Raw genomic sequence first — 115,343 nt, forward strand, 5'->3', positions numbered from 1 at the left:
TCGGTCAAAGGATAATTCCACGATCTCCACTGCTGGACGATCACCCTACAGAAATAAAGTACAAAAATCGGGATGCGCTATGTCCTTAAATAAATGAGGGATTATCATTGAACGAAAAACAATACGATGTTGTCTCTATCGGTGATGCTAATATCGATCTGATCGTCGCAGGAAGTGATCAGCTACCTCTTCCAGGGCAAGAAGTGTTTGTAAAAAATATGCTTATTCATATTGGTGGAGGTGCTGCTCTATTCTCGATGGCACTTGCCAAAATGGGGCTTAAAGTTGCTTTTAACGGGGTTCTGGGCAGTGATTACTACGGTCGTTTTATTTTGGATGAATTCAGTGAATTGAATATTGATACTTCTTATATTCGTCAGAGTGAAGAAAATAATACAGGCATTTCGATTGCGATCAATCCTGAACATGATCGTTCATTTATCACTTATATGGGCTCTAATTCTGAAGTGCGTATGGAAGACTTGAACGAAAACAGTATGCGATACGGTCGCCATGTTCATTTAACTGGCTATCAAGGTAGTCGTAATCATGATGCTTATCTACAAATGATCAAAAAAATCAAATCGTTTGGTGCTACGATTTCATTCGATGTCGGTTGGGATGATAGTGGTGAATGGTATAGCGGTATTTTTGAAATTATGAAAGAAGTCGATATTTTCTTTCTTAATGAACTTGAAGCATTACATTACACAGGCTGTACCGAGATTCGTGAATCGATTAACAAAATGTCGCAACATGCGAAACATTTAGTTGTTAAAATGGGCTCACGCGGAGCAGTTTCTGTTCAGCAGCATCATATGGTCTACCGCTCTGCATATACGATTACAGCCGTAGATACGACAGGTGCTGGCGATAGTTTTAATGCAGGGTATATGTATGGCGTATTGACAGGGCATGATAGAGGAGAATGTCTACAATATGGCAACGCTTGTGGAGCACTTTCTGTATCGGCTTATGGTGGCAATACCGGTATACCTGATCAAGCAGGCGTAGAAGATTTTATCGCCAGACAAGCTGGACATATTGCAGACGATTGGGAAGTTATTGTCTGATCAAGGGAGGCACACTATGTTTTTCACAGAAGATAAATTAAAAAAACGTCTACAGCAACTAGAACCACTTCGTTATCGGGATGCTTTTGAAGTGCCCGAGTATATCGCCATCGAAGATATTATAGGTGAAAATGGTATGCGTCCTCCAACAGCAACGTTAAACCATCAAAATACAAGCATAAGAACAGGTGATTTTTGGAAAGGCAGAGACCGTTATCTATGGCTCTCTGCCTCTGTTAACGTTCCTGTAGAATGGTGTCATCGAACAGTGGTCGGATTATTTGACTTCGGTATTACAGAAGGCGGTAACAATGGTGGATTTGAATCGTTAGCCTATTGGAATCATCAACCTTATCAAGGTGTAGATAGCAATCATATCGAGATGATTTTACCGGTAGGTTACTCTGGTGAAGCACGACTGGATTTTCGTTTATGGTCAGGGCTTGAAGGTGGTGGCCCTCCGCGCGAAATGAATCATCAGATAAAGCAATCACAGATCGCATGGTTAGATCGCCAAGTCGATACCTTTTTTTATACAGCCAAAGCGATATTACAGACGATTACGATCTTATCAGCCACAGTATATGAGCGTTCCGCATTGATTCAATGTCTGGATAAAGCTTTTCACCATATCAACTGGTCGAAGCCCGGCTCAGATTCTTTCTATGAATCGGTTTATATCGCTGCCGATCAATTAGATCAACAATTGACCACGATGAAGCAGAATCATCCGGTGACTGTTACAGCTCTTGGGCATACCCATATTGATGTAGCATGGTTATGGCGCTTAAAGCATACCCGCGAAAAAGCGGCTCGTTCCTTTTCGACCGTACTTCGTTTAATGGAACATGATCCTGATTATATTTTTCTTCAGACTCAACCGCAACTGTATGAGTATATCAAGCAAGATTATCCAGATATTTATGAGAAGATCAAAGAAAGAATTAGTGAAGGTCGCTGGGAAGCTGGCGGTGGGATGTGGGTAGAAGCGGATTGTAATCTAACCTCTGGCGAATCGCTAGTACGGCAATTTTTATTCGGGACTCGCTTTTTTGAACAAGAATTTGGCGTATCCAGCAGTTATCTATGGTTACCCGATGTATTTGGTTATAGCTGGGTGTTACCGCAGATTTTGAAAAAATCAGGTTTTGATACATTTATGACAACCAAAATCAGTTGGAATCAAGTCAATCGGATGCCTCATGATACTTTTCAATGGCGTGGGATTGATGGATCAGAAGTGTTAACTCACTTTATAACCACACCGGATGATTGGGAAGATGGCAATTCTTTCTTTTACACTTATAACGGATTGATCGAAGCTCAGACTGTTCAAGGCATCTGGAATAGTTATCAGGATAAAGAAGTGAATCAGAACCTTCTATTATCGTATGGCTATGGTGATGGCGGCGGTGGGGTTACACGTGAAATGTTAGAACTTCGTCGTCAGTTGGATCGTATACCGGGTGTACCTCAAGTCACTACCGGGCGTGCTGATGATTATTTTGAACAGTTAAATACAACATTTGATCATACCGATCGTTATGTGCATACATGGGATGGTGAGCTGTATCTTGAATATCACCGGGGAACCTATACCAGTCAAGCCTATAACAAAAAAATGAATCGTAAATTAGAGTTATTATATCGGGAAACAGAATGGCTACAAACGTTCAGTAGTGTACTTGCTACAGACTGGTCGATGTACGCTCAACAGTCAATCAATGAAGGTTGGAAAATTATTTTACGCAATCAATTCCATGATATTATTCCTGGATCTTCAATTGCAGAAGTGTATGAAGATAGTACCAAAGAATATGCCGAAGCGTTACAGATCGGTCAACAAGCTTGGTCAGCTGCTTCCACCACATTAACAACAACCGACGATCATAGTATCACTGTATTTAACAGTTCTTCTTGGGCAGTCTCCCCTGCTGTTCATATTCCATTTGCTTTATGTGGAACAGAAGATTATATCTGGACAGACGATCAACAACATCTACTACAAGCACAACGTACCGATGATCACTGGATTGTACAGACATCGACTATTCCTGCACTCGGTGTAAGTACAATTCATTACAAGACTATAGCTACTTCCGACGATAACGGTATGGTAGATTCTATTCCTTTCTTATATGAAGAAGGTACATTGGTCACTCCTTATTATGAATTAAAATGGAATGAACAAGGACAACTGATAAGTATTATGGACTTGGAAAATGTACGTCAGGTGCTTGCTCCTGATGCTCGTGGTAATGTATTTCAATTATTTGAAGATAAGCCTATGAACTTTGACTCCTGGGATATCGATATCTTTTATCAAGAAAAAATGGAAGAAATCAATCATCTCATCTCGGTACGTCTGTTAAGCACAGGTCTATTACAGACCACTGTTGAATTTGTCTGGCAGTATGATGAGACAGTGATTACGCAACAATTAACCGTATATGCTCGCAGTCGCCGGATCGATTTCCAGACACATGTCGATTGGAAAGAACGTCAAAAATTACTCAAAGTTGCATTTCCTGTACAAATTCGATCTACAGAAGCAACTTATGATATCCAATTCGGTAATGTAAAACGTCCGACACACTGGAATACCAGTTGGGATTGGGCACGATTCGAAAGTGTAGGTCATCAATGGGTAGACTTATCAGAGCGCAATTATGGAGTGAGTCTGCTGAATGATTGTAAGTATGGCTATGATATTAAAGACAATGTGATGCGTCTATCATTACTAAAATCAGCCATCTATCCTGATCCTCATGCAGATTATGGACAACATGAATTTACGTATTCACTGTATCCTCATGCTGGAGATTGGTTAACCGGTCATACTGTTCAAGAAGCTTGGGCGTTAAATCAACCTTGCCAGATCGCTTTAGGCAAAGCTCAAGTATTCAATACAGATCGTTCATCGTTCTCGATGTTCACTTTATCCGCTTCCCACGTTATGGTGGATGCAGTCAAAAAAGCAGAAGATCACAATCTAATTGTGCTTCGTATTCATGAATACGGTGGTATTCGTTCCCCTCTTCATATTACGAGTGATCTTCTTATCGATAGCTGGCAAGAATGTAATCTGATGGAACAACCGATTGGAGAAATTCATCATACTCCATTATCGCTAGAAATCTCACCTTATGAGATTCGTACTTTTCTTATATCACTTCAAGGGGGATAACCTATGAATACTCAGCCCCCTTTGCCACTGACAACAGCAATGAATACGTATATTCAGCACATTGAACAACAATTGGAACATCTGCCTGTATTACAGGGGATGTTCCATCAGTGTTATGCCAATACGTATGAGACGACCTTACAACGATTAGCCGATGGCAGTACATTTGTGATTACAGGCGATATTCCAGCGATGTGGTTACGAGATTCCACAGCTCAAGTACGGCATTATTTGCCTGTCGCTGTGCATGATACTGAAGTGGCTGATATGATCGCAGGTGTAATTCGTCGCCAGATCTTTTATATCGGGATTGATCCTTATGGAAATGCTTTTAATATCGAAGATAATGATCATCGGTATGATATCGATCTGACAGAACTAAATGGCTGGGTATGGGAACGTAAATATGAGATTGATTCCCTTTGTTACCCGATTCAACTTAGCTATTTATTCTGGAAAGCTACAGGACGTACAGATCTATTTGATGAATCTTTTCGCACCGTGCTCCACCGGATTATCGATCTCTGGCGTTGTGAACAACATCATGATGATCATTCTCCTTATGTATTTATGCGTGAAGATTGCCCTCCTTCAGATACACTTCGTAATCAAGGTAAAGGTATGCCTACTTCATATACAGGTATGACGTGGTCAGGATTTCGCCCTAGTGATGATGCCTGTACATTTGGATATCTGATTCCATCTAATATGTTCGCCTCGGTTGTGCTTGGTTATATGGCAGAAATTGCAATCGACATGTATCATGATGAGCGTCTGGCAACCAAAGCTTTGCGTTTACAAGAAGAAATCGATTTTGGAATCGAAAATTACGGTACTGTAATTCATCCGCAATATGGCAAAATCTATGCCTATGAAACAGATGGACAAGGCAATCATAATCTAATGGATGATGCCAATGTCCCTAGCTTATTATCTATTCCTTATTTGGGTTATCGTGCTGTCGAGGATAAGGTATATCAGAACACACGTGCATTTGTATTGAGTGAGCACAACCCGTATTATTTTACAGGTATAGCCGCAAGTGGAATTGGTAGCCCGCATACACCGACTGATTATATCTGGCATATTGCGTTGTCGATGCAAGGACTCACTTCGACCGATCCGTTAGAAATAAAATCAATTCTTGATACTCTGGCTAGCACTCATGCCGATACAGGCTTTATGCATGAAGGATTCCACAAAGACGATCCTACAAAGTTTACCCGCCCGTGGTTTGCATGGGCAAATAGTTTATTTGCTGAATTCGTTAGCCAGTACGCACTTCAATCCAGTAAGGAGCCATCTTCCCTATGAATACGACCATTCCTAGCTATTGGAAAGACCTGAATGTATTGCAAGTGAATCGTGAACCTGCCCGATCTTATTATATTCCGTATGCTGATATACCAAGCGCACATACTCGTCAACGCGGAAAATCTCCTTTTTACCAGTCTCTAAATGGAGGTTGGCAATTCCGTTATTATGATACAGTGCGAGATGTAGAACCTGCTTTTTTTATGCCAGAATATGATGTACACGCATGGGATTCTTTGCTTGTTCCTTCTTGCTGGCAGACCAATGGATATGATCAACAACATTATACGAATCTTAGTTATCCGTTTCCTTGTGATCCTCCTTTTATCCCAGATCAGAATCCAGCCGGTGCTTATGTAAAAGAAATCCGCTTGCAACAAGGCTGGCAAGAACGAGAATCGTATATTGTATTTGAAGGTGTTCAATCGTGTATGTACTTGTGGATCAATGGACAGTTTGTCGGATACAGTCAGGGTAGCCGTATGCCTGCTGAATTTCGTGTTACTCCTTATTTACAAGAAGGGGTGAACCGTATCGCTGTACTGGTACTAAAATGGTGTGATGGTTCTTATCTGGAAGATCAAGATATGTGGCGTTATAACGGGATTTTTCGCGATGTTTATCTGCTGACACGTGACTCTCAACATATACGTGATGTGTTTGTACAGCAGTCGTTGGATTATGACTATGATCATTACCATCAAGCCCGACTCGATATCCAATTGGAATGTTCTACACTGGTAACAGCGAACGAACATCTGGAAGTGCAAGCGATTCTGCTGGCACCGGACGGCTCCGAATTGTTAACGACAACTGCTTTAGTAGATCAGGCTGCAACGGTCACTATGGAGATCACTCATCCCATTCTTTGGAATGCAGAATCTCCCGCACTGTATACTTTGTATATCAAATCCGGTCAAGAAGTTCTGCGATTTGCAGTAGGTTTACGTCAGATTGAGATTACAGAAGATGGCGTATTTCAGATAAATAAACAACCCCTTAAATTAAAAGGGGTAAATCGTCATGATTCTCACCCTGAGCTTGGACAGACGATTCCTCTTCAACATATGCTGACTGACCTACAGTTAATGAAACAACATAATATTAATACGATTCGAACTTCTCATTACCCTAATGATCCTAAATTTATGGAGTATTGTGATGAATATGGCTTCTATGTTATCGATGAAGTCGATCTAGAATGTCATGGTATCGGTATTCCTGAAGATTTTGCTGATGGGGCTTTTCATCAATTATCGGTCAATCCTGACTGGAAAGAATCCTTTGTTGAACGTGCAGTACGCTTAATCGAACGCGATAAAAATTTCTCTTCTGTAATCATGTGGTCAATGGGCAATGAGTCAGGTTACGATATCAATCATATTGCGATGGCTCGATGGACACGCGAACGCGATCCTTCTCGTCCAGTCCATTATGAAGGTGCGGCTCCTATATACAAAGGGCATGAAGATGTAAGCGTTCTGGATGTAGAGAGTCGTATGTATACTTCGCCTGCTGATATTATTGCGTATGCTAGTGATAACAACAATACCAAGCCTTTATTTCTTTGTGAATACAGTCATGCTATGGGAAATGGACCCGGTGATCTCAAGCAATACTGGGATGCTATTTATGCTTATCCCAAATTGATGGGTGGCTGTGTCTGGGAATGGGTCGATCATGGTATTGCTCAAGTGAGTGCAAACGGACAATCGTATTATGCGTACGGAGGAGATTTTGGAGATAAGCCTAACGATGGTCATTTCTGTATCGATGGTCTGGTGTCGCCTGATCGTAAGCCACATGCAGGATTATTAGAACTCAAACAAATCATGGCTCCTGTGCGTATTGAATCGTTAATTACAGTAGAAGGAAATACACGCTCTGCTATCGGAAATCAATTTAGCATTACCAATCTATACGATTTCACCGATGTATCTCACTTGGTAATACACTGGAAAATCGAAGATGAAGGTCTGCTTATCGAGCAAGGAACTATACGTATGCCTGCTATCGCTCCACAGCATTCGGCTACGATCACTGTTCCTACTTCTGCTCTGCAATACAATACTCATCCTCTGCGCTATCTTACATTCTCTGTGCTGACAAATACAGAACAGGTATGGGCGCCGATCGGTTATGAGATTGCATTTGCTCAATTCTATATTCCTATTGATCCTGTAGCGATAACAGAGTTTTCTACCAAGAACGATTCTGAATATCATCTATTGGTAGATCATCCGTTACAGACTAACGAATCTTATGGACACTTAGTTATTGAAGGTATAGATTTCCGTTACGTCTATGATCTGGAACGTGGACAATTTACAGAATGGAGCAAATCAGGAGTTCCATTACTGCAACAGCCGACAGCATTTACTATCTGGAGAGCACCGATTGATAACGATATGCATATCAAAGAAAAATGGTTAGATAACGGGTACGATCATCTTGCAACCAAAGTGTATAATAGCCATTGGTCATGTGTAGCAGAGCAATCAGTGATCATTACTACTTCTTTTTCACTGTCTTCTTATAGTCAATATCCTGTGTTGCGTGGTGAAGCCTGGTGGACGATTCAAAGTGATGGCAGACTAGAGTTCAAAGTCAAAGTCAGTGTACTGGATACCGCTCCATTTCTACCCCGGTTTGGCTTATTGCTTGCTATGCCCGCAGGAACGGAATATATAGATTATTTTGGACGTGGCCCGCATGAAAGTTATATAGATAAGCATCACAGTACACGTTTTGACAAATATAAGAAAACGGTCGATGATCTCTTTTACCATTATATTATGCCTCAGGAAAATGGATCACGCTTTGAAACGCAATGGATGAGTGCTACGCAAGCGATGGGTGCCGGGCTTTATTTTACAGGTTCTCAACCTTTTTCTTTCAATGCTTCTCATTACACGACAACAGACATCATGCAAGCAAAACATACTTATGAACTGATTCGCCGACCAGAAACGTTTATCCATCTGGATTATAAAATGAGTGGCGTTGGCTCAAATTCTTGTGGACCTCAACTGGCTGAAAAGTATCAATTACAGGAAAAAGAGTTTGTTTTTGATATGCAGATTATGCCTTTTTTTAAAGAAGTATAGTGAAAAGGATTAAATCTTAATCCTCTGTGTAGTCTTAGCAGAGAAATAGATTTAATCCTTTTTGTATAGATACTATTATTTGAAAGACTTTAATTTCTATATCTGAGCTGATGTTATGGGGTGAGATAAGGCTTCAGGTGTACGCAGTTTACCGTCCCCTTTTTCCCATAACCAGAGGATCGAAGTCACTCCGCGTGGATAATATTTGCTACCGCTAATAATGCCGGATATAATCTGGTCACTCCAACACCAGTAAGAATACTCTGGATGAGTCAGCCATTCCACATGAGCAGCATCTGCTGTAAGTCCCTGTTCATCCCATGTTAACCCCATAATCTCACGTGCTATAAATTGTGACAGATAGATTTTACTAAGCCATGAATTGTTACTTGTCGATGATAATTTCCAAGCGCCATTATCAAACAAACATGTTCCTTTGACCAGTACAGTATTCAAATGAGTATGCAGTGCTTGAAGATAATCTGCAAATCGTCCATCACGTTCAAGCGCTTTGGCACAGCCTGTGAAATAAGGAAATACCAATCCTTCGATCGCTGGAATAATCTGCGAATCATTGCCTTCGCCTATAACTGCTGGAATATACCCTTGCTCATTCAAATGAGCCGTTACTGTTGCGGCGCAGCGATCTGCTTGTGCTCCTGCTTGCTCTGCATATTCCGTCTGACCTTCCTCAACAAATAATTTTTCTAATGCCAAGTAGACTGCCCAGCATTTACCTGCCAGATAAATATTGTTACGAGATTGACCGAGCGATACATCTAGACTGTCATACGTTGTAATCTCAGCTCCGCCTTGTGTACGATCGCTATCTAATCCCATCAGACCGTTACGTTGTTCTGGATCTGGATGATCCCGATTAAGCATACTTTGCAATCCATCTTGCAGTATATTCATATATTTTTGCTTAAAATCATGGTCTTTGGTCTGCTCGATATATGTTAATGCACAGCAGAGCCAGTTGATCAATTCTTCATGACTCATATAAGAGAAACAATCATCAATCCCTGCTAATTCATAAGCTGAATACTGTGGACGAGAAAAATGATTGGCTATACCAACATCATGTGTAAAGGATAACCCCCCCGGATAGGCTGTCCGATCTTGTGGAAAGCACACTTGATCATAATAGCTATATCGCTCCACAAAAAGTTCTAATTCATTACGTACAGTCCATGGATTCATAATCAGTTCGTAATACAATTGATCAGCAGTAAGATCGAGTGTATTCATCATCCGGTATTCACCTTCATTGACGATCCAGAGCGGTTGGTGATCGACTGTCTGTAACAATTGAGTACTGCCATAATAACTATGAATCGATTGTGCCACCATAAAATGCTGATCTGGATTAAGCTTATTACTTTCACCAATCCACTTATTCGCTTGTTCACAAGCATCAATCAACGATTCCCAGTTGTGTAGCGCATATGTACCTACTTCTTCTATACGCTTAAAATAACGGGTGTAATAATAAGAAGTGTCTATTCCTGTAGTCACTATTCCATCTCTATAAAAGCAGATCGCTAACCGGAAAGTACGCTTTTGCCCTGCGGGTACATCCATCAGGAGCGCGCCTACAATCCCTAGACCAAAATATAAATTATTAGCAAATGTTTCTTGCAATACTTTTTCAATACCAAATCCAAGTGCTGGTGTTACCTCTGAATCATCGCATAGAATGGCTGTCTGTCTTCCTTGTCCTACTCCTACATAGGAGTCATTTGCTTGATCATCTGCTCCGCTAATGACACGCATTGAGCGATAAGGATCACTTCCTTCATATCCAAAAAAAGATCGTCTGCTTGTTTTACCTTCTGTATTATCAATCGTCATTTCGGCAAATACAGCAGGCACGATAGCTGATTGGAGTTCTTCGTCACTTGCATGTGCAGGATCAGGAACAGGACGCACAGAAGAATAAATTTTAAAAGTAAGATCGCCAGCTGTCCATGTATCTGTAGCTATATCTAAGGTACGCTCGATTTGTTCGTCTTGATACTGAACTAACGATATTGCTGACGAATCATTTGTCTGTTTCTCCTTTTCTACATCATAACGAGAACTTTCATCTTCCACTTGAGTAAAAAAAGGTAGTGCTTCATACGTAGATCCATCTCTTGATTGTAATCCGATATAGATATTCTCATCCGCTGGTTTGCCAAGTTCTAGACCCAGTCCTCCTTTGGCTCCTTTGAATCCTAATGTAAAGCTAGCAAATGCACCGATTGGAGAATGTTGTACATTATAAAATGAATTTTTTATCATTTCATGTAACCCCTTTCATTTTGATAAGTATCCGTGTATGCTATCAGTAATTACCTTAATAGTTCAGATTTATCCTAACAAACTACATTCTGTAATACCATTTCCAAATCGCTCCACTATTTACCCAAATCAAGCATTATAGTGAGATTGGAGGTTGTCCATGTCTACTTCCTTTATTCCACCCGAATGGGGACAAAGTCTAGCTGAGACCATTTTTCCCGATGTGCAGACAACAATGAATTTGTTCGGTATTCACTTGCGTACTGTCAGTACAGATTGGCAATATCCTATTCACGATCATCCACAATATGAGATTAATTATGTGTTAGAAGGTCAACAATTAATGACTGTTGGCTCTCAAAGCTATGTTCAGCAAAAGGGCGATCTGATGATTCTTCCACCCGGTACTTCTCATTCCAGTCGCACGATCGAAGGACAGTCTTTTACGTATTTTTGTATTCATTTCGATATTGATGATCGTTTATTTCTATCTTTGTTAGAGCGATTGAATCAAGTCATGTTCAAACAATCCAGTGCAGTAGCTCAAGCGATGCAACCATACTTACTCAAAATTGCCAATCCTATCGAACATACAGATGAACATATCATTACGCGTCGAATGCATCTGCAAGCTGCGGTATTTGAATTGTTTGGTGTCCTCTGGGAAGCGATATCTAATGAAGCGGCTGGTCTTGCTCCTGCTAGTTATGCTCATGTCGAGATGGCACATCAGATTGCTGCTCGATTGCAAGGGATAGCTAATCGAAATATTGCTCAACTGGAAGCGACTTCTGATTCTCATTATGGGATTGATGATATTGCAGCAGAACTAGGTATCAGCCCTTCTCATTGCAATCGAATTTTTCATCAGGTATTTGCGATTTCTCCACGTAGCTACTTATCTAATCTTGTGCTTCACAAATCCAAATTATTATTGTCCGATCAACGAATGTCGATACAAGATATCGCTTCGATTTTGGGGTATCGTGATATTGCTCATTTCAGCAGGCAATTCAAGCGCTGGTCGGGTATATCGCCCAGTCATTATCGCAAAAATCAAATGATGATGCCTTCCGAATGGAAAGCCTAACTATGAACTTGCTCTCCTACTGGCGGGCAAGTTCGTTGTTGTGTAATGAATATTCTTACTTTATTGTTATAGTTATACTTATTTTATACAATTCAGGATATGCACTATAAACGTTGGAGGTGTTATCGTAATGAAAATGGTATTCAGATGGTTCGGCGAGCATAACGATACCGTCACATTAGATCAGATTCGGCAGATTCCCGGAGTCGAAGGCATTGTCTGGGCACTGCATGATGTGCCTGTTGGTGAAGTATGGCCGCAAGAACGGATTCATGAGATTCAGGCGACTGCCAATCGTTATGGTCTACATACGCATGTTGTTGAGAGCGTTAACATTCATGAAGATATCAAGCTTGGATTGCCTTCACGCGATCAGTATATTGCCAATTACAAACAAACCATTATCCATTTGGCTGAAATTGGGGTACAGGTCATTTGTTATAATTTTATGCCTATTTTCGATTGGTTACGTACCGATCTACATCGTCCTGCGGCAGATGGGTCTACTTCTCTTTTTTATGAGAAAAGTAAAATCGAAAATATCGATCCACTGGAATTAGTAGCCCAGATCAATGCCAATTCTGCGTTAACGATGCCCGGCTGGGAACCTGAACGGTTAACCCATTTAACCGAATTGTTCAAAGCTTATGAAGGATTTACCGAAGAGGATTTGTGGAATAATTTACAGTACTTTTTGGATGAGATTATTCCTGTCGCTGAAGCAAATGGTATCCAAATGGCTATTCATCCTGATGATCCACCGTGGTCAATTTTTGGTCTGCCTCGTATTATTCGCAGTCAGGATAATATTCGGCGCTTTTTGCAAATGTATAATAGTCCGTCACATGGCATCACATTATGCAGTGGTTCACTTGGAGCTAACCCAGAAAATGATATTGTATCGATGGTACATGAATTTGCAGATCGAATTCCATTTACCCATTTGCGTAATGTCAAAGTGGAAGAGAACGGCGATTTTGCAGAAACGTCTCATCGTACACAAGATGGCACAGTGAATCTAACAGGGATTGTACAGGCATATCAAGAAGAAGGATTTACAGGATATTGCCGACCGGATCATGGCAGACATATCTGGAATGAAGAATGTCGACCGGGTTACGGGTTGTATGACCGCGCTTTGGGTATTATGTATCTATGGGGATTGTGGGATTCATTTCAATATAAGCATTCTTGAACGTTGTAACACCCAAAGAAGCACTATGTGAAAGGAAGGGATACCTTTGAGCCAATCTTTTACAGGAAAAGACGATCATCATAAACCTACTTCAGATGTAGAAACAGATACATTATTCGCTGCCGATGTCCCTCCAACCGTGCCTACCAAGCCTTCAACAGGGAATGCGCTTGTAGACAAAACGTTACGTGAAGTGATTCGTTCTGCTGAAAAAACAGCCGGCGAACCACCTACCGAGACAGAAGCCAGTGAACTTCCACTACACTCTCATCTTAAAGGCAAAGTGGTCGTAATTACAGGCGGAGCAGGTGTATTATGTCGCACCATGGCTTACGAATTGGGACGACAAGGATGCAAAATTGCTATCTTAAATCGTACATTAGCCAAAGGTGAAATGGTAGCAGCTGAGATTCGGGATGCTGGCGGAGAAGCGATAGCAGTAGCCTGTGATGTAACCAAAGAGGACAATGTGATTCTAGCAGAAGCTACAGTGATGGCTGAATTTGGAGCTTGCGATATTCTTATCAATGGTGCAGGTGGGAATCATCCTGATGCAAATACGACAGAGGAATCTTTTCGAGAAGAGCATCTGAATGATGTCTCCAAACAGACTTTTTACGATATTGGACTCAATGGATTCCGCGATGTACTTGATCTGAATATGATCGGCACATTGATTCCTACCCAGATTTTCTCACGTAATATGATCCACCGCGAAGGGGCAACAGTGATCAATATTTCGTCCATGAGTGCATATTCGCCAATGACCAAAGTACCGGCGTATAGTGCTGCCAAAGCCGCAATTAATAACTTTACCCAGTGGTTAGCTGTACATTTTGCCGATGCAGGGATTCGGGTAAATGCGATTGCCCCTGGATTTTTCTTAACCGATCAAAATGCGAAAATGCTTAAACACGAAGACGGTTCTTATACTGAACGTGCTGATAAAATTATTACTCATACCCCGATGCGTAGATTCGGTGAACCGTCTGATCTACTGGGTACATTACTCTGGCTTGCCGATTCGCAGGCGTCTGGTTTTGTAACTGGTATTACCGTTCCTGTCGATGGTGGATTTATGGCGTACTCAGGCGTATAACGTTGTAACGATTCTTATAAAGACTTGAATAAATTTTATTCATTTCATCACTATACAAAAAAGCCTGTTCATTATTCCCACACGATGCGGAGTAAGAACAGGCTTTTACTTTGTTTGCTAGAGATCATGGTCAATAAACCTTGATAATAGATTATTAGCTTTTCGAACAAAATTAGATCGTTACGATGATGCTACAAATCAATCAATATTTTGAAGTCGCCAACTTTTTATCCTGTAGATAACCTTCATAATCTTCGCGGAAAATAGCACGGCTGACAAAGCCCATAATAATAGCGGCGAGTGTTAAAAGACCTGCGAGTAAATACATATTGCTCATACCGAATGTATCGGCAAACCAGCTTAACAATAACATCGCTATCGCAAATGTAAGATTACTCAGTACACTCCAAGCGGACATCACATTAGGCGTTTCAGCAGGTGTTAAATTTTGCTGAATCAATGTCCGACGAATCACTCCTGCGATCTGTACCGGTAAGCCTGACAAGCCGATCAATATCAATGCAATCAATGGTACCGTATTATAAGCAAAGAAAATCGTAATAATCACATAAGCCAGTAGGCTGATTAACATCACTGGAAACGCATTTTTTTGTAGCTTTTTCACTCTGGCTACAACAAATATTCCTCCTGCGATCGATCCTACAAAAAAGGAAGCATTCATAAATCCCCACCAGCGTGCATCTTGATGTAACACTTGTACTACAAAAGCAAGTACAAATGCACCAATCCATGCCGCTCCACCAAGTGTATCAATATTATCGATAATCGCTAACATTCGAACACGACGATTGCGCCCTAGCACTCTCCATCCTTCCGATAATTGCACCCAACGGGAAGTGGTATTTGCTGGTGATTCAGAGATTACTTCTGTTGCTAGAGTATCTTCGGCTGTAACAGCAATCACTGAAGGCTCTGTACGCGGAGAAGCATAAGGATCGCGGATAAATGCGGTAAACACCATCGCTAACAAATAACAAATTGCTGCTATCCACATCGTTGGAATTGCGCCAATAATCGCTACAATCAGACCACTCAATGCCCAACCAGCACATTTGATAATCTGATCACTAATCGACATAAATCCATTTGCTCTCATAAGTCCTTCATCATACGCTAACCGCGGAATCAAAGCATTGCGCGCTGGGTCTGTCCATCCATCTAGAAAAGACATCCCGAATACGATCAAAAAGATAATCAAATACGCAGGTGTCGTTGTACTATTTAAATAAAAGATCAAACCTGAAAATAATACAAATTGCCCGAATTGCGATACCATTAATATAGAAGTCAGACGGTATTTGGCTAATACCAATGGAGCAATTAATCCGCTCACAATCTTAGATAACATTCGAAATAATGGAATAAGAATCGTGGTCACAAGCGAACCGGTGGCTGTAAATACGAGCGTAATCAGACTCAGTAAATATACAATATCGGCAATATTCGAAACTGTCTGTGTCCCCCACAACATATAAAATGATTTTCGAATCAATAGCTTCGCTTCCTTTCTTATAATGGAATAATCAATGACAGGCACTTCAACATCATATACAGGTATAGTGTATGTATATTCATTTTTCAGGATAAATTATGTATAAAATAAGTTTTAATTTTTGTGAAAATGCCCATTATTTAGTATATGATTTTCTTTTTCGATTTGTCAATTTTAAGTATCATAATCATATGTTATATTATGCTACATTCATGAATGAGTTACAAGAACATATTAGACTATTTTGCACTTATTTTCTATATAAAAATAACGTAATTAAGTAATTAAAAATCAATAAAAAAGACTTTTACTGCTGTGATGGCAGTAAAAGTCTCTTAGGAAAGTGCAGCTATATTCTAAATACGATATTAATCTTTATACGGATCAAATTCATTTGCGCCTGCCATACATACACCGATTGGTCGAAGTACATGCAGAATATCTAATGTTTCTTGATGAGCATCCAGTACAGTCTGTAGCTTACGATATGCAAATGGACTTTCATCGGTATCGGCTCCACGTAATTCTACGCCAAAATCAGCGACTGCTGCTTGCATCTGTTCCGGACTAATCTGTCCACCGGAACGAGTGCGTGTTTTCCAATTCATTTTCCCTGCCGCCTGCGTACGACTCATTACTCGTCCTGCACCATGAACCGTACTATAGAAGGAATCTTTATTTTCAAGACTGTCTTTACCGCGTACAATTACCGAGATATCTGCCATACTTCCACCGATAAATCCTAACTGACCGGGTGCAGAAGGCGTAGCGCCTTTACGAATAACGATCGTTTCTTGATCATTATGCATTTCTTTCCATGCAAAATTATGATGGTTATGCACTTCAAAATCCGCTTCTGCTCCTAACACTTTCAGCACTTCTTGAATGACATAATCACGACCTGCATAAGCATAACGTCCAGCAAGCTTCATCGCGCGGTAATACATATCTCCTAATTCATCATTCATATTTAGCAGTACAGGCGGTTGATCCATATGTTCACCGGGTGCTTTGGCAAGAAATTCTCGTCCTGCGGCTAAATTAAGAAATCCACTGGCTGTTTTGTGTCCGAATCCACGACTTCCAAAGTGATTCCCGATCCACAGCTTACCACTAACAGGCTCGACAAATAAATCGACATAGTGATTACCACTACCTACTGTTCCTAATTGATTATGAGCTAATTCTTTTAACAGATTATGCGTTTTGAGATCACCTGCTGTTTTGTATATATCCCAATCAGGATCATCGAACAATTCATGATCGACTTTATGTTTGTTATTACGCCCTACTCCAAATGAAATCGTATTTGCAATCCCATCCATAATTTTGCTGATATTCGGCAATACATCTGCCGCCATCAGATTGGTGCGCACAGCTTTATTTCCGCAAGCAATATCATAACCTACACCTGACGGAGAGATTTGCCCATCATAAGCTACCACTCCACCGATCGGTTGACTATATCCTTTATGATGATCTGCCATTAATAAAGCTTGGACGACATTGCCGGTTTGCGCGCAAGTTACCGCTTGACTTAGTGCGCCTGCATCTGGTTCACCCCAGACACGTACACCATCTATGACTTGAAAAGCCACTGTATTCACACTCCTTCAGTGATTTTGAGATTATTTTAATCGTTAATTTAGTTCTACAAATGCAATCTATAATCGTGGATCAACAGCATCTGATTCTAACGATAATGCCGCTAATACACATTCATGAATCTGTTCCAGACGATCACGTCTGACAAATCGTTCTACCGATTCTACACTTAATGCAAATTCCATTAGCGCATGGCGTTCTTTTTTACGCGTTTTACGTTGTTTGAGACGACTCAAATTATTCGGATGCAAATAATCGATACCATAGATCATATGCAGATATTTGCGTCCTCGCACTTTGATCGCAGGTTGTATCAACTGTTCACGATGATGCATAATCATCTGCTCGGGCTTAATGACTATACCTTCATGTCCATCTTCTGTTAACTGTTGCCACCATGCTATCACTTCTTGTTCACTAGCAGTATCTGTGATCACTTTATACTCTGTCGCCATAAACCAATCACTGTATTGTGCTAATTCTTCTGCATGCTCCATATGCCACTGATGAGTCTGATCCATATGAGATCTCGTACTATGTGCCAAAATATGAAAAGGAGCAATTCGAATCCCATCCATACCATCAGTATCCCAACAATATTGCTGGAACGTTTCGCGGAAAATGGCTGCATTTTGCTGTTTGATTGTCCATTCCTGAATCCATTCATTTACGTCTATACCCGCGCCTTGAGCTTTGCGCAATTGATTTACAATATAATTTCGATCCATCGTAGCCGCTTCAGAGACATGCCCGTATTGAGAAGCGATCAGTTCACGTGCTTTAAGATTCCACGGTACAATTTCAGCATCCATCAATACAAATTCAGTCTCATACTTTGCAAAATAACCGGCTTCTTCTAATTGTTGTTGTAAAGTAATCAAGACTTCACGCTCTAACTCGGTCTGGAAAAAAGCTCTACCTGTACGTGTATAAATTGTTCCATGAAGCGGCCTACCGATATAAGGTATAGCTGCTTGTTCATTACGGAATAATAACAAAATAGCACGACTACCCATATGTTTTTTCTCGGCAATCATCGTATCTACTTCATGGGTACGATAATAGTGTATAGCTTCTGCTGGATGTTCTAGATAGTTCTCAGCAACTGCCGCTTGTGGCGGTGGTGTCATCGTTGGTGGAATATAGATCAATTCTTCTAAAGGAATCGTATAATGTGAAGTTGTATCTAATGCTGTTTTGACAAACTCGCTTCGTACTTTCACTTCTCCATAGACTTTTGTCTGCACCGTATACCCATCAATCAAGCGTGATAAAGAAGGCGGAGCGAATCGTCCTTCTTCCCAGCGAACAAGTGGGCTATTGGGATCTTGTGCATAATCGGCATACGCTTTGACACTGATAAATGTCTGTTCTGGATAACGATAAGCGGTTAACATCCCACCGAATACAGCACCTTGATCGATATTAATCGTCTGATGGACTGTCGTAGGTTGTGGACGAGGATCATGTCCCCATATAATCCATTCCCCTGAAGTATGATCTACAAACCAGTCTTTACGAATCGGCTTGCCTGCTTCATCGATTCCTTCAATATCTCCATAACGGCAATAATCATCAATTCGTTTGGAGTTTTTACCGATAAAATCATCTCGAATCCCGGCATGAGTTACAACGACTCGCTGAACACCTTGCTGGGTAAATACAAGATGCGAAGGTGTAGATAACAACATCTGTTTTAGCTTTTCTTTTAACCATAACGCCGCTTCTTCTCCATGATCCGCTTCGTATTGCTGGAACGCTTCAATAATCTGTTCATCGCCATGATTCATTGTGACCTGTCTGCCTTCTAAATAACGAGCGATCTTCCAGCCATGATTACTATCGACCATCCATGCCAGATCTGCATCTAAATGCTTTTGCCAGAAAATCATCGTTTCAAGTGATTTTGGTCCACGGCTCATAATATCGCCAACGGATACTAATTTGCGTCCTTCAGCATGACGATATAATCCTTCTTTATCAACTGTATAACCCAGACGCTGAATCAATTCGATCATCTCATCATAACAACCATGAATATCACCAATAACATCAATACCTGTCATAAGTTCGATCAACATCGGATTGGTAGATCGTTGCCACTGTATATCAGCATATTTGTGTTCTTTGATCACATACACTGCGCCAAATCCTTCGCTTCGCAACCCTTTTATTGTTCTTTTAAATTGATGTGCTTGTTGCTTCACACGTTGTCGCCCTCGTGGATGTTCACGATTACGATCACGTTCTATTAAAGTCTGATCGGATATATCAAGTGCAATTAATATTACAGGTACATGATATCGCTTCCCCAATGTGATATAGAGAGCTCGATCTTCCGGTTGTAAATGAGTTGCATCCACCACTGTTAATTTATTTAAGCGACAGCGTGCGATCAATACATCTTGCATCACTTTGAATGCCTGATCCGAAATACGTTTGTACTGTTGATACATTACTTCGCCTTCTTCACGAGACGGTCGTCGCCAATCAATATAATCGATATCGCCAACTATTTTCCTAAATTGATCAGAGGACAGACTTTCATGTTCTGCAATCACTTGTTGTTGTTTGAGTTGCTCGATCAACGTACTTTTTCCACTGTTGGAAGCCCCCATTAACAGGACGATGCCTGCATAAGGAATGTGTATAGGAGAAGTAGCTGAATCATTGCGTTGCTCTGTTATTTGCCCGGTCATATCTGCTGTCCTCCTGCTCTGTGAAATACAACCATCTGTGTTGGTTGTCCATACTGTTCATGCTTTTCACCGATCCCTGAGATCGTAAAAGTGTACGGTCTATTTTGTATCCACTGTGTACAATATTGTTCAAATTCTGCACGCGTCCACTCAAAACGGTGATCAGCATGACGAATCTCTTCTATATCCATATCATAGACTTCGTTATATTCTCGATTCGGTGTTGTAATAATTAAAGTCTGTGGACGGTAATCTGTGAATAATGTGTGGATGACTTGTGGCAATCGCACTTCGTTAATATGCTCGATCACTTCGCACAAAATAATGACGTCTTGATCGATCCAGCGTTCATCTCGATAAAATAATGAACCGGTAGTAATCACAGGAATCACATCATCGGTGCGTCCTTCTAACTTGGCAAAGCGATCAATCGCTCGTAATTGAGATTGCATCGAAGGTTCAACCGCCCAGACCTGTTCGACTCCTTCAATCTGCCCAAGACGAACAGATAACTTACCTTCTCCTGCTCCAAAATCTATCACTTGCTTACGCTGTGGCAATAGACTAACTTGTTCGACGATCGCACGATAACGCAATTCGTTCAATCGCACTACAGGTGGTTCAGTGGCAGTCTCTAGAACATCAATCAATTCGAGAGGTTCGGCAGATTCTGCTTGTACTGTGACATCTTCTACTGAATGTGTTGATATCTCTGTTAATAAAGTGTCCATAGATGCATCATTGGCTACTTGTTGTTCATATTCTTTAATTAACGGTGCAAATCGTAGACTGCGCTTAATCATCAAATCATGCTGTGGATGTGTGGATAACCACCCTTCTCCATAACGTCGTAAGCGCTCAATCTCATCTTCATTGATATAATAATGTTTATAATTATCCAGAACTGGTATCAAAATATATACTTGCCGTAGCATCTGTTGCAGTGTTTGTTGCCCGCTAATCTGAATATGCCGGACTGTACTGCGATTTTTGAGATCAAATGAATAATCAATCTCCCCGCGCTCCATCTGCACTTCATAACCAAGCGGTTGGAACAACGATTCTACAACATGATCTGGCAAATCAGAAGCCACCGGCCCAAATGTCATTTGTAAATCAAATTGATAATCTACCCAATTCATATAATCTGCTTTGGGCTTGCCATTGAGTGCTGTTCCTAATGCCGGACGAATATAACTGCAAAATAAGCTACTAACAGCTAATTCACGATCGTTGATATATTGTGTAATATCATAATGATCTGGAGTGCCTTTGACCAACTCAATAGGATCAGGGGTGACAAATAATATAGCTTCTGTATCGTGTGGCTCAAAAGATATATACACCAATCTCACTCTAGCGCCTTTTTCGGTACGGTCGTAAAGGTTATGTGGATTTTTAGCTAATAAATGCGAGATCATATTCGCATGTTCTCCGGTTGCTTTGATTGTTAAATACATTCGTATTCCCTCCTTCAAATTCAGCATGATCTGTTTATATCTGCCATTTGTACATAAAAAAAGACCACAGACTTAATCGTCTGCGGTCTCTACAGTGTCATATACACTGGAATCATTATACGGTAAGACACAACTGTATTATTCTACGTTCCTAACATAGAAGATAAGCGGTAATCTATAAGCATATGTATTCTGCAAGCATAAAATCTTGCGAGGTCCGATCAGAATGATAAGTCGTTATAATACGTATCGAATTGCGCTGATGATAATAAGATTGTTCATCTTTCTTTAGATCAAATAGTTGCAAATCGGGATTATAACTCATCTTCTCGTAACCTCCTTTTTTTAGTATATGTGTATTTCTAATGGGTTGATGTATCTAATCATGTTAACTGTCTTGCCTGAATTGTGATCATCATATAACGTTTTTCCAGACACTGTCAACACTATCTTGAATACGTCATCCTATAGCATAAACAACAAAAACCACAATATAAATTACAACCGCTACTCCAAAACTTCGAATCGCCCACTGTATTCTTTTCTTTTTGCGTGCCATATAAGCTTCAATTTCAGCGTCATCATTGCGCCTTCTAACACCGATTTCTCCAAATCCACGACTGCTCAAAATAACTGCTAATACCATAAACAATGTTCCAATCCATGCCAGTGTGTTAATCAACAAAATATCTCGTCCTTTACGCAATTACGCTTTATTTTTAGATACATCAATCTACTTCTTTTTATATTACGTATACAGTATTCATTTGGTAGCTATTTCTTTTGTACCTTGTGAACGAATAGCACGTTGTGCTAGTTGAGTAATCGTGACATCATCCATCGGTGGGTTGTGCAGACCAAAGCGTACATCTCGATAGAGTCGTTGTAATGGATGGCTCATTGCCAGACTATGAGCGCCAACGATACGCATCGCTTGATCGGTCACCGATATTGCCGCTTGAATAGCTACAGTTTTGACAGCTGCGATATCAGGACTATTCCAGTTCTGGTAATCGGAAGATGATCCTTTTCCAGCAGACAATCTATTCTGTTGCTCCATATCCCAACGGTTCGCTACTGCATACATAAAATGACGTGCTGTGGTCAGTTCTAGCTCCAGTTGCCCTAATTTCTGCTGAATATGAGGCAAATGAATAATCGGTTCATTCACACTATTCGGTTGGTAGGTTGATGCAAAATCAATCGCATGTTGTCTGGCGGCTATCGCTATTCCCAAATAACTAGCAGGAATATTCATCATATATGCACTTAATTCCCATTTACGCGGTTGATCTGGATTAACATTTGGACGTATACCGACACAAGCTTTTGATGGTAAAGTTACATTTTCCAAGACTAGATTATGACTGGCGGTTCCGCGCATCCCTACCATATCCCATACAGGATCAATCGACACCCCTTCTACGTTACGTGGAATTAAGAAATCAGCCACTTTGTTATCCGGCTCGATTGTTGCAGAGATCAGAAAATAATCTAACATCGGTGACATCGTTGTAAATGATTTTCTACCGTTCAGTACATATTGATCTCCTGATAATGTCACTTTGGTCTGTGGTCTACCTCCACGTGAAGGACTGCCTGTTGACGCTTCAGAATCCGCACGATTGATCAGTGCTCCATGTTCAACCACATCACGACAAAGATCAGCAAAAACATCTTCATCCCAGGCACGACTTTGCGCTAGATTAAACATCGAAATATGATGCCAGCCTATCGCTATCGCTGTCGGTGCATCGACTTGAGCTATCCGTTCCTGACAAAGTAGAAAGTCGGTTAGCGAGATACCTTTCCCGCCATATTCTTGAGGAACTGAAAAGGTATGATACTCAGCGTCTTTAAGCGCTTGAATAAGTTCTGCATTTAAATGATTCTGTTCATCTGCTTCTACTGCTCCATCTGCATAATGATCTGCTATCTCTCCGATCCATTGCACCAATTCCTGTTGCTCCATAGTCACTGCAAAATAATTCTGTATATTCATCGATAAGCACCTCATTTCTTAGATTAAAATAACGATTTTACTTTGATAGCTTGTCTGTGCTTTGTAGATTGTATTTGTTAAACTATATCTATTACTCATTTACATAAATTATAGTTTGAGGTGTTCACATGTTAGTAGAAAATAGTACAGGTAAAATGATCCCCATGTGTATAACTCCAGTCAAATTAATAGATATTCAACACTTACAATCAGACTGGACACTTACATTTGATTGGACAATATATTTCAAGTACGAGAACGTTGAAGTTTATATATTAACTACTGCACATTCTACTTATGTTGAAGGTGCTATTGCTTTAGAAAACAGAGGAGATCATGTATGGATACATTTAATTGAAAAAGCTCCCCGTAATCGTGGTTCACAAGAAAAATACAAATATATAGCCCATCATTTATTTGCATTTGCTACAAAAAGACATTTAGATCAAGGTGGAGACGGCTTTATTGCTTTCGATTCCAAAACAGGATTGATTACACATTATATAAAAGAATATGGCGCAGAACGTATAGGTTCAACTCGAATGATGATACCTTGTCTTGCTGGACAACATTTAATTGATGTATACTTAAACAAAGGTGGTGGATGAAATGAAAAAGCAAACTACCCAAACCAACTTACCTAAAGAGAATATTTCCTCTATTACATCATTACAAAAAAATCAGTTCTCTAATTATGAAGTTTCCCCAACAATTCCTGAATCAAATGATCAATTGAGAGATAAAGAAGTAAGTGATGCTATTGCTAATTGGAAAAAATTAAATCAATCATCTATCAAAGTTCGCCCATAAGGTGAACTTTTTTTATATTATTCCACATTTGCAAATGATGCCCGTATTTCAGTAGGCGAACCGTCACGGTATTTTTTGAATGTTCGACTGAAGTACGAAATATCGTTATATCCTGAAGCCATCGCAATCTCGGCTACGGTCATACTGCTATTCAGCAATAAATATTCGGCTCGATTGATACGCACACGATTGATATATTCGGTCACTGTGCGATTGGTCAATTCGTGAAAAAGACGACTAAAATGAAAACGGCTTAATCCTGCCATTCGAGCAAGCGTTTCTACAGGAATCTCATCCCCATAATGCTGTTCGATATATTGCAAAATAGGAGTAAATCGTTCCAAATTTTTGATTCGACTGTGATGATTTTGCCAGTTGGAATCATCAATTACATAATGACGTACAAGCATAGTAAGCAAGCGATACATATTGGATTTGATCGATAATTCATACCCCAAATGACGTGTTTTGAATTCATGTACAATATCGTTCATACAGCGTTCAAGCGCATCATCTGCTGTAATATAACTTTGAAAAAGCAGCCGATTCTGTGTCATCGGCGTAATAAATTTGGTCTCTACCGCATCTTGAGAAAGACTTTGCAATGAAGAAAGATCAGCAATAAGCGCATAATAGACCAGATGATTACATAGACTGATACCATGATGAAGATCATTACTATTTAACACAATAATATCTCCTGCACGTACATGAATCGGTACTGAATTGCATTCTATAATTGCTTCGCCTTCTTCAAAATACAAAAATTCCATATGAGGATGCCAGTGGTGTGGGAACAAAATCTGTCCATACTCTGAAGAATGGCAAAAATTCATTTTGATAGGAAAATAAGGATCAGGCATATTCATCGGTTCTTGCAAATCTACAGGCCAGTTCATAGAGAGACTCCTTTGCCAGCAAAATGCACTTTTTTATTCTATTTCTTTCTCTATTGTATCATTTCAAATCGCACAATAGTACAAACAAACCGCACACCGCTTCATGACCGTTCTAGCGATACATTATATAATTTCAACAGAACGATATCTTTCCCAAAGAAATACATATAGGTATATGATTGTATTCCCATTGTTTACCCCAATTCATGTGTACTTTACTTGAAGTAAAGACGCTAAAGGAGACTACGTATGACAGCCAAAATTGGTATAGGTGTGATCGGTGTCGGCAGTATTTCAGAATTTCATTTAAAACCTTATAACAATCATCCAGATGTACAGATTATCGGTGTCTGTGATCTTAATGCAGAACGTGCACAGACAGTAGCCAAGCAATATGAAGCCGCAATTCCTTATACAGATTATCAAGAACTTCTGAACAATCCAGATATTGATGCTGTCAGTATCTGTACATGGAATAACAGTCATGCTGAGATTAGTATTGCGGCGCTTCAAGCAGGCAAACACGTACTGGTAGAGAAGCCTCTTTGCCGTACAGTAGAAGAAGCACAACAAGTACAAGCTGCTGTACAATCTACAGGCAAATTATTGCAAGTCGGGTTTGTACGTCGCTATGATTCCAATGCCCAGATGCTTCACCAATTTAGTGAACAAGGCGATTTTGGTAATATCTATTATGCCAAAGCTTCGTATATTCGTCGTCTCGGCAATCCGGGCGGTTGGTTTAGCGATAGCAATCGTTCTGGCGGTGGGCCATTGATTGATATTGGTGTTCATGCTATCGATCTCTGCTGGTATCTGATGGGCAGACCTGAACCGTTATCGGTTAGTGGTAATACGTATTATGAGTTAGGCAATCGAGCCAATGTCGAACATTTATCACGTTATCAAGCCGCTGATTATGATGCCACTCAAAATGATGTAGAAGATATGGCAAATGCTATGATCCGTTTCAAAAATGGAGCTTCCCTGATCGTAGACGTCAGCTTTAGTCTGCATGCCAAACAAAATGAAGGCATGATCAAATTGTATGGAACAAAAGGTGGATTTGAAGTGGATCCAGCTGTTCATATCACTACCGAAAAGTACAATACTGTACTGAATATCGAACCTCAAACCGATCATAAAGATTTTCAATTTGAGCAAGCATTTGATAATGAAATTAAACACTTTATCGATTGTATTCAGACAGGCAAACAACCACTAAGTCCGGTGGAAGATGGCGTGCAGATGATGCGTATGCTCACAGCTATCTACGAATCCGCTAAGCTTGGCAAGGAGGTACTATTATGAAGCTCGGACTGAGTACGTATAGTCTACATGGACAATTGAGTTCTGGTGCTATGAGTGTACCGGATGTGATCGACTTTGCAGCAGATCATGGAGCTGTTCATGTAGAGATCGTTCCTCTTAGTTATAATTTGACAGAACAGCCTGAATTGATCGAACAGATTGTTACCCGCGCTCGTGAACGTGGGATTGAACTTTCTAACTATGCGATTGGTGCTAATTTTTTGACCGACAGTGATGAAGAATACGAGCGAGAAATTCAGCGTGTGATGGACGAAGTCAATATTGCTCAGCAATTAGGGGTTACATTAATGCGTCATGATGTCGCTTCTTCACCAGATGTATCGATTCAACATTTTCATCAACAATTAAATCGTCTCGCTTCAGCTTGTCGTCGTATCGCTGATCATGCACAATCATATGGAATAACGACCAGTGTCGAAAATCATGGTTTTTTTATTCAACAGGCAGATCGTGTACAGACACTTATCCAGACTGTAGATCGTCCGAATTACAAAACAACACTCGATATCGGTAACTTTCTATGTGCTGATGAAAATCCGGTAGCTGCTGTTGCTCAGAACTTGCCTTATGCCTCAATGGTACATGTCAAAGACTTTTATATTCGCCCTGGTTATCGTCCTCCTGGTGAAGGATGGTTTACCAGTACAGCAGGACAATATCTACGTGGAGCGATTATCGGTCAAGGCGATATTGATATGTGGGAAGTACTGCGTATAGTGAAGCATTCTGGATATGATGGATATATTTCTGTCGAATTTGAAGGTATGGAAAATGACTTGCTTGGTGCACGGATTGGACTTGCGAATGTACAAAGAATATGGGACGAGGTGTAATCACATGGTCACAACATTAGGCAAAATCGGTGTTATTTCAGATAGCTTCGGTCTGGGTGTGAGAGCAGACTTGCAAAAAGCAAAAGAAGTTGGTGCAGACGGTGTACAGATTTGGGCAACACAAGGCGAAATGGAACCCGATCAACTCGATGCTAAAGCACGCGCTGAACTCAAACAATATCTAGCTGAACTTGGACTGGAAGTATCTGCTCTCTGTGCAGATTATGGTGGAGAAGGATTCCGCAATGAAGCAGATAATGTCTGGAAAATCGAAAAGTCCAAAAAAGTGATGACATTAGCGCTTGAATTAGGCAGTCCGATTGTAACGACTCATATCGGTATTGTGCCTGAAGACGAGAGCGATCCGATCTATAAAGTGATGCAATCTGCTTGTAATGAACTAGCTGCTTTCGCTTCTTCACTTGGAGGATACTTTGCGATAGAGACCGGTCCTGAACCGGCATTACGCCTCAAATCTTTTCTAGATTCATTAGAAAGTAAAGGCGTTGCTGTCAATTACGATCCTGCTAATATGGTGATGGTTACAGGCGACGATCCTGTACAAGGTGTCTATACGTTACGTGATTACATCGTGCATACTCATGTCAAAGACGGTATTCGTACGCGTGAAGTGAATCCCCATGATGTATATGGTGATCTAAGCCACGAACAGATTGCGGCGATGAATGATGGAAGTATAGGATTTAGCGAAGTACCACTTGGTGAAGGAACCGTTGATTTTCCAGCTTATTTTGCCGCTCTTCAAGATATTGGATATACCGGTTATCTAACGATCGAACGTGAAGTGGGCGACCAACCAGAGCAAGATATTCGCCAAGCTGTTTCGTTTATTAAGCAATATAAATCTACTCTTTAATCATGCTTGATTAGGGTAAATAATAAGCCTTTAAATGATCAATTTCATCTTCATATATAGACGAATATACGATGTCTATATAGAGTGGGAATGATCTTTTGAAGGCTTTTTTCACCTTATTTGGCTTTTGTTGTACGTCTACTCACTCTTCTAACCTGAGATTAGATACTATACTAGATCGACTGTTGTACATTCAGACTGACTTCCACTACTTTATGTTGTGGTTCGTAATTTCCTTTGATCTGCGCATGTACTAGTTCTACTGCTAACCTCGCAATCGTGCGTTCATCTTGCTTCAAGTAACCAACTCCCGGCAATTCAGGATCATCAAAAGAAATCAATTCTACCGTCTCCGTCTTTTTCAACTCTACTAATGACGCATAGGTCAATTTCGCTGCTTCGGCGCTCAATGCTAGCACTGCGGTCACTTGCGGATGATGAGTGATGAAATGGGCAATATATTCTTTCCCCTGCTGATTACGCAAAATATCAAGCGGAATATGACACCACAAATTTTTATCAATCGAGATATGATGATCGATATACGCTTTTTCAAACCCAACAGTACGATCTTCAATAACAGTATTCGTACGATCCGGTGAAATTAAAGCAATATGACGATGCTGTTTACTTAACAAATACTCAATCGCTTCATAAGCCGCACTCAAATTATTCGAAGTAATCCGAAACGTCTCGATATTGCGTAGATACCGATCCATAAATACAAAAGGAAATTTATCCAGTGATAACCGCAATAACGACTCATTATACTTTTCATCTTCTGTTGGAAATACGATCATTCCTTGCGCCCCAATCGACAACAATCGATCAATCGCTTCACTTTCATTGCTAGAAGATTCACGCGTAATATGAAGAATCAATTGATAACCCAATTGACCTGCATAATACTCACTATAATCAATCATTTTCTGGATAACATTAGTTTTCATCGTAGGAATAATAAGCCCGATCAGTGGTAGATTAGCAAGAGGAGTATTTGATAATACACGTGGTTGAGTACCGTATATCGAGTCAGATTGACTTTGCTTACTACACTCTTGCTCTTTCCAGCATACAAATGTACCTTTCCCCTGAACACGTATCACTAATCCTTCTTCAGCAAGCCCTATCAACGCATTTTTTACTGTAATCTTACTCACTTGATACTCATCCATCATTTCTTGCTCTGAGGGTACACGATCTTTGTAGCGCAATTCCCCTGAAATAATTTTCTCTTTAATCTGCTGTTTGATTTGCTTATATAGCGGTATTTTTTTCATTTTCAGCATTCACCTCCTGCATGATTTTTTACCATTTTTTATAGCATAACACTTTTAATGTAAACGTATACATTTTGTTTGGAGCAGATTATAGCATACAAATTATATTTTTATATAAAATATATTTTTACTAAATTTATAACCAATTGAGTATATAAATCCTAAATCAGCAAACGTATACTACAGAAATGAAGCGTTTACATTTTGAATTTGGAGGTCATTTATGAAAAAGTCAGGCTTATTGCTTTCTTCTTTGCTACTGGTGACGACCCTTCTATCTGCTTGTGGTAACTCTACTGATTCTTCTTCTGCCTCTGGTGGAAGTGGAGCGAATGACAAAGTGACATTGACCGTAACTCACTATATGGTCGAAAAACCAAAAGTCGATACATTCAAAAAATTAACCGATCGTTTTACAGAATTGAATCCTAATATTACATTCGATGTGCAAGTCATGCCTGTGGACAAATACAACGACAATATCAAAATGAAAGTAGCCGCAAGCGATGTACCGGATATTATTTTCGGTCGTCCACAAGGTATGGTTGATATTACCAAAGCAGGTGCTTTTCTAGACCTTACCAACGAACCTTTTATTCAAAAAGTGAACAAAGACTATCTGCCTAACGTGTCTTACGACGGTAAAGTATACGGATTGCCTACCGATCTTATGACCAATGCAGTGATCTACAACAAAGATTTATTCAAAAAAGCAGGTGTTGAAGTTCCCAAAACATACTCTGAACTTGTAAAAGTAGCACAAACATTACAATCCAAAAATATCACTCCATTTGCGGCTTCGTGGAAAGATGGGGCTTCGTATATGAGCTTTATGTGGCCAGATATGTGGGGAACTTTGCTCAAAGACAATCCTGATTATGCTGGTAAAGTGATGGCAGGCGAGACTACGTTTGCAGCGATTCCCGGATATAAAGATTTCTTAGGACGTGTGAATACATTAAGCTCTTTTGCCAATAAAGATGCCGCTGATATTGATTATGATCGTTCACTTCAATACTTTGCGCAAGGTAAAGCAGCTATGGATATTATGGGTAGCTTTGCTATTGGAACAATCCGTAATTATAGCCCTGATGGTAATTTCGGTGTATTTATGTATCCGGCAACAGATAATCCTGAGAATAATGTAATGACCTATTCAACAGATGATACATGGATGATCGGTGCTCAATCCAAAAATCTAGATGCCGCGAAAAAATTCTTAGAATTTATGGCTTCGGAGGAAGGATCTCAAATCTGGGCAGATGGCGTACAGACATTAAGCGCTATTTCAGCAGATATCAAACCAGCCAAACAAGATCCGATCGCTGAAGAATTTCAAACGATTTTCAAAACAGGCAAAGTGGTCAACAATCAGGTCAAACCACTCTGGTACGGTCAATATGATGATACTTGGCAAAAAGATTTAACCTTCTTCCTTGTCTCTGATCCTGCGACACGTAGTGTCGATGAATTGCTACAAAAATTAGATGCCGACTTCGCTCGTATTAATAAAATGAATTAATCATATGTACCCTATTCTAACTAATGTGGTGGTGATCTCGTGACCCGTAAGTACAAAGACGAACTGCTCAAGTTCAGCTTTATCGTTCCTGCATTACTATTCTTTTGCCTTGTCGTTGTATTTCCGTTTTTTCGCGGAGTCAATATCGCTTTCACCAACTGGAACGGTATCGATATGTCTTACGATTATGTTGGTTTGCACAATCTTAAATTATTATTTACCGATACAGAGCTACTAAATCCGATCAAAAACACATTGTTTTTTGCTATCTTTACGACTGTCTTTATTAACGTTATCGGCTTGGGACTTGCTGTTGCGCTGAATACCAAGTTCCCGGGTGTTAATTTGCTCAAAAGTTTTATCTTTATGCCGATGGTGATCAGTCTGGTACTGGCTGCAATTATCTGGCGTTATATTTACAGCGATATTTTCCCAACGATTTTCCATACCGATGGAGGATTATTGGGAAATCCGACTACAGTTATGTTAGGTATCTCAATTATTAGCGTCTGGAAAGAAGTTGGACTCGCGATGGTTATCTACTATGCCGGTCTACAGACGATTCCCAAAGATATGTACGAATCTGCGCATATCGATGGAGCCGGTAGCTGGACTCAATTTTCCAAAATCACTGTTCCTTTATTAATGCCTGCATTTACGTATTGTATTCCGCTCTGGATCGGGACTGGATTACGACAATTTGATTACCCGATGGTCGCTACAAAAGGTGGCCCGGGTACATCATCCGAGACACTAGCGATGTATGTGTACAATTACGAATTCCCTTATTTCAAAGCAGGTTACGGACAGATGGCGGCATTGATGTTATTTTTCTTCATCTTAATCGTCACAGTGTTCGTCACTAACTATTTCCGCAGAAGAGAGGTGGAATATTGAATACTTCGGTTCCGATCGTACAAATCAAAGAAGCGCCCAATCGTCGTTTTCTCAAATTATTACGAATCATTATGCTTTATATCATCGCTATTTTGTTTTTATTTCCGTTTTATATTGCTATCGTGTATTCGATCAAGACACCTGTAGAAACAGCTCAAAGTCCGCTCGCTTTTCCAACACATATTGCATGGTCCAACTATAGTGATGCGATAGCTGCTTCTAACTTTTTTTTGGCTTTGCGTAATAGTGTGTTAACGACGATCGGGACTGTACTCTTAACGATTACTGTCTGTTCTATGGCGGCTTATATGATCGCTCGTAACAACAATCGGTTTTACAACTTTTTCTACTATCTATTTATGTCTAGCATTATGTTGCCTTTCCAAGTACTGATGTTTCCACTTTACAAAACGTGGACAGAGCTGCATTTATTAAATACGATTCCCGGTTTGATTATTGCTTTGACCGGTGTACAGATTGGGTATTTTGCTTTTCTCTATGTAGGCTTTATCAAGACAGTGCCGCGAGAATTAGAAGAATCGGCAACACTTGATGGCGCATCCAGATATCGGACATTTTTCAGTATTATTTTTCCGTTACTCAAGCCAATCAATTCAACGATTCTCGTATTAAGTGCACTTGGAGCATGGAATGACTTTGTGGTATCGATGATTATCGTTCAGAAAAAAGAAGCTTCTACATTACCGCTTGTTCAATTTCAATTTTTCGGAGAATATACATCAGAGATTAATATGGCATTTGCAGCGATTATTTTATCAATGATCCCGATTATGGTGTTCTATCTATTTGCGCAAAAGTATATTATCGGCGGTGTAACGGCTGGAGCTGTTAAAGGCTAATACGTAATCATATCGCTATACTACATGACAGATTATACAAAGGAGTTTTGAGATGGATACTCAATCTTCACCTTCTTCTGCTACGAATACTTATCGCAATCCGATTATTGAACAACGTGCTGATCCCTGGGTGTATCGACATACTGATCAACAATATTATTTTACCGGCTCTGTTCCTTCGTTTGATTATATCGAACTTCGGCGTGCAGCTACGATTCAAAGTCTAGCTGATGCAGAGCCTGTAATCGTATGGCGTAAGCCAGATAGCGGGCCGATGAGTCATTTAATCTGGGCTCCTGAGCTTCATTATATTCATCAGAAATGGTATATCTATTTTGCTGCCGCAGCTACAGACGAGATTGTCGATGGGCTTTTCCAGCATCGTATGTTTGTACTGGAAAATGATCACCCTGATCCACTACAAGGTTCATGGATCGAAAAAGGACAAATCGTTACCCCATGGGATACGTTTGCTCTGGATGCGACAACATTTATACATCAAGATCAACAATATCTGTTATGGGCGCAAAAAGAACCTGAAGTCGATGGAAATTCCAATTTATACTTATCTCTTATGGCAAATCCCTGGACATTAAAAGGGACTCCTACTCGATTAAGTATTCCTGAATTATCATGGGAATGTATCGGATTCAAGGTCAACGAAGGCCCTGCTTTTTTACGTAAACAAGATCAATTATTTATCAGCTATTCTGCCAGTGCTACCGATCATCATTACTGTCTGGGACTACTTACAGCCGATATCCATAGCGATATTCTAAATGCTGGATCATGGCGCAAAAGTGATCAGCCTGTTTTTGGCACAGCAGAAGCCCATTCTCAATATGGCCCCGGGCATAATTGCTTTACAATCTCAGAAGATGGGCAACATGATATAATAATCTATCATGCTCGTAATTACAAAGAAATTTCAGGCAATCCATTATATGATCCTAATCGTCATATGCGCGCTCAAGTGATCCAATGGAAGTCTGATGGTACACCTGACTTTGGTCGTCCTGTTGCCGATACTGTCTAGATTGATTGCACTCTATCTGTACAGTACCTATCAAAAAATACCACTTTCTCTAAATATCTTATCAAATAAAATAAGCAAAAAAACCTCTGTATTACTGAGATATTTCAGCGATATAGAGGTTTTTGTTGTGCTTTAGCATAGTATATGTAACATTTGTTCTGACTACAATCTTCATTAATCTTCATTTTATATAGCTTCATACAGATAACGATATAAAAGAAATAGCGCAATCCCCCAGATCATCAATGCTGAACATTTGTTCAATACATTTAACCATCTGCCGGAAGAATCAAAACGACCTACCCAATGTCCACTTACTGCCAAGCAGACAAACCATACCCATGAGACAATAATACATGTGAGAGTAAAAATAAATTTATCAATACCTTCGTACGGTAATGAACTAATTCCAATCACACCGATCGTATCTAACAACGCATGTGGATTGAGCAAGGATACAGATAAAGCAAACACAATCTGCTTGCGTATCGACAATGGTTGTATACTCCCTTGCTCAGAACGAATACTACTTTTCCATGTGATATACCCCATATATAGAAGAAACACGATTCCACCGATCATTAGAACATGCTTAATCCAGGGTAATCCAAGCACTACTAATGACACTCCACCTACAGCCAGACTAATAAGTAAAGTATCGCAAATACCTGCTGTTATCACTACAGGCAGAGCACGCCAGAGTGGTCGCTGCACAATCCCTTGTTGAAAAATAAAAATATTTTGCACCCCTAACGGTAAAATAAGCCCTAATGCTAATAAAAAAGCATGCATCACAATACCAACCATATCTGTTCTCCTTTCACTTGCATATCTAAGTCTATCTTGAATAGGCTAGTAAAGGTACAGCCAAATGTGTAGTATATAACCCAACCAAATCTATAGGATTCAATCTATTGTACAAAGGAGTACACTCAATGAATTATTGGAAACCTGATCGACAATCCACTCTACCTTTACATAGACAAATCGAGCAACATATTCGTTATAAAATAGTCAGTGGTGAATGGCCAATCGGGACTCGCTTGCCTTCACAACGCCAACTAGCTACTGTATTTGAAGTAAATCGTAGTACAATTACGATCGCATTAGATGAATTAAAATCATGGGGCATTATAGAGGGGAATAAAGGTGGAGGCACAACTGTAATCAACAACACATGGAACCTGATAGCTGCTGCTTCTCAGCAAACGATAGATTGGCAAGCTTATGTAAATGCAGGCACACATCAACCCAATCTAAAAACGATTCAAAAAATTAATCATGCTGAATTTGCTCAAGGAATGATTCGTACAGGCACAGGTGAATTAGGCAAAGAGTTAATGCCTCATCGCCAAATATCTTCTATTTTACAACAAGCACCGTCTGAACTGTTTTTAGGATATGAAGAACCAAAAGGCAATTTTGAATTAAGACAGCAGATTGCTCATTATGTAAAGCAATGGGGAATACATTGTAGCACTGATTCTATTTTGATCGTATCTGGATCTATTCAAGCTCTACAATTAATAGCTGTAGGACTTCTCGCTCGCCCTTCTAGTATTGTAGCTGAATCTCCATCTTATATTCGTTCTATTCAAGTCTTTCAATCAGCAGGTATACCTATTCATTCTGTTTCTCTGGATAAAGAAGGGATTGATCTGAAGGTTTTACATGCCACAGTCGCTCAATATCAATCAGGATTACTATATACGATTCCTACTTTTCATAATCCAACAGGTATATTGATGTCTAAGCAACGCCGTAATGATCTTATTGAACACTGTAAAGAATTGAGATTACCTATTATTGAAGATGATGTATATCGTGAATTATGGTTAGATGATCTTCCCCCTTCTCCGCTCAAATCACAAGATTCTAATGGCAATATCGTTTATTTAGGAAGTATGTCCAAAATGATGAGTCCGGGGCTTCGAGTAGGTTGGGTTATCGCACCTGAACCAGTTATCGAACGATTAGCCGATATCAAAATGCAGACCGATTACGGTTCTAGCAGTCTTTCTCAATATGTTGCTACCCAATGGTTCGCTCAAGGTTATCACGAACCACATATACAATGGGTACGCGGGCAATTGCGTACGCGTCGTGATCAGATGCTTGAACTATTACAGCAACATTTTAGCGATATAGCCGATTGGCAAATACCGACAGGTGGCTTTTATATTTGGGTAAAGTTAACTGTTACAGTACCTATGCAATTATTGTTTGAGCGCGCTATTCAGGCAAATATTTTAATTAATCCGGGTTATTTATATGAAGACGAAGCCACATCACATATAAGATTATCATATGCGTATACCTCACCAGAGCATCTACACACTAGCATTATCCAACTCAAAAAATGTATTATTTCGTTATGTCGTTAGTTTGAACAATCATTTATTATTTTTTAAGACATTTTGCTGTTTTATTGGTGTTATTATCTCACTTACTTATTTACTGTGCATACTATCAATGATACTATTAGCTGTAGCTTTAACAGACAATTTCATGTATGGAGAAAAGCAAACTATTCGAAAGAATAGGACGCAAAGTGTGGAGTCTAACAAGTATAGATCGAATATACTTTATTGATTGTCCTACCGCCCCGAACAATGATCGGGGTTTTTCTGTTTTTTTTATCGTATACAACAAGAGATACGGAGTGATAACTATGAAAAAGTGGTCTTATTTATTTATTCTGTTAGGCATTATGATTCTAGCTTATCCGCAAGTCAGTGAATGGTATGCCGATTGGCAACAAGATCGCTTATTAAATGAAGCTGAAAGTGAAGCAATCGCACCGTCTACTGCTCAACCTGCGAATTTAAAAAGTGGATATGCCAAAGTAAATCATCTTTTAAATGAAGAAAGTGAACAGTCTACTTCTGCTCCAGCACCAGTACAAGGTGATATTTTAGGGATTATTACTATTGATAAGATTGATGTCAAATTACCGATTGTCGAAGGAGCAACACGCGATAATATGCGTAGTGCAGCTGTACACATTTCTGAAACAGATCAATTAGGTCAAGCAGGCAACTTCGCAATTGCTGCGCATCGAGCTCACAAATATGGACGATTATTTAATCGATTAAATGAGGTCAAAATTGGCGATATTGTGAAAATTGAGTCTAGGGGTAAAGTTTTCGAATATAAAGCCGATAATATAAGTATAGTGGAACCTACTGACGTATCAGTATTAGAAAGTCACCCTAATCGTGAAGAAATCACGTTAGTGACTTGCGATCCTCTAGTTAATCCGACTCATAGACTTATTATCCATGCTGAACGAATATCGACAAATATTTCTAGTTGATTTTTCTCAATTTAATGATATTATAGTAAATATGAACAACCAGTAACTTTTAAGGTTTAGGAATTTAGACACTTAACCATAAAAGCTTCTGCACGATAATGGCAAACCTTTCGAAAGAATGGGACGCAAAGCTAAAGGGCCTTACCTCTTATGGGGTTGGCAGCCAGCCACCGAATGAAGAAGCTTTTTTCTATACACTAAATATCCTTTTTATGTCATATATGCAAATTTAAACTAAAATTCAAACGATAACGGCAAACCTGTCGAAAGACTGGGACGCAAAGCTAAAGGGCCTTGACCACATGGCAGCCAGCTACCGAAAGGAATACTAATCATGAAAAAACTTTTGCTAACTTGCTTGACAGCATTCACTCTTATCTCTTTCGCTCCGACGCATACTTATGCAGCTACACCTCCTGCTACTGACTCTTGGTTAGACACTTCAACTGTAAGTGAAGGCTTTATCGCCGTTCATTATAATGCACCAAGTCACACTCGTACTAAATTGATGATTAGCAAAAACGATGTGAACTACACTTACGATCTTAACTCAACTCAAACTGATTCTTCTTTCCCTTTACAATTAGGTAACGGAACATATAATGTAACTATTCTTGAGAACACATCAGGTAACAGCTACAAAAAAGTCCAAGGTGATTCTCTTGAAATGAACCTTAACAACGAAAATGCTGTCTATCTTGCTTCCACTCAAAATGTAGATTGGAAAAATGCTACTGCTCTTATCAGCAAAGCACAACAATTGACTAAAAATGCGACAACAGATACAGAAAAAGCACAAGCTATCTACGATTATATTACTACTAATGTAAAATACGATTATAAATTTGCTAGTGCATTGCCTGCTGTATATGTACCAGATGCTGCAACTACATTAGTATCTAACAAAGGCATTTGCTACGATTACGCTTCTCTAAATGCAGCAATGCTTCGTAGCGTAGGTGTTCCTACAAAATTGGTAATGGGTACTTCTACAAATGTTAAAGAATACCATGCTTGGAACGAAGTTTTATTGAATGGCCAATGGGTAACAGTAGATACTACAGTTGATGCTACTTTAAAACAAAGCGGTAAAACAACAACATTAGCTAAAGATGCTGCTGAATACAAAGCTGTTAAAACTTACTAATCTCACATTTCAAATATTCATTACATTTGCATATTCATACACAACTCAAAAAGCGAGAAAGATCATTTATATGATCTTTCTCGCTTTTTTGATTGGATTTATTATTTGTATTTACAGCTATTCTATGACTACCATACACTGTATTTTAATCATTGTGAGCTTTGAGGAGGTTCTTTTTTGCTCAATTCCCCGCCCATTGCTTTGAGAAACTGTAATCCTACCGATAGTGAAGATCTAACATCAGGATCGCGCATCATTCCGAGCAATCCAATCATACCTGGCGGATGATCATCAGCATGACTATTCTTTTTCCCGACTTTGGAAGGCTTATCATTCTCATACAATTTCTGTGAAGAATCAGAATATAGGTCTCCTAGATGATCTAATCCTGCTCCTAAAGCTTTGATTAGCTTTTCTAGTTCTTTTGGATCAAGCTTACCTAATACTTGAATAAGCGTAAACGCATTTTTGATCAATGGGGGCAAATTCATCCCTTCAATCATATCAATGCCTATCGCACTGATTGGAATTCTATTTTTGAGCGCAGCATCTGCAATATCCAGTACGCCTGCTCGATCCAGTTCTTTAACAATCTCTAGCATTTTCAAGATCGATTCTGTATTGTCTGTTAATGCTTTAATTAATAGACCTAGTGATTGAGCTTGAAGCTCCGCTTCTGTCGGAATATGACGTTCTATCTGCTTAATAGGTCTCGCCATGAGACTCACGCTCCTTCTGGATCGTTGTAGCAATCGGTTCATAGTCTGATCGATTCCACTTATCTTCGACTCGTACACTGATCTGAGGACGGCGTGTAGCGAAGCGTGGGTTGACCTGAGGCAAAGGCGACACCTGATGCTCTACTTCATCTACCAACACTTCCATCATCACATTGATTTCTTTGTAACTTGGCGTATGGGTAACTTTATCGGTATAACTACTGGTTAAGCGGTTGATGGCTTCATGTTCATTGGATGTATTCATCGGCAAATACAATTCTTTGCCTTTCACCCGATCCGTTACCAGTACCGACAATTTTACTTTACCAAAAGGAGAAATCAATCGAACTTTGCTACCGTCTTGTACTCCTCGCTCTGCTGCCAGTTCTGGTGAGACTTCTAGCCATGTGCCAGGTACTTTATGGCGAATCCCTTCAGCTTTGTACGTCATATTGCCTTCATGGAAATGTTCTAATAAGCGTCCGTTATTTAAATGCAGATCATACATCGCTTCTGGCTCATACGGTTGTGTCCATTCTACCGGATATAATTTTGCTTTTCCGTTAGGGAAATGGAACTCTTCTTCATACAACAAATGTGTACTGGTTCCGTTTGGATGCACAGGCCACAATTGACTATTCCAACCTTCTAACAGATCATAATGAACACCTGCAAACAAAGGGGCTAGACTCGCTGCTTCTGCCATAATTTCGCTCGGATGAGTATAATTCCACTGCGCTCCCAAAGCATTAGCAACATCTTGAATAATGCGCCAGTCTGGCTTGGAATCACCTAGAGGGGCAAGCACTTCATGGAACCGCTGAATACGGCGCTCGGTATTGGTAAATGTACCATCTTTTTCAAGACTTGGAGAAGCTGGCAAAATCACATCAGCGTATTGAGCTGTATTGGAGAAGAAAATATCCTGTACAACGAAAAAGTCCAGCTTGCCTAACATCTCTGCAACAAAGTTAGAATTAGAATCGACCAACGCCATATCTTCACCAAATAGATACATGGCTTTTAGCTTACCTTCTTCGATCGCATCAACCATCTGATGATTATCATATCCAGGTTCTGCAGGAAGCTGAACGCCCCATGCTTGCTCATAACGATGACGTACATCATCATCTGATACTTTTTCATACCCGGGGAAGAAATTCGGCATCGTTCCAAAATCACAAGCGCCTTGTACATTGTTGTGACCACGTAAAGGATAAGCTCCTGTGCCCGGACGACCGAAATTACCTGTAGTTAGCAACAGATTACATAGCGCTGTAGATGTATCTGTTCCACCGCGATGTTGAGTTACACCCATTGCCCACAACACACATACTGATTTTGCTTGATGAATCATTTCAGCGGTAGCAATTAATTCTGCTTGTGAGATACCGGATACTTGCTCTGCATATTCTAATGTGTACTGATCGAGTGATTGACGGAACTCTTCATATCCATCGACACGAGCTGTTAAAAATCCGTTATCTTCCCAGCCTTGATCAATAATATATTTGGTAACCGCAGATACCCAGACCAGATCAGAACCCGGACTTGGATGTAAATGAATATCTGCACGTTCTGCCATTTCATTTTTGCGTAGATCGGATACGATCAATTTTTGACCATGCAGTTTATGTGCTCTTTTCACTCTTGTAGCTAGTACCGGATGGGATTCAGCAGGGTTCGCTCCTACAATCATAACTAGATCTGCTTGCTGAATATCTTCGATCGTACCACTATCTCCACCCATACCTACGGTACGCATCAATCCCGATGTAGCTGGAGACTGACAATAACGAGAACAGTTATCTACATTGTTCGTGCCCATAATAGAGCGTACAAATTTTTGGAAAATATAATTTTCTTCATTAGAACATTTCGATGAAGCGATATAACCAATCGAATCCGCTCCATACTCATCACGAATACTGCCTAATTTGCCAGCGATCAGATTAAGCGCTTCTTCCCAGCTTGATTCGACAAATCGATCACCTTTACGGATCAAAGGTTTGGTCAGGCGTTCTTCACTATTTACAAAATCCCAGCCCCATTTGCCTTTAATACACGTCGAAATTCCATTCACCGGCGCGTCGATTGAAGGTTCGATTTTGAGAATATCGCGCCCTTTGGTCCATACTTCAAAGCTACAGCCAACTCCACAATATGTGCAGACGGTTTTGGTACGTTTGATCCGCGAACTACGCATAGAAGCTTCGATCTCTGATACTTTAAATATTTCTCGGTATCCCGGTTCGATTTCTTTGGTCAGTTCAATCATCGGTTCCATCACTTGATTATCAATACCTGTTAGGAATCCAGCTTCACCGACCATCGTAGTCTCCATCAACGCATTACACGGGCATACCGTAACACAATGTCCGCATGATACACAGGAAGATTGATCAACAGGCACATCATCATCCCAGATGACACGCGGCTGATCACGACTCCAATCGATCGTTAATGTCTCATTGACTTGAAGATCCTGACAAGCTTCTACACAGCGTCCACATAAAATACATTGATCTGGATCATATCTATAAAAAGGATTGGTATTATCAATTTGATAAGGTTTGGGTTGAAAAGGATAAGTCTGATGTTCGATCCCTAATTTTTCTGTTGTGTTATGAACGACACAATTTCCATTATTGTTATCGCAGACCGTACAATACAGTTCATGATTTTTGAGAATACGTGACATCGATTCTTGCTGTGCTGCTTTGACCAGTGAAGATTCTGTAGAGATTTGCATGCCTGGACTAACTACCGTGCTACATCCGCGAACCAATTCTCCGTTCACTTCTACCATACATGTATCACATGTCTCGATTGCTCCTAGTTGCTCGTTATAACAAATTTGCGGAATATAAAATTCGTCTTGTCCTTTGGCTGCTTGCACGATAGTTATACCTGGTTCTGTAACGACCGATTGTCCGTTTACTTCAATCACGATCTGTTCTGTATGGCCTGTCTTCATCATCCTGTTCACCTCTACCTTAAAATTAGTCCTAAATAGTCTAGTTGTATGATGCAATAAGCTACTTCTGAATTGATCCTGCCATGATGTCTTGCAACGACTTATCACAAAATAATGTATTATAAAATTGAATGAATCATATTTACCCAATCCCTTTTTAAAGTAAGCATCTTTTCCCTTTTATGTGATGATCTATTATTTCTATTCGTACATAATTTATATTAATTTAATTACATATTATATTTATAGTTTATTTGCAGCTAAATAATGTGTGATCCTATTAGCGCTAGAGTGATACTATTTTGGCGTTTGAATGATTCTTTTGCTTCTTATTTCTGGTGATTGATAATGAAGTTATCCTTTAGAGCTGACTTTACTTTATAGCTTAATGAGAGTAACGTTAGAAAGTAGCTTGTAATGAAATGCTTGTAAACCATAAGGAGATACAATCTATGAATACTTCGATTCATTCTCATTCGTCCTCTAAACGAATATTGATTATGACAGCTGTTGAAGCGGAGCGTGAAGCTGTTCTGCAAGGATTGTCTGCACGGGGTGAAGACCGCTTTAGTGTGCAATTAGCTGGTGTAGGCCCTGCTTCAGCAGCAGCGCGAACAACTTCGATTCTTGCTAAAGAATCTTTTGATATGGTGATTAGTGCAGGTATTGGTGGTGGATTCAGTGGCTATGCAGAGATCGGTTCGATTGTACTTGCAAGTCAGATGATTGCAGCAGACCTCGGTTCAGAGACACCGGATCATGGATTTCTTTCGGTAGATGAATTGGGATTCGGCTCTTCTGTTATTCAGGCGGATACTGTCTATAATGGAAGTCTTGCTTCGGCGATTCAATTAAAAGGTCTTGCTGTGCATATTGGCCCGGTATTAACTGTATCTACCACTACCGGTTCGGCTGAATCAACAGCCAGGTTAGCTGAGCATATTCCAGGTGCTTCGGCTGAAGGAATGGAAGGTTATGGTGTAGCGCTGGCTGCTCATTATTTTCATCTGCCAGTCCTAGAAATTCGTGCAATCTCTAATCGAGTCGGTCCGCGTGATCGAAGCAGTTGGCGTATTCCTGATGCGTTGCAAGCTTTAACTAAAGCAAGCTCCATATTACCGGAGGTGCTATAATATGAAAATCGCTTTTTCTCCATGTCCTAATGATACATTTGTTTTTCATGCGTGGGTGCACGGTCTTATTCCGAATGCTCCCGAGCTTGATGTAACTTATGCTGATATTGATATTACGAATAACTGGGCAGCTACAGGTGAAGGCCCTGAAGTACTGAAAGTGTCTTATGCAGCATTGCCGTGGTTATTAGAAGATTATGCCCTAATTCCTTGTGGTGGTGCTCTTGGCCGAGGCTGTGGTCCATTGGTATTAACAGCCAATCCTAACGAAACGAACCCTGCCAGTCTATCCGGTAAAAGAGTCGCTGTACCTAGTGAACGTTCTACCGCTTATATGTTATTCCGTCTATGGGCAGCACAAAATGTTCCCGGTGGTGTTGGGGAGATCGTTGTTATGCCATTTGATGAGATTATGCCTGCGGTTCGAGATGGTCAGATTGATGCAGGTCTGGTTATTCATGAAGCACGATTTACGTATCCTAATTATGGTCTAACACTAATGGAAGATATGGGTAGCTGGTGGGAAGAAGATACTGGATTACCGATTCCATTGGGAGCTATTATTGCTAAACGTTCATTAGATGCGAATCAGATTGCTGATTGGGTACGTTCTTCTGTGGAATATGCTTGGGAACATCCTGAAGCTTCACGTCAATATGTACTGGATTATGCACAAGAAATGGATCCTACAGTAGCAGATTCTCATATTAATCTGTATGTTAATGAATTTACACGTAATCTAGGGGAAGATGGTTATGGAGCGATCGAAGCGTTGTTAGGACGTGCTGCTAATGAAGGTCTTGTTCCTTCATTCGATCTTTCATTGTTACGTAAATAATGGTCATAGTTGGTTTTTATCATAAAGCATCATAACGACTCATCAAAAAGCCCCAATTCACAATCAATCTACAGTGAATTGGGGCTTTTTTTTGTCTAAATAACATTTTTTTAAATTTTTTTGCGGATTTTTTATATATTTGTAAGCAAAAAGTTTGCCAATTGAATTGATTATCTGGTACACTGGCATTAACGCTACAATATTTGTAGCGAGAAATACAAATAGCCCCTTTTCACAGAAGGAGCTGCTTATTTCTAATTCCTATCATTCTATTATGGGAGGTGAATTACTATGGTACAAAACGTACTTTGTGAAGTGAACTCTTGCACACATTGGGCTGAAGAAAATAAATGTACTGCTGAATCTATTTTCATCATCAACCATGCTCACAAAAAAGCAACTGAGTCTGAAGAAACAGATTGCCAAACTTTTGATAAAAAAGAAGCAATCAACTAATTGAAAATGTTTTACAACTGAGAAGGGACTTTGCCGAGTTCCTTCTTTCTTTTTATATTCTACCAACAATGATTATTATTATCAAGTAGATTTAAAAAAAAATTATAGATTATCTCACTTTGTCTGTGTTTTACCTGTAAACATACTGATTGCATTTCTCATTCTCAATACAATCAGTAATTTACAAGTCTTATTCCTTATCACTAGCCGTATTAGATTTTAAATTTAGAAACAGATGCTAATAGTTCATCTATGCCTTGCTTGGACATACTCATACTTTCGATCACTTCGTTTGTTTGCTCTACAATCGTCTCGGTTTTACCTGCAATAGTAGACGTCCCCGCTGCACTTTCATTAGAAGCCAGCGCAATCTCATGAATCGACTTCACTTGATTTTCTATAGAGGATAATAGCTGTTTGGATGTTGAACTTAGATCTGTCGCAATATCATCTATTCCTTTGGCACTTTCTGCATATTGATCTGTTGAAGTTAGCATCATATGATAGTCCTGTTTGATCTCATTGCCAAATAGTTGAAGCAAATCATTCGAGTTGGATGAAAGATTGCTAACCGATGTGATTACATTGCGAGTAATCTGATCAATCTGATCAGCCGCTTGCTTGGAATTGGCTGCTAATTTACTAATCTCACTTGCTACTACTGCAAATCCTTTACCGGCTTCGCCTGCTCTTGCCGCTTCGATACTTGCATTTAGTGATAACAAATTCGTCTGTGCTGCAATCGTAATAATCGTTGATACCAGTCCATTGATTTTGGATACCGATTGCGATTCTAGCAGTGCTTGTTCCAGACGTTCTTTTACACCGGTATAGATGCCTAAGCTTTTATTATAAGAAGTGCGGAAATCTTGACTAAGCCCTTGAGCACGACGGGTCAATTCATCAGCAGACTTGGCGCTTTCTTGTGCTTGAACAGCTACAGAATGAACAGCATGTTCCAGATCACGAGCTGTCATATTCATTTCTTCTGTCGATGAAGCTGTCTCTTCTGTGCTTGCCGATAACTGCTCGGTTGTAGCAGAAATATCCTGTACGCTGTCTTCCAAATGAGACATGTTATGATTCACCGTTTGAATATGATTCTGTAAATTAGAGCTCTGTGTAATCACCTGCTCAAATACTTCTCTAAATTGCTTACGTGCTCCACCCATTGCTGCAATAATAAGAGCAAACTCATCTTTTTCTTCTAAATATTTTTCATAGCCTTTGCTATATTTCAGATCAAGTGCTGCTGTTTTGTTGATAATTTCTAATGTGACTTTGGTACGACGGTTCACATTACGAGCGAAGATTATACATACAATTAAAGAAATCAGCAATACAACAATTGCTGCGATAATTAATGTTTTTGCCAGTTGATTCTGTAGTGTTTGGCTTTCTAGTAAAATCGCTTGATTATAATTGTCCAAAATCTCTTCTGCCTGATTGATATCTTCACGTGCCGCATCAAAGCGTGCAGTGCTTTCAGTTAGATTTGCTACAGTATTGGTATTGATATCAAATTCTTTTTGCCATGCTGCAAAATTAGTATCAAAATCTGCAATCAATTCAAATACGTTCTTGTTAGAATCAGCATGTTGATATTGATTGAATTCTGCTTGATGAGCTTTAAAAATAGCTTCTGCTTTGTGAACACGTTCATACGTTTGTTGTGCATTTTCAGTGTAATCTGCTTTGGCTGCTTCCAAAATGGCAGGGTCTGTCGAACTGGTTAATGTCATTTGCGCTACTAACGATTGATAATAATCACGATCTGCATTCAATAACCAGTAATTTGTCATATACGATTGATCATAAAGTTTGGTAGTTAACGTATGGGCGATCGATTTGGTATGACTTAGTGCAAACACCGTAATTCCGATCAAAGCAATCATAACAATTGCCATCGGTACAAACATTTTCAGCCGTAAATTCCAATTGTTAATATTAAATAGTGTTCTCATAACATGATCTCCCTGCTACACTGTATTGTTCGAATAAATGGCATATTACATTGTTACGATTACCTATTATTTACATAATATTTATATCGGATTTGAGTACACTTTGTAATAGCACAAATATTCACTTTATGATTACTGGTGTGATCGCTTGTTAACAACAAAAAGACTACTGACGTATTAACGTCAATAGCCTTTTGTATTTGTTTTATTTAATTGTTTGATATGAGGATATATTCACGTTAGAGCATGAGGTGTATTTTATTTATTGTACATAATAAATATCAGGTGCTTGAGGTTGCTTCATCCCTACTCCTATATGAAAACCTGGATGTGGTGGTTGATTGTATCCTGCATTTTGCCATGCGACAGACAAACGATACACCGGATCATGCATTAAGGTACGCAACCGATAATCGGTTATATCTGTCGTCGTATAGATACGTAATTCACTATTATCATTGGAACGCAAAACCACTTCTTCACGCCAGTCTCCATACAGATCTGCTTGTAGCGCTGGTGTCGCTTTGGTTCCGTTGTTAGAACTACTGCCTGTTGCTATAAATAGATTGGTCGTCGTGCTGTTAGTATAATCCCATTTATCGATCCGATTATCATCTAACAATTCTCGTAATAGATCGCCATCCCACCAGATACCAAAATTGGTCGATGAAGGAATAGTTTTGCTAATTAATTCACCTGTAATACTGTACAATCCGGTGATTGGAACATGTTGGGCATTAGTAATGGTAGCTGCCCACACTTCTTCTCCGGGAAAACGAGGATCGATATCTGCTGACATACCACGTCCTGTATCAATCCCTGTTTTGACTCCCCATAGAATTTGTCCGGTATTTGCATCATGAACTTCCATACCGTATGGAGAATCTTTATGCTCATGCACTCCGAATACTTCAAGCCCTGCTCGATTCGGATTCAGATCACCTAAGTGCTGAGCGTCACCATGTCCAAGCCCTGTAGTATAACGTGGGGTTCCATTATCATCGATCGAAATAGAACCAAAATTAATCTCGTCTTTGCCATCTCCATCGACATCTGCTACATTCAGCGCATGATTACCTTGAGCTGTATACGTAGTCTGATTGCCTACATTGGTATCGTATGTCCAGCGCTTGACGATTTTGCCTTCTCGAAAATCATAAGCTACCAGAACAGTACGTGTGTAATATCCTCGGGTCATTACAAAGCTTGGATGTTGCCCGTCCAAATAAGCAACTCCTGCTAGAAACCGATCGACCCGATTGCCATAATTATCTCCCCATGAAGCTACTGTTCCACGAGGCGGGTCATAATTAACGGTGTCTAGTGCCGCTCCTGTGGCTCCTTGAAATACCGTCAAAAACTCGGGACCTGTGAGTACATATCCAGCACTATTGCGATAGTCTGCTTTGATATCGCCAATAACTTTGCCTTGTCCATCAATCGTGCCGTCTGCTGTGCGCAAAGCCACTTCAGACTTTCCATCCCCATCCAGATCATAGACTACAAATGGAGAATAATGAGCACCTGCACGAATATTAGGCCCCATATTGATCCGCCATAAACGAGTACCATTTAACTTATATGCATCCAGATATACAATGCCTGTATATCCAGATTGTGAATTATCTTTGGCATTAGAAGGTGACCACAACAGTACAATTTCGTACTCTCCATCTCCATCCAGATCGCCTACACTAGCATCATTTGCACTATACGTATACGATACTCCGTCTTTGGTGACACCGTCAGCAGGCTTTTGCAAAGGAACTGATTTGTATTGCTGTTGCCATACAGATACAGGAGTAGCTACTGATGTTTCTTTACCATTTTGCACTGTAAATAATGTATAGACTGATTTGTCTGTTCCTTGAGAATCCAGCAGATTGGTAGCGCCTGTAATCGGTTGACTATTTACCAGCACACCGTCACGGTATACATTAAATGCGATCCCGTCTGGATCAAGCCCTAACATTCTCCAACCTACATAGATCCCATTTTTGCTTTTCACAGCAACCAGTCCACGATTCAACTTTTCCATAGCACGTTGACCGGAAGCAACAGTAGCATCTTCAGTCATCGTTAGATTCTGTACATGTTGTGCTAAAGGAAGATTCAGATCAGCGATTCCTTCTGCTACCAGTCTTGCGATCTGAATAGCTCCGTATTCTTGAAAATGAGTGTTATCTACCACTCCATCTGGAAAATTAGGATACACACCTGAAGGGACATGTAAAAAGACTTTTTTGGATGCTTCAGCACCGATCGAATTATAATAAGCAACACTGCGAGCGCTAAGATCGATTAAAGGTGTATGGGTCTGAGTAGCGACTTCTTTCATCGCTGTTACATAATTGGGGAAACTGATATTGAATTGCCCTGTTGTCGTATTAAAATCTCTGCGACCTACAGGAGTAACAAGAATCGGAGTGGCTCCATGAGCAAGAGCACCATCAATATACTGCTTGAGGTATACTTTGTAATCAGGTACAGGTGTGTAGCGCTCTGGCTTCGTATCGGCATCATTGTGACCGAACTGGATCATCAGATAATCGCCAGGTTGAATCTGGTTCAAGATCGTATCTAATCTACCTTGTTCGATAAAAGAACGGGAACTACGTCCACCTATCGCTTGATTGCTAATCTTCACTTTGTCGTCCAAATAACGGTCTATCATTTGCCCCCATCCTGCTTGCGGTTGTTTGGATGTTGCATAAGTCTGTACAGTAGAATCTCCTGCCAGATATACAGTTGGATTCGAGACTATAACAGGCTCATTGCCATACGTATTATTGATTACAGTAGGTGTCTGTTCTTCTTGTTCGATTGTTCCTAGATAAGAAGGATTAGTCGGTTGTTCTTGATCTTCAGCTGCGATAGAGCGGTTCAAAGGCAATCCAGCAAATAACATAACCATTATAAGCACAAGCGATATCCATGGACGATACGAAAATGATCGATTCAAATATACCCCTTCTTCCTCATTTTTAATAGTGAAGCGCTTACATTAGCATCATACATGGAATGATCATCAGTGGATATTCAATATACAGTGGTGTTTGTGCAATAATCAGACCTGCTGTTGACGTGAGTTCGATATGTTTATGTCAAATAACAAAAAAAGGATAGAGTCATAAGACTTTATCCTTTTTACACTTATATTTCATTGGTGACATATAATATGCGGTTTAGACTCGTCGGCGACGGAACCATAGTACAATGCCTATCGCTAACACCAGAATGCCTATACTTATTGCTGTATATTTCGCCTGTGCGGCTGTATCAATAGTAGGTGTTATCGGTTCTCCAAATCCTCCACCCGGGCCTCCGCCCATTCCACCACCGACACCATCAGGTGGAGCCATCATTCCGCCATTTCTATCATTATCACCGCCTGTTGGAGCTCCTTCAGGTCGTTGACCACGTTGTCCGCCACCCATTCCCATTCCACCGCCCATACCGCCATTTCCAGAACCATCACCTGATGAAGCAATCGTCCCATCTAGTTGTCCTTGTATATTTGCGATATTGGTCTGATTCCAAGCGATTAATGATTTCACACCTGCTTGATATTCTTCATACGTATAGAAAGAAGTAGGATCGCTTTTCACATCGGCTGCGATCATATCATTTAATGCATTCACTTTTGCTGTAAAAATATCATTTGCTAAAAAATGAGTGAGTACATTCTGGATCATCGTATGATATTTTTGTTTGTATTCATCGACTGCTAATAATTTGGCAACCAATGGACGCTCTGCTAAAGCTCCTGATGTAGGCTCATCAATCATCAAAGATGTAGAACTTGCTTTATTTGCTGTATTCGCATTTCCAGTTGTATCAGTCGTTTGGGCAGTAGGCTTGGTATCTGTTGCGTTAGTATTGGCTGTATTGGATTGAGGCTGGTTGGTTGTTGGCTCTGTTGTTGCTTTTGTCGTGTTGGTATCTGAATTAGTATTAGCATTTTCACCACCACGACCGCCGAAGCCACCGCCGCCCATGCCTCCTCCCATACCACCCATTCCGCCGAATGCCATGTTATAATCCCATGGAATCATAGAAAATACGCCACCATGTTCGTACAGATAATAGTTCTGCTTATTGCCACCAATGTAACTATCTGTATTGTTGGTCACCACATTTAACGTCAGATATTCAAGGATACTATCTACATCAAGATAATCCGTATATGGCGTTTTACTATCATGATTCAGCTTATCCAGCATATTAATTAACGCGTCTTTGTCCTGACTTTCTGACTTCACATCAAGACCTGTATACGAATCTGCATCATCATCAATCCACTGTAGATCACTACCGCTACCTGTCATCAGACCTTTGTATAATGTGCCTGTTGTATCTTCATAATGAGTCTCTATAAATTGGTCGTCTACTTGCTCTACAGCCAGATATAATCCTTTATATGTACCATTAACATAGATACGCACAAAGGAGTGCTTAGGTGTAGGGAGCCCTAACATTTCAGACATTTCATACGCTAAAAATTCACGCATATAAGAAGCATCACTATAGTTGTTGTTCAGATTAATTTTGTCTAAGCCGTATAGATTTTGTCCGGAAATGTATTCATCAAAACTCAGCTTAAAGCTATACCGATCCGAATCATCCATCTGTACAACACTGCGTAAGGAAAGATTACCTTTTGTACGGATACCTACATTTGTGATTGTTTTGCCGTTATAATCCACTGTTGCCGAGTGGTATTCTTCATCAGACGCTTGATCTAACATATCTTGAAAATCCGAATCAGGAAGCGTTATTTTGACATCGACCACTTTATCTTCTACAAATACATTCGTATCTTGTGCACTTTGTTCTGTCACTGTGCCTGCATGAGCTTCTTGCGTTGATGCCCACGGTATAATAGCCACAAGACATAGTGTACCTGCCAGAACCACTTTTAATATCCACTTCACTTTATCACCACCAATTTTAAAATAAAAAACCTTTGCATAAATCGGTATATTGACTTGTGCAAAGGATTTCTATGAGCTTTCATTTCGATCAATTTCAGCCATGTCTATTCGCTTCTATTATGAAACGTAATCACCGTTGTAGCTAATCAACACAGCATTTTTTACACCTGCAATATTAGAAATTTCATTTACAAATGTAGGCTCATTGTTTTTGATACGTACTTCTAGCGTCAATTCAATATTGTCTGCTGTAATTGTTTTTTGTCTAACTGTGTGGCGTTTTACCAGTGAGTTCAGCTTGCTGTTTACTTGTTTCTCTGCATCGTCTCCTTGAGCGTTTACGACCAATAGATACGGCGTTTCGAAAGAAGATCCTTTGATGAATAAGAACATCACCAACCCTACAATCACAGAACCGATAATCGCCAAACTATAAAAACCTGCTCCGGTAACAATCCCTGCCGCTGCTGCCCAGAATAAGAAAATCAAATCGGTTGGGTCTTTAATCGGTGTTCTAAAACGAACAATACTAAGTGCACCAACCATACCTAGAGACAGAATCAAGTTGGAGTTAATCGCAATAATCACCATAGAAGTCACTAGCGTCATGCCGATCAGTGAGATATTGAAGCTTTTGGAATACAGCACTCCGCTAAATACACGTTTGTACAGGAAGTAGATAAATAGCCCCACCAAAAAAGCGATCCCCATCGTGAGCAAAATATGAGTGATACTGATATCAGAAGTGAAGCTTTCCAGTACAGAATTTTTGACGATATCTGAAAAATTGGTTGTTGCGTCAGTTGTTGTTGCATTTGCCGCGGCTGCGACTGGTGTCGTTGTTGCCATATGTTATTGATCCTCCCAGGAATTTTCTTTACCGAGTTTACGGCAGATAACGTATTTGGAATTGGATTGACGAACTAATCCTTCGAGTTGTAATGCTGTTTTGATATAATCCGGCAAATATTCATCAAATTTCACTTCAAGCACAAAAAATTTATGATCAATCGCATCGACCATTGCTAAATTCGGATCAAATATATCGTGATTGTTCAGACCTGTTTTCATATATTTATCAAACGTAATACGGACATTGCCTAGCTTAGAGGTATAAGCTTCCCGTACATAATCTACAATCACTTGTGGACGCAATAAAACATTGTTAGCCGCATGATAAATCTCATACAGTAAAGGTTTGTGAGGTAAGTTGAGCACTTCATAATTGCCTTTTAGAATCTCATCGTACATGTCACGGGTAATCGATTCTTTGACTTTGGCAATATAATCGTTCATTTTAATTTTCTTTTCAAAATGAATAATCTTATCTTCGCCATTGTAAATACGAATCCGGTACTTCACACGATCTCGCACACCGCCTAATTTCTCATGCAATGCCGTATTATTGATATCATCAAAATACAGACTTCGAATCAGATATTCTCCAGCTTCATTGGAATTCGCATCTTGTGTCATCAGCGGACGTAGCCGTTGTCGAATCGTAAAATACTGATGGTAATTCACGTAATGCTTGAGTTCATGCCGATATTTCAAATCCAAATTTGGATAATACATTTATTCATCCCCTTTCTTCTTGATCTGCTATCCATGAGATCCATGTTTTACATTCCGTTAACATCACGTTTACATTGTTGATTATATCGAGGGATTTTGAACTTTATATGAACAGATGTTTAAAAAGAGGTAAATTGATTAGTACGACAAGTAAAAAATAATAATTGAATAATTGTGTCCTAATACTTTGATAATAAAAAAGCATCGACATAATCGGAAACAACATTTCTGTTGAATCTGATTATATCGATGCTTTAGATAAATAAATTATTCAGGTAATACTTTACTTAGTTCAGATGTGACTTGTGATTGAACTAGATGACGATAAGTTATCGTACCATCTTTAAATTTTAGTTTTAAATAGTAAGAAGCATTATTATAGTCAAAAATATTTTCACTAGCATCAAGTAATATTCCCATCATTTTTTTATCTTTTGCAACAAATTCTTTATCTGTCTTATACGAGTCTGTAAATAAACTCTGCTCACTTGTTGTATCTTTCTCAGTTTTTGTCCGATGATCTCTAACAACAATTATAGCATTCAAGTCTTCTGGTTTCGTAATAATCTGATCCCAGTATCCTTTCTTTTTAAGCCAAATTGCTAAAGGTTTGTAAGAAGCATTCCAATCATAGTATTGAGAAATTTTATAACTGATTAGATCAGATTCAATAGAAAAATAAAGACTACTATAAGGTAAACTTGCATCTGGATTATCAATTGCTAATTTTTCTTTTTTTATTAATTGAATTAATTCTTTAATATCTTTTTTATTTGAAACTTGAATTTTATGCTCTTCTCGATCTCGGTTTACAATTTCAATCGGTTTACTTACATGATCTAAAGATGGAAGATTGTAAACTGCAATCTTATATGATGGTGATTGTTGTATTTTTGCTAGATAATATTGATATTCAGGAGCATTAGAAGGTACTTGGTAAGAGCGTACGATTAAGCTTCCATCTTTTAGCTTATATCCAATATCTACTGACTTATAATCTGATGTAAATTGTTGCAGTTTATCAACTTTAGGACGTATTTGTTCAATTTGCATATGGAGATTACGAACAAGCTGAATATAATTAGGATCTGAAGAAAGGACTCCTGGACGTATGACTCTTGGAAACGTTACATATCCTTCATTTTCAAACAAATAATAAGAAAGATTACCACCTTCATAGACTCCAGCAATCTCTTCTGCACTTGGTATCTCAGCTTCATAATGTACATAATTCGAAACTGGAATATACAAAAGCAAAGCGACCACAACACCATGACCTAACATTCCTTTAACAAATCCCATATGGTATATATTCCAGCTTTTACGTATGATCATTTCTGCTATAGTGTAAGCTACAATAGCTCCTACAATATAAGCAATAGGTGTCCAATCATTCAGAAACGATACAGATAAAGCACCTGCAAATAAGGCACCACAAAACATAACTCCCACTCTAAATAAAGGATTAAAATATGTGAATGTGACAGCATGAGTTGTCTTTTCAGTAGCACGTATTTTATAAAACAGATAACTTAATACGATTAATATAATAGCTATCAAAAGATATAAACATGTTTCTAATGTTGTAATTATTTTGGCAGATGCATTCATAATATTGAAAAGTGGAGACCAATCTTCATTCAAGTTCTGTTGATTCCGAGACGAATATCCAAATAAATAAATATCTAAATGTTTATTCCACACTTTAGGAATAGCTACAGTAAGTGTTAATAAAATAGCAACAACTATACCCTGTAATATCGTTTGTCCGATACAAATGCCTACAAATACAGTAAGGCTAAATAACAAAAGGCTAAGCACATTTGTAGCTATCGTCCATTCTAAAACTTGCATGGCTGTAAAATCAACATACTCAAACTGTCTGCTTAATATTGCTGCTATTATAGCTATGATCCATAGTGGAATCGTTAATGCTATAACTCCTACTGCAAAATGAGTTGTTAATAAATGAACTCTCTTTAAAGGAAGGCTATGAAAAAAATCAACTGAAGCTTTATTTTGCATATATCTTGTTAGCAATAGACCCATAAGGATGGATATAATAAGCATTGCCATATTGGGCCAACCAGCGCCTACTTCAGCAAAGTAACTAACAACAAAATGAAAACGTTGATTCTTATACGAATCATTCAGCATATTTAAAGAGATGAGTATAGATAACAAAAGAACTAACAAATACAATATTCCAAGCCAAGCACTTTGCTTTAAGGTATGATTCCATAACCCTCGATTAAAGAAGAATCGGTTGAACATCATAACCGGCGTCCCCCATTTCGTAAATAAAGATTTCTTCTAGTGTCATCGGCAAAATATCAAATACGTATGGCGTATAGACGTTGAATACTTCTTTGATACGCTCGATCTCGCCTTTGATGATATAAATACCTACGCTACCTCGTTCTTCCTTATACACCACATCCAGTAGACTGGAGATGGCATGTTCATGACGCTCATCCCGGAAAGCGACTTGTATTTTGTGCGTATCGGCTTTGAGATCGTCCAGTTCTTTTTCCACTAACAATTTGCCTTTGTGCATAATGCCTACATGATCACACAGGTCTTCGATTTCACGCAGATTATGCGACGAAATAATGACGGTCATTTCGCGTTCAGCACTTTCTTGAAACAGCAAATTTTTGACTTGTCGTCTCATTACAGGATCTAGTCCATCTATCGGTTCATCCAAGATCAATACATCCGGTCTACAACTCAAAGCTAACCACATAGAGGCTTGGCGCTGCATTCCTTTAGATAAACGGTGTAATTTACGCTTCATATCAATACTTGCGAATGCTGGAGCTAACTGTTGAAAACGTTCTTGACTCCACTGAGGATAGACAGACCGATAAAAAGAAGCCATTTGCTTAATAGAGGTTTGCGGGAAAAAGTAAGGCTGATCGGCTAAAAAAATCATTCGATTTTTGATCTGTGGTTGCTCATATACAGCTTGTCCTTCTAAAGTAATCTGTCCTTGATCTGCACGGTAAATGCCTGCGATCGTTTTGAGCAATGTCGTTTTACCTGCTCCATTGGAACCGAGTAAGCCAAAAATCGAACCTTTATGTACGTGTAACGACAAATCATCTACTGCTTTTTCACCATCAAAGTATTTGGTGAGTCCTTTAACTTCAATCATGATGATGCCCCCTTTCATGTTCTTGCATCGCTTGTTTATACAATTTGATTAAGTCTTCTCTGGTAAATCCGAGATAGATTGCTTCTGCAAACAATTTTAATAATCGCTCGCGCATATCTTCTTGCTGTTCTTGGGTCGGTTGTTGTTGCTGTGGTGAAACAAAGCTTCCTTTACCTGGCTGAGAATAAATATAGCCTTCTCGCTCCAACTCTCGATACGCTTTCTGAATCGTATTTGGATTAACCGTTAATTGAGTGGAAAGTGAACGCACTGAAGGTAATTGTTCTTCAGGCTTCAATATGCCATACATAATCATCTCTTTGATTTTATCCATCAACTGCTCATAGATTGGCTTCCGACTACGTACATCCAATTCGAACATAAAGAGCCTCCTCTCTGTATTAACTGTACTACTATTATTAGTACAGTTAATACAGATTGTCAATTATTTTTTAGAGCTGCTACTGCCTAAATAAAAAAGAAGTCACTGCTCCTTCGGTTAATCAAAGGAATCGTGACTTCTTTTGGATTGCGATACATTGTATATCTAACGGTATCACAAGCGATAAGCGTCTAACCACTGTAGAATATTTTTCTTATGATACATCTATATTCTGAGCCTGATCGGGTAAACGAATTTCAAAACAGGTGCGAATAAGATCGCTTTGAACGGTAATGGTTCCTTTATGATGCTCTACAATATTTTTGGCAATAAACAAACCGATACCCGAACCTCCATCTTTCTGAGTTCGTGCTTTGTCTCCGGTATATAACATTTCAAAAATATGAGGCAATTCTTCTGGCAAAATACGACTGCCGTAATTGATAATCTGAATGACGATCTCTTCTGCTTCTAGATAACTATTCACATCTATATAATGTCCATCTTCCCCATAACGAATAGCATTGGTGAGCAAATTTTCAATAGCACGAGCCAGTTGTTCTCCATCTGCATAAATGGTCATTGATGGTGTAGTGGTGATACGGCTAATTAAATGCTTTTTCTCCAATACAGGGTACAATTCCTCGGTCAATTGATGGAGAAGTTCATTTACATCTAACCATGACTTTTTAAGAGAAACTGTACCATAATTCATACGAGCAATATCAAATAATTCTTCGATCAATTTTTCCAACCGCTGAGATTTATTATAAGCAACACCAGCATAATGTATCATTTGTTCTTCAGTCAGTTCGTCTTTTCCTTTTAAAATAAAATCCAAATAACCAAGTACCGACGTAAGCGGTGTACGCAGATCATGTGCTAGATTAAGCACTAATTGTTCTTTGGAATTTTCAGCAAAATCGCCCCGAATCATCGCTTGCTGTAATTTGTGGCTGGCTAGATTAATATCACGAGCAATCTCTTCAAATTCGTCTTTAGACTGTATCTGGAGATCAATATCGAAATCAGCATTCGCCAGTTGGTGGATTCCGCTTGTAATCTCTTTAAAATACAACGCATATCTTTTGGTTAGCAAAAAGAAAAAGAAAAAGGACAGTGGAATAAAAAAGATTAAAAAGAAATTTAGATCTCCAATCTCGCGAATAAAATAACGATATTTCGTCCATACATCTTCAAATTTAGTCGTAGAATAAAACCATTGCAATAAACGATATAAAATATAAGTGACTATGCCTGACAACAACATACTAAGTCCAAACAACATCATCATATTAAAACGAAAGCTTCGAACCTGCTTAGCCATTATACGTATACCCCACGCCCCAGACAGTTTTAATCAATTTGGTTTTGAGCTTGTCTTCTTCCAGTTTTTTTCGCAATGTACGGATATGTACCATCACTGTATTACTTCCTTCGTAATAACTTTCTTTCCAAACAGACTCAAAAATATGTTCTGAACTGAATACTTTTTTGGGATGACTCACAAGTAAATACAAAATATCAAATTCTTTAGGTGTTAATTCTACAGGCTGATCATAGACAGATACAGTTCGTTGTTCTGGATTAATGACCAATACCCCTGTATTCAAAATAGACGTATTATGTGCTCCCCCGGCAGTATTAAATTGATTGGCACGTCGCAATTGTGCGTTAACCCGCGCTACTAATTCCATCGGATTAAATGGTTTGGTCACATAATCATCAGCACCAGTCACTAGACCTGTAATCTTATCAAGATCAGAAGATTTAGCACTTAAAAAGATAATCGGAATATGATGGGTTTCTCTAATCGTTCGTGCTGCTTCATAACCATCCATACGGGGCATCATAATATCGAGAATAGCCAGATCAATCGAACGGGTTAAAATGACTCGTACCGCTTCTGCACCATCGGTTACTTTGATACATTGATATCCTTCTTTTTGTAAATGCAATTCCAATAAATCGGCAATGGCTTCTTCATCATCTGCGATTAGTATCGTTGTCATAGTGATTGTACATCTCCCGAACAAATATAATAGGTTACCACAATTTGATTATACTAGATTAGAATCGTTAACCCAGTACTACATATACATCATGGTTCATGTAAGCATAGCACGCACAATCTGGTCATTATCGATGCCTTTCGGTAACAATCACTCCATCTACATTGTTACCTGAGATTGTATAGTCACCATCGGCAGGAACAGCGATTTTTTTATCATTGAGCATAGGATGATACCGAACATTATAATGCTGACCTTCTATCGTTATAGACAACGGTTCATCTCTTAACGCTTCAAAATACTCTTCTAATACCATATCATGTTCTTCCATAATAGCACTATGAGGTAATCCAATATAGCGGAAATGCCAGGGTTCGTATTTGATACTTGTAATCTTTTCTTTGTTTTTCGGATAACGGAGAATGAATCCATACTTCCACGCATTGTCGCGCAGCCAGACGCCTTCCTCTGATTTCTCAATACCACTTTGTGTAGAACCAACATCCAGAGCAAGTCCCAAATTATGTTCGCTATATCCGGCTGGCATAGCGTATTCTGATCCTTTCTCATCATACAAATTATCTTGTTCTTGATTCGTTCGATATCCACTACTTGCCATAAAATGACTGACTCCTTCTAAGTTAGCTTCTTGCACCATTGTTAGAAATCGCTCTGCTACATCTTGAGACAATGACAAAGATCGATCCAATAAAACAATCTGGCTTGCAAAAGTAGAATAATCAACAAGCTTAACAATATCCTGCGCTTCATTCCCATCCACTAATGGATAATCTTTATTAATTAATAGTAGATCCCCTTGATAAATCTGACTTTTGCTCACATCGACTAATATTTCATTTTTACCTGCCACCTCGTCTTTATCATCAATGACCCGGTCATGTGCAAATCCTCGACCTATTTTGTAATCGAAAGAATCCGGCAAATAGCGAGTGACTAACAGTACAATACCTAACAAAACGACAAGTAAAACCATCCATTTTTTCATTATCATATCCTCCTTGATCTTGATCTGTGATCTCAAAATCATAAAGAAGATTGTTAAAAATAAAAGTAGGCTAAATATAAAGTTTTCCTTAAATATGTAGATTCTATACAACTAAAAATAAACCTACCCGACTAGCGATAGGTTTATTGGATTATTAGACATTTGTTATTACATAATCATAAATACCAAACCACTTTGATTGGCAAATGCTTTTTCAAAAAGTTCAAATACCGATTCCAGATGAGGAAGCAAGTAACCATCTACTAATTCTTCATAAGTCTCATCACTTTGCATCGGAAAAGCTAACATAATCATTGCCCGTTCATCCAACTGCTCTATGTCCATCTCGGGAATGTTTTTCCACTTTTCAAAATCAATCCGTTTGGTTAGATTCTCAGGTTGTTTCAATTCAGGAATTTGCGCTGCAATTTCAGCTACCTTGTCCGCAGGTAAATAAAAAGAACCATATTCAGTCGCCTGACTGTCAACTTTATATTGCTCCCCTACCGGAACCAAAGGAATATCCGGGAACATATCTACAATCAGACTCCATGTTTTATCAATATCCAGCGTGGGTGGTTGTACATTTCCCTCCAAAATATCTTCTAAATTTTTATGTTCCTCATAATAAACGCCTGTAATACCCATATCTAACATCTCCTTTAACAAGCATTACCCGATTATAGGATTTACGATTGCATAAATTCATGATACCGATTGATCTGGTTCGCCAATTCTTCAAATACAATAAAGCGAGCCGCCCGATATACCTCTTTGCCTTCCATCAGTAACAACAATACCGGTGAAGTAAAAATCATATACTCTCCTGCCAATTCAGGCACATCCTCCATATACACAAACCCACCCACAATATGCTCATACCCTTCTAACAAACGTTCCGCCTGCGGTTGAACTGCTTCACAAACGCTGCAATTCTGCGTTTTGAGCATAAGCAATGTCAACGAATGCTGACGAATAAAATCATCTACCTGCTTTTTAGAAAAAAGCTGTTCCATCCCTTTTTCCTCTTTTCTAATATCTATTCTCTATATATTTTTCCACACTTCTATTCTACTCTCTTATACATCCTTATTCTCTTACCCACATCATCCCAACACATAATATCCCAATAATCAAACAAACAGATCAAAATATCAACAGCCAAACCATACCATAAAACAATTAAAACCGAAAAAAGGCTGCCTTTCTGCTTAACACACAGAAAAACACCCTTTACTTCACCCTTTTGAACTCATATATAATCTATATTTATCTCTCTATTATCCCTATCTATAGATCAGGTATCTCCCAAACCATCCCAACCTGCTACCACACCAAATCTAATCTAATCTTTTAAAATCATTGCTTTCCCAACTCCCCCGCCTGAGCGAAGGGAAAGAAATCAATTCGAAAGGAGCGAAGCGTTCGCCTTGTAAGAATCGGATTTTGACTGCAACGCAGTCGTTTAAAAAAATCCGATCTTACTCAGCGACCGACCGAATGATTTCTTTCCCATAGCGGTTTCTCAAGAAAGCTATTTTAAAAATCAAATTTAAAATCATCATCAGTCAAACGCTCAACGTTCATCGCACGCACATATCCATTTCCTTTTTTCGAGAAAAAGTCATGTTGTTTCGTATGTGTGCTGATCCCGTTGAATACAATCGGATTTACTTCTTCTTCAGCAAATACAGGATCAAAGCCCAAATTCATAAACGCTTTGTTTGCATTATAACGAAGGAAGACTTTTACATCTTCAGTTAGACCGATTGGATCATAAATCTCTTCTGTATACTTCTCTTCATTCGCATGAAGATATGTCAGTAGACCTTCTAAGATTTCGTAAACGTCTTTTTGCTCGTCTTCTTCAAGATCATTGTAGATTTCTTGTGCAAGTACCCCTACATACACACCGTGAATACTTTCATCACGTAAAATCAAATCAATAATCTCACCGCTACACGTCATTTTACCTTGTCCAGCTAGATAAAGCGGATAGAAAAATCCACTGTAGAACAAATAGCTTTCAAGTAATACAGAAGCCGCCATAGCTAAAAATAGTTCTTTTGGCGAATTAATATTCAAATAGTACTGACGGATCGTTTCTGCTTTGGTCTGTAGACGTGGATTGTCTTCCACCCATTGGAAAATCTTATCGATCTCTTCTGTAGAAGACAATGTTGTGAAGATACTGCTGTATGATTTCGCATGAATCTGCTCCATCATCGCCATAAAGCCTAATACTGCTTTACGTTGCATCCCTTCGACGTGTTCCAATACTTTCGGCATACCTACGCCACCTTGAATCGTATCAAGTAGAGTAAGTCCTCCAAGCACTTTCATATACGTATCACGTTCGATGTCACTCAATTGAATCCATGACATTTTATCATCAGACAATGGAATTTCATCATCCGTCCAAAATTGCATAATATTTTGATTCCAGAACATCATTGTGAAATCATCATCAGGACGGTTCCAGTTCACAGCTTTGATAGGTCCAGTCATAAGTTAAAATTCCTCCTTTTAAACATTGGATACTACTTATTGCACTTTGGTAAAAGAACACAAGTATGTACTCAAACGGTACAGCCTACATATCGCCAAGCGCTTGCTGAAAGATATGATACCGGGCAAAAATCATGGTTCATTTGAATCCGATCGTGCTAATATTGCCAAGCACGTAAAGCATACAAAAAAGCCTAAAAAGGCTTTCTTGTATACTGCATAACTATAGATATTATTTTATAATCAACTACCGAAAAAGATTATACCGAGCAAGTAATACACTCTTCTACGCTAAGCAATTTGGTACGTGTATAGTAAAGTGATTTTAGACCTTTGTGTGCTGCATACAGGTAATAACGAGCCAATTGACGAGTCGTTACATCGCTACCTACATGAAGTACTGTTGAAATTCCTTGATCGACATGATTTTGGATTTCAGCAATCAGATCCAATACTTTAAATTGATTCATTTGGTAAGCAGATTTGTAGTAGAAATAGTTATCCTGTTGCATATATGGCATTGGATAGTAAGTCGTTGAGTTCGCATACGTACGAGTCTCAATTTGTTCTACAATCGGCATTACGCTAGATGTTGCATTTTGGATATATGAAATACTTGCTGTTGGCGCAATTGCCAAACGGTAAGCATGATATAGACCATGTTTCATTACATCAGCTTTCAGGTTTTGCCAGTCTGCTGGTGTTGGGATATACATATCGCCGAACAAATCGCTTGCACGTGTTGTTGCTGGACGATAATCAATTTCTAAATAACGATCAAAGTACGTTCCTTTTGCATATTCTGATTTTTCAAAATCAGCAAAAGTCGTTTGACGATCACGAGCAATTTCCATACTTTTCTCTAATGAGTAGAAATTCATCATCATAAAGAAAGTACGAACAAAGTCTCTTGCTTCGTCACTTTCATACGCAATTTTGTTTTTAGCAAGGTAACCATGCAAGTTCATAACACCAAGACCCACAGAGTGCATTTCACGGTTTGCTTTGGCTACACCCGGTGCATTAGCGATATCTGTCATATCACTAACCGATGTTAGACCCATAATTCCTTCATGAACGGATTCACGAATTTTGCCAAGTTCCATGACGTTTACCATATTAAGTGAACCCAAGTTACAGCTAATATCGCGACGAATAACATCATCTTGACCATAATCAGTAATCTCAGATGTTTCTTGTAATTGGAAAATTTCTGTACACAAGTTAGACATACGAATCGATCCGATATCTTTTAGTGCATGACCGTTATTCGCATTACTTTTGTTCATAATATACGGATAACCGGATTCTAATTGTACACTTGCGATTTTGGTTAGCATATCACGAGCACTCATGATTGCTTTCTTTTTGACACGATCATCAGCAAGCAATGTATCGTACATTTCATCGATATCTAGATCATCCAGATATTTACCATACGCTTTGTATACACTGTAAGGTGCGAATACATGCAATAGTTCATTATCTGCTGCTAATTCGTAAAAGCGATTCGGTACAACAAGACCGATTGACAATGTTTTGAGGCGTGTACGCTCATCTGCATTGATTTTTTTGCTATCCAAGAACTCCATAACGTCCCAGCCGAAAATGTTGTAATACGCTGCCCCAGAACCTTTACGTTGACCCATTTGATCTGCATAGGAGAAAGCATCTTCCATCAGTTTCAATACAGGCATAATTCCTTTTGCTGCACCTTCAACACCTTTGATCGGCTCACCGCGTCCACGAAGTTTGGACAAGTTAACCGCTACACCGCCACCAATTTTCGATAATTGCATACAAGTGTTTAGTACATGGTTAATCGAGTTCAAAGAGTCATCCATTTCTAACAAGAAACAAGAGACCATTTCACCACGACGACTTTTACCTGCATTCAAAAATGTTGGTGTTGCTGGTTGTAGACGTTGTTCCATCATGGATTTGGCAAGAGTTTTGGCATTATCCGCATCCCCGCGTCCCAAGTGAAGCGCCACGACTGCGACACGATCCGCATAATGTTCCAAGTATTGACTACGGTCATTCGTTTTCACTGCATAATCTGTGTAGAACTTGGAAGCCGCCATATAAGATGGAAATTGGAAATCATAACTGTGTGTAATCGCATATACTTCTTCTACATCTTGAGAAGTATAGTTTTTGTACATATCTTCATAATAATCGTTATCGATCATATAACGTACTTTGGTTTTGGTGTCCGGGAAGTTGATACTTTTACGAGCTACCTCTTCCATATATTCTACAACTGCTTCTTTATCTTTATCCAAACGGAAAAATCCACTCTCGTCCCGTTGCATCAGTAAGTTGTTCAATTCAATATGCCGCAATTTTATCTACCTCCTGTTGAAATCGTTGTGCGTCTCCTGTTGTACCTGCTAATTCGAACTTGTACACAACCGGTACATTATAACGTTCTGAGATTAGATCAGCACTCCGAGCGAATTTGTCTCCCCAATTACGATTGCCACTTGCTGCAACTCCGATCAGGCGATTGTGATTTCTCTCCAAAAAATGAACTACCTTATCAGGAATCTGACCAAATCCAGTTGTGTACGTTACCAGTACAAAAGGTTCATCCAACGTCAGCGCCTCATCAATCTGTACAGCTTGTACAGCAGGTAATTTTAATTTGTTGATAAATCGTTTTACATTGCCTGTTTTGGAATCATAAGCAATTAGCATGGTTGTGACATCTCCTTCTCGGTTCAATATGTAGTACTGTTCATCCGTTCAATCACTATATAAATACAGATAACAATGATCTAATATCATATAAGTGTTATCTACTCTAGCACGTATAATTAGCTATAACCTATATATTACCTGCTCAAACATCATAACCGCAATATATAGAAGGCTTTATCAAAGATATACGCTATATATAGTGTTGTCAATAGGAACTGAAGGTCTACATCTCGGCCCAAACATGCCTTAAAAACGGTCTATTTTTTCAAAATATCAAGTAAAACGGGCACTTCTTTGAACACGTATTTTACATACATCGCGATAATCATTTATAAAAAAATAATTTTCTTGACATACTAGATATAGTACATATCGTTTAACTTTTGCCGAACATTTCCAGATTATGCAGTGAACATAAATTCACTCTAAAATGAACATAAATTCCGGTCTATTTAGACGCTCAAGTATAAAACTTTAGCTGTTATTGAACAAAAAAGCAAATAAAAATTTCTTTAATTTAAGAAATCTTAGCATAGAAATACACAGGAGAATTACACATGCTTTTTGTATTGTATTTATTACCATATATTGAAATAATTAAAAGCGAACGTGGAATCGCATACAATTTGAATAGGAGGATATGTGTATGAAGAAAATGGGTTACTTCTTGCTTTTATCTATGCTTGTTCTTGTCAGCAGTCTTTTTCCACCAGCATCATCTTCGGTATCGGCAGCAGATTATACTCAAGGGGTTACTACATCCGGGACAACAGCCACTATCTGGTTCTCTTCCAACGTAAATACTTCCTGGGTCGATGTGCACTACTCGGTGAACTCGGGTAATCTGCAAAATCTACGAATGACCTATGACAGTGGATCTAAACGTTATGTACAAAATGTCGCCAGTGTATCATCCGGTCAGGTGATTCAATATTCATTTACGTACAATAATGGAACAGCCGCTTATGACACATCGAAATTTAGCTATACAGTCACAACAGGCTCAACCCCACCTCCCAATCCTGGAACAGGTGACAATTCGATCTACAGTATCCCAGCGTCATCTATACCAAACGCTACAGGGAGTGGAGCATTATCTTTCAAATTATTAAATGGTACCAAAGGTGCTTATGCTGATAATCAGATCTATTGGGGGATTCTAGGAATTAATCCTGCCACCAAACAATGGAGTTATCTTGATAACAACGGTCAATTGAAACCGATCTCGACGGCTCTCAATAATGCGACAGGGCATTTAACCAAGAACGGAGTGAATTACGCTAACATTTATAGCACGATCAGTCAGATCAACTGGGTGAGTATGCCCAAAATTGATTCTGGGCGGATGTTTATCTGCGTAGGCTCTCCATGTTATATCAAAACATATGATGATGGATTCGCAGGGCCTGATATTAATAATACAGCTGATCCGAACCGTAATATCTATTTTGACTTTGTTGAATTTACTGTAGACGGTACAGGATATCATGGAAATACTACTCGTGTAGATGGTTTTGGATTTCCTTTACAACACCGCCTTGTCAATCGTGCAGGTAATTATGATCAAACAGTAGGTGAATTGGAATCCGAGACACGTGCAGGTCTATTTAGTAAGTATCGGAGTGAAGTTCCGGCTGCCTTCCAATCTCTTGCCGATGTACAAGCTCCGTATCGTATCGTAGCACCGATTCATGGCGCATTCGGGGTAAATGGTACGCAAGCTAATTATTTTGCTGGATACAGCAATTACAGCACGCAGGAGATCCTACTATGTAATGGTCGACTGGCAGAGGATTCAGGTACATGTTCAGCGATCAATCGACATGTGTATGACAACCAAGCCAATTGGAATAATCCTGCTCAATATTACAAAGCTGCACCTGCTAATTACTACGCGAAGTTCTGGCATGATCACAGTATCAACCGCTTAGCATATGGATTTGCTTATGATGATTACAATCAACAAGCTTCCTATCTTGAAGTGGGTGATCCAAAAGGATTGATTATCCGCGTCGGCTGGTAAACGTATCTATAATTGCGTGATATAAAAAGCCTGCTTCTACGGTCAATGTTAATTTGACGGTGTAGAAGCAGGCTTTTTTTCAGTGATTGGTTTGTAAAATATCAGGTAGATGATTCTAAAATAGATGTTACAAAAATGTATTCTTTAATTGAGGTGGTTGTTCAAGCAGATGGATCCATGTTGACGTACATTGATGATATACGTAGAGGTGCCTAACGTTTTTTCGATCAATGCTGTATATTCACTAACTAATGTTTTTGGCAAAATAGTCAAAATGACACCTGCAAATCCGCCACCATGTACACGACAAGCGCCTGCTTGCTTTTGCTTCAAGAAAATCTCAGTGATTGCCAAAGCGATCGAAATACTTTGCTCACGGGTATGAGAATCTTGATATACGTTTTGAAGCCATTTCCATGATGAATTACCAGAGCCGGTGATCAACTCTAAGAAATGATCCCATTCGTTCGATTGTAGTGCTTTCACTTGCTCATCCACACGATCATTTTCTTCTAAGAAATGCAGTGCACGCAATATAGCACGATCGCCTGTTTGTTCACGAAGGCTTGCTAGATTGCTGTATACTTCTTCCAGCGTAATCTGACGACACACTTCATGACCCAGCGCTTCCGCAACCGCCTTCATTTCTTCCGGTACCGCAGCATAGTCAGCAGTCAGATCGGCATGGTTGCCTCCTGTGTTCACAATGACCATTTCATACCCTTGTGCATTGAAATCATACGGTACATGTTGAATCGCAGGTTCTTTTGGATTGATAAAATCGATTGCGATTAATCCGCCATGCGCACAAGCCATTTGATCTAATAATCCAGATGGTTTGTTCCAGAATTTATTTTCAGCATATTGTCCAATTCGAGCCATATTTACGATATCAACTTGACTGTTATTGTAGAACGTATTTAGGATGCTAGTGATTAACATTTCAAAAGAAGCTGAAGAACTAAGCCCGGAAGCTGCTAATACATTGGTAGATACATAAGCATTGAATCCGCCTACACGTAATCCCCATTGAACAAAGCCAGCAACGATTCCGCGAATAAGCGCTAATGTACCGCCTTCGCCTTCTACAGGCTCTAATTCAGAAGTATGGATTTTGTATACATCTTTATAGCCTTCAGACACAATCGTAATATAAGGTTCATCTACAGGTACAGCGGCACTGATCGTATCTAGATTGATACTTGTTGCCAATACTTTACCGTAGTTATGGTCTGTATGATTACCACCAATTTCACTTCTACCTGGAGAACTGAATAATTGAATATTGCCATCTCCAAATTGTTGATGATAGTTGTTCATAAGTTGTTGATAGCGCTCCAACTGATACTGTACTTGTTCTTGTCCATACATTTCCACAAGTAGTTGGTTCATCTTCTCCGTATTGTATTGTTCCAAGTTCTCTGTAACCGTTCTCAATTGCATCCTAAATATCCCCTTTAATATTAAAAATAGTTGTTCCTATGCTATTGATATTTGTGCCTATATTGATTGTACTGAAATTTTGCGAAATTGTCAGGGGTATTGTTGCAATCATTCTGCACTTTTGGGAATAGTATTGTAGACAGCCATCATTGTAGACAGTGTTATACAGTCTATTCATCTATAATCATGGCTGTAAAATAATCTATTTCTTAACCTATTAACTTACTGCATTAAATAACCAACTTGAATATGAAGTTGCCTTTCTAAAGCAAGACCATCATCATAAGCAAACTCTTCTAATTTCAAGCCGTAGATTTGTCCATTTTGTACAGCAGGCAATTGACTCCACATTGGATGTTGTTGCATCATCGATTCCATATTTTCTAACCACTGAGCTGGCGCTACCACAAACATGTGATCTGCTGCATAATGTGGCAACAAATGCTCTTCGATAAATTTGAAACCACCTGCTTCAAATACTTCATGACGAATCGGATACGGCGGATGTAATTTGAGCGATCGATATAGATTATATCCTGCACGTGTACCTTCTCCCCAGATCGCAATCTGATGGTCACCTCGAATTTCATATAGACCTACTGTCTGCTCTGTAATATGTTCCAACGCTAACTCATGTCTGGCTGTTTCGATTTGATACTGATAACGTTTTATCCATTCTTGCGCTTGCACCTGACGATTTAAGACTTGCCCTAAATAAAGCAATTCATCAATATGATTTCTTCTTCCCCATTCAACAATAAATAAAGGCGCAATCTCTCTTAATTGTGCATACAACTGAGGATGCTCCAACACACAATCCGCTACAATAATAAGATCAGGTTTCGTCTCTTCGGTAATCGTGGCAGGCAATTCAAATTTCCATTCACTTGGCGGTTGATTATCCCCTTTGTTAATATGCCAGATTGGGACTGACGATAATTCTTCTTCTATTAACATCGAGTATTGATTGATCTCTAGCGCAGTGACTACTGGCGTTATTCCTAATGCTAACAATGTCCCTGCAAATGGAAATGAAGCTACACGAGTTGTTCCTTTGCGCGCTCGAAATGTACCGGGTGTCATCCCTGTAAATGAACGGAACTTTTTACTTAAATAAATACCATCACTGTATCCGATCTGCTCGGCGATATGATGCAAAGTATGATCTGTGCATAACAATTGCTCTTTGGCTTTGTTCATACGCCAGATCGCTAGATAATCAGAAAAGGTGTATCCGATTTCTTTTTTGAATACTTCGGAAAAGTAATGCGGATGTAATCGGGTCTGTGCTGCTACATTTTCACGAGTCAGTAGCTGTTCTGATGCATATCTAATATAACTAGCTACCTGTTGCATCGAACGATTTAAGCATTTGTGATGACGATAATCATTCAAACTGCTGAGAAGTTGTAACAATTCATGCAAGATCACATGAGTATGATCGATATCTTGATTCATATATTGAGCGATCTCCTGAATCAACGTAAACAAACGTTCATCCTGAGGATGTACAATCGCTCCATGTTCAGGCAGACTTTCATAACTTAATTCATAACTCATCCGATCGGTATAATCATTCATTAATTCATAACGCTCACAAGTGATGATATGTAAAAAGCCAACTTCACTATAGGAAAGTTGTAGTTCAACATTTGGATGGATGACTAACAAATCACCAGCTTGCAAATACCATGTTTCAGGTTGATCCTTAGATGGAGTATCTACAGTTGCAATAGCTCTAACCGTCAATGTGCCTTTTTCGACAGCAATAATCGTAAAATATTCTGCATATAATGGAGTCATAAATACAGCACGTTTATTCATAACAGCATGCGTAGGAGTAAGATGAAAAGAGTAGATTGATTTGCATATATCTAATATCGGATGTATGGCTGGCTGAATCATAAAAGAATGATCACGCTGGCTACTCTGGTAAATATCCATACTGCAAACCTCCTCTGTAAATGATACCTTTTATCATTTATCTGTTAGCATTATATAATGTGAGAGAACTGTTTGTATAATTTCGGTGATCTTATTAGGAATAAAAAGCCTGCTGCTTTTTAGGGATTAAGTAAAGTCTAATCCATAAAAGCAACAGGCGGTTAACAAATATTTAACTATTTAGAAATTACTTTCTTTTTCCAGCAGTATAAAAGTTCGGTAAAGGCACTCTGGACCAATCGATATCTGAAGCAAAATAAAAGTCTGTATACGTTGGTTGATTGTAAGTTGTATTCTGACGAGCTACTCCTGTACGGTACTGTGTATTATGCAAAAGAGTATACAATTTATGAGTAGTCACTTCTGTACTAAGGTAAATACGGATCGCAGAACTATCTGTCGTACGTACCAGCATTTCTTCACGCCAGTCACCAAAAATATCCGCTACCAGTGAAGGAGTTCCTTTGGTATCGTTATTAGTGAGCGTTCCGGTTGCTGTAAGCACTGTTCCTTTGCGCCAATCTTGAATCGTAGGGGTCACTTCACGAGCACCATCAATAATCTGTGTCGTCATATCCGCGCCCCATTTGATATTCATATTGGTTCCCGGAATCTTCGTACCGATCAATTGACCATCGGCTGTACGCAGATCCATCGACCATGCTTCTAATCCCGGACGAGATGGATCAATATCTCCGATCATGCCACGTCCAGTGTCTTTCCCACTATAAGCACCGAAAATCACTTTGCCTGTTCTGGCATCACGCATACTATAGCCGTAAGGTGCATAGGTGCCGCCTTCATGTACCATATAGATTTCCATACCCGGACGATTCGGATCGATATCAGTGACATGCATCGCATCTCCATGCCCCAACCTTGCTATCACACCTGGTGTAGCACTATTCGCAGGCATGATATCCATCGAACTGTACAACAGACTACCATCATCATCTATCGTCGCTGATCCATATACAATCTCATCTCGTCCATCTCCATCGACATCTGCCATCGTGAGTGAATGAGCACCTTGTGTAGTGAGTGTACCCAGTTCTGGATCGGTTCCATTTACACCATGAGGCCCATCGTTAAATGGATTGCTCATCGGTGTCCATCCACTATCGGCATTCCATACTTTTTGCAAATGACGTCCATCCCAATTGTAGGATACCAGTACAGAACGTGTATAATACCCGCGTGCAAATACTGCCGATGGTGTTTTCCCATTTAAATAAGCGACCCCTGCTAGAAAACGATCTACCCGATTGCCCGGCTCAATTCGTGACATTGCATAGTCGCCCCACATTAGACCATCATCATGACGATCAGGTTCATAAGCGATCGTTTCTAATTCTTTACCCGATTCCCCTTCAAATACAGACAAATATTCCGGGCCATCCAAAATAAATCCTTCAAAAGTACGCAGATCGTTACGCGCACTACGAGCTGGTGCATATACATCCATAAAGTAATCGGTCAATGCTTCAGCATCAACTCGGGATAAAGGATAGTTATATTTCGGCGCAATTCCAAAACATTCTTCTAATGTCTGAGGCCAGTGACCATTTTTCACTTCTTCTTGATCACGCCATCCTTGAAACATGCTCACTACATGATCATAGTAATCGCTACTGCTTAGGCGGTAATCGTCTGTATTCGCATATCCTGCTTTTTTATCAGCTTTGGGTAGAGTGATGTATTTTTCAGAAGAAATTTTACCGCGTGAATTATAACGAGTGATCTTGGTGCCTGGAGCGGTTTTGAACATCATTTCCGCTTTGCCATCTCCATCAAAATCGTACACCATAAATTGAGTATAATGCGCACCTGAACGGATATTCACTCCTAGATCAATACGGTACAATAATCGTCCATCGAGTTGGTACGCATCTATATACGTATTGCCTGTGTATCCTTTTTGGGAAACATCTTTGGAATTGGAAGGGCTCCATTTAACAAAGTATTCATACGCTCCATCGCCATCAACATCGCCTACACTCATATCATTCGCTGAATACGTATACGCTTCACCCGCAGGTGTCACTCCATCAGCCGGTTTTTGTAAAGGAAGATCGTAATAGGTGTCATTCCAGACTGTTGCAGGAGCACTAAGTTTCTTTTTGTCTGGTTTGCGGAGATCGTTTAAATTGTAATCAGTACTATACGTAGTTAACTTGGATTCTTCACTGCCTGTGGTTGAAAATGATTGAGTATCATAGGCAGATTCAGTCACTGTAGCTGATGAATCTATCGTACGGGGCTTTTTCGGTTTGATCGGTGCTACTGTATATTTAGCAGTGGTTGTTCCTTGCCGATCCAGATAGTTAGTACTATCGGTGACTACGGTTAGAAATGTACCATTGCGATATACAGCAAAATCAGTACCTGTGAGTCCTGTCTGCGAATAACCGCTAGCTTCATCTCCGAGCAAGCGCCAACTTAGAAAAATACCATCAGCTGTTTTGGCTGCTACTAGACCTCGATCCAGATACTCTAGTTGTACTCCCTTATTCCCTTTACCTTTGGATGCTGTCATCATCTCATTCGAATCAGCCGCAAATAATCCACTGGTCGGTAATACTAATATAATGCCTAACGCCGCAGCTACAATTTTAATCGTTAGCGAATATTGCTTTTCTTTCATACCCCTTCACCATCCTTATTATTTTGGTAACGCTTACAAATATGAATAAGTGAATATTGCTGTGCAGATGATACTCTACAAAACTGTACGTTACATTCCTCCTTTTCTAGGATAGAAGCTCACTTTTACTTTCTTTATCCATCCTCTGTGGTAGCTCTTTTATTATAAATTTGTGATGTTCTCAAAGGTGTACACAAATCAGAGTCATCTGTTTAAATAACAGTGCCTTTCAATTCCTATATCTTTTGAGTTTTATCTACTTTATTGATTGAATTCAGCACCTAATTACCCTTTCAAATCATTATATGTTATATTACCTAACATATATTTTATAACATTGCATAAATTAAACCCTCTAAATTATATTTTTGCACAAATAGATAGAATACATATCGTCAAAACAGAGAATTAAAAGATATTATTACGTTACATTCTTTATTCGTTAACGTGTGGTGTTAAATTATATTCAAAAAGGGGCGAATCAAATGGACATCAAACCAACCGGAGGTAAAATTTGGTCTTTGGGATTACAGCACGTACTGGCTATGTATGCAGGAGCTATTCTAGTGCCATTATTAGTTGGACGGGCGCTTAATCTTACCGCAGAGCAATTGTCTTATCTAGTAGCGATTGATCTACTCACTTGTGGGATAGCGACTATGTTACAAGCCTGGAAAAACAAATATCTAGGTATTGGTCTACCGGTTATGCTAGGAAGTTCTTTTGTCGCTATTACTCCTATGATCGGGATCGGTAATCAATATGGACTGAATGCGATCTATGGCGCTATTATAGCTGCTGGATTGTTTGTCTTTTTATTCGCTGGCTTTTTCGGTAAAATCATTCGTTTATTCCCTCCTGTAGTGACCGGCACTGTTGTTACGGTTATCGGTCTTTCACTTATTCCGACAGGGATTCGTAATATGGCTGGTGGTGCGAATAGCCCTGAATTTGGTAGCCTCACGAATTTCCTCCTTTCCTTTGGTGTACTGGCATTGATCTTGATCATCAATCGCTTTTTTACTGGATTTATGCGCTCGTTGTCTGTATTAATAGGTATTGTTGCTGGAACGGTTGTTGCTTTTATGATCGGTAAAGTTAATTTTTCCAGCGTAAGCGAAGCGTCATGGTTCCATCTTCCTCAGTTATTTATGTTCGGTATGCCTGAATTTAAGATTGCTCCGATTTTAACTATGATTATTGTATGTATGGTGATCGTGGTTGAATCTACAGGTGTATTTCTAGCATTAGGTAAAGTATGTGATCAGAAATTAACACCGCAAGACATGACACGCGGTTATCGTACAGAAGGATTAGCGATCGTTCTTGGCGGTATGTTCAATGCTTTTCCATACAATACATTCGCTCAAAATGTGGGACTGGTCGAACTGTCCCGCGTCAAAACACGTAATGTAATCGTTGCGGCGGCAAGTATTCTGATTGTACTTGGACTGGTTCCCAAAATCGCTGCACTGGCTACAGTTATTCCTGCCGCTGTTCTAGGGGGTGCTACTGTCGTGTTGTTCGGTATGGTCGTCGCTTCAGGAATTCGGATGCTGACTGAAGTAGACTTCAAAGAACAACGCAACTTGCTAGTTGTCGCTTGCTCGATCTCACTTGGTATTGGCGCAACAGTTGTGCCTGAACTTTTCGCAGGCTTGCCTTCAGCATTACGCATTATTGTCAGTGACGGTACGATCACAGGTAGTTTATCTGCTATTCTATTAAATGTATTTTTCAACTTACCTCTCAAATGGAAACGTCCTGCGACTATTCCTGCTCAAGTTGAACCGCTCAAACAACATGGATAGATAGCCAATTCTACGATAGACATAAACATTACCGGATAAGTCTTTCTTGTCTATTGTATGTACTGATACGAGAAATACCGATTCATATACTGACATCCAACCTATCCAAAAGCTACTTTTTTGTGAGTATTCTTTCTCATAAAAAGTAGCTTTTTGGGTATATAACGATAGAGACTATACTGAAATACAAGACACAACTCTCGATTGACGGTTATAATAGAGTCATACTGTGTACACCAAAAATAGATAACAACGATAGGAGCTACCCATGTCTAATCAAAGTATTATCTTTTTCGACATTGATGGAACGTTATTGGATTTTGATAAAAAATTACCGGAAAGCACTAAAAAAGCTGTATTTGAGCTCAAAGCACGCGGTCACGAAGTAGCTATTGCCACCGGTCGTGCTCCTTTTATGTTTGACGATATTCGCAAAGAACTTGAGATTGATACGTATGTTAGTTACAACGGTCAATATGTTGTTTTGCGTGGCGAAGTGATCTATACCAATCCACTGAACAAAGACGCATTACTTCAATTGACTCAGACAGCGTTAGAGCAAAATAATCCGCTTGTCTATATGGATGCTGAAGATATGAGAGCCAGCGTGCCGGAAGAAGACGAAATGATCACAACCAGTATTCATACTTTAAAAGTAAGTAAATTCCCGACCTATGATCCGTTATATCATCAAGGTAGAGAGATTTACCAGTGTCTACTATTCTGTATAGGAGATGCGGAGAAAAAGTATGAGCAAGACTTCAAATCATTCGATTTTATCCGCTGGCATCCAATGTCTGTCGATGTTCTTCCAGCAGGTGGTTCCAAAGCACATGGTATAGCCAAAATCACCGAAAAATTAGGGTTCCCGCAAGAAAGACAATATGCGTTCGGCGATGGACTGAATGATGTTGAAATGCTCAAACAAATCTATAACAGTGTCGCTATGGGCAATGCTGAACCTGAAGCCAAAGCAGTCGCTCGCCATATTACCAAATCTGTCGATGAAAATGGCATTTTACATGGACTACAAATGGTAGGGCTGTTAGACTAAGCCACTGATATTTTATATCCACTATCTTCATTTCTTCCCCTTATTCTCCGATATTTTAAAAGGATGTAGATTCTGCATCTTTTTATGATATTTAGAGAAAAAGGGGATTTTTCACAATGAACAAAAAATGGTTACGTGTATGGATCTGGATGATGGTGTTTGCTATCGTTATACCGGCTCAGACGATTCATGCTGTCAATGTAAAAGGAAGTACATATCAAAGCGTTTCTTTATTTGTAAATGGTAAATTCCAGATTACTCAGCAATACACTCAGTTTGTGAATAACAACAAACTATATATTCCTATCAAAATCATGGATCGGATTCCAGGTATCACGATTCAATATGGTAGTCCACTTACGATTACTGGTAACAAAGGTAGTATCACAGTCAACGATTCCAATTCATTTGCTTATGCAGGGGTTACTTATGTGATGTACAAATCGTTATTAGCGATTACTGATTTGGATGGTAAATATGCGTCCAGTGCTCAAGCATTATTTCTATGGAGCGATGATGAAGGTAAGCGCGCATCCAGTGAGATTTTAACAAATATTAGTCAACTGCCTGCGAATTTCGGTTACTTTGTCGGTGAGAAAATATATCCGTTTTATTATCCGGGAGCTTATTGGATTACCGATATACGTTATGCTTCTTCCAGCTTGTATATAACGATTCAAAATAAATCAGGTGATACGTATGAGTTCAATAGTCCAGTATCTGATTTGGACTTTCTGTTAGATAGCGAGCTGACATCATTTAATCAGAACTGGCATGGCAAATATGTCTGGTTCGACAATCGTGCGTATAATGGAAGCGGTCTTAACCATCTGGAAAAGTTAACATTTATCGCTGTGCAAGTAAATGACCAAAATGATGCTTTTGTGACGTTGCAAAAATCCAATGGCAAGCAAGTCGGGATCAAACTCAATCGACAATATGATGTTGGTATGATGCTAAGTGATATTTTATGGTCCAAAAACCCACGTACTTTATACAATTGGAGCAATAGCGTCTGGACAGCCATCAGTAAAAATAAATTATTAAATAATATGACCCGCGAACAAGTGATATTATCCTGGGGCGAACCGTCTGATAAGAATACGTATCAATCGTCTTCGTTAACGTATGAACAATGGATCTATTCCGGTGCTTATCTGTATTTCTGGAATGGCCGCCTCAATTCAGCGCAAAGTCGATAATACAAAACCAACTACAACAAAAAGAGCTATCATAGTGATAGCTCTTTTTTGCATAAAATATAATCTATTCATACTTATTCAAATCGTTTACGGTGTTGTTCCCCATACCAATGTGCCTTTATTGTAGATACTTGCTTTATTCCAATCGGTTAGCGCAGTCTGATTAGCTCCATAAGAGTAATCGTTAGCTTCATTGTAGTTACTCCAATCGGCTGGATGAATACGAGCTTGAATATCTCCGCTTTGACCTCCGGCTGGAATCGAACCGGCTCCACTACCAAAACTCAATTCAACATAGCGATTCGCTGTTGTTTTGGATATTGTCGGTGTACCAAATGCACCGCTAATATTCGTTCCACCTACACTCGCCCAGTCGATAAAAAATTGTTGCTTTTGCTGACTCTCATCACTGTAATAGTAACGAATTTTGAGATCACTTAGATTGACCGCTGTACTACCGTTATTTTTGATATTAAAAACAGGTCGAATCGCATTATCGGTCGGATTGCTATCTCCGTTACGATATTGCAATACCAACTTCCCTTTAGGATCGGTTGGTGTAGTTGTACCTGTATCGCCACCTCCTGTAGTCGGAGGAGATGTATCGGTATCACCGCCTGTCGTTGGAGGTGTTGTTGTATCTGGGTCTGTTGTACTGGTGGTTGCTCCAAGACGAGTCTCATCACGTACAAATTTGCCTGAAGCTGTTAAGTTATTGACTATCCATCCACCTGTTGAACTTGCTCCCGACTGAAGAGCCGCTGACGCTTCGTTTTTATCTGCAAGTGACCAGTTCGCCCAACTAATTTTGCGATTAGCTAAGAAGTTAGTCCATACTTTCGATTCACTCAGGAATGGCCCTCCGTTACCAGATGCATCGCTTGTACCCCATTCTGTTACAAATACAGGTGCTTTTTTGCTTAACGCATAATCGATGCGATCACGTAAAAATTGTCCGTGTGTTCCTGCATAGAAATGTACAGCATACATTGTATTTTTATCAGGTAACTGGTTATCTGCTGCATCGTGTACATCCTGACTCCATGTTCCTGTTCCGACGATAATAATATTGTCTGGATCTTTGGCACGAATCACTTGAGTCACTTCTTGCGCATACGGACGAATCTGCCCATTCCATGTGACCCCACCATTAGGCTCGTTGGCTAACTCATAAATAACGTTTGGTGAATCTTTGTACAAGCCAGCCATTTCACTAAAAAAGGCTTTGGATTGCGTTTTATAAATATTCGGATCATTATCTGAAAGTATATGCCAATCGATAATCACATAGACACCCAAATCCTGCGCTGCTGCTACCGCTTCTTTCACTTTGTTTTTCAGTGAAGGATTTGAAATATATCCATTCTCTGCGGTATACATTGCTACTCGAAATACAGTAATACCCCAATCATCTCGTAACCATTTCATCGTATCTTTATTCACATAGTTACCATACCACTGAATGCCATGAGAACTCATACCTTTTAATTGGACAGGGGTACCATTCTTATCCACCAATTGTCCGTTAGCGATCGATAATTGTCCGTGCTTCTGCACTGGCGTTGTAGCTGCATTTGCTTGTGGTACCCAGACAGAAGTGGTTAGCGATAACGTCAATACAGCCGTTAACACAGAAGCACTCCACTTCTTCAACATCGTTTTTTTCATTAATTATCAGCTCACTTTCTTAATTAATGTAAAATTATGTTATTTTAGGACACTCACCTATTATAGAGTAACTTTTGCAAGAAATATAGTTTTTTGTGTAAAAATGACTAATTAATACCATACTATAGGTGATAGTATGTATTACCTTATGTTAGGTATATGAATCTTATTTAGCGCGATTTTCCTTATTTTTATATCGTACCGGTAACGATTGACATATTAGAAAAAAAGCCAGCATAGTTACGGCAATTGTCCGCATCTATACTGGCTTTATCATTTTTGTATTTCGTTTATTAGGAATTGATGGTTCCCTCGGTAGGTGCCAATTCAGTCTGTTCGATCTGCATATTCGATTCTTTGGCATACAATACATAAGTAATCAGACTGAATAAAGCAACAATCGCCATCATCCATTGAACATAAGAAGGAGATAACGTATCTAGCATACGTCCTGCTACAACAGAGAACAATCCTCCACCAATCGCACAACCAGCCATAACGATACTAGTATTACGAGCTATATTTTTGGGCATTAGCTTTTTCATATAGACCAGTGTGACTACGTATAGACCTGATAACATTAGACCTAACAATACGATCAAAATATAACTTATTACCGGATTCCGATTCAGTGCAAATAAAGACAGCAATACGATCATACTGCTCCAATGAATAAATAAATAGCGACGATAACCGATACGTTCTGCTTCATAACCGGCAAACATCCGTCCGACAATCATAGCCGCCCAGAATACTGTAACACTGATCGGCGCTGTGCCTGCATCTGCCATTCCTGTCTCTAACATCAGCGATGGCAAATAATTTACTAACCCGATATCGGTTGCTCCGTATAAGAAAAATAGAAAAACGAACGATGGTAATAACAGACTGCCACCGACCCATAATCGCTTGAGACGAGCAGAAGGATGATTGGTTGCCGCCGCTGCTACTACAGCACCTACAGGCCCTGAAGAAGCTGCTGTTGCAGGAACGACATGAGGTAGATCGGTCAAATGACGTGGCAAAAATAAAGGCTCTACACCTTCAAATCGGCTAAATCGTACGAATAAAGATAAAAAGATACAATACACAGCGATGCCAAGCAACGCATAATTCCATAATCCTGAGCGCACCAGCATACCAATCGCTAATGGGAATAATAGTGATCCTACACCAAATGCAATCTCTAAGCGACTCATAGCAATCGCGGCATTGGATTGTAATCCTTCCAAAATCACAGCCGCAATAACCGATTCAATAATACCGCCCAGAAATCCTGCAATAGCGATACCGACAATTAAAATCGACCATGGTGGTAAAAAGGCGATCAAAATATAACAAATAGCTACACCGATTGCGCCTATATGTAACATTGTTTTTTTCGATATTCGATTCGCTAACCACGGTTGAATCAACATCCCGATAATCGATGCTCCAAATTCTATAAAAATCAGTGCTCCGGCATCTGTATAATCTCGATCATACAATGGCAATAATACGGTAACAATCGCTGCCACCGTCACTTTGATAGCACCCATTAATAAATAAAATAAACTTCCCATCCAAATCAAACGTTTCAAGACTGCCTTCCCTCCTTTATAAGTCTGGTTATACTGACCCAGATACAACGCTAACTGCAAGAATTATACTTCTTCTTTTGCACAGATGCATTAGATTTTCACTATTTTTTAAATTTTCATGAAAAGCGTTGGTATTTACTATTTTCTTACATTTATAGACAATACAAAAGTCATCTGCATGCTTAGTGTTACAGCATTAGCAGATGACTTGTATATATTTTTCAATATAGCAAAGATAAGATTAATACATTACTCTTCGTCTATTCTTACATCAAGCACATGTTCAGCTAGATCGACATAATTGTTATCAAGCTCCACTTTCACTTTGCCTTGTCTACGCTTTTCACGCCATGAGGCTAGATCTGCTTCCGATTCTAATCGTAATTCAGCTAATTCTTCTGCACGATCGAACATATATTTACTTGTATATAACAATGTATAGATACCCTGACCTGCTAGTAAAATAGGACTTGTCCGTTCTTCCCAACGAGTCACTGTGAATTTCACATATAAAAGATTCGCTTTCTGCGGATCAGCAGGAATCTCAGTAATATCAGATCGCTTGACGATATCCCATCTGTCTACTTTGCCATAATAGCTTATACCCGTTCTACCGAGGGATTCAAACTTTCGTCTAGATTCACACATTGCTACATACTCTATCTGCGTAATCACCTGTGTATCCACAAAGTTAGCCAGTGGCATATGGTAGAACTGTTCTGCCAGTGCAATCTGTATTTGCTCCGGTCCGCGTACCGACCCCACCAGCATATTTTTATCTAGTAATTTGTTCTGGTAATATGCTTTTGTTCCACGTGGTGCTGTAGAACGTTCGTAGGCTTTTTCGGGACTATCTTGAATCAATTCGTCTAGAAATTGCTCTACGAGCGTAGTGGCATTCGGCAAAAAAGGTAACGCTCCTACATTTAACTTACGAATACTACGGTAAAAGTGGTGGTCACGAAATTGCTCTTCATCCCCATATGGAAATAATACATACGCGCCAAACATACTGCGTTCATACTTCTCACCAGCAGACGAATGTACAATCGCATCCCGATAACGATGCATTGTGTTAATATCTTCTTCCTGTGGCCCGGGATATTGGTACGCAGAAGCATAAGGTGAACCTTCTACAGCGGCGTTCAACTTGTATTTGGCATCAAAAATAAAGCTGTATTCTTTTTTCTGTCCGGCATCTACTTTCATTAAAGAAAGCACATTATCCGGTCGCTGTGGCAACGTCGGTGTAAGTTCTTTGCTAGGCAGACTATTGTAATACAGCACAAATGTCTCGTTATTACGCGGATTCAGATATTCCATACGAGATTGTTGCCCTCGACCTAATGTTACAAATAATCCGCTATGGTTGAGCCTGATCAGATTTTGCTTAATTAATGGATATTTACGACTCAGCAATTCATTTAATTTCAAAAAGCACCAGTATTCATAGATTTCTGCAATATCTTTCATCGAAAGCCGTAATAGATCACTCTGAATCGATAACCCTTTGAGAAGCAAAAGATAATAACGATACATTTCCCGATACCCTGGCGCCATCTGCAGAACCAGACTTGTACTCATTTGCCGTATCGGTGAAATCTGTTGTAGCCATTCTAACGATAATAACTGCTCTAACCGCGAGATCATCTGGCTAACACGCTTTACAAACACAGGATCATACGCCCGACTACGGAAATTCTGCGGTCTGGTTAACTGGCTATACTGTTCTTGTAATTGCTGTAACTTGCTCAATATGCGCTCTAACATCCAGCGTAGAAAACGGTTCTCTGCGGTATCATAAGAGATATGCTTGATCGTATCTAGTAAATGAGTCGGCTGGTAGCGTTCTGCTCCTATCGGTAACCATCCATGCACAGAGTCCTGTTCTAAATACTGCGGATGTCTGGCAAGATACGCATTGTTGCGATTACTTCCTCGCTTGACCCGTGAGGCAGGCTTACGTTCTAAAGATTTGTCCAGCTTATGATGAGGTTGCCGATTAATCCGTTCCATCGCAATCTCCATCTGGTGAAAAAGATGCGTAATCAATGCAAAAAATTCACTCAAACTCTGTTGCTGTGTATCTCGAATACGAACCGACTGATATGTCCGCTTGAGAAAATCAAACGATAAGTTGTACACCTGCTCATTCACTTCACGTAGCAACTGGATATAATCTTGCTTGTAATCCAGCTTGGACGGGAAAATTTCCAGTTCGATCGTTATTAACCGCTGTCCTCTGCTACGTAATTCCAACTCTGTAAAGCCGACTTCATTTTTAAAATTCAAAATCCCAGATAAGACCTGCTCACCCTTAGGCGTAACCGCTTCACGAATTGCCAGATTATCATGATGAAATTGAACAGGTAACTGCATATCATCTGACTTAATCAGCACAAATTCGTAGTTCTGTTGCTCGTAAAAACAAGGAAAAGACGGTGTAGTCCCGTCCCATCGAATTAATTGATTTGCAGTTGGTGAAAATACAGAGATATCGTCTATTATCACCTCAGGCGCAAGCGAACGACAGATTAGATGCGCATTCACCCATTCGCCCTGATCGCGATGCAATTGCAATGTCTCCACTACCGGATGATACGGTTTGCCTTTGATATAGATCGTCCCGATACTACACTTCACTTCTAACAGCTCGGTACTCTGATTAAGAAATCCAGTAGGATGTGAATCCATCTTCATCTAACCTCACAATCATATCCACCAGCTTATGCGCTGTCTGCGGATAGGTCGCCTGTGGCGGTGTATTTCCGCGATCCCATTGTGCCCAGAAGACATCATCGTCTTCCATCGGTGACGGAATACGGACACTATCTTGTAAGCACAGACGTAACAGCTTCACCAATACACGCCGTACTCCAGACTGACTTCCTTGAATACGTGGCAAAATCTTCTGCATCATCTGTAGATCAAAAGCTTCTGCTTCACTCATCAATCCAAAACGTTCATTATAGATCACATAAAAGCATACGGCATCTCGTATCCGAAACCCTACATGCGCATGAATATCTTCCAGTATCTCGTTCACGGTTACCAATCGCTCGGTAGTACGGGTGATCAAGTCTGCATAATGGTCATAAGCATCAATCAACTGCAAATAATCTGCGCGTAAAAAAGACTGCTCGACCGGTACAGCTTCGACCACCTGCTGGCTCTCCTCACGCAACTTGGGTAACTGCATCAGATCAATAGAGTTAAATTCCAGCGTATTCGCTCGATCAAGAACCTTTTTGCTAAAGGGATAGGTCGTCTCATCCATATTAACGGTTCCGATCAGATATACATTTTCCGGTATACCCAGATTCCCATATCGCTCTAGATCGCTTTCCAATTCTAACGTAACTGCTGGAATCACCGGATCAGTCACAATATGTCTGCCCTGCCACGATTGTGTCTCCAATAGACTCAAAATATCGCTAAAATAATGTTCGACTCGTGCCAGATTCATTTCATCCAGACAGATAAAATAAGGCTTGTTCCGATTCTCTGGTTGAGATGCTTCAGCAATCACCGATGTGAGTGGGCCAGGCTTGAAGGTGCCAGACAAATCTTTGTACCCGATCAGATCTGTCGGATCACTCCAATCTGGACGTACAGGAATCAACCGAAATTGCCCGTTCAACGCAGTCGCCCCAACCGCTTCAGCGAACAAACGGATCAACCGCGTCTTCCCTGTGCCAGAGATACCTGCGAGGATAACGAACGGACGTGTTTTGAGCGAGAGGTAGAAGTTGTCGATTAAGTGGGCTGGGAAGTAGAATCCACGTTGGGTGATGTAGTCGCGGATATGATCTAATACTTCTTTGATCTCAGCATCATGGATAAGTACAATAGATTCTTCTTCGACTTCGTCCACTTCTTCCTCTTCTTCATCATTCAACTGACTTGCCCACTCTGTGTTTGGTGTTGCATCTATACTTTGCACATAAGATAGATAAGTCTCTACTGCGTCCCATAAATCGTCTACCAATTGCTCATTATTAGGCATATCATTCAAATCATAACGAGTATAAGCAATAGTAGATGCCTGATAATCTTTGGCATACGTACTTTCACCCAAATCAATATTTCCTTCTAAATTCAATCGTGTTGGCGGTAACATAGCTCTGATTTCTTGTGCTTTTTGTTCAAATTGTTCATAGGCTTTTTTAGTACCTAGACGGTTCTTCATATCGGTTACACCGTATTGTAGTACAAGGTAAACAGACTGCAAATCTTCTGCAAACAAATAAGCTACATACAATCCACGTTGGGTAGTATCAGTAATTTGACGGTGCATAATCGCAATCCATGGAATATACGCCCAATTCCCTTGCCCGAGTGAACCTTGTACTCGAAAATAAGTATGAATAAATTGCAACGAACGAATATGCTCTGGGATCACATTTCGCATATATTGAGCTAAAGGATTACGCTTAAATGGTTCTCTACGCGCTTCTGGATAGTCCATCATAATCCGCATTAGATCATCTCGAATCGAGAAATCTGAAGGCGGTTGAGCATAATATAATTCCAGTTCATCTAACGTAAATTGGTATAATTCGTCTAAAACAGACTGATCCCATTGGTCGTACAGGTCTTTTTTAAAGCCAATTGTATATTGCTCACTAGGTACATGTAAGATGGAAGATAATGCTTTGATTGGCGTGTTCATCACATACTGAATACGACTTAATTGGACATCTGCCCAACGCGTTGCTTTCACTTGAGAAGGTGGTTCATCTACACGTAGACTCTGTGCTTCTCGTTGTTGTAAATAAGATAAGAAACGTTCCCGTACTTTAAGCATGGATACTTCATGCAGATTAGATTCTTTCATCTCGTCTAGCAAAGATAACATAAGGATCATTTTATATGATTTTTGCTTGTGATTATAAATGGATTGTAATTCTAAAGGCAATGTCATAAGTATTCTCCTGTAAACGAATTAGATATTTTAATTATACTAAAGAAAGATAAATTCTCTAAATATTATGTATACATGCAATATGATAAGTTACTAATTCTTCTATATAAACAGATGTATAATATATAAACATGATTTAGGTATTAAAATGTTGACGATAGCTTATTTTTAAATTCACATAATCAATCCTTATCACCTATGATCTAAATTAATTACATGATAAAATAACACTATAATACATTTTAGAAAGGAGAATTAAATATGGCAGTTAGTTTGAGACAAAGACCTGTACTTACAGGCGAAGAAGCCAAACGTTTTATAGAGAAAAACCAAAAAAATGAAGAACTTATGAAAAAACATGCCGAAAAGAAAATGAAGGAGTATCATGAACGATTATCCCATTCCTAATATTGAGAGTTTGCAATTAGACCATAAAATTATATCCATAGAGTATTTACCTCATGTAAAAAATTTCTCTTGTGGTAATCATTCTATGGATTTTTTTCTGCAAGTCGAAGCTTATCCTTCTCACATTATTCGTGAGTCTAGTACAACATTAGTTTTCTACCAGAATCAAATTGTTGGTTATTACACTCTTCAACATACCCTTCTATCCTCTTTGATTGATGATCCTGCTATTTCAAAAGAACAACATGTACTTGATATTGCTAGATTAGCTGTCAGTGATCATTTTCAAAACAAAGGAATAGGCGTAGAAATAGTTAATCACATTTTACATATGGCAATACAATTAAATGAACGTTACATTGTTCTAGATGCGTTGAAAGAAAAATGGACATGGTATCGAGATAAATTCAATTTTGAAAGTTTATTTGAAGTCGATCTTATTCATGATAGTCCATTTGTAACTATGTTTATGGATTTATATGATGAGGATTTAATCAAGAAATACTATGATGAATAAGTAGTATAATTACAAAAAGAGTATTGATTTTAGACAAGTGATTTTTGTAATACATGTTTTAGATTTCACTTATTAAATATAGAATCTTATTTTTAAAATAATAAATAAAAAGAAAGTGATCTCTTTACGGGATCACTTTCTTTTTGGATTCATTTACATTCTACGCGATTCTCTCTACGACTTACCATATAAATCGAAAACACCCCCATCATTGGCGCTAATGTAGCTAAATTTATCGTCCAATCGTAATACATGATTTTCTGTATCATACTCGCTGTAAAGATAACCACACAAAAGATCATCGACAAGAACATAAGCGTGTGCGCAGGGTGCTTGGCGCGCTTATAGATCATACGAATGATTCCCCATATAGCTAATCCATATATCAGCACATTAACAAGTATGATTAATACCAAAGCAAATACATCTGACATCATATAACCTCCTTACTGCATATTCTATGTATTTCTATTGGGATATACACTTATCTTTTTACTTATTTTACTATAAAATGAAATAAAGTATAAAAGCAACCATGTAAGGAGGGTCATTATGGCGTGGGGAGCAATTTTGCCGTTTGTGTTGTTTGTGGTGATGCTAGGATTATTCGGGCTGTTTGTGTATGGATTTGTTGTCTTTATTTCTTATCTGAAACGAAAACAATAACAATAACTTTATGCCTACCTGTCTATGTCACTTACCTACTCTACAACTACATACTACTTTAAAAAAGCTTACTTCTTGCTCTCTTACCAGAGAAACGAAGCAGGCTTTTTGCTGATCTCTTGCTATCCTTTTAAGCGTAAAATAACTAAAACATATATATCCAATGTTCATATCTATAGAAAAACAAGAAAAATCATCAAAAAGCATCGTTCTTTATTTTTGGATCGGTATACCTATATTTCAAATTTTCGACACTTTTAACAGACTATAATTGGTTGATTTCACTTAAACAGCACTTTCATCCAGTACCTACAACATGATAAAATAGATAGAACGACATCAAGCAAATCGTTCGCCATTATATAGAAGAAACCCAATAGCATGACCCTCAATTTGTTGTATTCATTGCATGCTTGTACTATACTTTAACTCCCCAGCTATCGCACTTTTTCCATTCTGTTGACGTACTATGGTGAGGACCTTCTGGATCACAGCAAGATTTAATATAGATGTTAAGATATACAGCTTCATAACTTATTGTTAAGTAACTTATTAATTGATATTAAGGTGAGATGATAAATGACAATTGAATTACTCGATCGCTTACGCAAAGATACCGCTGTATACCATGAACAGATTGAAGGAAACTTTTATGCTAAAGGTATTATGGCGAAAACGCTCACTTTAGATGAATACCGTACGTACCTTGCCAAGTTCTATGGCTTTTTACAACCGTTAGAACAACAAGCTATTGGGCATATGGATGCGCTGGAGTCTGATTCTGGATTTGATATGAATATACGTGCCAAATCGCCGTTGTTGGAACAAGATTTGATTCACTTAGGTATGTCGATACAAGAGATTCGACAACTACCATTATGTACAGACTTGCCGGATATTTCTACACCTGCACGTATGTATGGAGCTTTCTATGTTATTGAAGGGTCTACTCTGGGTGGACAAATTATTACCAAGCAATTAATGAAATTTTTGCCGGTTGATCCTGAAGGGGGTCTGCATTACTTTAACGCTTATGGTGCAGAGACTCGTGAACAATGGTCGGCTTTCCGCGATCTATTGCTACAAGCTGGTGTAACAGAAGAAAATAAAGAACAAATCATATATACCGCCAAAGAAACATTCAGATTACTTGATCTATGGTTAAGTACCGATCCGAACTAGCACAGTAATGACATCATGATATACAGGAGGCTAACCAACTAATGTCAGTTTCAAAAAACAATGAATATGATTTGCTCAATCGTACGCTTTTAACAGAAGGTAAATTTACCACTCAGGAACCGATCGATCTGACCAATTGTGATAAAGAACCGATTCATATTCCCGGGCAAATTCAACCTCATGGCGTATTGTTAGCCATAACCAAAGATAATGAGCATACGATTGTACAAGCTAGTCGTAATACGATGACTTTATTTGGTATTGAAGCCGAAGAATTGCTAGGTCAGCCACTAGCTTCACTGATCGGTGAAGAACAACTTCTCTCCTTACTTCAATATGATCTTAGTACAGAATCTACTTCTGATCTCCAATATACGCGTTTAATGATTAATCTACAGGATACAAGCACTGAATTTTTTGTGATTTTGCATGAAAGTGAAGGACTGATTATTTTAGAGTTCGAACTGGATGCGATTGATGAATCTACTGTTGTGAATGATTTTGAATGGATTCGTGCCTTTTTCGGACGGGTGAAACAGACCAAAAACCGATTTGAAGCGAGTCAGGTGGCAGCAGAACAGATCAAAGAAATGCTCGGTTATGATCGTGTGATGATCTATGAATTCGATGAGAACTGGAATGGCAAAGTTATTGCTGAAGCGAAAGAAACAGCGCTTGAACCTTTTCTAGGGCATAACTATCCTGCTTCTGATATTCCAAAGCAAGCTCGTGAATTGTATCTGCGTAACTGGTTACGTACGATTGTCGATGTCCATTATACACCGGTAGAGATTATTCCAACTGTACAACCGGTAACAGGCAAGCCGCTTAATCTAAGTCTATCGATTCTACGCAGTGTCTCGCCTCTTCATATTGAATATTTGCATAATATGGGTGTGGGCGCTACTGTTACGATTTCACTGATTCATGATAATCAGCTATGGGGGCTGATTACGTGTCATCATTATTCACCTAAATATATTCCGCATCGTGTGCGTAATTTGTGTAATTTCCTAGGTTCGTTCTTCTCTAGTGAATTGTACCAACGTCAGCAGATCGATGATTATGAATCTGAACTAGCTATGCGTCGTCAGGCTTCACGAATAGCGGATGTTTTTATCGGAAATACAAGCTTTGTGCGTGTTATTGAACAACTGCAAGAAGAAGAAACAACGTTGCTTAGTCTTATGAGCGCTTCGGGAGCGGCTATTAGTTATCAGGATAAATTATTGTTATACGGACAGACACCAACAGCTGGACAAATTCGTGAATTAGCCGGTTGGTTAGGTAGCAAAGCCAAAAATCATGTCTATGCAAATTCTCGTCTAAGTCTGGATTATGAGCCTGCCAAAGCTTACAAAGAAAAAGCATCTGGAGCGCTCTATCTTGCTCTTTCTCCAGGGCAACAGAATTATATTATCTGGTTCCGTCCTGAGGTGCTTCAGATAGTAGATTGGGCAGGAGATCCGGTCAAAGCTGTTATTCAAGATAATGATAGTATGCGCCTTTCTCCGCGTAAATCATTTGAGAAATGGAGACAAGTTGTTCAATCTACTTCATTTTCTTGGAAAGCCAAAGAAATTAATATCTTGCCTGAACTCAAAACGATTGTGCATCGGCAAACCGAAAATCAATTGCAACAAGTAGAAGAATTAGCGCTACAAAATGCTCGTATTTTACGGCAAAATGAACAGCGTTATTTGCAATTGATGGAATTGTCTCCTGTCGCTTTTATGACAATTACAAACGGGCAAATTATTTATTCTAACAGTGAAGCAGCCGAATTGTTTGGCGCCAAAAATACACAGGCGTTAATTGGCAAAGAGTTTGCACAGTATATCGGTAAGCAGTCTCAAGACGATATGCAAAAAAGTCTGGATGAATTACAGGAAAATGTTGTTCAATTGATCTCGACCAACGGATTCTTTATCGATGTCGATCAGAATATGATGCAATTGGAAGTCACATTAACTTCGATTACGTATGGTGGCAAGCCATCGGTTATGATGATTGCTCGTCTAGTGGCTTCTAATATTGAGCAGGCTGAAGCGTATTCTACCATGTCTGATCAATTGCACAGCTATCTAGCTACTGATCCATTAACAGATATTCCTAACCGACCTGCTTTTGAAAAATCGCTAGAGTTGAACTGGGATACTGCGCTTGCAGAGCAACAATATCTGACTGTATTTTTAATCGATCTGGATGGTCTACGAGCTTATAATGCAATTCATGGTCTCAATGGGGGCGATCTGTGTCTACAATGGGTAGCCGATGTCTTAGCTATGATAGGTAGTATCCATGATGCTACAATTGCTCGCTTTAGTGGTGGTGCTTTTACAATGATGTTATTAGGATCAGATCAGGTACACGCCAAAAGTCTTGCACAAGAGATCAGCCAGAGTGTGCTCGCTCTACAAATTCCAAGAGACACTTCGAATTCCGGTGAATTTATGACCGTTACAATCGGTGGTGTATCTGTTATTCCTACTTCTTCTATGCGTCCTTCTGACATGATCGATCAGGCTGAACGATCGTTGATGAGAGCCAAAAATAAAGGAAAAAATCAAATTTTCTGTTGTGATGGTGAATAATCATCTAGCTTAATTACAAAACCCCCTTTCGATCTATCCTTGATTCAGTAGGATAGATCACAAAGGGGGTTTTGATATGCAAATTATGCTGTTATCACAAAGAATGTTGCTTTTGATGAATCGAATATTTACTATCGTCTTGCTCGATCTCACGATATCTTTTTTCATTTTCTGTCCATGAATAGATACCTGCTATAACTCCCAAAGTAACCACAATAATAAAGCTTGCGATTAGTGTGGTAGGGGTCAATAAAAGTAACCATTCGCTCCATACTAATCCATAGCTAAATAGTTGAAATAAAATCACCATGCCTATTAATAAAAGTGCCGCCTTCACACTTTGCCAGATCATATGAAAAGCAAATCCTCGCTGACGAGCTATATTCCACTTCTGATAAAACTTTTTCTCGTATCGCTTGTAAGCTACTTCTCTATATATCCCTAGTGCTATCAAGCATAGTAACCCTATATAGTACCAGATAGGATAATAGATATTGGTGAACAAAGGTACTAATAATAACACCAGACTCGTCATCATCGTTCCTATCAATTGTATCTTTCGTTCCCGGTTCATATGTAGGCTCCTTTCTGCTATATCTTACTTCTATACGTGCTCTACTCTATTCTATCATTGCTAGTTTGGTGATAGCCAATCTATATGTTATTAACGACTTATTGATTATGTTCGCAGTATCATATCGTACATTTCATTGCTTGTATCCTTTGTTTGCAGACGTTATTATACAAAGTGGAAAAGCGTTTCGTCTGTTGAGAAACAGTGTATTAATACAGATTGAAAGGCTTGATCCAAACCATATACATAGACAAGATTAGGGGGGCTATCTCGAAGTGGCTGAACAACCAGAAAAAGAAAGTTTGATGTCTTTAGTGAAAAAAGGAAATACCTCTTCGGCTGTAGCGATGATCGGTAATGCTGTGCTGGCGATTTGTAAAGGCGGTGCCTTTTTGGTTAGTGGAAGTGGTGCAATGTTCGCTTCTGCGATGCACTCACTTGCCGATGCGGTCAATCAAGGATTCGTATTTGTAGGTAGTGTATTGTCTGAGAAAAAGCCTACACCTCGCTTCCCTACAGGCTTCGGACGGGTGATTAATATCTTCTGTATGATAGCCGTTATTGTAGTTACGATTATGGCATATGAGACGATTCACGAGGGAATTCACTTGTTGCAACATCCAGTCGCTCATACTGGTGGCGTATGGATCAATATTGCGGTATTGGTACTTAATATTTTGATCGATGGAGCGATTCTGATCAAAGCGATGAAAGAAATTTTGAAAGAAGCTCGCGCACCACAAGCGAAAGGCTTTGCACTGATGCCAGCGGCTTTCAAAAATGTAGGACGTGCGGCTCCACCTACACGCCTTGTCTTTTATGAAGATATTGTAGCAGTACTTGGTGCTCTGTTTGCTCTAATTTCTGTTGTTGTTATTGCTCTAACTAACTTTGCACTTCTTGATGGTATGGTAACTACATTGATCGGTCTATTGATGATTGCGGTTGCTTTCCGCGTCGGATACGACAATATGATCGGGCTAATCGGTGTTGCAGCGCCCAAAGATATCGAAGACAAAGTATCAAAGACGATTCTTGCTGATGAACAAGTCGCTGATATTCAGATGATGCGTATTATTCAAGAAGGACGCTATTATCATGTAGAAGGTCTGATTGAACTGCACAAAGGACTTACACTTGCCGACGCTGATGATATTAAGTTCCGTGTTCAACAGCAGTTGATGACTAATCCCGATATTGCTGATGCTTCGATCTCTATTATAGAAGATGATGGTATTCATAGCTGGGGTAACAAGCAAGCCGATGTATTAAAATAAAAAGGTAAGATAGAACCTCTAGTGAACTGTTGAGTGAACAGCGAATTAGAGGTTTTTGGCTTGTTCTGCAAAATGCTTTTCAATTAATGAAATAAACATCGTAGCGGCGGCGCTCATATAGCGATCTGTCCGATATAGCAGTTCGATACTTCGTACAGGCGTATGATTTACGATCGGAATCGCGGTCAGTTCATCATCTGACAAAGCCACCAGTAACGCATGAGGATGAATACTGAATCCGATGCCTGCTTTGACCAGTTGTAGCTGAGACGCGGCTGATCCGTTATCCATCATCGTCTGTACTTTCCACCCTTTCGACTGAAAACAATCGTCAAGTAATTTGCGACCGACAAAACCTACAGGATACAAAATTAAAGGTAACTGCAACAGTTCTTCTAATTCGATCTCTACACGTTGAGCCAGTGCATGATTCGCAGGCACAAACAAACTATAACTTTCAGTACCCAAAGGAATCTGTACTAACCTTTGATCCGGTAAAGCAGCCAATCCGATCCCAATATCCACTTTATCTTCAAATACCATATCTTGAATTTCAATTGTAGGCATAATCTCTAAGCGCACATTAGGAAATAATTGATGAAATGCGATCCAGATCGATCCCATCCGATAATCCAGATCAGACGGTAACACAGCGATTCGTAATGTGCCACGTTGATTAATCTGTAATTCAGCAATCGACATTTTCGCATTTTGTAGATCACGTAACATCTGTGTGCTGTATTGTTGAAGTAATTTGCCTGCTTCTGTAATTCTTATTTTTTTGCCAATCCGATCAAATAAAGGCGTATTCAATTCGTCTTCTAACACTTTGATCTGTTGACTTAATGTCGGTTGAGAAATGCCTAGTCGATCAGCAGCTTTGGTAAAATGTAATTCTTCACATACGGTTATAAAATATTGCAGTTGGCGTAATTCCATCGTCAACCTCCTGAATGGTTCTAATTAAATCATAGCCTTGTACTATCATAATAATAGAAACAATAGTATGGTACAATCGTTATTCTTTTCTTATACTATACCTAATTCATCATATTTAATATAGACAAGGAGCTTTCCAATGCGTATACGATATTTAACGATTCTTTTATTATTAGCGGCTCTTAACTTGCGCCCTGCAATTACATCGATCTCTCCTTTACTGGAAAATATACGAGCTGATCTTCATATTCAAGGTGTAACTGCCAGTCTTTTAGTGACTTTGCCTGTTTTATGTATGGGATTATTCGCTCCACTCGCTCTATCATGGAGCAAGCGATGGGGATTGGAAAAAGTGATTACTTTTTCATTATTATTGATAGGACTTGCTACTCTGTTACGTCTGATGGCTGATTCGACTGTGATCTTAATGAGTAGTGCTTTACTCGCAGGGATTGGAATCGGATTAATCGGCCCTTTACTATCTGGATTTATTAAGCAGTATTTCCCTAATCCAGCGGCTATGGTCAGTGTTTATTCGGTATCGCTTGTTATCGGAGCAGCATTAGCAGCAGGTCTAGCAGTGCCTTTACAACAAGTATTACGCGGTTCTTGGCAATACTCTTTATCGTTCTGGGCGATCTTAGCGATTGTCGCAGGATTGAGCTGGTTGCGATTAGCTCGCGTTCCTCAATCTAAAACAATTACAGCTTCGGTGTCTTTACCTTTACGTCAGAAAAAAGCTTGGCTGTTAACGATTTTCTTCGGCTTAATGGCAGCGATATTCTATTCATTGACCACATGGTTATCTCCTATGATGGCACATGCAGGATACAGTAAAATTCAAGCCGGTTATATGATGACTTTATTTACAATTATTCAGATTCCGATCAGTTTTTTAATTCCAATTGGAGTGAGTACATTCGGTAAACGTGCGTGGTGGTTAGTCGGATGTAGTGTTATGGAAATCATCGGACTATTGGCATTACACTTGCCTGTATCTCCCTGGTTAGCGATAGCGATTCTTGGTATTGGTGCAGGTGGATTATTCCCATTAGCTCTTATGCTACCGATTCAAGAAGCTCATAATGCAGGTGAAGCGAATGCGTGGTCTGCGATGACACAAAGCGGTGGTTATACACTAGGCGCAATCGGCCCATTGATTGTAGGGTTATTATTTGATCACTCTGGAAGCTTTGTCACTGCACAATGGGGTCTGGGTGTAATGATTGTACTGATGATTATTGTGCAATGTTGTATTGGTAATGGAGCCAAAGATGTGATGAAGCAAAAGCCTGTAGTTGCAACTGCCAACAAAAGTGCTTGATAGTGCTTGATTCATAGTAAATGCTATTCTCTTCAGACAAATTTTTTATATCGCATAATTTCGGATAGATATTTCCAATCAAGATGCACTATCCTATTCAGTTAGATTTTAGGTGATTTTAAGCTATACGATATATCTTGTTCATGGTCGGCTACTATACTGAATATACTATTTAGTCAGTCCTATAGTGACAACTGTGAATGGAGGTTCTACCTATGTTACCTATATTATGGATGATCTTGAGTCTACTATTTGTTATCACAGCGATTTATTTTACGAAGCAACAGGTATTGCAAGGGCGGTATGCTATCTTATGGCTATCTACCAGTAGTTTTATATTAGGTATAGCGTTGCTGAACTTATATCAGACCCCTATTCACTTGTTATAACATCATTGTCTGGCATCATTATTTGTATAGTAAAAAGGCTTCCTTATCATCATTGCTGATGGTAGGAAGCCTTTTTTTGTTCGCTATTTTAATATTCTTACAAACAATCACTTTTATCCTCTGTAGAAACTACCTACGATTTTCAAATGCTTGGAACGCATAATTCGAAAAGGATAAATATAACCATGATTGCCAAGTTTCAACGGACGAGGCCATACATTGATTCCAGATGTAAATAAATACGCTTGATAAATAAATTTCGAACAGTAACTCCGTTCAACCTGATCCAAATTCGTATTTAGACGATACGCTTGAACTTGTTGATAATGCTCTTGTGCCCATAATGCTGCGGCTTGTCCCGCTTGTGGAGATTGTGGACGAAATACGATAAATCGATCTTGATCATAAAATCGCTTGATATACCATTCGACCGAATCTGAAAATACAGGGCCATACGGGTGCACATGATATACTTTACCGTCTTCCCCTAATATGCCCATATGCCCTGCATAGTACGTAGATTCTGAACTAGGCGTATACAAAATATCGCCTGCTTGCAAAGGCAATTGCCGAATTTGGGAGACTGGAAGATCGGCTTGCTGTTGACGGGTGGCTGTCCATTTGCGCGGTTGTTCTACTACTACACGATGTATCGCTCCTACAACAGCAAGATAGATTTCTGCCCAATTTATTTTTTGGAACCATGATTTGGAGACTGTATTTATTTTATTAAGCTGTAATTTGGCATGTAGATTAATCAAGAGATTCCCACCTTTATTTCAAAGTTACAATGATGACTATCTATCCTATATACGTATCATGTAGCATTTGGTATCACATCATTCTATTATGCAAATAATTAAATCTACTATATGCTTGAAACAACACCAAAGTACAATTTGAACAGCAAAGGATGTTGATGATGAACATTATTGATTTGCATTGTGATGTTTTGTATAAATTTGGGGAAGCGAAAGGAAAATTGAATTTTGCGGATTCGCCTGAACTGGATACTAATCTTGAGCGTCTAATTGAAGGGCAAGTTAAAGTACAAGGATTCGCTGTCTTTGTAGACCCTGCACTCAAAGACCCTGAGAAATTCCAATCCTGCCTTGATCAGATTCATTATTTCTATACCGAAGTGTTGGAAAAAAATCCACAGATGGTGCATATTACGCAGTGGTCGCAGATAGAGCAATTGCAAGATGACCAAATTGGTGCTTTTCTAACTTTAGAAGGAGTCGATCCGATCGGAAATGATCTGCACAAAATGAATCTGTTGTATCGGTTGGGTGTTCTTTCGGTAGGGTTAACATGGAATTATGCTAATCTGGCAGCAGACGGTGCACTGGAGAAGCGGGGAGCGGGACTGACTGCATTTGGTAGAGAATTGATTCAGCTCAATAATAAATATAAGATTTTATCCGATGTCAGTCATTTGTGTGAACGTGCTTTCTGGGATGTGATCGAGATTGCCGATTATCCGATAGCCAGTCATTCCAATGCCAGTCAGATGTTTGAGAATCCTCGTAATCTGAAAAACGATCAAGCCAGTGCCTTATTTGCCAAACAGGCTATGATTCATGTCGTCTATTGTCCATACTTTGTAAGTGAGCAGGAGATTGTAACGATCCCTGAACTGATCCACCATATCGATCATTTCTGTTCATTAGGTGGAGAAAAGTTGATCGGACTTGGATCAGACTTTGATGGGATTATGTATCATATTCAAGGCTTAGAACATGCCGGACAAAGCCAGAATCTGATTAATGAGCTGTTGAAGCATTATAGCGAAGAGCAAGTCAAAGGATTTGCTTATGATAATTTTATGAATTATGTACTGCGATAAACAAAGAATTATTATATTCTAAAAAAACCTATCTGAATATACCCTTTAATAAAGTATAGTCAGATAGGTTTTATATTTTAATTAATCTTCAAACGAATACTTGAGTCCCCATTGTCCGCGGACTTGATCGAGTAGACGCATAATATCTAGAGATTCTTCCAGTGAGATAACTTCACTTTCCAGTTCTCCCGCTTGGATCAAACGACCGACTTCTTCGGCTTCAAAAGCATATCCTTCACTTGGACGATCATCTTCGAATTTCTCGACTTCTTCATTGTTAACATATAAAGAAGCTTCGCGGCTGAACAGAAATTGTGGAATACGAATATAACCTTCTGTTCCATGAATATACGCTTCATTCGGTAAGTCTACACGAATCGCACCATTCAATGTTGCTGAACGTCCACCTTCATAAGCAAGCAAGATCGAGAACTGCTCATCGACTCCTGTCTCGCCAATACTTGCAGTACTGTATACTTTTTCAGGCTTTGCTCCAAAGATCATCGAAGCAAACGATACCGGATAGATACCTGCATCTAGCAATGCACCGCCGCCCAATTCTGGATTCAGCAGACGGTGTTCCGGGTCCCAGCCCATACGGAAACCAAATTCAGCTTTGACCAGACGTACTTCGCCGATCTTGCCATCTCTGATCCATTCACGTACACGACGAATCGGTGGTAAAAAGCGTGTCCACATCGCTTCCATCAAGAACAATTTTTTCTCGCGGGCTACAGCGATCATTTCTTCTAATTCAGCCGCATTCATCGTAAATGGTTTTTCGCACAATACATGCTTGCCTGCATTCAAAGCATCGATAACATTAATCTTATGTAAAGGATGCGGAGTACCTACATAGATCACATCTACGTCAGGATCTTGCAACAATTTGTCATAGCTATCATAAGCTTTGGGAATATTATATTTACCTGCAAATTCATCAGCACTTTCCTGATTACGTGAACCCACAGCATAAGCGATACCGTTAGATGTGTGTCCTAGATCAGCGACAAATTTGTTAGAGATCATTCCTGTACCGATAATTCCCCATTTCAACTTACCTTCGTTCGATGTAGACATATAACTATTCCTCCTATCAGTTGATGTTGCCTTTTGCAGTCATTCGTTATTCTAATACTTCCCCAATAATAGGTTATATTAAGCGTACAAGTTCAGATTTGCGAAGTATAGCAGTATTCTGACCTTTTATAACAGATATTTGTTGTAACATGAATCAACCACTCAATAGAACAGTAGAAAATGGATATAGATGGATATTACAAAGAAAAAGGTGAAAAAACAGAACTATTCTGCTTTTCACCTTTGAAGATATCGTCTATTGACTTGATTGATTATGATCAAAATAGATGGTTATTCAGATATCAGATGCTATTGATTTTGCGCTTTATGATTGTTGAACTTTTTCCCGATCTTTGCCTTTGTCAGATTCACCTGCATTTTTGTTAGCGGCATCTCGATCTTCTTGCATTTCAGCAACCGTTTTGACTTTTAGACGAGCGGCTCCTGCATACTCACGAGTCGGAATCAGGTGATCTGAAGCCAGTCTTTCTTTGGCAGCAACAATTGCATCTGTGTATTGAGGTAACCATGCTTCTCCAGCTACCAGCATTTCATCGACCATTTGCCAGATTTCTTTGGGATTGCAGACAGCGCCTACTAACGGGTCCATCATAAAAGCTTGACGCAGAAGCAAATCATCTCCTGTAATTGCCGCTTCAACAGCTAGACGTTGTACTGAAATACTGACGTTACAGACAGCCGCAGGACCCAGAGGTAGATTTCCTACATGTGGCATAGAAATCCCATTTCGATCGACATAACCTGGAGCTTCGATAATCGCATCATCCGGTAGATTAGCAATCACACCGTTATTGATCACATTAAAATGCCCGCGATAGACACGTCCTGTCTCCAAACCTTCAATAATATACGAACCATGCTCTTCGCCACGCTTTTCCGGTGCAAATTTCATTGGTTCGTCTTTCATCCAGTTAGGGAAATCAGTCTCAAACCAATTACGTCCTTCAGTACATACCCGCAAATACCCACCTGTCTCTCCATTGATCCAGTTGTTGAGATCGATCCATTCACCGATTTCTTGAGGACGCTTGCGATACCAGGGTACATACTCACTTAAATGCCCGTTCGACTCTGTACTGTAATAACCGAAGCGACGCATCATATCGATGCGTACTTTCTCGGTACGGCTGTATTCTTCATGATTTTCAAATGCTTCTAAAAGTCCTGCGGTTAAATCTTTCCCTTGATGAGACGCTTGAATATACCATGTCTGATGATTGATACCTGCACAGACGATATCTACATCTTTCTTCTCCAGACCGTAGACTTCAGCGATCTGGTGATGGCCATGCTGTACCCCATGACATAGACCGACAGTATGGACTCCACCATAGACGTTGCACGCCCATGTCATCATTGCCATTGGATTCGAATAATTAAGTAAGAGTACATCTGGCTTCGAAACTTCGCGGATATCTTTGCAAATATTCAGCATTTCAGCTATGCCACGCTGTCCGTACATAATCCCACCTGCACATAACGTATCGCCGACACATTGATCGACTCCATATTTGAGTGGAATATCAACATCGGTTGCAAAAGCTTCCAGTCCACCTACACGAATTGTACACAATACATACTTGGCATCTTGCAGGGCAGCACGTCGATCTGTTGTCGCTTGAATCTGAATCGATAACCCATTTTCAGTGATATCGCGCTGACATAACTGAGTCACCATATCGAGATTGTGTTGACTGATATCGGTAAAAGCAATCTCAATATTATGGAACTCCGGTACTGTTAACAAATCGCGTAACAACCCGCGCGTAAATCCTATACTTCCTGCTCCTACAAAAGCTACTTTAAAAGACATATACATATCCTCCATTCTAAAATACGCTCTACTAGCGCTTACCTACCTAAAGGATTGATTATGCTTTTATTGTAGCGTGATTGTACAAGGAAGCGTTACCAAGATCATGACTACTTTGTCGATTTGTTGTCTAATATCCTAACTTAAGCACTTGAGACTTCAAGTGCGACTGCATGTTAATCAAAAGTGATTTTTGCTAAGCAAAATATCTTACTCTATAACCACTTGAGACTTCAAGTGTAGCTATTCTTCAACATATTGCCGATCATAACGAACCACATTTCCGCGGTATTCCGCAGGAGTCTGTCCGGTATGCTTTTTGAAAAGCAAATGAAAATATTGTCTGCTACTCACACCGATATAATCAGCAATTTCTTGAATCGGAATATCGGTCTGCCCTAAAAGCATGCCTGCCTTTTCCATTCGTAAACGGGTTAAGTAATCGGTAGGTGTAGTATTCATATGCTTTTTGAAAATACGATGAAGATAACCGGGATGAACATTCACCGCAGAAGCAATATGTTCAACACGAATCGGACGATCATAATTTTGATGAATATATTGAATACTACGCTTCACATACCATTCTGTCTGCGATGTACTATTGATCTGTGTCTCCTGCCACAGACGGGCTATACGAACCAATAACTGAATAAATAATAAATCCGCCATCGTACCGGAGCGGTGTTGTTGATCTAGCTCCAATACCAATGACTTCAGTACATAATAGACTTCTTCTGGATCAGACAGCACAAAGTAATGCTGAGGTTGAGATAACAATTCAGCGAGTGCTACTTCTTCGCCAGCCATCTGAAATAGAGAAGGAAGAGGCAATGATGATGAAGCAAAGCCAAATTCTACATTAAGCATCCGACAAGGTGATTCCCCTTCAACGATCAGACGGTGAGGAACATTCGCATCGATGACAATAAACTGACCTTTTTTCAATTGCACTTGAACCGTAGTCGCAGATACTGGAGATTGGCTTGTATCTGACTGAACCTGCAATTCGATCAAGCAATGTCCAGAGATCATATACATAATTTCAGTCGATGGATGTTGATGATACGCCATACTGTAGTTATGCCATTGCTTATAATAATACGCATAAAATTCAGGACGATACGGTTCTTCCATCATGCGTTGACCGAATAGACTTCCTGTCCCCTGTGTATACGAATCTGCATCACGATAAGACTGAATCGGCTGAGTTAACGGATTGGCAAAAGGTCGCTCTGACTTGTGCTCCATCGGTGGCATTGTTGTTCTTCCCTCCTCACTTGAGCAAATATCTTAACGGAATTCTGGTGGTGTACGACGTGCTACTCCAGTACGGATAGCGGCTTCTACCACTCCGCGACGAACATACTCGACTACTTTTTCATTAAATACCCCTGGAATAATATATAGTTCATTCAATTCATCTTCTTTTACAACAGAAGCGATCGCTTTCGCTGCCGCTACTTTCATTTCTTCGTTAATTACACTTGCCCGGCAATCTAGCGCACCACGAAAAATACCCGGGAAGCACAAAACATTATTAATTTGGTTCGGATAATCGCTTCGTCCTGTCGCTAATACACGTACATGTGGCTCAGCCAGTTCAGGTTCAATCTCAGGATTGGGATTCGCCATTGCAAAAACGATCCGATCTTCTGCCATCGATTGAATATGTTCAACAGTTAGCAATCCAGGACGGGATACACCGATAAATACATCCGCTCCTTGAATCACTTCGGTCAGTCCTCCACGTTCTTGATGAGGATTCGTATGTTCTGCGATCCAGTTCCACATATCATGCGGATATTCTTCACCTGATACTAATGCACCACATTGATCAACAGCGATCACATTATGAGCGCCTGCTGACAATAACATTTTGATACAAGCTGATCCGGCTGCGCCTACACCAAGCAGTACAATTTTGGCATTTTCTAGCGGTTTATCTACGATTCGTAGCGCATTTAATAGACCTGCAAGAACGACTACTGCTGTACCATGCTGATCATCGTGGAATACAGGGATATCTAGTTCTTCTGTTAAACGACGTTCAATTTCAAAACAACGTGGTGACGCAATATCTTCCAGGTTGATTCCTCCAAACGAAGGAGCCATCCATTTAATCGCATTGATAATTTCTTCGGTATCTTTGGTATCCAGACAGATTGGAAAAGCATCTACGCCGCCCAACTGTTTAAATAACATCGCTTTACCTTCCATAACAGGCATAGCAGCTTCAGGTCCAATATCGCCAAGCCCTAAGACAGCAGTACCGTCAGATACGACAGCGATCATATTCCGTTTGATCGTTAGTGAAAATGCTTTTTGTTTATCTTCGTGTATTGCCATACATACTTTGGCAACGCCCGGTGTATAGACATGAGATAAATCTTCACGGTTTTTAACCGGAAATTTAGGTTGAACTTCGATTTTACCGCCTAAATGCGCAAGGAACGTACGGTCAGATACGTTGACTACTTTAACACCACTTAGTTCTCCAACCGATTTGAGAATACTTTCTCTAACTGTCTCCGGTAGATTAACCGTCAAATCGCGGGTAGTACTTTCAGGGCTAGCATGAATAACGTCAATTGCTACAACGTCTCCACCGGCATCACTAATCGCAGCAGCCACTTCACCAAATGTAACTTGTTTTTTATCCATTTCCAGACGAATGATCATACTTGTTCCGAGCGCCATAAGGATACCTCCTAATAATGTGGGTAAGATGATTTTGCACTATTCATTCTTTTTTAGATAACGCTTACATTATAAAGTTCGGACTTATTATAGCACAGTTTACAGGTAAAAAACTTCCAGTTTCTATCGCTCATTATTCACCTATGATTAGGAGGAATAATGATGTACTGATCAGCTTGATTTAGCTTTCTTCACGTCCTACCCATTCCCGTATATACTCCAAAAATCGCTTGGTCGCTGGTGAGGCTTGTTTCATGGAATGTACAGCTAATCCTAATGAACGGTAACTCGGATATTCCAGTTCTAACATTTTCACTTTATGATCCCGTCCTTGTAGAACAAGCTCTGGCAAAATACTAATTCCCAGACTATTTTCGACCATCGCAATAATCGCATAATCATCTCCGACCGAAAATTTGATATCCGGTGTAATCGCAAAGCGTGATAATAACCGTCTCACATCGTAATCTGATCCTTCGCGCGGCATAATAAATGGTTCATTCGCAATCTGTTCTAATGGAAAATTCTCCAGATGACTGAGTGGATGATCCAGCGGAACAATCGCTAACATCCGATCTTGTTTTAATGGAATCACTTCAAATGAAGCCTGACTAGGAATCGTAATAAATCCACAGTCGATCTGTCCATTAGAGATCCAGTCTTCGATTTCTTGATAATCTCCTTCGACTAATTTGAATTGGATATTGGGATACTCTTGTTGAAAATATTTAATCATTCCTGGAAGCCAATGCACCGATACGCTGGTAAATGTACCCATCCGAATAGTACCTGATTCCAGTCCATGAATCGATGTTACTGTCTGTTTCAATTGCTCATTCCAATTCATAATTTCGGTAATCGGTTGTAATACCTGTTCTCCATTAACCGTTAACCGCACACCTGAACGATCTCGTAACAATAACGGAAAGCCAAATTCAGTCTCCAAACTATGTATAATATGGCTTACACCGGATTGTGTAAACCCTAGTACTTCTGCCGCTCTGGTAAGACTTCCTAGCTCAACGACTTTTAGTAACACTTCAAATTTGTGAATGCTCATTGGTGCGCCTTCTTCCCTTATTTTCCGCTCTTGGTGTAGTCTCCAACATCCATTAGTTTTACTCATGTGATCCATGACAAACATTCAGTGTACTTGGGGATATAATCTTACTATACTGAATTTGGAACATTTTGATAATACGTTATTTTGAAGGTGGGACATTGTGAAGCAGTCCAGAGCAGACTTGTTGATTTTACTGGTGACGTTATGCTGGGGATCATCGTATTTATTTATGAAAATGGGGCTAGGTTCTTTATCCGAATACAATCTAATTGCTCTTCGTTTTGGATTAGCTTTTATTTTGACAGGCATTTTATTTTTTAATCATTTACGCCGGATCGATTGGACTACACTTGGATACAGTGCGCTAATCGGACTTGCTTTGTTTGCTGTATTTGTATTTATTATGTTTGGACTCAAAACGACTACCACTTCCAATGCTGGATTTCTAGTCAGTCTTACCGTTATTTTTGTCCCGCTAATTCATTTTATTGTATTTAAAAAGAAATTACGTATGACTCAGACCGCAGGCGTATTGCTTGCGATTGTCGGTATAGGACTACTGACATTAAGTGGCCCTCTCGGTATTCATTCCGGTGATCTTTTGTGCATTTTGGCATCGATCTGCTATGCTGTGTATATTTTGCTTACCAGTGCTGCCGCTAAGATTGTCCGCAGTACACTGAATCTAGGTATTTGCCAGCTTGGGTTTGCTGGATTATATGGATTGATCTTTTCGTTTATATTCGAATCGCCTCATCTTCCTTATACGCTTAATGGTTGGATCGCTGTGTTGGCTTTGAGTGTAGTATGCAGTGCTTTTGGCTTTATTATTCAACCTGTCGCGCAAAAGTACACTACACCTACACGTACCGGGCTGATTTTCTGTATGGAGCCTGTTTTTGCCGCTTTATTCGCTTTTCTTTTTGAACATGAACTGTTATCTATTCAAGGATATATCGGTGCTGGCGTTGTTCTGCTCGGTGTAGTCGTCTCGGAATGGACTTGGAGACCGTATTGGAAAACAAAAAAGAAGCATAATATAGAACGTTTACCACAAGCTATTCAACAAACAGACACTCATCATCCAGAGTTAACCAAAAAAGAACCTGTACATCTCTCTTGATAGAGCGATACAGGTTCTTTCTAGTTATCTTAATCATTCCTACATATGCTTAAAAAGCAGGTACAGCGATATCTGCATATTTTTCTTGCAAAAATTTCTTCACTTCAGGCCCTGCCATACGTGCTTTTAATTTCTGAATTGCTTCTGAATCTTTGTTATCTTCACGAGCTACTAGATTAATCGCAAATGTAGAATCTTCTTTCTCGGTAACCAATGCGTCTTTGACAGGCGTCAAGTTCAGAGGCTTCGCATAAGCAGGTGTCATTGCGACTAGATCTGCTTCATCATACATACGTGCTAACATCAATAGATCGACTTCTTTGAATTTAAAGTTTTTGGGATTGGATGTAATATCGGCTTGAATTGCATTCATGCCAACACCGTCTTTGAGTGTAATCATACCCGCTTGAGCAAACATCTGTAATGAACGACCGATATTTGAAGGATCATTTGCTATCGCGATTGTTGCTCCTTCAGGTAAAGCGTTAATGTCTTTATAATTTTTAGAATACGCACCATAGATCGCATTATAAATAGGTTGAATTGCGACTAGATTTGCACCTTTACTTTCATTGTATTGCTTCATATACGGAGCATGTTGGAAAAAATTAGCGTCGACTTCTTTATTAGCTAAAGCATCATTAGGCTGAATATTATCAGACAATACGATCACATCAAGATTAATACCATCTTCTTTAAGCAATGGTTTAACAACATCCAAAATTTCAGTCATTGGTGGAATCAAAGTTGCAATTTTGAGTGTCGTTTCTGTAGACGTACCTTCTGTAGCTGTAGCCGCATCATTAGATGTCGTTGTTGTTTCTTGCTTCTGACCACATGCTGCTAATAAAAGCATCATAGCGAACATCAAGATCATGATTGATTTGCGAGTCGTTAACACGTTGTTCATAGTTAAAGTTAGCCTCCATTACATGTATAATATCCAAATATCATCTAGCGTTTATCCAATACTCTAGCAATCGTACTTCCTACAAACTGTACAGCCTGTACCAAAATAATCATCAAAATAATCATATAGACCATCACATCAGTCTCAAACCGCTGATATCCGTAACGAATCGCAAAATCCCCAATCCCACCACCGCCAACAATACCGACAACAGTAGAATATGAAATAAAGCTAATCGTTGAAGTGGTCAGTCCCAGTACTAGACCTGATCGTGCTTCTACATATAAAAATTTGAAAATGATCTGCCATCTCGATGCACCCATGGATTGTGCAGATTCGACAACTCCTCGCGGTACATCCAATAAAGACTGTTCAACTAAACGTGAATAATAAGCAATTGCTATAATCGATAACGGTACAGAAGCCGCTTCTGTTCCAATCGCTGTGCCTACCACCAGACGTGTAAATGGAATCAAAAACACCACCAGTAGCAAAAATGGAAACGAACGAATCACATTGACCAGTGTATTCAGTACCGCTGCTACATACGTATTTTCGTATAATTGACCTTTTTTGCATAAATACAACATCGTTCCTAACGGTAAACCAAACAGTATAGCGGCTAATAATGAAATGCCTACCATAGAGAACGTTTCACCGATCGCTGACCAAATCTGTGATTGATATAGATCAAGCATTTCGCTAAAAGTACGATCTTGATCCATTAGTTCCCCTCCTTATACCCGAGCAATTGCTCACGATAAGATAAAGTATAGGCAGGAGATGCTGTAAAGCCATCTTGCGCACGTGAAAAGCTTTCGGTGATGAGCCCATTTTCCATCACAGACACAGTATCACATAGACTACGTACCACATCCATCTCATGGGTGACAATCACTATCGTTACGCCTAATTGTTGATTAATCTGTCTGAGCACATCCAGAATACCGGAAGTTGTTTTGGGGTCAAGAGCAGATGTAGGTTCATCACACAGTAGCACTTGCGGATGATTAGCAATCGCTCTAGCAATTCCGACACGCTGTTTCTGTCCACCACTGAGCTGTGCAGGATAATCACTGCCTTTATCCAATAAACCTACCAGTTCCAGACATTCGTACACACGTTGTTGCCTTTGCGACTTCGGTACGCCAGCAAGTTCAAGCGGAATTTCGATATTTTTGCTAACGGTTCGATTATGAACCAGATTGAATTGCTGAAATACCATACCAATCTGTTGTCTGGCTAGGCGCAATTGATGATCTGTCATTGTAGTTAAACGCTTACCGTTAACAGTAACTACACCTCGATCAGGACGTTCCAATACATTCATCATACGTAGCAATGTGGATTTTCCTGCTCCACTGCTTCCAATAATGCCATGAATCGTTCCACGTTCGATATGCAGACTCACCTCTTGCACTGCGGCATTACTGTTCCCCATCTTGCCAAAATATTTGCTCACGCTTTCCAGCGAAATCATCGTCGTCCCCTCCTCATCTCATAGCCGGTCCGATGAGAACTTTTGATTCAAAGTGTAATACAACTATAGAGAAGCTGTTATACTCGATACTTCTGCTATATTATAAGGAATGTTATATGCTGTGTCACTATTTTTCTCAATAAGATCATTAAATATTCATTTGTTCTCCTATTCTGCTTTATTTAGACAAAAAAACATCCTCTCTATACATAGAGAAGATGTTGGCATCGCTGTATTGAACAGATTTTATCGCTAGAGACATTTGTTGTAACTCTAGATATTATTGTTGCTGTTCTTGTTTTTGTAAAAATTCGCGCGTTTTGCGTAGATATTTCGGTGCATCCATTGGATCTTCAATCATCATTTCAATCAAGCATAACTTCTGATTCTGTTGTTGTTCTGCTTCTTGAATCGCTTGATCTAGTTGTTGATTGGTATGCACTTGCATTGTATACGCATCTCCGCCGAACGCTTCGATTAATTTGGTATAGTGCCATCTAGGAATATCATTGTATACTTGCTTATCAATATCTACTTTGACATTCAGATACTTTTCAATCGTATACCCTTTATTATTGAGGACGAAAATAATCGGTTTGCATCCTTGTTCTAACATTGAGCTGATCTCTTGAACGGTTAATTGTAATGAACCGTCTCCTGTAAATAACAACACCCGACGTTGAGGAGCTGCTATACATGCGCCAAACGCCGCTGGAGTAGCATAACCGATACTTTGCCAGCCTGCTTGCCCGATATACGTTGCTCCTTCTGGCAATTGAAGCTGAGAAATCCCATACGTAAATGTCCCCGTCTCTGCAATTACGATATCATTTGCCGCTAATAACTGTTGAAAACGCGGGTAGTAATTGCCTGCTTGTAACGGTTGGTCTTTGTCCGCAGATAATAACTGTTCTGTATCATATGGAAATTCTGTAATATTAATCTCTGCCTGACTTCTCCAATCCAGTTGAGCAAGCGCTTCTAGCATATCTTTTGCAACAATATTAGGATACACAGACTCGCCAATTTTGACTTGATCCGGTTGAATATTAATGACTTTTTGGAAATCCAATTCAGCTGTAAAATTGGCTGTATTGAGGTCTGACCAGATTAAGCCTGCCGCAATTACAAAATCTGCATTTTCTATCGTACTACGTACTTCTTCACTACCGAATGTGCCTCCATACATACCGATATAATGCGGATGCCGTTCATCGAATCCACTTTTCCCCATCATCATCGAAGCCGCAGGTATATTCAGATTCTCTGCTACTTGTTGTACCGATAATTGCAACTGGTAACGAAGAACAGGGCTATCAGATAATAAAACACCATTGTTAGAGGATTGGATTAACTGCTCTGCATGCTTTATGGCTGCTTGAAGTGAATTGGAATGAGTCGATGTTTGAAAAGAAGGCTCAATATGCGTTGTAATCGGTTCTAACACATGATCCAAAGCAACTACTAGATAGACCGGCTTCTTGGTTGTTTTCGCAGTATGAATAGCTTGAGGTATCTCGATCATTGCATTCTCTGGTGTGATCACTGCATTATACGCTGTAATCGGCTCATACGCTTGACGGAACACATCGTAATTGCCATCCAGTAAACTATGATGCATCAATTGATGATCTTGTTGTGCTTGAGATTTGGGAGCACCTACAATATGAATAATTGGTACACTTTCGCTGTAAGCACCAGCAATAGCATTACATGCGCTCATTTCTCCTACACCGAATGTAGTAATCAGTGCAGATAGACCTTTGATTCTAGCGTAACTATCTGCGGCATATCCAGCATTTAGCTCATTGCGTCCGGTGATAAATTCAAGCCCATCGTACTCTTCTAACGTATCTAACAAAGTAAAATTATAGTCACCAGGGATACCGAACACTTCGGTTAATCCTTCGCGCTTGAGACAATCTAACATATATTGACCTAACGTAATATTGGTTACTGACATTATATTTTCCTCCTGTGTATTGCTATTGATTACGCATAATTTACCGTTGTACTTTGGTCATATTCTAAGTCTTGCTCTAAAGACATTACCCTATTCTGAAAAAATGACTTCCATTTTCTGATAATTTCTTTGGATAGTTCTCTTTTTTCCTATAATAAGACACCAAAAAGAAGCCTCTATATGCTAGAGGCTTCTTTTGTTACTCATATGCTGATGACCGCATTAATAGTAGTACTGCACCCATACTTTGCCTGCTTCTACTTTGGTAGGAAATACTGTTACCTGTCCTTCGTCCGGTGCTTGTACACTTCCTGTTCGTAGATCAATCTGCCAATCATACAGCGGATCATACAAAATATGCCCGGATACGATTCCTTCTGCAATCGGCCCACCTTTGGGATGAGGGCTTTTATTTTCAAGGGCAAATACTTCTTCATTCGAGGTACGGAAAATTGCCAGCTCTACCTGTTGCAATTGTACAACTCGTCCGATCTGTGGCAAAAATTGATCGATTGAGCCGATTGGATAAAATGTGTGCGTAGTATTCATTATACTTTTTCTCCTTTAGACTTCCATTTTATGAAAAAGAGCTTCACGAGTAGCAGTATCGTTAATCACTTTTTGCCACGGATCTTCCACCTGAGCAAGCGCAAGATTCACACGTTCGATTAATTGCTGACGATTCTCTACATTGTTCACTACAGCTTCATAGATAGTAGGTAAGCCGATACGCTCTACCCATTCAGATGTTCTTTCTAAATATTTACCTGTTTCGCGGTAATACTGAATAATCGCTCCGCATAGATCGATCAATTCTTGATCCGTTTTGACTTTGCATAACGAATCTGCCAGACGAGCTTTGATTCCTCCGTTACCCCCGATAAAGATTTCCCAGCCCCCATCATTGCCGACAATACCGATATCTTTGGTACATGATTCTGCACAGTTACGAGGACAACCGTTAACTGCCATTTTGAATTTGGCAGGGAAATCCAAGCGTTCAAAACGACGTTCTAGATCTGCTCCCATGCCCATCGAATCCTGTGTACCAAAGCGGCAATATTGAGCGCCTACACATGTTTTGACTGTTCGTAATGATTTGGCATATGCATAACCAGAAGGCATATCTAATTCTTCCCACACTTTAGGCAAATCTTCTTTGACTACACCGATCAAGTCGATCCGTTGTCCTCCGGTCATTTTCACTGCTTGTACATTGTATTTGACCGATACATCAGCGATGCGTTTTAACTCTTCCGGTGTAGTGACTCCGCCATACATACGAGGAACCACTGTATACGTACCGTCTTTTTGAATATTAGCGTTCATCCGTTCATTGACAAAACGGGACGATTTCTCATCTTGATATTGTTCTGGATCAAGCATACCTAGATAGTAGTTGATCGCAGGACGACATTTTGAACAGCCTTCTGGTTGTTTCCACTCCAGTACATTCATGACTTCTTTGATCGTTTTGAGTCCTTTTGCTTGGATACCTGCTACGACTTCATCACGGCTAAGCGGTGTACAGCTACACATTCCTTGACTGGCTCCAATAGTCGCTCCATCACCTAAAACATACTGTAGAATCTGTTCTACAACCGGCTTACAACCACCACATGAACGACTAGCTCCTGTACATGCTTTGATCTCATCGACAGTAGTTAATCCTTTTTCTTGAATAGCACTTACAATATCAAGCTTGGTTACACCGTTACAACCACAGACAATTTCGCTATCTGCCATCGTATCGATCGACGATTTCTTTTTGCTATGATCGCATCCGCCTGTACCCATCAATTCTGCATATAATTCATCCGTCATCGGTGCGCTATCACGAATTAATTTTTGCAATGGAGCTGCATCTGTAATATCACCGAATAGAACAGCACCGACAATTGTCTGATCTTCTAAAATGATTTTTTTATACGTACGTTTCCAATCATCACGTGCTGTAATGACTGATTGGTGTTCATTTTCAATAAATACGCCTGCGGAAAATACATCGACACCTGAAATTTTGAGCTTGGTTGATACGATAGAACCTTCATACGGCTGGGTATCGATACCACATAAATGCTTCGCCAAAATCATACCTTGTTCAAATAAAGGCGCAACTAATCCATAACAGTTTTCTCTATGTTGTACACATTCACCGACCGCATAAATATGATCTACCGATGTCTGCAAATAGTCATTAACGATAATGCCCCGACCTGTCTTAATATCACTTTGTGTAGCTACAGCAATATTCGGCTTGATTCCGGCTGCCATCACTACGAATTGAGCAGGCAATGTTGTGCCATCTTTGAACAATAATTGTTCTACTCGCTCTCCACCTAGCAACTCTACAGTCTGGGTACCCATCAGGAATTTGATTCCTTGACGTTCTAATTCTTTGCGTAACATCGATGCGGCTACAGAATCGAGTTGACGTTCCATCAGATCATCCATCAAATGAACAACAGTAACATCCATTCCTAGACTAACTAATCCTTTAGCTGCTTCTAAGCCTAACAATCCTCCACCAATCACTGCGGCTTGCGGGTAATGTGCCGCGGCATCGATCATTTGATGACAATCCGCAATATCACGGAAACCGACAACCCCTTGCTTATCATGACCCGGTATAGGCAAAATAAACGATTGTGATCCTGTCGCGATAATCACTTTGTCATAAGGAACTGTCATGCCATTATCGGTATAGATCAGTTGTTGCTCAGCATCAATCCGAGTGACTGTTGTACCTGTGTGCAATGTGATTTGATTTTGCTCATACCATTCATGACTATTCAAAATAATATCGTCAATCGTCTGCGTACCTTCCAGTACATAAGACAACATAATCCGATTGTAGTTTGGATGTGGCTCGCTACCGAATACCGTAATATCGTATTGCCCGCCTAATTTGATAATTTGTTCTAACGTGGCAACCCCTGCCATCCCGTTACCGATTAGAATCAGTCGTTCTCTTGTTGTTGTCATATCAAAATCCCCCTTTTTTGAATACGTACCTGTATGTGGTTTATGCCATGAGTATGTTATATATAAAACAATCTTTAATATCTAAAATTTATTGGTTTGTATTCAGTATATCGGTCTTATACAGGAGATGTAGTGATTAAAATCACAAACTTTTCGAACATTCATATATCAAAAATACACACTTTTTATCAAATTGGTGCTTAGAATGGTTCATTTTAGTGAGAAAATACACTTATTTTACTTCTAGGATAGGCTTATAGTGCCATGTACCATTCAACTGACTATGACAAAATACAGATTAGCTAAGAAGATGAATCATATAAGCAATGGAGGGTTATTATGACAAAAACATTCAAATACAGGCTTGAACAACAAACAGCTTATAAACATAGCGGTGGTACAATGCGCGAAGTCTCGGTGACTGACTTTCCTGTATCTACAGCAATGACAGGTGTATCATTGCGACTAGCTCCAGGCACATTGAGAGAATTACACTGGCACACCAATGCTTCAGAATGGGGATATGTAGTCAGCGGAAGTTGTCGCACAACAGTTTTGCATCCTGATGGCACAACGTACATAGATAACTTTAACAGTGGAGATGTATGGTATTTTCCCAAAGGGTATGGGCATTAGATTCAAGGGATTGGAACAGAGGAATGTCATATTATACAGATTATGAACAATGGTACGTTTACCGAAAAACATACCTTTAGTATTACAGACTTTATTGCGCAGACTCCTATCGAGTTGGTTGCTCAAAATTTGGGCATTTCGATTGCAGAAGCACAGCAATTACCGACACAAGAGTCTTATTTCGCCTCTGGACCTGTACCGGATGATTCGACTCTGGATGCTACAGAACGTAGTACAACAGGGCTTACCAGTATGCATCGCTATCCACTTATGGCTCAAGATCCTAAGCGTGTTCCTGGTGGAGGTACAGAACGGGTAGCTTCGGCACGTCTATTCCCTATTTCTACAAATATGACAGGCGCTATTATCGAGATTCAACCGGGCGCTTTACGAGAAATGCACTGGCATCCCAATACCGATGAATGGCAATATTATATAAGTGGCACAGCACGAATGGCTATTTTTTTAGGAAAAGGAGAACTGATCGAAGATCAATTTGAAGCAGGCGATGTGGGTTATGTACCTGAAGGTGCAGGGCACTATATTTACAATAATGGAACAGAAGTCTGCCGAATCTTAGTCGGATTCAACAATGGACAACACGAGACGATAGATCTGACCAAATGGATCTCTAGTACACCGGATGATGTGCTAGCAACGAATCTGGAAATCAATCGTGAACAGGTAAACCAATTGCCGCAACGCCACTGGTTTATCGCTCCTGCTCCTTTACAGTAATCGATCATTATCGCTTTCTACCTCTACAATTTACAATTTTCTACCATATAGATCCTTACATGTGGATATTTATGCGGTGTATAGAAATAAGCTGATCGATAACATATATTGAGATTCACTTATGGATATTTACTGAAAGTGAATATCTAGCTAATGATCAATTTAATTTGTCCGAGAGCGACTGCACGTATACTATTTTGATAAAAAAGATCATGTGAATACACCCTAACCTACATGAAGAGATCCAATAATGGTATCTAGCGTAGAGTGTATAACATGATCTTTTTTATATTACAAGATAAGCTTGTTCATCATATCTTTGGTGATCTAATATTGTTTTACTGAAGCAAGACTACAGTAGCTTATATTCTTCGAACAAAAAATCACAGGTATGCTCATCGACTACTTGAATATTATTTTGGCGAAAAAGAGCTGCGGTTAGACCGGAACCAATGATTTTATTACCGCTAAATGTACCATCATAGACCATCTGACTTCCGCACGAAGGACTATTGGCTTTTAGCACTGCAACAGTAATTTGCGCTTGTTGCGCTTGCTCCAATGCTCTTTTGGCTCCTGCTTGAAACGATTGGGTTACATCTTCGCCTGAAATTGTGATCACTTTGGCATTGCCTAACCACACATCTTCGGCTGTTCCCCCTACAATCTCTGCTGGTTCGCGTGGTGTAGTCAGACCACCTAACACTTCAGGACAAAAAGCTACTGCTTTGCCTTGCTGAATCAGTTGATCTAACGGTCGTACGAGGTTGCTTCTTCCATCATATCTACAGGCAATACCGGTCAGACACGCGCTAATACCAATCATGCTTCACTCCTCCTTTTTACCTACTTTTTTCCGAATCGGTCAAATCTCTTCAAAAGGATCAATATTCGGATTGGTTGCATCGATCATATCAGTCGGCGATTCTGTAAACGATTCTTCCAATTGCTGATCGAGTTGCTGTTCATCTGCGATACTTTGAATATCTTCCGAACTGATACTGATATATACATATCCATCAGACTGCTGTTTTTTTAACGCTTTTTCTTTGAAAAATCGAGGGCTTCCCTCGCCTCCATCTTCATCATAAACTAACAAAATACCATCTGTTTTGCGAAATAACAAATCATCCCGAGCAGTAAATTGCCAGATCCCTTGATAGGGCTGCTTGCTCACCAGACCATAATAGTCGACCCCTTTACAAATCTCTTCATAATAGGTCTTTTTATCTTCACTCCACTTTTCTTCTGGATTGGCAAATGCTGAAATAATCGATAAGCGTAATTGAGGATATTGTTCTTTGAGTGCAATCACCACTTCACATGCCCACAAATCTACACCATACTGCCCCGGTGTAATCACCCATTCCAATCCTTCTTCGATCAGTGGAATTAATTTGCTACGTAATGCTTGCTGAATAAAAGGAATACCTTCATGCTTTTGTCCAAAAATATTCAGCTCGTGCGCACGATAACCGGTTACCAGTAAATTCTTCATGCCTTGCTGTCCTCCGCTTCTGTTCATGCTCTTCTTCCATCATAACATGAAGCGAAATAAAGCAAAAACCGATCCCTTTTAAATAGGAGAATCAGTAGTTTGTAGCGATCACTAGAAGTATTAACTGGCTGTAGTGACAATACGATTCGTATCACACTATTTCCAATGATGCGGATAACTACCTTACATATAAAACAGATATACAAAATAGATAAAAAAAATAAACCTACTCAGTATCGACTGAATAGGTTTACTTCAAGAGATAAGATTGTTTTGGTTATACGGTCTTTGGTAATTTCATCGGGTAGCACTGGTATAAATGTGTGCTTAGGTTCCCATTTTCTTACGTTGGTTATTTACTTTTTTGGTCATCTGGCTTTTCATCTTTTTACCGCCGCCGTCAAATCCATTATTAGAACCTTTACCTGGTTGGTTGGCTTGCTTTTTCATCGCCAACAAACGTTTTGCTGCTTCAGCCTGGCTGACTTTTTGTGCTTGCTTGGATTCTTCTGTTACTT

At 39.5% G+C, this 115,343-nt stretch carries 91 protein-coding genes and 3 riboswitches (2 of these 94 running past the window's edge); of the genes, 38 read left to right on the forward strand and 53 right to left on the reverse strand.

Going from position 1 to position 115,343, the window contains the following annotated elements; translation table 11 throughout:
* The 5 genes from PQ460_RS19115 to PQ460_RS19135 form a co-directional block, all read left to right on the forward strand.
* A protein-coding gene (locus PQ460_RS19115) for a carbohydrate ABC transporter permease (protein ID WP_273615103.1) crosses the window boundary here: on the forward strand, window positions 1–15 show its 3' portion. Its footprint begins 882 nt before the window's first position; the window shows 15 of its 897 coding nt (coding positions 883–897); the start codon falls outside the window, past its left edge; it ends in the stop codon at window positions 13–15.
* Between the two features lie 92 nt (window positions 16–107).
* Entirely contained in the window at window positions 108–1,073 is a 966-nt protein-coding gene (locus tag PQ460_RS19120; RefSeq protein ID WP_274170789.1) for a carbohydrate kinase family protein, read from the forward strand.
* 16 nt (window positions 1,074–1,089) lie between these two features.
* Entirely contained in the window at window positions 1,090–4,260 is a 3,171-nt protein-coding gene (locus PQ460_RS19125; protein WP_274170790.1) for an alpha-mannosidase, read from the forward strand.
* A 3-nt stretch (window positions 4,261–4,263) separates the two neighbouring features.
* Window positions 4,264–5,574, forward strand: coding sequence for a glycoside hydrolase family 125 protein (locus tag PQ460_RS19130; protein WP_443147170.1), 1,311 nt, complete (start codon window positions 4,264–4,266; stop codon window positions 5,572–5,574).
* Window positions 5,571–8,681 carry a glycoside hydrolase family 2 TIM barrel-domain containing protein gene (locus tag PQ460_RS19135; protein WP_274170791.1) on the forward strand — a complete coding sequence of 1,037 codons (3,111 nt, stop codon included), beginning with the start codon at window positions 5,571–5,573 and terminating at the stop codon, window positions 8,679–8,681. Before PQ460_RS19130 ends, PQ460_RS19135 begins: the two co-directional genes overlap by 4 nt.
* A 96-nt stretch (window positions 8,682–8,777) precedes the next feature.
* On the opposite strand, the gene PQ460_RS19140 is transcribed toward PQ460_RS19135, so the two are convergent.
* A complete protein-coding gene (locus PQ460_RS19140; protein WP_274170792.1) occupies window positions 8,778–10,967 on the reverse strand; it encodes a glycoside hydrolase family 52 protein in 2,190 nt (729 codons plus the stop codon).
* Between the two features lie 160 nt (window positions 10,968–11,127).
* Between PQ460_RS19140 and PQ460_RS19145 the strand changes: the two genes are divergently transcribed.
* From PQ460_RS19145 to PQ460_RS19155, 3 genes are all read left to right on the forward strand, one after another.
* Window positions 11,128–12,057 (forward strand): AraC family transcriptional regulator, encoded by a 930-nt coding sequence (locus PQ460_RS19145; protein ID WP_274170793.1) that lies wholly within the window; start codon window positions 11,128–11,130, stop codon window positions 12,055–12,057.
* A gap of 130 nt (window positions 12,058–12,187) precedes the next feature.
* Window positions 12,188–13,252, forward strand: a complete 1,065-nt coding sequence (gene uxuA / locus PQ460_RS19150) for a mannonate dehydratase (RefSeq protein WP_274170794.1) — start codon at window positions 12,188–12,190, stop codon at window positions 13,250–13,252.
* 196 nt (window positions 13,253–13,448) lie between these two features.
* On the forward strand, window positions 13,449–14,351 hold the full coding sequence (locus PQ460_RS19155; RefSeq protein ID WP_273616239.1) for an SDR family oxidoreductase: 903 nt from the start codon (window positions 13,449–13,451) through the stop codon (window positions 14,349–14,351).
* Between the two features lie 202 nt (window positions 14,352–14,553).
* Here the strand turns inward: PQ460_RS19155 and PQ460_RS19160 are convergent, their stop codons facing one another.
* The 6 genes from PQ460_RS19160 to PQ460_RS19185 form a co-directional block, all read right to left on the reverse strand.
* Window positions 14,554–15,864, reverse strand: coding sequence for an MFS transporter (locus PQ460_RS19160; protein ID WP_274170795.1), 1,311 nt, complete (start codon window positions 15,862–15,864; stop codon window positions 14,554–14,556).
* 368 nt (window positions 15,865–16,232) lie between these two features.
* A complete protein-coding gene (locus PQ460_RS19165) occupies window positions 16,233–17,462 on the reverse strand; it encodes an RtcB family protein (protein ID WP_274170796.1) in 1,230 nt (409 codons plus the stop codon).
* 66 nt (window positions 17,463–17,528) lie between these two features.
* Entirely contained in the window at window positions 17,529–20,168 is a 2,640-nt protein-coding gene (locus PQ460_RS19170) for a polynucleotide kinase-phosphatase (protein ID WP_274170797.1), read from the reverse strand.
* The gene (locus tag PQ460_RS19175; protein WP_274170798.1) at window positions 20,165–21,628 is read right to left on the reverse strand and encodes a 3' terminal RNA ribose 2'-O-methyltransferase Hen1; all 1,464 of its coding nucleotides are present in this window, start codon (window positions 21,626–21,628) and stop codon (window positions 20,165–20,167) included. The genes PQ460_RS19170 and PQ460_RS19175 overlap by 4 nt, the downstream gene beginning before the upstream one ends.
* A gap of 460 nt (window positions 21,629–22,088) precedes the next feature.
* Window positions 22,089–22,334, reverse strand: coding sequence for a hypothetical protein (locus PQ460_RS19180; protein ID WP_274170799.1), 246 nt, complete (start codon window positions 22,332–22,334; stop codon window positions 22,089–22,091).
* 57 nt (window positions 22,335–22,391) lie between these two features.
* Window positions 22,392–23,630, reverse strand: coding sequence for an acyl-CoA dehydrogenase family protein (locus PQ460_RS19185; RefSeq protein WP_274170800.1), 1,239 nt, complete (start codon window positions 23,628–23,630; stop codon window positions 22,392–22,394).
* A 128-nt stretch (window positions 23,631–23,758) separates the two neighbouring features.
* Here PQ460_RS19185 and PQ460_RS19190 point away from each other — a divergent pair, with 128 nt between their 5' ends.
* On the forward strand, window positions 23,759–24,238 hold the full coding sequence (locus tag PQ460_RS19190) for a hypothetical protein (RefSeq protein WP_273615089.1): 480 nt from the start codon (window positions 23,759–23,761) through the stop codon (window positions 24,236–24,238).
* Window position 24,239: 1 nt separating this feature from the next.
* Complete coding sequence (locus tag PQ460_RS19195; protein WP_274170801.1) at window positions 24,240–24,440, forward strand: hypothetical protein; 201 nt, start codon at window positions 24,240–24,242, stop codon at window positions 24,438–24,440.
* 17 nt (window positions 24,441–24,457) lie between these two features.
* Here the strand turns inward: PQ460_RS19195 and PQ460_RS19200 are convergent, their stop codons facing one another.
* Entirely contained in the window at window positions 24,458–25,339 is an 882-nt protein-coding gene (locus PQ460_RS19200) for an AraC family transcriptional regulator (RefSeq protein ID WP_274170802.1), read from the reverse strand.
* A 249-nt stretch (window positions 25,340–25,588) separates the two neighbouring features.
* On the opposite strand from PQ460_RS19200, the gene PQ460_RS19205 reads away from it, so the two are divergent.
* Genes PQ460_RS19205 through PQ460_RS19215 form a run of 3 tightly spaced genes read left to right on the forward strand, consistent with a single transcriptional unit; the run spans window position 25,589 to window position 28,381 of the window.
* Window positions 25,589–26,650 carry a Gfo/Idh/MocA family protein gene (locus PQ460_RS19205; protein WP_274170803.1) on the forward strand — a complete coding sequence of 354 codons (1,062 nt, stop codon included), beginning with the start codon at window positions 25,589–25,591 and terminating at the stop codon, window positions 26,648–26,650.
* Window positions 26,647–27,504: a sugar phosphate isomerase/epimerase family protein gene (locus PQ460_RS19210; protein WP_274170804.1), complete on the forward strand. Its 858-nt coding sequence runs from the start codon at window positions 26,647–26,649 to the stop codon at window positions 27,502–27,504. The genes PQ460_RS19205 and PQ460_RS19210 overlap by 4 nt, the downstream gene beginning before the upstream one ends.
* 4 nt (window positions 27,505–27,508) lie before the next feature.
* Window positions 27,509–28,381, forward strand: a complete 873-nt coding sequence (locus PQ460_RS19215) for a sugar phosphate isomerase/epimerase family protein (protein WP_274170805.1) — start codon at window positions 27,509–27,511, stop codon at window positions 28,379–28,381.
* Between the two features lie 173 nt (window positions 28,382–28,554).
* On the opposite strand, the gene PQ460_RS19220 is transcribed toward PQ460_RS19215, so the two are convergent.
* Window positions 28,555–29,661, reverse strand: coding sequence for a GntR family transcriptional regulator (locus PQ460_RS19220; RefSeq protein WP_274170806.1), 1,107 nt, complete (start codon window positions 29,659–29,661; stop codon window positions 28,555–28,557).
* A 223-nt stretch (window positions 29,662–29,884) separates the two neighbouring features.
* On the opposite strand from PQ460_RS19220, the gene PQ460_RS19225 reads away from it, so the two are divergent.
* From PQ460_RS19225 to PQ460_RS19240, 4 genes are read left to right on the forward strand one after another with little or no spacing between them, the layout of a single operon-like run.
* Complete coding sequence (locus PQ460_RS19225; RefSeq protein ID WP_274170807.1) at window positions 29,885–31,183, forward strand: ABC transporter substrate-binding protein; 1,299 nt, start codon at window positions 29,885–29,887, stop codon at window positions 31,181–31,183.
* Window positions 31,184–31,222: 39 nt separating this feature from the next.
* Entirely contained in the window at window positions 31,223–32,080 is an 858-nt protein-coding gene (locus tag PQ460_RS19230; RefSeq protein ID WP_273615081.1) for a carbohydrate ABC transporter permease, read from the forward strand.
* Entirely contained in the window at window positions 32,077–32,940 is an 864-nt protein-coding gene (locus PQ460_RS19235; protein ID WP_274170808.1) for a carbohydrate ABC transporter permease, read from the forward strand. Before PQ460_RS19230 ends, PQ460_RS19235 begins: the two co-directional genes overlap by 4 nt.
* Window positions 32,941–32,992: 52 nt before the next feature.
* Window positions 32,993–33,976, forward strand: a complete 984-nt coding sequence (locus PQ460_RS19240) for a glycoside hydrolase family 43 protein (RefSeq protein ID WP_274170809.1) — start codon at window positions 32,993–32,995, stop codon at window positions 33,974–33,976.
* A 186-nt stretch (window positions 33,977–34,162) separates the two neighbouring features.
* Here the strand turns inward: PQ460_RS19240 and PQ460_RS19245 are convergent, their stop codons facing one another.
* The gene (locus PQ460_RS19245) at window positions 34,163–34,783 is read right to left on the reverse strand and encodes a LysE/ArgO family amino acid transporter (protein ID WP_273615078.1); all 621 of its coding nucleotides are present in this window, start codon (window positions 34,781–34,783) and stop codon (window positions 34,163–34,165) included.
* Between the two features lie 128 nt (window positions 34,784–34,911).
* Between PQ460_RS19245 and PQ460_RS19250 the strand changes: the two genes are divergently transcribed.
* The 3 genes from PQ460_RS19250 to PQ460_RS19260 all read left to right on the forward strand — a co-directional run bounded on the left by PQ460_RS19250 (window position 34,912) and on the right by PQ460_RS19260 (window position 38,439).
* Entirely contained in the window at window positions 34,912–36,360 is a 1,449-nt protein-coding gene (locus PQ460_RS19250; RefSeq protein ID WP_274170810.1) for an aminotransferase-like domain-containing protein, read from the forward strand.
* Between the two features lie 127 nt (window positions 36,361–36,487).
* Window positions 36,488–36,584, forward strand: a riboswitch (cyclic di-GMP riboswitch).
* 63 nt (window positions 36,585–36,647) lie between these two features.
* On the forward strand, window positions 36,648–37,292 hold the full coding sequence (locus PQ460_RS19255; RefSeq protein ID WP_273615076.1) for a class D sortase: 645 nt from the start codon (window positions 36,648–36,650) through the stop codon (window positions 37,290–37,292).
* Between the two features lie 90 nt (window positions 37,293–37,382).
* Window positions 37,383–37,467: riboswitch (cyclic di-GMP riboswitch) on the forward strand.
* 68 nt (window positions 37,468–37,535) lie between these two features.
* Window positions 37,536–37,613, forward strand: a riboswitch (cyclic di-GMP riboswitch).
* Between the two features lie 13 nt (window positions 37,614–37,626).
* Window positions 37,627–38,439 (forward strand): transglutaminase-like domain-containing protein, encoded by an 813-nt coding sequence (locus PQ460_RS19260; RefSeq protein ID WP_274170811.1) that lies wholly within the window; start codon window positions 37,627–37,629, stop codon window positions 38,437–38,439.
* Window positions 38,440–38,588: 149 nt separating this feature from the next.
* Here PQ460_RS19260 and PQ460_RS19265 read toward each other — a convergent pair whose 3' ends face one another.
* Window positions 38,589–39,158 (reverse strand): helical membrane plugin domain-containing protein, encoded by a 570-nt coding sequence (locus tag PQ460_RS19265; RefSeq protein WP_274170812.1) that lies wholly within the window; start codon window positions 39,156–39,158, stop codon window positions 38,589–38,591.
* The gene (gene fdhF / locus PQ460_RS19270) at window positions 39,142–42,138 is read right to left on the reverse strand and encodes a formate dehydrogenase subunit alpha (protein ID WP_274170813.1); all 2,997 of its coding nucleotides are present in this window, start codon (window positions 42,136–42,138) and stop codon (window positions 39,142–39,144) included. Before fdhF ends, PQ460_RS19265 begins: the two co-directional genes overlap by 17 nt.
* A gap of 449 nt (window positions 42,139–42,587) precedes the next feature.
* Between fdhF and PQ460_RS19275 the strand changes: the two genes are divergently transcribed.
* The 3 genes from PQ460_RS19275 to PQ460_RS19285 all read left to right on the forward strand — a co-directional run bounded on the left by PQ460_RS19275 (window position 42,588) and on the right by PQ460_RS19285 (window position 44,562).
* On the forward strand, window positions 42,588–43,268 hold the full coding sequence (locus tag PQ460_RS19275) for a futalosine hydrolase (RefSeq protein ID WP_274170814.1): 681 nt from the start codon (window positions 42,588–42,590) through the stop codon (window positions 43,266–43,268).
* 1 nt (window position 43,269) lies between these two features.
* Window positions 43,270–44,106: a 1,4-dihydroxy-6-naphtoate synthase gene (locus tag PQ460_RS19280; RefSeq protein WP_273615071.1), complete on the forward strand. Its 837-nt coding sequence runs from the start codon at window positions 43,270–43,272 to the stop codon at window positions 44,104–44,106.
* Window positions 44,107–44,397: 291 nt separating this feature from the next.
* A complete protein-coding gene (locus tag PQ460_RS19285; protein ID WP_204825444.1) occupies window positions 44,398–44,562 on the forward strand; it encodes a DUF1540 domain-containing protein in 165 nt (54 codons plus the stop codon).
* A 212-nt stretch (window positions 44,563–44,774) separates the two neighbouring features.
* Here PQ460_RS19285 and PQ460_RS19290 read toward each other — a convergent pair whose 3' ends face one another.
* From PQ460_RS19290 to nrdI, 16 genes are all read right to left on the reverse strand, one after another.
* On the reverse strand, window positions 44,775–46,526 hold the full coding sequence (locus tag PQ460_RS19290; RefSeq protein WP_273615070.1) for a methyl-accepting chemotaxis protein: 1,752 nt from the start codon (window positions 46,524–46,526) through the stop codon (window positions 44,775–44,777).
* 262 nt (window positions 46,527–46,788) lie between these two features.
* Window positions 46,789–49,488 (reverse strand): rhamnogalacturonan lyase family protein, encoded by a 2,700-nt coding sequence (locus tag PQ460_RS19295; RefSeq protein ID WP_274170815.1) that lies wholly within the window; start codon window positions 49,486–49,488, stop codon window positions 46,789–46,791.
* A 223-nt stretch (window positions 49,489–49,711) separates the two neighbouring features.
* Window positions 49,712–51,460 carry a CotH kinase family protein gene (locus tag PQ460_RS19300; RefSeq protein ID WP_274170816.1) on the reverse strand — a complete coding sequence of 583 codons (1,749 nt, stop codon included), beginning with the start codon at window positions 51,458–51,460 and terminating at the stop codon, window positions 49,712–49,714.
* A gap of 117 nt (window positions 51,461–51,577) precedes the next feature.
* Window positions 51,578–52,309, reverse strand: coding sequence for a DUF4956 domain-containing protein (locus PQ460_RS19305; RefSeq protein ID WP_273615067.1), 732 nt, complete (start codon window positions 52,307–52,309; stop codon window positions 51,578–51,580).
* A 3-nt stretch (window positions 52,310–52,312) separates the two neighbouring features.
* On the reverse strand, window positions 52,313–53,035 hold the full coding sequence (locus PQ460_RS19310) for a polyphosphate polymerase domain-containing protein (protein ID WP_273615066.1): 723 nt from the start codon (window positions 53,033–53,035) through the stop codon (window positions 52,313–52,315).
* A gap of 267 nt (window positions 53,036–53,302) precedes the next feature.
* Window positions 53,303–55,312 carry a hypothetical protein gene (locus PQ460_RS19315; RefSeq protein WP_274170817.1) on the reverse strand — a complete coding sequence of 670 codons (2,010 nt, stop codon included), beginning with the start codon at window positions 55,310–55,312 and terminating at the stop codon, window positions 53,303–53,305.
* Window positions 55,287–56,192 carry an ABC transporter ATP-binding protein gene (locus tag PQ460_RS19320; RefSeq protein WP_274170818.1) on the reverse strand — a complete coding sequence of 302 codons (906 nt, stop codon included), beginning with the start codon at window positions 56,190–56,192 and terminating at the stop codon, window positions 55,287–55,289. Before PQ460_RS19320 ends, PQ460_RS19315 begins: the two co-directional genes overlap by 26 nt.
* Entirely contained in the window at window positions 56,185–56,574 is a 390-nt protein-coding gene (locus tag PQ460_RS19325; RefSeq protein ID WP_274170819.1) for a GntR family transcriptional regulator, read from the reverse strand. Before PQ460_RS19325 ends, PQ460_RS19320 begins: the two co-directional genes overlap by 8 nt.
* A 214-nt stretch (window positions 56,575–56,788) precedes the next feature.
* Entirely contained in the window at window positions 56,789–57,901 is a 1,113-nt protein-coding gene (locus PQ460_RS19330) for a sensor histidine kinase (RefSeq protein WP_274170820.1), read from the reverse strand.
* Window positions 57,894–58,592 (reverse strand): response regulator transcription factor, encoded by a 699-nt coding sequence (locus tag PQ460_RS19335; protein ID WP_274172974.1) that lies wholly within the window; start codon window positions 58,590–58,592, stop codon window positions 57,894–57,896. The genes PQ460_RS19330 and PQ460_RS19335 overlap by 8 nt, the downstream gene beginning before the upstream one ends.
* A gap of 121 nt (window positions 58,593–58,713) precedes the next feature.
* Complete coding sequence (locus PQ460_RS19340; RefSeq protein WP_274170821.1) at window positions 58,714–59,592, reverse strand: M15 family metallopeptidase; 879 nt, start codon at window positions 59,590–59,592, stop codon at window positions 58,714–58,716.
* Window positions 59,593–59,760: 168 nt separating this feature from the next.
* The gene (locus PQ460_RS19345; RefSeq protein WP_274170822.1) at window positions 59,761–60,240 is read right to left on the reverse strand and encodes a hypothetical protein; all 480 of its coding nucleotides are present in this window, start codon (window positions 60,238–60,240) and stop codon (window positions 59,761–59,763) included.
* A gap of 41 nt (window positions 60,241–60,281) precedes the next feature.
* Window positions 60,282–60,608 (reverse strand): thioredoxin family protein, encoded by a 327-nt coding sequence (locus PQ460_RS19350; RefSeq protein WP_274170823.1) that lies wholly within the window; start codon window positions 60,606–60,608, stop codon window positions 60,282–60,284.
* Between the two features lie 523 nt (window positions 60,609–61,131).
* The gene (gene nrdF, locus PQ460_RS19355) at window positions 61,132–62,100 is read right to left on the reverse strand and encodes a class 1b ribonucleoside-diphosphate reductase subunit beta (protein WP_273615058.1); all 969 of its coding nucleotides are present in this window, start codon (window positions 62,098–62,100) and stop codon (window positions 61,132–61,134) included.
* 260 nt (window positions 62,101–62,360) lie between these two features.
* The gene (nrdE, locus tag PQ460_RS19360) at window positions 62,361–64,445 is read right to left on the reverse strand and encodes a class 1b ribonucleoside-diphosphate reductase subunit alpha (protein WP_274170824.1); all 2,085 of its coding nucleotides are present in this window, start codon (window positions 64,443–64,445) and stop codon (window positions 62,361–62,363) included.
* Window positions 64,432–64,800 carry a class Ib ribonucleoside-diphosphate reductase assembly flavoprotein NrdI gene (nrdI, locus tag PQ460_RS19365; protein WP_273615056.1) on the reverse strand — a complete coding sequence of 123 codons (369 nt, stop codon included), beginning with the start codon at window positions 64,798–64,800 and terminating at the stop codon, window positions 64,432–64,434. Before nrdI ends, nrdE begins: the two co-directional genes overlap by 14 nt.
* Window positions 64,801–65,449: 649 nt before the next feature.
* Here nrdI and PQ460_RS19370 point away from each other — a divergent pair.
* The gene (locus PQ460_RS19370) at window positions 65,450–66,826 is read left to right on the forward strand and encodes a glycoside hydrolase family 64 protein (protein WP_307296124.1); all 1,377 of its coding nucleotides are present in this window, start codon (window positions 65,450–65,452) and stop codon (window positions 66,824–66,826) included.
* Between the two features lie 144 nt (window positions 66,827–66,970).
* Here PQ460_RS19370 and PQ460_RS19375 read toward each other — a convergent pair whose 3' ends face one another.
* From PQ460_RS19375 to PQ460_RS19385, 3 genes are all read right to left on the reverse strand, one after another.
* Window positions 66,971–68,269, reverse strand: a complete 1,299-nt coding sequence (locus PQ460_RS19375; RefSeq protein WP_274170826.1) for a galactokinase — start codon at window positions 68,267–68,269, stop codon at window positions 66,971–66,973.
* A gap of 222 nt (window positions 68,270–68,491) precedes the next feature.
* On the reverse strand, window positions 68,492–70,213 hold the full coding sequence (locus tag PQ460_RS19380; RefSeq protein WP_274170827.1) for a helix-turn-helix domain-containing protein: 1,722 nt from the start codon (window positions 70,211–70,213) through the stop codon (window positions 68,492–68,494).
* A 187-nt stretch (window positions 70,214–70,400) separates the two neighbouring features.
* Window positions 70,401–72,752 (reverse strand): rhamnogalacturonan lyase, encoded by a 2,352-nt coding sequence (locus tag PQ460_RS19385; protein WP_443147221.1) that lies wholly within the window; start codon window positions 72,750–72,752, stop codon window positions 70,401–70,403.
* Between the two features lie 590 nt (window positions 72,753–73,342).
* On the opposite strand from PQ460_RS19385, the gene PQ460_RS19390 reads away from it, so the two are divergent.
* From PQ460_RS19390 to PQ460_RS19400, 3 genes are all read left to right on the forward strand, one after another.
* Window positions 73,343–74,668, forward strand: coding sequence for a nucleobase:cation symporter-2 family protein (locus tag PQ460_RS19390; RefSeq protein ID WP_274170829.1), 1,326 nt, complete (start codon window positions 73,343–73,345; stop codon window positions 74,666–74,668).
* A 268-nt stretch (window positions 74,669–74,936) separates the two neighbouring features.
* A complete protein-coding gene (locus tag PQ460_RS19395) occupies window positions 74,937–75,722 on the forward strand; it encodes a Cof-type HAD-IIB family hydrolase (protein ID WP_273615050.1) in 786 nt (261 codons plus the stop codon).
* Window positions 75,723–75,838: 116 nt separating this feature from the next.
* Entirely contained in the window at window positions 75,839–76,924 is a 1,086-nt protein-coding gene (locus tag PQ460_RS19400) for a hypothetical protein (protein ID WP_274170830.1), read from the forward strand.
* An 87-nt stretch (window positions 76,925–77,011) separates the two neighbouring features.
* Here PQ460_RS19400 and PQ460_RS19405 read toward each other — a convergent pair whose 3' ends face one another.
* From PQ460_RS19405 to PQ460_RS19420, 4 genes are all read right to left on the reverse strand, one after another.
* Window positions 77,012–78,592 carry a cellulase family glycosylhydrolase gene (locus tag PQ460_RS19405; RefSeq protein ID WP_274170831.1) on the reverse strand — a complete coding sequence of 527 codons (1,581 nt, stop codon included), beginning with the start codon at window positions 78,590–78,592 and terminating at the stop codon, window positions 77,012–77,014.
* 293 nt (window positions 78,593–78,885) lie between these two features.
* Window positions 78,886–80,172 (reverse strand): MFS transporter, encoded by a 1,287-nt coding sequence (locus PQ460_RS19410; protein ID WP_274170832.1) that lies wholly within the window; start codon window positions 80,170–80,172, stop codon window positions 78,886–78,888.
* 249 nt (window positions 80,173–80,421) lie between these two features.
* A complete protein-coding gene (locus PQ460_RS19415) occupies window positions 80,422–82,872 on the reverse strand; it encodes a restriction endonuclease-like protein (RefSeq protein WP_274170833.1) in 2,451 nt (816 codons plus the stop codon).
* Entirely contained in the window at window positions 82,838–85,096 is a 2,259-nt protein-coding gene (locus PQ460_RS19420; RefSeq protein ID WP_274170834.1) for an MrcB family domain-containing protein, read from the reverse strand. The genes PQ460_RS19415 and PQ460_RS19420 overlap by 35 nt, the downstream gene beginning before the upstream one ends.
* 261 nt (window positions 85,097–85,357) lie before the next feature.
* Between PQ460_RS19420 and PQ460_RS19425 the strand changes: the two genes are divergently transcribed.
* Window positions 85,358–85,504 carry a hypothetical protein gene (locus tag PQ460_RS19425; RefSeq protein WP_274170835.1) on the forward strand — a complete coding sequence of 49 codons (147 nt, stop codon included), beginning with the start codon at window positions 85,358–85,360 and terminating at the stop codon, window positions 85,502–85,504.
* Complete coding sequence (locus PQ460_RS19430; RefSeq protein ID WP_274170836.1) at window positions 85,482–86,021, forward strand: GNAT family N-acetyltransferase; 540 nt, start codon at window positions 85,482–85,484, stop codon at window positions 86,019–86,021. The genes PQ460_RS19425 and PQ460_RS19430 overlap by 23 nt, the downstream gene beginning before the upstream one ends.
* Before the next feature lie 149 nt (window positions 86,022–86,170).
* Here the strand turns inward: PQ460_RS19430 and PQ460_RS19435 are convergent, their stop codons facing one another.
* Window positions 86,171–86,455 (reverse strand): hypothetical protein, encoded by a 285-nt coding sequence (locus PQ460_RS19435; protein WP_274170837.1) that lies wholly within the window; start codon window positions 86,453–86,455, stop codon window positions 86,171–86,173.
* Window positions 86,456–87,266: 811 nt separating this feature from the next.
* Here PQ460_RS19435 and PQ460_RS19440 point away from each other — a divergent pair.
* Both PQ460_RS19440 and PQ460_RS19445 read left to right on the forward strand, forming a co-directional pair.
* Complete coding sequence (locus tag PQ460_RS19440; RefSeq protein WP_274170838.1) at window positions 87,267–87,869, forward strand: biliverdin-producing heme oxygenase; 603 nt, start codon at window positions 87,267–87,269, stop codon at window positions 87,867–87,869.
* Between the two features lie 41 nt (window positions 87,870–87,910).
* A complete protein-coding gene (locus tag PQ460_RS19445; RefSeq protein ID WP_274170839.1) occupies window positions 87,911–90,463 on the forward strand; it encodes a sensor domain-containing diguanylate cyclase in 2,553 nt (850 codons plus the stop codon).
* Window positions 90,464–90,557: 94 nt separating this feature from the next.
* Here PQ460_RS19445 and PQ460_RS19450 read toward each other — a convergent pair whose 3' ends face one another.
* Window positions 90,558–91,037, reverse strand: coding sequence for a hypothetical protein (locus PQ460_RS19450; RefSeq protein WP_274170840.1), 480 nt, complete (start codon window positions 91,035–91,037; stop codon window positions 90,558–90,560).
* Between the two features lie 275 nt (window positions 91,038–91,312).
* Between PQ460_RS19450 and PQ460_RS19455 the strand changes: the two genes are divergently transcribed.
* Window positions 91,313–92,314 carry a cation diffusion facilitator family transporter gene (locus tag PQ460_RS19455; protein WP_274170841.1) on the forward strand — a complete coding sequence of 334 codons (1,002 nt, stop codon included), beginning with the start codon at window positions 91,313–91,315 and terminating at the stop codon, window positions 92,312–92,314.
* A 45-nt stretch (window positions 92,315–92,359) separates the two neighbouring features.
* Here PQ460_RS19455 and PQ460_RS19460 read toward each other — a convergent pair whose 3' ends face one another.
* Window positions 92,360–93,253: a LysR family transcriptional regulator gene (locus tag PQ460_RS19460; protein WP_274170842.1), complete on the reverse strand. Its 894-nt coding sequence runs from the start codon at window positions 93,251–93,253 to the stop codon at window positions 92,360–92,362.
* A gap of 139 nt (window positions 93,254–93,392) precedes the next feature.
* On the opposite strand from PQ460_RS19460, the gene PQ460_RS19465 reads away from it, so the two are divergent.
* Together PQ460_RS19465 and PQ460_RS19470 are read left to right on the forward strand one after the other, a co-directional pair.
* On the forward strand, window positions 93,393–94,577 hold the full coding sequence (locus tag PQ460_RS19465; protein ID WP_274170843.1) for an MFS transporter: 1,185 nt from the start codon (window positions 93,393–93,395) through the stop codon (window positions 94,575–94,577).
* A gap of 215 nt (window positions 94,578–94,792) precedes the next feature.
* Window positions 94,793–94,966, forward strand: a complete 174-nt coding sequence (locus PQ460_RS19470; RefSeq protein WP_274170844.1) for a hypothetical protein — start codon at window positions 94,793–94,795, stop codon at window positions 94,964–94,966.
* Between the two features lie 113 nt (window positions 94,967–95,079).
* Here PQ460_RS19470 and PQ460_RS19475 read toward each other — a convergent pair whose 3' ends face one another.
* Window positions 95,080–95,727 (reverse strand): C40 family peptidase, encoded by a 648-nt coding sequence (locus PQ460_RS19475; RefSeq protein WP_274170845.1) that lies wholly within the window; start codon window positions 95,725–95,727, stop codon window positions 95,080–95,082.
* Between the two features lie 161 nt (window positions 95,728–95,888).
* Here PQ460_RS19475 and PQ460_RS19480 point away from each other — a divergent pair, with 161 nt between their 5' ends.
* Window positions 95,889–96,815, forward strand: coding sequence for a dipeptidase (locus PQ460_RS19480; protein WP_274170846.1), 927 nt, complete (start codon window positions 95,889–95,891; stop codon window positions 96,813–96,815).
* Window positions 96,816–96,896: 81 nt separating this feature from the next.
* Here the strand turns inward: PQ460_RS19480 and PQ460_RS19485 are convergent, their stop codons facing one another.
* The 5 genes from PQ460_RS19485 to PQ460_RS19505 all read right to left on the reverse strand — a co-directional run bounded on the left by PQ460_RS19485 (window position 96,897) and on the right by PQ460_RS19505 (window position 103,489).
* Complete coding sequence (locus tag PQ460_RS19485; protein ID WP_274170847.1) at window positions 96,897–97,895, reverse strand: Gfo/Idh/MocA family protein; 999 nt, start codon at window positions 97,893–97,895, stop codon at window positions 96,897–96,899.
* Window positions 97,896–98,220: 325 nt separating this feature from the next.
* Complete coding sequence (locus tag PQ460_RS19490) at window positions 98,221–99,729, reverse strand: alpha-glucosidase/alpha-galactosidase (RefSeq protein ID WP_274170848.1); 1,509 nt, start codon at window positions 99,727–99,729, stop codon at window positions 98,221–98,223.
* Between the two features lie 243 nt (window positions 99,730–99,972).
* Window positions 99,973–100,869: an AraC family transcriptional regulator gene (locus PQ460_RS19495; protein ID WP_274172975.1), complete on the reverse strand. Its 897-nt coding sequence runs from the start codon at window positions 100,867–100,869 to the stop codon at window positions 99,973–99,975.
* A gap of 153 nt (window positions 100,870–101,022) precedes the next feature.
* Window positions 101,023–102,429: an NAD-dependent malic enzyme gene (locus PQ460_RS19500; RefSeq protein ID WP_274170849.1), complete on the reverse strand. Its 1,407-nt coding sequence runs from the start codon at window positions 102,427–102,429 to the stop codon at window positions 101,023–101,025.
* A 181-nt stretch (window positions 102,430–102,610) separates the two neighbouring features.
* Complete coding sequence (locus PQ460_RS19505; RefSeq protein WP_274170850.1) at window positions 102,611–103,489, reverse strand: LysR family transcriptional regulator; 879 nt, start codon at window positions 103,487–103,489, stop codon at window positions 102,611–102,613.
* 163 nt (window positions 103,490–103,652) lie between these two features.
* On the opposite strand from PQ460_RS19505, the gene PQ460_RS19510 reads away from it, so the two are divergent.
* Window positions 103,653–104,615: a DMT family transporter gene (locus PQ460_RS19510; protein ID WP_274170851.1), complete on the forward strand. Its 963-nt coding sequence runs from the start codon at window positions 103,653–103,655 to the stop codon at window positions 104,613–104,615.
* 49 nt (window positions 104,616–104,664) lie between these two features.
* On the opposite strand, the gene PQ460_RS19515 is transcribed toward PQ460_RS19510, so the two are convergent.
* The 6 genes from PQ460_RS19515 to nirB all read right to left on the reverse strand — a co-directional run bounded on the left by PQ460_RS19515 (window position 104,665) and on the right by nirB (window position 111,953).
* Window positions 104,665–105,525, reverse strand: coding sequence for a MetQ/NlpA family ABC transporter substrate-binding protein (locus PQ460_RS19515; RefSeq protein ID WP_273615018.1), 861 nt, complete (start codon window positions 105,523–105,525; stop codon window positions 104,665–104,667).
* A 44-nt stretch (window positions 105,526–105,569) separates the two neighbouring features.
* Window positions 105,570–106,250, reverse strand: a complete 681-nt coding sequence (locus PQ460_RS19520; protein ID WP_273615017.1) for a methionine ABC transporter permease — start codon at window positions 106,248–106,250, stop codon at window positions 105,570–105,572.
* Window positions 106,250–107,005: a methionine ABC transporter ATP-binding protein gene (locus PQ460_RS19525; protein WP_274170852.1), complete on the reverse strand. Its 756-nt coding sequence runs from the start codon at window positions 107,003–107,005 to the stop codon at window positions 106,250–106,252. Before PQ460_RS19525 ends, PQ460_RS19520 begins: the two co-directional genes overlap by 1 nt.
* 280 nt (window positions 107,006–107,285) lie before the next feature.
* The gene (locus tag PQ460_RS19530; RefSeq protein WP_274170853.1) at window positions 107,286–108,968 is read right to left on the reverse strand and encodes an alpha-keto acid decarboxylase family protein; all 1,683 of its coding nucleotides are present in this window, start codon (window positions 108,966–108,968) and stop codon (window positions 107,286–107,288) included.
* Window positions 108,969–109,190: 222 nt separating this feature from the next.
* A complete protein-coding gene (gene nirD / locus PQ460_RS19535; RefSeq protein WP_274170854.1) occupies window positions 109,191–109,517 on the reverse strand; it encodes a nitrite reductase small subunit NirD in 327 nt (108 codons plus the stop codon).
* Window positions 109,518–109,532: 15 nt separating this feature from the next.
* Window positions 109,533–111,953 carry a nitrite reductase large subunit NirB gene (nirB, locus tag PQ460_RS19540; RefSeq protein WP_274170855.1) on the reverse strand — a complete coding sequence of 807 codons (2,421 nt, stop codon included), beginning with the start codon at window positions 111,951–111,953 and terminating at the stop codon, window positions 109,533–109,535.
* A 339-nt stretch (window positions 111,954–112,292) separates the two neighbouring features.
* Between nirB and PQ460_RS19545 the strand changes: the two genes are divergently transcribed.
* Both PQ460_RS19545 and PQ460_RS19550 read left to right on the forward strand, forming a co-directional pair.
* The gene (locus tag PQ460_RS19545; protein ID WP_274170856.1) at window positions 112,293–112,589 is read left to right on the forward strand and encodes a cupin domain-containing protein; all 297 of its coding nucleotides are present in this window, start codon (window positions 112,293–112,295) and stop codon (window positions 112,587–112,589) included.
* 42 nt (window positions 112,590–112,631) lie between these two features.
* On the forward strand, window positions 112,632–113,327 hold the full coding sequence (locus PQ460_RS19550; protein ID WP_274170857.1) for a cupin domain-containing protein: 696 nt from the start codon (window positions 112,632–112,634) through the stop codon (window positions 113,325–113,327).
* Window positions 113,328–113,679: 352 nt separating this feature from the next.
* On the opposite strand, the gene PQ460_RS19555 is transcribed toward PQ460_RS19550, so the two are convergent.
* The 3 genes from PQ460_RS19555 to PQ460_RS19565 all read right to left on the reverse strand — a co-directional run.
* A complete protein-coding gene (locus PQ460_RS19555) occupies window positions 113,680–114,153 on the reverse strand; it encodes a 2-thiouracil desulfurase family protein (protein WP_274170858.1) in 474 nt (157 codons plus the stop codon).
* A 39-nt stretch (window positions 114,154–114,192) separates the two neighbouring features.
* Window positions 114,193–114,825, reverse strand: coding sequence for an SLOG family protein (locus PQ460_RS19560; protein WP_273616235.1), 633 nt, complete (start codon window positions 114,823–114,825; stop codon window positions 114,193–114,195).
* A 327-nt stretch (window positions 114,826–115,152) separates the two neighbouring features.
* Window positions 115,153–115,343, reverse strand: the 3' portion of a protein-coding gene (locus tag PQ460_RS19565; protein WP_273615007.1) for a hypothetical protein. It continues 25 nt past the right edge of the window; 191 of the gene's 216 nt are visible here — the last part of the coding sequence; its start codon lies off the right edge, out of view — the gene reads right to left on this strand; it ends in the stop codon at window positions 115,153–115,155.

It is taken from the genome of Paenibacillus sp. KACC 21273, assembly GCF_028736095.1.
Lineage (GTDB): Bacteria > Bacillota > Bacilli > Paenibacillales > Paenibacillaceae > Saccharibacillus > Saccharibacillus kyungheensis.

What these genes read in the sequence shown, in the direction of transcription:
- PQ460_RS19345 (WP_274170822.1), bottom strand. Translation starts at nt 60,240, where the DNA reads ATGGGTATTACAGGCGTTTATTATGAGGAACATAAAAATTTAGAAGAT.
- PQ460_RS19375 (WP_274170826.1), bottom strand. Translation starts at nt 68,269, where the DNA reads ATGCAATTGAGAACGGTTACAGAGAACTTGGAACAATACAATACGGAG.
- PQ460_RS19470 (WP_274170844.1), top strand. Translation starts at nt 94,793, where the DNA reads ATGTTACCTATATTATGGATGATCTTGAGTCTACTATTTGTTATCACA.
- PQ460_RS19515 (WP_273615018.1), bottom strand. Translation starts at nt 105,525, where the DNA reads ATGAACAACGTGTTAACGACTCGCAAATCAATCATGATCTTGATGTTC.
- PQ460_RS19530 (WP_274170853.1), bottom strand. Translation starts at nt 108,968, where the DNA reads ATGTCAGTAACCAATATTACGTTAGGTCAATATATGTTAGATTGTCTC.
- PQ460_RS19395 (WP_273615050.1), top strand. Translation starts at nt 74,937, where the DNA reads ATGTCTAATCAAAGTATTATCTTTTTCGACATTGATGGAACGTTATTG.
- PQ460_RS19390 (WP_274170829.1), top strand. Translation starts at nt 73,343, where the DNA reads ATGGACATCAAACCAACCGGAGGTAAAATTTGGTCTTTGGGATTACAG.
- PQ460_RS19285 (WP_204825444.1), top strand. Translation starts at nt 44,398, where the DNA reads ATGGTACAAAACGTACTTTGTGAAGTGAACTCTTGCACACATTGGGCT.
- PQ460_RS19400 (WP_274170830.1), top strand. Translation starts at nt 75,839, where the DNA reads ATGAACAAAAAATGGTTACGTGTATGGATCTGGATGATGGTGTTTGCT.
- PQ460_RS19520 (WP_273615017.1), bottom strand. Translation starts at nt 106,250, where the DNA reads ATGGATCAAGATCGTACTTTTAGCGAAATGCTTGATCTATATCAATCA.
- nirD (WP_274170854.1), bottom strand. Translation starts at nt 109,517, where the DNA reads ATGAATACTACGCACACATTTTATCCAATCGGCTCAATCGATCAATTT.
- PQ460_RS19245 (WP_273615078.1), bottom strand. Translation starts at nt 34,783, where the DNA reads ATGGTTGGTATTGTGATGCATGCTTTTTTATTAGCATTAGGGCTTATT.
- fdhF (WP_274170813.1), bottom strand. Translation starts at nt 42,138, where the DNA reads ATGATGAAGACAGGCCATACAGAACAGATCGTGATTGAAGTAAACGGA.
- PQ460_RS19175 (WP_274170798.1), bottom strand. Translation starts at nt 21,628, where the DNA reads ATGTATTTAACAATCAAAGCAACCGGAGAACATGCGAATATGATCTCG.
- PQ460_RS19200 (WP_274170802.1), bottom strand. Translation starts at nt 25,339, where the DNA reads ATGAACTGGCCTGTAGATTTGCAAGAACCGATGAATATGCCTGATCCT.
- PQ460_RS19195 (WP_274170801.1), top strand. Translation starts at nt 24,240, where the DNA reads ATGAAAAAGCAAACTACCCAAACCAACTTACCTAAAGAGAATATTTCC.
- PQ460_RS19170 (WP_274170797.1), bottom strand. Translation starts at nt 20,168, where the DNA reads ATGACCGGGCAAATAACAGAGCAACGCAATGATTCAGCTACTTCTCCT.
- PQ460_RS19500 (WP_274170849.1), bottom strand. Translation starts at nt 102,429, where the DNA reads ATGGCGCTCGGAACAAGTATGATCATTCGTCTGGAAATGGATAAAAAA.
- PQ460_RS19545 (WP_274170856.1), top strand. Translation starts at nt 112,293, where the DNA reads ATGACAAAAACATTCAAATACAGGCTTGAACAACAAACAGCTTATAAA.
- PQ460_RS19460 (WP_274170842.1), bottom strand. Translation starts at nt 93,253, where the DNA reads ATGGAATTACGCCAACTGCAATATTTTATAACCGTATGTGAAGAATTA.
- PQ460_RS19555 (WP_274170858.1), bottom strand. Translation starts at nt 114,153, where the DNA reads ATGATTGGTATTAGCGCGTGTCTGACCGGTATTGCCTGTAGATATGAT.
- PQ460_RS19425 (WP_274170835.1), top strand. Translation starts at nt 85,358, where the DNA reads ATGGCAGTTAGTTTGAGACAAAGACCTGTACTTACAGGCGAAGAAGCC.
- PQ460_RS19185 (WP_274170800.1), bottom strand. Translation starts at nt 23,630, where the DNA reads ATGAATATACAGAATTATTTTGCAGTGACTATGGAGCAACAGGAATTG.
- PQ460_RS19435 (WP_274170837.1), bottom strand. Translation starts at nt 86,455, where the DNA reads ATGTCAGATGTATTTGCTTTGGTATTAATCATACTTGTTAATGTGCTG.
- PQ460_RS19145 (WP_274170793.1), top strand. Translation starts at nt 11,128, where the DNA reads ATGTCTACTTCCTTTATTCCACCCGAATGGGGACAAAGTCTAGCTGAG.
- PQ460_RS19280 (WP_273615071.1), top strand. Translation starts at nt 43,270, where the DNA reads ATGAAAATCGCTTTTTCTCCATGTCCTAATGATACATTTGTTTTTCAT.
- PQ460_RS19250 (WP_274170810.1), top strand. Translation starts at nt 34,912, where the DNA reads ATGAATTATTGGAAACCTGATCGACAATCCACTCTACCTTTACATAGA.
- PQ460_RS19305 (WP_273615067.1), bottom strand. Translation starts at nt 52,309, where the DNA reads ATGGCAACAACGACACCAGTCGCAGCCGCGGCAAATGCAACAACAACT.
- PQ460_RS19240 (WP_274170809.1), top strand. Translation starts at nt 32,993, where the DNA reads ATGGATACTCAATCTTCACCTTCTTCTGCTACGAATACTTATCGCAAT.
- uxuA (WP_274170794.1), top strand. Translation starts at nt 12,188, where the DNA reads ATGAAAATGGTATTCAGATGGTTCGGCGAGCATAACGATACCGTCACA.
- PQ460_RS19370 (WP_307296124.1), top strand. Translation starts at nt 65,450, where the DNA reads ATGAAGAAAATGGGTTACTTCTTGCTTTTATCTATGCTTGTTCTTGTC.
- PQ460_RS19440 (WP_274170838.1), top strand. Translation starts at nt 87,267, where the DNA reads ATGACAATTGAATTACTCGATCGCTTACGCAAAGATACCGCTGTATAC.
- PQ460_RS19320 (WP_274170818.1), bottom strand. Translation starts at nt 56,192, where the DNA reads ATGATTGAAGTTAAAGGACTCACCAAATACTTTGATGGTGAAAAAGCA.
- PQ460_RS19505 (WP_274170850.1), bottom strand. Translation starts at nt 103,489, where the DNA reads ATGAGCATTCACAAATTTGAAGTGTTACTAAAAGTCGTTGAGCTAGGA.
- nrdI (WP_273615056.1), bottom strand. Translation starts at nt 64,800, where the DNA reads ATGCTAATTGCTTATGATTCCAAAACAGGCAATGTAAAACGATTTATC.
- PQ460_RS19385 (WP_443147221.1), bottom strand. Translation starts at nt 72,752, where the DNA reads ATGATGACAGCATCCAAAGGTAAAGGGAATAAGGGAGTACAACTAGAG.
- PQ460_RS19445 (WP_274170839.1), top strand. Translation starts at nt 87,911, where the DNA reads ATGTCAGTTTCAAAAAACAATGAATATGATTTGCTCAATCGTACGCTT.
- PQ460_RS19490 (WP_274170848.1), bottom strand. Translation starts at nt 99,729, where the DNA reads ATGTCTTTTAAAGTAGCTTTTGTAGGAGCAGGAAGTATAGGATTTACG.
- PQ460_RS19430 (WP_274170836.1), top strand. Translation starts at nt 85,482, where the DNA reads ATGAACGATTATCCCATTCCTAATATTGAGAGTTTGCAATTAGACCAT.
- PQ460_RS19210 (WP_274170804.1), top strand. Translation starts at nt 26,647, where the DNA reads ATGAAGCTCGGACTGAGTACGTATAGTCTACATGGACAATTGAGTTCT.
- PQ460_RS19480 (WP_274170846.1), top strand. Translation starts at nt 95,889, where the DNA reads ATGAACATTATTGATTTGCATTGTGATGTTTTGTATAAATTTGGGGAA.
- PQ460_RS19525 (WP_274170852.1), bottom strand. Translation starts at nt 107,005, where the DNA reads ATGATTTCGCTGGAAAGCGTGAGCAAATATTTTGGCAAGATGGGGAAC.
- PQ460_RS19190 (WP_273615089.1), top strand. Translation starts at nt 23,759, where the DNA reads ATGTTAGTAGAAAATAGTACAGGTAAAATGATCCCCATGTGTATAACT.
- PQ460_RS19560 (WP_273616235.1), bottom strand. Translation starts at nt 114,825, where the DNA reads ATGAAGAATTTACTGGTAACCGGTTATCGTGCGCACGAGCTGAATATT.
- PQ460_RS19315 (WP_274170817.1), bottom strand. Translation starts at nt 55,312, where the DNA reads ATGATGTTCAACCGATTCTTCTTTAATCGAGGGTTATGGAATCATACC.
- PQ460_RS19125 (WP_274170790.1), top strand. Translation starts at nt 1,090, where the DNA reads ATGTTTTTCACAGAAGATAAATTAAAAAAACGTCTACAGCAACTAGAA.
- PQ460_RS19260 (WP_274170811.1), top strand. Translation starts at nt 37,627, where the DNA reads ATGAAAAAACTTTTGCTAACTTGCTTGACAGCATTCACTCTTATCTCT.
- PQ460_RS19415 (WP_274170833.1), bottom strand. Translation starts at nt 82,872, where the DNA reads ATGAAGATGGATTCACATCCTACTGGATTTCTTAATCAGAGTACCGAG.
- PQ460_RS19290 (WP_273615070.1), bottom strand. Translation starts at nt 46,526, where the DNA reads ATGAGAACACTATTTAATATTAACAATTGGAATTTACGGCTGAAAATG.
- nirB (WP_274170855.1), bottom strand. Translation starts at nt 111,953, where the DNA reads ATGACAACAACAAGAGAACGACTGATTCTAATCGGTAACGGGATGGCA.
- PQ460_RS19275 (WP_274170814.1), top strand. Translation starts at nt 42,588, where the DNA reads ATGAATACTTCGATTCATTCTCATTCGTCCTCTAAACGAATATTGATT.
- PQ460_RS19265 (WP_274170812.1), bottom strand. Translation starts at nt 39,158, where the DNA reads ATGGCGAGACCTATTAAGCAGATAGAACGTCATATTCCGACAGAAGCG.
- PQ460_RS19485 (WP_274170847.1), bottom strand. Translation starts at nt 97,895, where the DNA reads ATGTCTACATCGAACGAAGGTAAGTTGAAATGGGGAATTATCGGTACA.
- PQ460_RS19380 (WP_274170827.1), bottom strand. Translation starts at nt 70,213, where the DNA reads ATGGATATTTACCAGAGTAGCCAGCGTGATCATTCTTTTATGATTCAG.
- PQ460_RS19325 (WP_274170819.1), bottom strand. Translation starts at nt 56,574, where the DNA reads ATGTTCGAATTGGATGTACGTAGTCGGAAGCCAATCTATGAGCAGTTG.
- PQ460_RS19215 (WP_274170805.1), top strand. Translation starts at nt 27,509, where the DNA reads ATGGTCACAACATTAGGCAAAATCGGTGTTATTTCAGATAGCTTCGGT.
- PQ460_RS19450 (WP_274170840.1), bottom strand. Translation starts at nt 91,037, where the DNA reads ATGAACCGGGAACGAAAGATACAATTGATAGGAACGATGATGACGAGT.
- PQ460_RS19495 (WP_274172975.1), bottom strand. Translation starts at nt 100,869, where the DNA reads ATGATGGAAGAACCGTATCGTCCTGAATTTTATGCGTATTATTATAAG.
- PQ460_RS19205 (WP_274170803.1), top strand. Translation starts at nt 25,589, where the DNA reads ATGACAGCCAAAATTGGTATAGGTGTGATCGGTGTCGGCAGTATTTCA.
- PQ460_RS19135 (WP_274170791.1), top strand. Translation starts at nt 5,571, where the DNA reads ATGAATACGACCATTCCTAGCTATTGGAAAGACCTGAATGTATTGCAA.
- PQ460_RS19550 (WP_274170857.1), top strand. Translation starts at nt 112,632, where the DNA reads ATGAACAATGGTACGTTTACCGAAAAACATACCTTTAGTATTACAGAC.
- PQ460_RS19255 (WP_273615076.1), top strand. Translation starts at nt 36,648, where the DNA reads ATGAAAAAGTGGTCTTATTTATTTATTCTGTTAGGCATTATGATTCTA.
- PQ460_RS19405 (WP_274170831.1), bottom strand. Translation starts at nt 78,592, where the DNA reads ATGAAAAAAACGATGTTGAAGAAGTGGAGTGCTTCTGTGTTAACGGCT.
- PQ460_RS19140 (WP_274170792.1), bottom strand. Translation starts at nt 10,967, where the DNA reads ATGATAAAAAATTCATTTTATAATGTACAACATTCTCCAATCGGTGCA.
- PQ460_RS19220 (WP_274170806.1), bottom strand. Translation starts at nt 29,661, where the DNA reads ATGAAAAAAATACCGCTATATAAGCAAATCAAACAGCAGATTAAAGAG.
- PQ460_RS19420 (WP_274170834.1), bottom strand. Translation starts at nt 85,096, where the DNA reads ATGACATTGCCTTTAGAATTACAATCCATTTATAATCACAAGCAAAAA.
- PQ460_RS19330 (WP_274170820.1), bottom strand. Translation starts at nt 57,901, where the DNA reads ATGGCTAAGCAGGTTCGAAGCTTTCGTTTTAATATGATGATGTTGTTT.
- PQ460_RS19350 (WP_274170823.1), bottom strand. Translation starts at nt 60,608, where the DNA reads ATGGAACAGCTTTTTTCTAAAAAGCAGGTAGATGATTTTATTCGTCAG.
- PQ460_RS19130 (WP_443147170.1), top strand. Translation starts at nt 4,264, where the DNA reads ATGAATACTCAGCCCCCTTTGCCACTGACAACAGCAATGAATACGTAT.
- nrdF (WP_273615058.1), bottom strand. Translation starts at nt 62,100, where the DNA reads ATGACTGGACCTATCAAAGCTGTGAACTGGAACCGTCCTGATGATGAT.
- PQ460_RS19310 (WP_273615066.1), bottom strand. Translation starts at nt 53,035, where the DNA reads ATGTATTATCCAAATTTGGATTTGAAATATCGGCATGAACTCAAGCAT.
- PQ460_RS19225 (WP_274170807.1), top strand. Translation starts at nt 29,885, where the DNA reads ATGAAAAAGTCAGGCTTATTGCTTTCTTCTTTGCTACTGGTGACGACC.
- PQ460_RS19465 (WP_274170843.1), top strand. Translation starts at nt 93,393, where the DNA reads ATGCGTATACGATATTTAACGATTCTTTTATTATTAGCGGCTCTTAAC.
- PQ460_RS19340 (WP_274170821.1), bottom strand. Translation starts at nt 59,592, where the DNA reads ATGAAAAAATGGATGGTTTTACTTGTCGTTTTGTTAGGTATTGTACTG.